Below are 86,972 nucleotides of genomic sequence, written 5' to 3' on the forward strand. Positions count from 1 at the left end.
TTCGTTGCGACGGCTGGGGTTCAACTTCCTGCACCGCCGAGGCCGCTACGACCCGCCCGACAGCACCGCTTCCCTTCTTCTCCCGCGCTGCGTTTCCGTTAGCGCGAAAGAGGCGTGATTCTAAGCACCCGCCCTCGTCTGCGCAACCCCCTTTGTGAAAATATTTTGAAAAGCCCCCGTGCGCTGCCGCGCACGGGGGCTTGGGGTTCGTTGCACCAGGCGATCATGGCGGCGACCGACACCCGTCGCTCGCCAAGCTCCACCCGGCCGCCGGCGAATCAACGGTTCTTGAATACCGGTTTCCGCTTCTCGACGAATGCCGCCATCCCTTCCTTCTGATCTTCGGTCGCGAACAACGAGTGGAACAGTCGACGCTCGAAATGGACGCCCTCGGCCAGCGTCGTCTCGTATGCGCGGTTCACCGACTCCTTGACCATCATGACCGCCGGCAGAGAAAACTCGGCGATCGTCGTCGCAGCGGCAATCGCCTCGTCGAGCAGCTTGTCGGCAGGCAGCACACGCGACACCAGCCCGGCCCGCTCCGCCTCGGCTGCATCCATGAAACGTGCGGTCAGGCACATGTCCATGGCCTTCGCCTTCGAGACAGCGCGCGGCAGGCGCTGCGTACCGCCTGCGCCAGGCATCACGCCCAGCTTGATCTCGGGTTGACCGAACTTGGCCGTTTCCGCCGCGAAGATGATGTCGCACATCATCGCGAGTTCGCAGCCACCGCCGAGCGCGAAGCCCGCCACGGCAGCGATGATCGGCTTGCGGATCTCGCGGACGGTCTCCCAGTTACGGGTGATGTAGTCGCCGCGGTAAACATCCATATAGGAATAGGTCGCCATCATGCCGATGTCGGCCCCGGCCGCGAACGCCTTCTCGCTCCCCGTCACGACGATTGCGCCGATCTCGTCGTCCGCGTCGAACGCTTTCAGCGCAGCGCCCAATTCATCCATCAACGCATCGTTCAGCGCATTCAGCGCCTTCGGACGATTCAGCGTGACCAGCCCGACTCGCCCCCGGGTCTCCACCAGGATGTTCTCGTAAGACATCTATTTCTCCTCGATCAATGAAATGAGAAACGCCTCGCACATGCGAATAGTTTGATGCTACCATTCTCCGACCAACCGGTCGGTTAATTAATCGATCCAACCCTTCTCAACGTCCATCAGGCCGCCGTCATGACCCATGCACTGTTCACGAAGCACGAAGACACGCTGAAACACGCCCTCGCCGCCATCGAGAGCCGCGGGTACTGGAGCCCGTTCGCGGAAATGCCGAGTCCCAAAGTGTACGGGGAAAGCGCGAACGCCGATGGCGAAGCGGCGTTCAAGGCACACCTCGGCAACACGTTCGTGCTCGACCAGCCGGCGTCCGGCGGAACCGTCGGCGCGGAGCAGTCGCCGTACGGGGTCGCGCTGGGCATCCGCTACCCGAAATCGACGCCCGACGAACTGATTGCCGCAGCCGCCGCGGCCCAGCGTGCATGGCGCGAAGCCGGCCCGAGCGCCTGGATCGGCGTCAGCCTGGAAATCCTCGCGCGACTGAATCGCGCGAGCTTCGAGATTGCCTACAGCGTGATGCACACGACGGGCCAGGCGTTCATGATGGCGTTCCAGGCCGGCGGCCCGCACGCGCAGGATCGAGCACTCGAAGCGGTCGCCTACGCATGGGACGAGTTGCGTCGCATCCCCGCCGATGCGCACTGGGAAAAGCCGCAAGGCAAGAACCCGCCGCTCGCGATGCACAAGCGCTATACGATCGTCCCGCGCGGCACCGGCCTCGTGCTCGGCTGCTGCACGTTCCCGACCTGGAACGGCTATCCGGGCCTGTTCGCCGACCTGGCGACCGGCAACACGGTGATCGTCAAACCCCATCCGGGCGCGATCCTGCCGCTCGCGATCACGGTCCGCATCGCCCGCGACGTGCTGCGCGAAGCCGGCTTCGATCCGAACGTCGTCACGCTCCTCGCGACCGAGCCGAACGACGGCGCCCTTGTGCAGGACCTCGCACTGCGTCCTGAAATCAAGCTGATCGACTTCACGGGCAGCACGCAAAACGGCACGTGGCTCGAACGCAATGCCCATCAGGCACAGGTGTATACCGAGAAGGCAGGCGTCAACCAGATCGTGATCGACTCGACCGACGACCTGAAGGCCGCGGCCAAGAACATCGCGTTCTCGCTGGCGCTGTACTCCGGCCAGATGTGCACGGCACCGCAGAACATCTATGTGCCGCGCGACGGCATCCGGACGGCAGACGGTCATGCGAGCTTCGACGAAGTCGCGCAGGCCATCGCCGTCTCCGTGCAGAAGCTGACCGGCGACCCGGCGCGCTCGGTCGAACTGATCGGCGCGATCCAGAACGACGGCGTGACCGCGCGCATCGACGACGCGCGCAAGCTCGGCCGCGTGCTCGCCGACAGCCAGACGCTCCAGCACCCGGCGTTCGCCGACGCTCGCGTGCGCACACCGCTCGTGCTGCAACTCGACGTGGCCGACCGCGCGAAGTTCACGCAGGAATGGTTCGGCCCGATCTCGTTCGTGATCGCGACCGACTCGACCGCGCAGTCGCTCGATCTCGCCGGCGAAATCGCCGCGGAACATGGCGCATTGACGCTGTCCGTCTACAGTACCGACGACAAGGTCCTCGACGCTGCGCACGATGCGGCGGTGCGTGGCGGCGTCGCGCTGTCGATCAACCTGACGGGCGGCGTGTTCGTCAACCAGTCGGCCGCCTTCTCCGACTTCCACGGCACCGGCGCGAACCCGGCCGCCAACGCGGCGCTGGCCGACCCGGCGTTCGTCGCCAACCGGTTCCGCGTGGTGCAAAGCCGCGTCCATGTTGCGCCGAAGGCAGTGCCCGCGGAAGCCGGCCAGACGGCATAACCCGAATGGCTGACGTGCAAACGCCGTCACGTTCTCTACCATGAACGAATCCGCCACCCGGCGGGTTCGTTGCACATCGACACACCCATGACCGACGCCTACATCTGCGACGCGATTCGCACCCCCATCGGCCGCTACGGCGGCGCCCTGAAAGACGTTCGTGCCGACGATCTCGGCGCGGTGCCGCTCAAGGCGCTGATCGAGCGCAACCGTAACGTCGACTGGTCGGCAATCGACGACGTGATCTACGGCTGCGCGAACCAGGCCGGCGAGGACAACCGCAACGTCGCGCGCATGTCCGCGCTGCTCGCGGGCCTGCCGACCGCCGTGCCGGGCACGACGCTGAACCGGCTGTGCGGCTCGGGCATGGACGCCGTCGGCACCGCCGCGCGCACGATCAAGGCGGGCGAGGCACGCTTGATGATCGCGGGCGGCGTCGAAAGCATGACGCGTGCGCCGTTCGTGATGGGCAAGGCCGCCAGCGCGTTCGCGCGCCAGGCCGCCATTTTCGACACGACGATCGGCTGGCGTTTCGTCAATCCGCTGATGAAACAGCAATACGGCGTCGATTCGATGCCGGAGACGGCCGAGAACGTCGCGGTCGACTACGACATCAGCCGCGCCGACCAGGACCTGTTCGCGCTGCGCAGCCAGCAGAAAGCTGCGCGCGCGCAGCGGGACGGCACGCTCGCCGAGGAAATCGTCCCGGTGACGATTCCGCAGAAGAAAGGCGACGCGCTCGTCGTATCCGTCGACGAGCATCCGCGCGAAACGTCGCTCGAAGCGCTCGCGAAGCTGAAGGGCGTCGTGCGCCCGGACGGCTCGGTGACGGCCGGCAACGCGTCGGGCGTCAACGACGGCGCATGCGCACTGCTGCTCGCCAACGCGGAAGCCGCCGATCAATACGGGCTGCGCCGCCGTGCGCGCGTCGTCGGCATGGCGACCGCCGGCGTCGAGCCGCGCGTGATGGGCATCGGCCCGGCGCCGGCCACGCAGAAACTGTTGCGCCAGCTCGGGATGACGATCGATCAGTTCGACGTGATCGAGCTGAACGAGGCATTCGCGTCGCAGGGTCTCGCGGTGCTGCGCATGCTCGGCGTCGCCGACGACGATCCGCGCGTGAACCCGAACGGCGGCGCGATCGCGCTCGGCCACCCGCTCGGCGCATCGGGCGCCCGGCTCGTGACCACGGCACTTCATCAACTCGAGCGTACGGGCGGCCGCTTTGCGCTCTGTACGATGTGCATCGGCGTCGGCCAGGGCATCGCGATCGCCATCGAACGCGTGTAACCGACGCACCGCGCGCCTATAACGAAGTCATGAAGGAGACACTGCATGTCATATCAGGCGATCCAGCTGGATATCGATCAGGCTGCCCACGTGGCCACGATCACCCTCAACCGTCCGGACAAGCTGAACAGCTTCACGCGGACAATGCACCGCGAACTGCAGTCGGCACTCGATGAAGTAGAAACGGCCGGCGCGCGTGCGCTGATCCTGACGGGTGCGGGGCGCGGCTTCTGCGCAGGCCAGGACCTGGCCGACCTCGACTTCACGCCGGGCGCGTCCACCGACCTCGGCACGCTGATCGACGAGCATTTCAATCCACTGATCCGCCGCCTGCAACGCATGCCGATTCCGGTGATCGCCGCCGTCAACGGCACGGCGGCCGGCGCCGGCGCAAATCTCGCGCTCGCCTGCGACATCGTGTTCGCCGCGCGCTCGAGCAGTTTCATCCAGGCCTTCGTCAAGATCGGGCTCGTGCCCGATTCGGGCGGCACATGGTTCCTGCCGCAACGCGTCGGCATGGCACGCGCGCTGGGGCTCGCCCTGACCGGCGACAAGCTCGGCGCCGAACAGGCCGAACAATGGGGCTTGATCTGGCGCGCGGTCGACGACGATGCGCTCGCCGCGTCGGCCCGTCAAGTTGCCAACCAGCTCGCGCAGCAACCGACGCTCGCGATCGCGTCGATCAAGCAGTCGATGCGCGACAGCGTCACGAATACGCTCGACCAGCAGCTCGACCTCGAGCGTGACCTGCAGCGCAAGCTCGGCCAGTCGTACGACTACGCGGAAGGCGTGAAGGCGTTCATCGAGAAGCGCGCGCCGCGGTTCGAGGGACGTTGACATGACCACCTCCACCGACACGCTCGACCCCGATGCGCTCGCCCGTGCGGCGGCACGGGCCATGTACGACGCGGACGCCTGCAGCCGCGCGTTCGGCATGGAAATCGCCGAAGTGCGCGCCGGCTACGCACGCCTGCAGATGCGCGTACGGCCGGAATTCCTGAACGGGCACCAGACCTGCCACGGCGGCATCATCTTCACGCTCGCCGATTCGACGTTCGCGTTCGCGTGCAACTCGTACAACCTGAATACCGTTGCCGCGGGCTGCTCGATCGAATACCTACGCCCCGTCTACGGCAACGACCTGCTGACGGCCGAGGCGATCGAGCAGACACGCAGCGGCCGGCATGGCGTCTACGACATCCGCGTCACGAACCAGACAGGCGAAACGGTCGCGATGTTTCGCGGCAAATCGGCCCAGATCAAGGGCACGGTCCTCCCGGAAGACCGCTGACGTCCACGGCTCGCTCATAACAATCACTGGAGACAGGCATGACTACCCCGCTACCGCTCGAGCCGATCGAGACCGCTTCACGCGACGAGCTGACCGCATTACAGCTCGAACGCCTGAAATGGTCGCTCCGGCATGCGTATGAGCACTCCCCCGTCTATCGCCGCAAATTCGACGAAGCGGGCGTGCATCCCGACGACCTGAAGACACTCACGGATCTGTCGCGCTTCCCGTTCACGACCAAGAGCGACCTGCGCGACAGCTACCCGTTCGGCATGTTCGCGGTGCCTCAGGACCAGATCTCGCGCATTCACGCGTCGTCGGGCACGACCGGCAAGCCGACCGTCGTCGGCTATACGGCACGCGACATCGATACGTGGGCGAATCTCGTCGCGCGCTCGATCCGCGCAGCCGGCGCGCGGCGCGGCGACAAGGTTCATGTCAGCTACGGCTACGGTTTGTTCACCGGCGGGCTCGGCGCACACTACGGCGCCGAACGCGCAGGGCTCACCGTGATCCCGTTCGGCGGCGGCCAGACCGAGAAGCAGGTGCAGCTGATCCAGGATTTCCGGCCCGACATCATCATGGTGACGCCGAGCTACATGCTGTCGATCGCCGACGAGATCGAGCGCCAGGGTCTCGATCCCGCGCAGAGTTCGCTGCGCATCGGCATCTTCGGCGCGGAACCGTGGACCAACGACATGCGCGTGGCCATCGAGCAGCGGATGGGCATCGACGCGGTCGACATCTATGGGCTGTCCGAAGTGATGGGCCCGGGCGTCGCGTCGGAATGCGTCGAGACCAAGGACGGCCCGACCATCTGGGAAGACTACTTCTACCCGGAAATCATCGACCCCGAAACCGGCGAAGTGCTGCCGGACGGTGAACTCGGCGAGCTGGTCTTCACGTCGCTGACGAAGGAAGCGCTGCCGATCATCCGCTACCGCACGCGCGACCTCACGCGCCTGCTGCCCGGCACCGCGCGCACGATGCGCCGGATGGAAAAGATCACCGGGCGCTCGGACGACATGATGATCGTGCGGGGCGTCAACGTCTTCCCGACGCAGATCGAGGAACAGCTGCTGAAGCAGCGCGCGCTGGCACCGCACTATCAGATCGTGCTGACGAAGGAAGGTCCGCTCGACGTGCTGACGCTCAACGTCGAGCCGTGTCCCGAAACCGCCCCCGACACGGCGGCGATCCATGCGGCCAGGCAGGCGCTCGCACACGACATCAAGTCGCTGATCGGCGTGACGGCCGTGATCAACGTGCTGCCCGTGAACGGAATCGAGCGCTCGGTCGGCAAGGCGCGACGCGTCATCGACAAGCGCAAGGGCTGATACCGGCTACGGCACGAGGGCGCTCCGGAACAGCGATCATGCGCGGCCCTCGAAAAAACAGCCCGACCGGCCAAAACCGGTCGGGCTGCCTCGTCTCGATGCGCCGGCTACACGTGCGTGCCGGCGTCACCGCGGATCACGAATTCGGGAACAGCAGCCACATCCGGCCGATCTGCTTCATCCGTCCGGCCTGGTCGCCGGCGTCGTCGCCGAGCCCCCAGAAATAGTCGGCCCGCACGCCGCCCTTGATCGCGGAACCCGTGTCCTGCGCGAACACGAGCCGGTTCATCGGCGTATTCGTCAGCGGACGCGTGGTCTGCAGGAACACCGGCGTGCCGAGCGGGATCGACGACGGATCGACCGCGATCGAACGCTCCGCCGTGAGCGGCACGCCGAGCGCACCGATCGGGCCGTCCGCGCCGCCGTGCGGTGCATCTTCCTTCGTCGGCATGTCGCGGAAGAACACGAATCGCGGATTCGTGTCGAGCAACGCATCCACGCGAGTCGGGTTCGCCTTCGCCCACGCCTTGATGCCCTGCATCGTCGCCTGGGCGGGCGTCAGCTCGCCGCGATCGAGCAGCCACTTGCCGATCGAGCGATACGGCTGGTTGTTGGTGCCGCCGAAACCCACCCGCATCACCGAACCGTCGTCGAGCAGCACGCGTCCCGAGCCCTGCACCTGCAGGAAGAACGCCTCGATCGGATCGTCGACCCACACGAGTTCGTTGCCGTTCAGGATGCCGGCGCGCTCGAGCTGCGCGCGAGCGGGCAGCGCGGCACCGGCGCGATAGCCGGCCGGCCAGCGGTACAGCGCGTACTGGTAAGGACCGCGACGCACGCGGGAGCCATGCAGCAGCGGCTCGTAATAGCCGGTCACGAGCCCGTCGAGCGTGCCGTCGGTGTTCGCCAGCTGAAACGGCGTGAAATACGTTTCGAAGAAGGTACGCGCGCTGCTGACGTCGAGTTCGTCGAGGCGATCGGCGGCCGCGCAGGCGCGCTGCCACGCCGGCTGCCGCGCAAGCCGCGCGCAGTTCTGCCGCAGCGCGGCCGTCGCGCCGATCAGCGAATCGTCCTGCCACCCCGGCACCTGTTGCCATGCGACAGGCGTCAGCCGCTTCGCGGCGACCTGCCCCGGCACGATCGCCGCACCGGTCGGCGGCTTGAGCGTCGACGTGCGCGTCGGCGCGCCGCCGCACGCGGCAAGCAGCGCCGCCGTCGCGACCGCCGCAACCCAGCCGGCCGCCCGCGGCCCAAACCACATACAATGTCCGTTCTTGATGGAAACCGCCATGTCAGATTTTCTCGACCAATATCCGATGCTCATCTTCGCGCTCGAAGCCTTCGTAGCGCTTGCCCTGCTGATCTTCATCGTCGTGTGGACGTCGTCGGGCAGGAAGAAGCACGCCCGCGGCAACGACCGCCAGCCGCGCTGACCAGCGCCCGCACGCTCAATGCAGCGTGCGCGGCATGTGCAGCGCAAACTCGTCGACCGGCGCGTCGAACCGCTCGCCGTCCTCCGCCACGCAAAAGTACGCGCCGCGCATCGTGCCGACCGGCGTCGCGATCACGGCCCAGCTCGTGTATTCGAACTGTTCGCCCGGCTGCAGCAGCGGCTGGTGCCCGACGACGCCGAGCCCCTTCACTTCCTGCACGTGGTTTTCGCTGTCCGTGATGATCCAGTGACGCGCGATCAGCTGGGCCGCGACCTGCCCGGTATTGCGGATGGTCAGCGTGTACGCGAATGCGTATTGACGTCGATCGGGGTCGGATTGTTCCGGCAAGAAGCTGGTTTTCACCGAAACGGTGAACTGATACTGACTCATGATGTTTCCGCTGTAGGTAACCGCCCGCGCCGACTCGAGCGGCCGGGCCGCGGGCGCGCCGCACTGGTTCGGCATTCTATGCGGAATCGGGCCGCATCCGCACGGCCCGTCGCCGCGCACCGGGTCGCCGGACGGTAGAATGGCGGTTTTGCGCCGCAGCGTCCCCGCTCCCCTGTCATGACTCAATTCCGCATCGCTCCCAGCATCCTGTCGGCCGACTTTGCACGGCTCGGCGAAGAAGTCCGCAACGTGGTCGCCGCCGGCGCCGACTGGATTCACTTCGACGTGATGGACAACCATTATGTGCCGAACCTCACGATCGGCCCGCTCGTCTGCGAGGCGATCCGCCCGCACGTGCAGGTGCCGATCGACGTGCACCTGATGGTGCGCCCGGTCGACCGGATCGTGCCCGATTTCGCGAAAGCCGGCGCGAACCTGATCAGCTTTCACCCGGAAGGCTCGGACCACATCGATCGTACGCTGTCGCTGATCCGCGATCACGGCTGCAAGGCCGGCCTCGTGTTCAACCCGGCCACGCCGTTGAACTATCTCGACCACGTGATGGACCGCCTCGACTTCGTGCTGCTGATGTCGGTGAACCCGGGCTTCGGCGGCCAGTCGTTCATTCCGGAAACGCTGAACAAGCTGCGCGAAGCGCGCGCCCGCATCGACGCGTACACCGAGCGCACCGGCCGCGAGATCCTGCTCGAGGTCGACGGCGGCGTGAAGGCCGACAACATCGCGGAAATCGCGGCGGCCGGCGCGGACACCTTCGTCGCGGGTTCGGCGATCTTCGGCAAGCCCGACTACCGCACGGTGATCGACGAGATGCGTGCCGCGCTCGCCACCGTCGCGCGGAGCTGACGCCGTGGCCGATTCCTCGCTGGCCGGGCCCGCAGCCGACGGCGCGGTCCGTTTCGCGACGCCGCGCATCGACGCGGCACTGATCGACCTCGACGGCACGATGGTCGACACGGCCGACGATTTCACGGCCGGGCTGAACGGAATGCTCGCGCAGCTCGGCGCGCCGGCCACGTCGCGCGACGAGGTGATCGGCTACGTCGGCAAGGGCTCCGAGCATCTGATCCAGAGCGTGCTGAAGCCGCGCTTCACGCCCGACGAAGCGCACGCGCGCTTCGACGACGCGCTCGCGATCTACCAGACCGAGTACGCGAAGGTCAACGGCCGCCACACGCGTCTCTATCCGGACGTCGCAACCGGCCTCGATGCGTTGCGCACGGCCGGCATCCGGCTCGCATGCGTGACGAACAAGCCGCACCGCTTCGCGGTCGAGCTGCTCGAGCAATACGGGCTGATCGATCGCTTCGGCATCGTGCTCGGCGGCGACAGCGTCGCGCGCAAGAAGCCCGATCCGCTGCCGATGCTGACGGCGTGCGAAGCGCTCGGCGTCGCGCCGGACGCGGCGGTCGCGATCGGCGACTCGGAAAACGACGCGCTGGCGGGCCGCGCGGCCGGGATGGCGACGCTGACGGTGCCATACGGCTACAACCACGGCAAAGCTATACAAACGATAAATTCGGATGGTATAGTCGATTCGTTGCTGGTCGCAGCCCGCGCGATCACCGCGCACAACGCCGGCCGGCCAACCCTCTGATTATTTCTTCCATCCGCATGTTTCTGAATAAAAAACGGAGTCTGAGCAGCATCGACCGGGGAGCCTGGCCCTGGCGTCGCTGGTCGCGCTAACCTCTTCGATGAGGTACGCTGAGGCACGTCTTCAGCGCCGTTTTTTATCTCGCTGCGCAGCCGCGCGCCGATCGTCGCACCACCTCGAGTTCTACCGCGTCCGAACGCTTGCGTTCAGGACCGGCCGCAGGCTCGCGACGTTCACGCCCGGCGTGCCGGCCGGCAACAGGCACTTCTCGATCGACCGCCCTTTCGCCGACGGCAGCCCGCGCAGCGTCAAGTGATCCCTGGCGCACGCCGCCGCTCGTCCCGAACAGGACCGGAACATGACCGAACTCGAATTCCAATCGCTTGCGAACGAAGGCTACAACCGCATCCCGCTGATCGCGGAAGCGCTCGCCGACCTCGAAACGCCGCTGTCCCTCTACCTGAAGCTGGCCCAGCCTGAACGCGCGGGCGCCAACTCGTTCCTGCTCGAGTCGGTGGTCGGCGGCGAACGCTTCGGCCGCTATTCGTTCATCGGCCTGCCCGCCCGCACGCTGGTGCGCACCCGCAACGGCGTGTCCGAAGTGGTGCGCGGCGGCCAGGTCGTCGAGACGCACGACGGCGACCCGTTCGAATTCATCGAGTCGTTCCAGGCGCGCTTCAAGGTGGCGCAGCGCCCGGGCCTGCCGCGCTTCTGCGGTGGCCTCGCCGGCTATTTCGGTTACGACGCGGTGCGCTACATCGAGAAGAAGCTCGCGAACACCGCGCCGCGCGACGATCTCGGCCTGCCCGACATCCAGCTGCTGCTCACCGAAGAAGTCGCGGTGATCGACAACCTCGCCGGCAAGCTCTATCTGATCATCTATGCGGACCCGGCCCAGCCGGAAGCCTATACGAAGGCCAAGCAGCGCCTGCGCGAGCTGAAGCAGCGCCTGCGCACGACCGTGCAGCCGCCCGTCACGTCGGCGAGTGTGCGCACCGAGACGTTCCGCGAGTTCAAGAAGGAAGACTATCTGGCCGCCGTGCGCCAGGCGAAGGAATACATCGCGGCCGGCGAACTGATGCAGATCCAGGTCGGCCAGCGTCTGACGAAGCCGTATCGCGACAATCCGCTGTCGCTGTATCGCGCGCTGCGTTCGCTGAATCCGTCGCCGTACATGTACTACTACAACTTCGGCGATTTCCACGTGGTCGGCGCATCGCCGGAAATCCTGGTGCGCCAGGAAAAGCGCGGCGAAGACCAGATCGTCACGATCCGTCCGCTCGCCGGCACGCGTCCGCGCGGCAACACGCCCGAGCGCGATGCGGAACTCGCGACCGAACTGCTGAACGATCCGAAGGAAATCGCCGAGCACGTGATGCTGATCGACCTCGCGCGCAACGACGTCGGCCGCATCGCGGAAATCGGCTCGGTGCAGGTGACCGACAAAATGGTGATCGAAAAGTACTCGCACGTGCAGCACATCGTCAGCTCGGTCGAAGGCAAGCTGAAGCCCGGCATGACGAACTACGACGTGCTGCGCGCGACGTTCCCGGCCGGCACGCTGTCCGGCGCGCCGAAGGTGCGCGCGATGGAACTGATCGACGAGCTCGAGCCGATCAAGCGCGGGCTGTACGGCGGCGCCGTCGGCTACCTGTCGTTCTCGGGCGAGATGGATCTCGCGATCGCGATCCGCACGGGCCTGATCCACAACGGCAACCTGTATGTGCAAGCGGCAGCCGGCGTCGTCGCGGACTCGGTGCCCGAATCCGAATGGCAAGAGACCGAGAACAAGGCGCGCGCGGTGCTGCGTGCGGCCGAACAGGTCCAGGACGGCCTCGATAGCGACTTCTGACCGGAGACTGACCATGCTGCTCATGATCGACAACTACGATTCGTTCACCTACAACCTGGTCCAGTACTTCGGCGAACTGGGCGAGGACGTGCACACCTATCGCAACGACGAAATCACGCTCGACGACATCGCGCGCCTGAACCCCGCCGCCATCTGCCTGTCGCCCGGCCCGAGCAATCCGCAGCACGCGGGCATCACGCTCGACGTGCTGCGCGAATTCGCGGGCAAGAAGCCGATCCTCGGCGTCTGCCTCGGCCACCAGGCGATCGGCGAAGCATTCGGCGGCCGCGTCGTGCGCGCGAAGACCATCATGCACGGCAAGGTGAGCCGGATCGAAACCGACTGCCGCGGCGTGTTCGCCGACCTGCCGAAGCATTTCGACGTCACGCGCTACCACTCGCTCGCGATCGAACGCGAATCGCTGCCCGACTGCCTCGAGGTGTCCGCGTGGACCGACGACGGCGAGATCATGGGCGTGCGCCACAAGACGCTGCCGGTCGAAGGCGTGCAGTTCCACCCGGAATCGATCCTCTCCGAGCACGGCCATGCGCTGCTCGAGAATTTCCTGAAGCAGAATCGCGCAGCGGCCCGCGCGGCCGCGCCGGCAGCCTGACGGGAGACGCACGATGACGATTACCCCGCAGGAAGCGCTGCAACGCACGATCGAGCACCGCGAGATCTTCCACGACGAAATGCTGCACCTGATGCGGCTCATCATGCGCGGCGACATGTCGCCCGTGATGGCGGCCGCGATCATCACCGGGCTGCGCGTGAAGAAGGAGACGATCGGCGAGATCGCCGCCGCCGCGACCGTGATGCGCGAATTCGCGAACCACGTCGAAGTGCAGGACAACTCGAACTTCGTCGACATCGTCGGCACGGGCGGCGACGGCGCGCACACGTTCAACATCTCGACCGCGTCGATGTTCATCACGGCGGCGGCCGGCGCGAAGGTCGCGAAGCACGGCAACCGCGGCGTGTCGAGCAAGTCCGGCAGCGCCGACGTGCTCGAGGCGCTCGGCGTGAACATCGACCTGCAGCCCGACCAGGTTGCCGCATCGATCGCCGAAACCGGCATGGGCTTCATGTTCGCGCCGAACCATCATCCGGCGATGAAGAACATCGCGGCCGTGCGCCGCGAGCTCGGCGTGCGGACGATCTTCAACATTCTCGGCCCGCTGACCAATCCGGCCGGCGCGCCGAACCAGCTGATGGGCGTGTTCCACCCCGACCTCGTCGGCATCCAGGTGCGCGTGATGCAGCGCCTCGGCGCGCAGCACGTGCTGGTCGTGTACGGCAAGGACGGGATGGATGAAGTATCGCTGGGCGCCGCGACGCTCGTCGGCGAATTGCGCGACGGCAAGGTGCACGAATACGAGATCCATCCGGAGGACTTCGGCCTGCAGATGGTATCGAACCGCACGCTGAAGGTGGAAAATGCCGAGGAATCGCGCACGATGCTGCTCGGCGCGCTGGACAACCAGCCGGGTGTCGCACGCGAGATCGTCACGCTGAACGCGGGCACCGCGCTCTACGCAGCCAATATCGCCGAATCGATCGCCGACGGCATCCAGCTCGCCCGCGAAGCGATCGCGAGCGGCAAGGCACGCGCGAAGGTCGACGAACTCGTGCGCTTCACGCAGCAGTTCAAGCGCTGACTCCCTTTACGAATCAAGCAGGAACCCACATGAGCGACATTCTCGACCGAATCATCGCCGTCAAGCGCGAAGAAGTCGCGGCGGCCATGCGCAGCACGCCGCTCGAGGCACTGAAACTGGACGCATCGGCGCGCGACCTGCGCGACTTCGTCGGTGCACTGCGCGCGAAGCAGGCAGCGGGCCAGGCGGCGGTAATCGCCGAAGTGAAGAAGGCGAGCCCGTCGAAGGGCGTGCTGCGCGAGCATTTCGTGCCGGCCGACATCGCGCGCTCGTATGCGGCCCACGGCGCGGCGTGCCTGTCGGTGCTGACCGACGAGCAATTCTTCCAGGGCAGCGTCCGCTATCTCGAGGAAGCGCGTGCGGCGTGCACGCTGCCGGTGCTGCGCAAGGACTTCATCGTCGACGCGTACCAGATCCTCGAGGCGCGCGCGATGGGTGCCGACGCGATCCTGCTGATCGCGGCCGCGCTCGACACGCCGCTGATGCAGGACCTCGAGGCGTACGCGCACTCGCTCGGCCTCGCGGTGCTGGTCGAAGTTCACGACCGCGACGAGATGGAACAGGCGCTGACGCTGAAGACGCCGCTGCTCGGCATCAACAACCGCAACCTGCGCACGTTCGAGACGACGATCCAGACCACGCTCGACATGCTCGACATGATTCCGCCGGACCGCATGGTCGTGACCGAGTCGGGCATCCTGTCGCGCACCGACGTCGACACGATGCGCGCGGCGAACGTGAACGCGTTCCTCGTCGGCGAAGCGTTCATGCGCGCCGACCAGCCGGGCGAGGAACTGGCGCGGATGTTCTTCTGATGGCGATCGAAAAGGAAATCAAGCTCGCACTGCCGGCCGGCCAGGCCGATGCGGCGCGGCGCTTTTTCGAGACGCTGACCGGCGAAACCGGTAACGTGATCGCGCTGGCGAACGTCTACTACGACACGCCCGACCTCGCGCTGGCGCGCTCGAAGAGCGCGGTGCGCGTGCGCCGCACGCCGCACGGCTGGCTGCAGACCTTCAAGACGGTCGGCAGCGCGGAAGCCGGCCTGCATCGCCGCCATGAATGGGAATTGCCCGTCGCCGGCGATGCGCTCGAAATCGATGCGCTGGTCACCGCGTGCGACGTGCCGGAGGCTGCCGGCGCGCTGCGCGATGCGGCGCCCGCGCTGCACGCACTGTTCCGGACGGATTTTTCGCGTACGCTGTGGCGCATCGCAATCGGCGGCGCAACCGTCGAGGCCGCGGTGGACGTCGGCGAGATCGTCGTCCAGGCGGAACACGATACGCGCCGCGAACCGATCAGCGAAATCGAACTCGAACTGATCGACGGCCCGGAAGCGGCGCTCGCGACACTCGCCGCCGAACTGCAGCAAGCGCTGCCGGGCCTCGCCCCCGAAAACATCAGCAAGGCGCAACGCGGCTACCGGCTGCGCGCGCAATAAACCCGCATCACGCATGGCAACCCGCAAGACTCTCCGCACGCCGCAGCAGGCGTCGCTGTTCGATGATCCCGTGCCGGAAACGGCGCAGGACGATGTTCCCGCCCCGGCGCCTGCGCCGGCCGCAGCCGGGCGCAAGCCCGCAAAGAAGGCCGCGGCCGCCGCGCCGGTTTCCGCCGGGCCGCAGCCCGCTGCCGCCGACGCTCCCGGCACTCCCGCCGCCCCTGTTGTCGCGGATGTCCCGCACCTCGCCGCGCAATTCGACGCGCTGCCGGCCGTCTGGCGCGACGTGCTGAAACCCTTCACCGACAGCGACGCGTATGCGCCGCTGTGCCGCTTCGTCGACGACGAACGCGCGGCCGGCAAGACGGTCTACCCGACCGACGTGTTCCGCGCGCTGCGCCTGACGAGCCCGGACGACGTGAAGATCGTGATCCTCGGCCAGGACCCGTACCACGGCGACGACCGCGGCACGCCGCAGGCGCACGGCCTCGCGTTCTCGGTGCCGCCGGCCGTGCGCACGCCGCCGTCGCTGCGCAACATCTTCAAGGAGATCGCCGCGAATTTCGGCCACGACACGCCGCGTCACGGCTGCCTCGATACCTGGGCGCGCCAGGGCGTGCTGCTGCTCAACACCGTCCTGACGGTCGAGCGCGGTGCGGCCGCGAGCCACGCGAAGCGCGGCTGGGAGCAATGCACGGACACGCTGATCCGCGAACTCGCCAACCGCCATCGCGGCCTCGTGTTCATGCTGTGGGGCGCGCATGCGCAGGCCAAGCGCGCGCTGTTCGACGCGAACGCGCACTGCGTGCTCGAGGCGCCGCATCCGTCGCCGCTGTCCGCTCACCGCGGCTTCCTCGGTTGCCGCCACTTCGCGCTCGCGAACGACTACCTGGCCGACGCGGGGCGCGAGCCGATCGACTGGCGCCTGCCGGAGGTGGCCGAAACGCTTGCGTAACCGCGTTGCGCATTTAGCGCTTCACGTTTCGCTTTCGTCCGCATCAAGCAAAAACGCCGCGTCCCTTTCGGGACGCGGCGTTTTTTTCATCCGTCGGACGCAGCGGGTGCAGCGCACCCGCGTCGGCCTCAGACGGCAGCGATCGCTTCGCGTGCGCTGGCGAGCGCGGCGCTCTGCGCATCCGGCCCGAGGTTCAGGCCTTCAGCGTGGATGAAGTTCACGTCGGTCAGGCCGATGAAGCCGAGGAACGAGCGCAGGTACGGCGTCTGGCTGTCGTTCGGCGTACCCAGGTACTTGCCGCCGCGGGCCGTCACCACGTGAACCTTCTTGCCCTTGATCAGGCCTTCCGGACCGTTCTCGGTGTAGCGGAACGTGACGCCTGCGCGGGCGATCCAGTCGAAATACGTCTTCAGTTGCGACGACACGCCGAAGTTGTACATCGGTGCGCCGATCACGATGATGTCGGCGGCTTGCAGTTCGGCGATCAGCGCATCGCTCTTCGCGACGATCGCATTCTGTTCCGCGCTGCGCTGGTCGGCCGGCGTGAAGAATGCGCCGAGCACCGATTCATCGAGGTGCGGCAGCGCGTCGGCCAGCAGGTCGCGAACCACGACCTTCGAACCGGGGTTCGATTGTTGCAGCTTTGCCGTCAGTTCGTTGGCCAGCAGCGTGGATTGCGCACCTTGCGAGCGCGCCGCGGAATTGATTTGCAGAATGGTCGTCATGTCAGGCTCCGGTTTGGTTGCGCTTCGGTAGCGCGAGTGACGCCATTGTGCGTGGCCGCATGGCCGCGAAAAAGCGGGTTCAGGGCGACGGATTGTTGCAGCAACAGAACAATCCATGATCGCGCCCCGAAACCCGCCCGTGCATGCTCAGCCCTTCAGCCAGGCTTCGCGGGCCTTCTGCGCGGCAGCCGGTTTCGCGGCGGCCGCGAGCCGGTAGCGCGCGATTTCCGGCCCGTCCAGTTTCAGTTTCGCGGTCCGCAGCTCGTCGCGGCGGAATACGTGCACCTCGACCTTGTCGCCCGGCCGGTAACGCGCGAGCAGCATGTCGAGGTTCGTGCCGGTGACGCGCAGCCCGTCGAGCGCGATCAGCGTGTCGCCCGCCGACAGCCCCGCGCGATGCGCGCCGCCGCCTTCGTAGACCGCCGCCAGCGTGCAGTCCGCGCCGCCGCGCAGCCGCGCGCCGATGGTCGGCTTCGCGGTCGCACCCGCTGCAACCTCCGGCGTGAGCGTCACGCCGAACGGCGCGAGCAGGTCGGCGAGCGGCAGGTCGCGCGTGCCGTGCACGGCGTCGGCGAACAGCCGGCCGAGCGCCACGCCCGTCGCTTCCTCGATCAGCGTGTCGACCTCGTTTTCCTCGACACCCGCCTGCTTGCCGCGATAGAACTCGCGGCCGTAGCGTTGCCACAGCAGACGCATCACGTCGTCGAGCGACTTGCGGTTGCGCGTCTGCGCGCGGATCGCGAGATCGAACGCAAGCGCGACGAGCGAACCCTTCGTGTAATAGCTGACGATCGCGTTGGTCGCGTTCTCGTCCTGACGGTAGTACTTGATCCACGCGTCGAACGAGCTGTCCGCGACGCTCTGCTTCAGGCGCCCCGTACCGCGCAGCACGCCGCCGACGGTACGGCCGAGCGCCGCGAAATATTCGTCCTGCGACATCAGTCCGCTGCGCACCAGCATCAGGTCGTCGTAATACGACGTGAAGCCTTCGAACAGCCACAGCAGCGACGTGTAGTTTTCGCGCGCGAGGTCGTACGGCACGAACGCGGCCGGTTTGATGCGCTTCACGTTCCACGTATGGAAATACTCGTGGCTGCAAAGGCCGAGGTAAGTACGATAGCCTTCCGTCGTTTCCGACCGGCCCTTCACCGGCAGGTCGGTGCGGTTGCAGATCAGCGCGGTCGACGCACGGTGCTCGAGGCCGCCGTAGCCGTCGCTGACCGCGAGCGTCATGAACACGTAGCGGTCCATCGGCGCCTGCTTCGATTTCGGTTCGAACAGCGCGATCTGCGCTTCGCACACGCGCTTCAGGTCGGTGCGCAGCCGCTCCATGTCGAGCTGCGTCACGCGCCCGGCGATCACGATGTCGTGCGGCACACCGTGCGCGTCGAACGTCGCCAGCGCGAATTCGCCGATCGTCACCGGATGGTCGGCGAGCTCGTCGTAGTTCGCTGCGCGATACGCGCCGAACCCGTAGCGCCTGGTCCCGCGTGCCTCGGGCAACGACGTGCCGACGCGCCACGTGCGAAACGCCGGGCCCGCCGGTTTCGCGATGTCGACCTCGCATGGCGCATCCTCGCGGCCGGCGGCGCTCAGGAACACGGCCGTGGCGTTGAAGAAGCCGCCCGAGTCGTCGAGATACGCGGAGCGGACCGACAGGTCCCATGCGTACACGTCATAGCGCAACGTCAGCGCGCCGTTCACCGGCGCGGCCTGCCACGTGTTCTTGTCGGTTTTCGCGATCCGCACCTTGCGGCCCGCGTCGTTGAACGCGGCGAGCGTCACGATGTTGCGCGCGAACTCGCGCACGAGGTAGCTGCCCGGAATCCATACCGGCAGCGAGAAGCGCTGGCCTTCGGGATCGGGATCGGTGACCGTCACCGTCACTTCGAACAGGTGCGCGGCAAGATCTTTCGGGGCAATCGAATAGCGGATCGGCTGGGTCATCGTGGCAATCGGTCGAAAATCGGACGGGAAATCAGACGGAATACGGCGGCGGAAACGAAGAGAGGCGCCGGCAGAGATCGCGGGCGCCCCTCGCTGGCCGGGCCGTGCGGCCCGGCGTGTCGCCGGTTACTTGCTCGACGCGAGCGCCTGGTTCAGCTGGTCGGCCGACACCGCGCCCGGCAGGCGGCGGCCGTCGGGCAGGAAGATCGTCGGCGTGCCGGTGACGTTCATCCCGCGGCCGAGCGCGAGGTTCTTGTCGAGCGCGGTCGTATCGCAGGCGCCGGCGCCGGTCGGCACGCGATGGTCGAGCATCCAGCCCTCCCAGGATTTCGCGCGGTCGGTCGCGCACCAGATCGCCTTCGACTTCGTGGTCGAATCGGGCGACAGCACCGGATACAGGAACGTGTAGACGGTCACGTTGTCGACCGACTGCAGCGTCGTCTCGAGGCGCTTGCAGTACGGGCAGTTCGGATCGGAGAACACCGCGATCTTGCGGGCGCCGTTGCCCTTGACGACCTTGATCGCGTTCGCGAGCGGCAGGCTCGCGAAGTCGATCTTGTTGAGGTCGGACAGGCGCGCGTCGGTCAGGTTCTTGTGCGTCTTGGTGTCGACGAGATCGCCGAGCAGCACGTAGTCGCCGGCTGCATCGCTATAGATGATCTGCGTGCCGAGGTTCACTTCGTACAGGCCCGCGACGGGCGACTTCGACACGCTCTTGATCGGCGCGTCGTTGCCGAGACGCGCTTGCAGCGTGGCTTTCAGCTTGTCGGTGGTCTGGTCGGCCTGCGCGGTACAGCCGAGCGTCGCCATCGTGACGGCCAGCGCCAGCGATGCGATGCGGATCGTTTTTTTCATCCTGTCGTTCCTTCAGCTCAATCGGAGTGCACGTCACAGTGTACGCCGTAACGGAACCGAGTCCGACAGGCCGAGGGCGCGAAGGTTCGCTCAGCCGAGCGCGGCCGACACGAGCCAGCGCTTCACGAGCGGTTGCGCGCCGACGAACGCCATGCCCGCGTTGCGGACCGCCTTCGCGAACGAGCCCGGAACCGCGAACAGCCGCTGCAGCCCGTCGGTCGCGACCATCAGTGCGCGGATGTCCTCGCGGCGCGAGCGCTCGTAGCGGCGCAGCAGCACCGTGTCGCCGAGGTTGCGGAAGCTCTCCTTGTTCGCGATCGCATCGGCGAGTGCCGCGACGTCGCGCAGCCCGAGGTTCATCCCCTGCCCCGCGAGCGGATGGATCAGGTGCGCGGCATCGCCGACCAGCGCGACGCGCGGGGCGATCAGCTTGTCGACCGTCTGCAGCGCGAGCGGGAAGCCGGCCGCCGGCGTCACGCATTCGAGCGTGCCGACCTGGCCGTGCGACACGCGCTCGACTTCCGCCGCGAGCTGCGCGGGATCGAGCGCGAGCAGTTCGTCCGCATGCGCTGTGTGCGCGGACCACACGAGCGATACGTGACCGTCCGGCAGCGGCAGCAACGCAATGATCTCGCCTTCGTGAAACCACTGACAGGCCGTCTCGCGGTGCGGCAGCGACGCCTTGAAGTTCGCGACGACGCCCGTCTGCCGGTAATCGCGCCGCTCGACCCTGGCCCCCATTTGAGAACGCACCCACGAATGCGCGCCGTCCGCGCCGACCACGAGGTCCGCTTCGAGCACCTGGCCCGACGACAGCGTGAGCACGGCCGCGTCGTCGCGCACGTCGAAGCCCTGTGCACGCGCGTCGAACCACGTGAGGTTCGGCTGAAACCGCAGCGCCGCGTCGAGCGACGTCTCGATCAGCGACGATTCGGCGATCCAGGCCAGTTGCGGCACGGAGGCCTGGTACGCGGAGAAATGCAGTTCCGCGTGCGCGTCGCCGTACACGCGCATGTCGTAGACCGGCGCGAGCCGGCCATGGTCGAGCGCCTGCCAGACCCGCAGCCGCTCCAGCAATGCCTGCGAGCTGGACGACAGCGCGTAGATGCGGATGTCGAACGCGAGATCGGCGGGGCGCGGCGTGGCCGGCTGGGCGAGCAAGGCGGTCTTGTAGCCGGACTGGGTCAGTGCGAGCGCGGCCGTCTTGCCGACGAGCCCGCCGCCGACCACGGCGACGTCGAAGGTGTGGTGGGCAGTCATGGCGGGCATTATAGCCGTGGGGCCAATCCCTTACGCGGCCGGACTTTGCGGGAAATCAGCAGAATCGCAGGCGGGTCCGGCAGCGCGGCGGCCCGTCGCATCGGGCGTTCGGGTGAAGGCCGGAAACCGGGGCGTCGGCACGGTACAATAGCGCCTTTGAACGTCGGCCCGCCGCGCCCCGCGCGCCGGCCGTCCCTATTTTCCCGCGCCGCCGTGCCTTGTCCGGCCGCGCCGCTCCACCCGTCCGAAGGATTCCATGAGTCTCAAATGCGGCATCGTCGGCTTGCCCAACGTCGGCAAGTCCACCCTGTTCAATGCGCTGACCAAGGCCGGCATCGCCGCCGAGAACTACCCGTTCTGCACGATCGAGCCGAACGTCGGCATCGTCGAAGTGCCTGACACGCGCCTGAAGGCGCTCGCCGAGATCATCAACCCCGAGCGCATCGTGCCGGCCGTCGTCGAATTCGTCGACATCGCGGGCCTCGTCGCGGGCGCGAGCAAGGGTGAAGGCCTCGGCAACCAGTTCCTCGCGAACATCCGCGAAACCGATGCGATCACGCACGTCGTGCGCTGCTTCGAGGACGACAACGTCATCCACGTCGCCGGCAAGGTCAGCCCGATCGACGACATCGAAGTGATCAACACCGAACTCGCGCTCGCCGACCTCGGCACCGTCGAGAAGGCGCTCACGCGCTACTCGAAGGCCGCGAAGTCCGGCAACGACAAGGAAGCGGTGAAGCTCGCCGCGGTGCTCGAGAAGGTGCGCGCGCACCTCGACCAGGGCAAGGCCGTGCGCGGCCTCGATCTGTCGGACGACGAGCAGGCGCTGCTCAAGCCGTTCTGCCTGATCACCGCGAAGCCGGCGATGTACGTCGCGAACGTGAAGGACGACGGCTTCGAGAACAACCCGCACCTCGACGTGGTGCGCAAGTATGCGGAAAGCGAGAACTCGCCGGTGGTCGCGGTGTGCGCGGCGATCGAGGCGGAAATCGCCGATCTCGACGATGCGGACAAGGAAGCGTTCCTCGCCGACATGGGCATGGAAGAGCCGGGCCTCGACCGCGTGATCCGCGCGGGCTTCAAGCTGCTCGGCCTGCAGACCTACTTCACCGCCGGCGTGAAGGAAGTGCGCGCGTGGACGATCCATATCGGCGACACGGCGCCGCAAGCGGCCGGCGTGATTCACACCGACTTCGAGCGCGGCTTCATTCGCGCGCAGACGATCGCATTCGACGACTTCGTCGCGTACAAGGGCGAACAAGGTGCGAAGGAAGCCGGGAAGATGCGCGCGGAAGGGAAGGAATACGTCGTGCACGACGGGGATGTGATGAACTTCCTGTTCAACGTCTGACGCATCAACAGACGCTGTTTCGTGCAGTGTCACGGTAACCAGGAAAAGCCCGCGGAAGTCGCGGGCTTTTTTCATTTCGAACGGGTTCGTGAAGGTTTGCGATGAGTGGTCGCGGATAACCTTTACGTCATTTCCTTCGTCGCCGCCGTTACACAGATCGCCTGTGCCGCAGGTCGCATCGAACCATGGCTCCATGCGTTACGCGTCGATTTTTCGCATGATGCGTCGGGCGCTTTCTTCCACTTTGCGATCCCGCTTCGAGCTTCTGCCTGCGCCGAGGCCGCTCGCACACCAGCGTGTCGACCAGTTGCTGCAGCGCTCGCTCGGCGACAAGTTGATCTCTCCACGCGTGGCAATTCATGCGGGTCCGATTCGAATCGAGCGCCCGCCATACACCCGTGCGACGCCGGAATCCTCAACGTTGCAATCCTGCGGCGAGTTCCGGCCACAGCGATGAATGGCTGCGGCGAAACATGCCGACGTGACCGATTGCTCGGCCTTCGCAGTTTTCCGGACTGATGAAGTGGATATGGCTTCTGGCGCGCGGCAACCATCGCAGCCAGTCTTCTATATTGGCCGGCGTTGCAAGCGGATCGTCGACTGCCGCGACGACCGTGATCGGCGCGCAGAATTCGCCGTAGTAATGGTGTGTGACGCCGCGCCCGAACTCGTTCGCGACGTATCCGGGGCGGCGACACCATCGCGCCCATTGCAGCCCGACCTGCGCCGGCAGATCGTCGCCCCAACCGAGTGCTCTGGCTGGCACATAGCCGAACAGGCGTGCAAAAACCGGTACATAAAGATGCACCAACCATGACGCGGCGATTCGCGTCGGCCACCCGATGTTGCCGACGTAACCGGAGGAGGCGGATATCGCACACAGCGAGCGAACCGATGCGTGGTTCGGCATCAGGCCGACCAGTTGCGCACCCGCGCTATGTCCGATCAGGTGCGCATCGCTTGCTCGGGTTTCGTCGAGGAGCCAATCGAGCGCAGCGGGCATGTCCAGTTGCCCCCAATCCTGTTTGCGGGCGCGCGAATGGCGGACGTGCCTCTCGTCGAGCGATGCGCCGATCCCCCGGTAATCGAATACGAACGTCGGATGGCCGCTATCGCGCAGCCACTCCGCGAACGCAAAATAGAAAGACTGACGCAACCCGGTTGCAGGACAGACGAGCACGGGTGAACGGCTATCGGCCGCTGCCGGGAAATAGGTGCCCTGCAGCGCATACCCGTCGACGGCGCGAAACGCAACGCGCACTCGGGGAAGTGATGGCTCAGTCATTGCGTTCGATAACGAACGAGCGATCTCGTTTCGAGACGCAATGACCAATCAACGCTCGCCAAATCGATCCTTCCATCGATTCACTCCAGTTCTCGAAGTGACCAATGTATGGAGAGGGCGTCGGCGATGAAATCAGACGAGTTCGATTTTGCGAGTCCTTATGTCAATGATTCGCTGCGGTGATGAACGCTCCAGGTTCCGCGACAAGTGCCTCCGTTTGCTGGTGCAAAACAAATGGCCCGATCGCCAATGCCGATCGGGCCACTTTCACGACGGGAATCCCCGTGTCTACCGACAGCGAACGCTCAGGCCCGCTGCCGCATCGTCACTTCATCACATCGCCGACACCCGCCGCCCCGCCCCCGCTCGCGCATCGCGACCGCGCTTGTTCAGCCAAGACGCAAACAGCACGAGCAGCGCGAGCACGGCCGTCGCACCGACTTCCATCCGGTGTTCCTCGCTGACGAACATCACGGTCAGCGTGCCGCAGATGAACAGGATCACCGCCCACGTGAGCCACGGGAACAGCCACATCCGCAGCGTCAGGTCGGCGCCGCCCGATTCGAGCGTCCTGCGCATCCGCAGCTGCGAGATCGCGATCACGAGATACACGAGCAGCGCGATCGCACCCGACGTCGCCAGCAGGAAGCCGAACACCTGCTCCGGCATCAGGTAGTTCGCGATCACGGTCAGGAAACCGAATGCGGTCGATGCCAGCACGGCCGCACGCGGCGTACCGGTCGAATCGGTGCTGTGCAGGAACGCAGGTGCGTCCTTGCGCTTGGACAGCGAGAACAGCATCCGTGATGCGGTGTACAGCGCGGAATTCAGGCAGCTCGCGACCGACACGAGCACGATCACGTCGATGATCGCCTTCGCGTTCGGAATGCCGATCAGCTCCATCGCACGCTGATACGAGCCGTGCTTCGGCAGCAGCGGATCGTTCCACGGCACGATCGCCGCGACGACGAGGATCGAGCCGAGATAGAACAGCGTGATACGCCAGATGACGGAATTGGTCGCACGCACGATCTGGCGTTGCGGGTTGTCCGACTCGGCGGCCGCGATCGTCACGATCTCGGTACCGAGGAACGAGAACATCGTCGTCAGCATCGCCGCGAGCACCGCGCCGGCGCCGTTCGGCATGAAGCCCTGGTGCGCGAAGAGGTTCGACACGCCCGATACGGCCGGCGCGGGCACGATGCCGACGATCGCCGCACCGCCGATGCACAGGAACACGACGATCGCGACAACCTTGATCAGCGCGAACCAGAATTCGAATTCGCCGTAGTTCTTGACCGAGAAGAGGTTGGTGATCGTCAGCAGCAGCGTGATGCCGAGCGCGAAGATCCAGGTCGCGACGCCGGGGAACCACGCATTGAGGATGGTAGCCGCAGCGGTTGCCTCGATCGGGATCACGAGCACCCAGAACCACCAGTACAGCCAGCCGATGGAGAAGCCCGCCCAGTGACCGATCGCGCGATCGGCATAGGTCGAGAACGAACCGCTGTCCGGATGCGCGACGGCCATCTCGCCGAGCATGCGCATCACCAGCACGACCAGGACGCCCGCGATCGCATACGCGAGGATCGAAGCCGGGCCGGCTTCCGCGATTGCGTGGCCGGAGCCGACGAACAAGCCCGCGCCGATGACGCCGGCAATCGACATCATCGTCACGTGCCGCTGCTTCAGACCCGTGCCGAGGCCTGTCTTGCTTCCACTCATGTGTCTCTCTCCAAAAAACGGTTCCGGTATGACCGGTGTCGCGTGAAGGCGGCAGGGAGTTGTCGTTGTTGAACCCGGCAGCCCGCCGCGCATGCGCGCATACGGGCAGGAAGCCGGGTCGAGCTGTTCCGGTCGGTGCGCGACGCAGTCTGCGAAGCCGCGGGTGCGATGCGGCGCACGAGGTGCCGGCGCATCGCGTGCGCCCCTTCCGTCGGCTGTCGGTCAGCCGCCTTCGAAGCGAAGGAGTGTAAGCATCAAACGGTTCTTCACTAAGAACCAATTGAAGAATTTCGATGGATCCACTTGTTGCATCGATGCGAACCGATGCAACGCATGATCCGGTTCGGCGTCCGCCTGCGGGCAGCCGGATCGGGCAAGTGATGACGGCGCGTGCCCGCTCGGCATCATGGTGAACACGTTCCGTCGAAGCGGATCGCGTGCCGCGCCGGCGCGGCTCAGTTGGCGTCGTCCGGCCCTGCGTCGCGCCATTTGGCCGGCACGATTGCGCGCCATTCGCGCAGAAGCAGGTTTTTCACGGCGTCGGGATGCGCGGCCGACAGGCGCACCAGCACGATCGGCCAGCCCGCATAGTGGTCGGTCACGTAATACACGTCGGGTTCCGCTTCGATCAGCCACGCGCGCTCGTCGGGGCCGACGCCCTTCACGACGAGCGTATCGCCGTCCTCGCGCAGGCGCGCGAGCATCTTGCCCTTCACCTTGAGTGCGGGCGTGCCGTACGACGTCCCCTCCTCGACGCCGCGCCATGCGAGCGCGATCTGCCGCACTTCGTCGAATGTCACGATGCGCCTCCAGCCGTCGATGATCGAGTTCCGGCCACCGTAACGGAAATCGTAGATCGCGCCTAGCTGGAAGGCGCCGTGCCTTGCAGCGGGCGACGCGCGTCTAGCGGCCGGCCGCGCGCACGGCCATCTGCGCGCGGCCGGTGGTGGCGACGATCGCGAACGCGATCGCATTGGCGGCCGCGCTGGCCAGGATCGGCACGAGATAACCGCCACCCGCGTCGTAGATGAAACCGGCCGCAGCCGGCCCGATCAGCGTGCCGAACGCAATGCTCGTGTACAGCACGCCGATGATCGCGCTCACGTTGCGGCCGCCGAAGTAGTCCATCACGACGGCGGGCAGCACGGCGACCCAGCCGCCGTAGAACACGCCGAACACGAGTGCGAACGCGGCCAGCGTCGCGACGCTGCCGGCGCCGGCCCACGCGACGAGCGCGACGGCCATGCCCGCGAACATCGCGAGCAGCGATGCGCGGCGGCCGAAGCGGTCGGCGAGGCCGCCGAGAAAGAAGCGCCCAGCCGTGCTGCCGACGCCGATCGCGCCGAGCAGCAGCACGGCCGTCGACGATGCGACGCCATGATCGAGCGCATACGGCACGAGGTGCACGAACGGCACGAAGACGCCGAACGAGCACACGAGGCACGCCGCGTAGAGGCTCGCGAACGGTCGCGACGTGACGGCCTCGCGCAGCGTCGCACCGGTGGGCGCCGATGCGGCAGCCCGCGCGCGATCAGCAGCGTTCACGGAGTCCGGGGCCCCTGCCGTGTGCCCGCCCGCTTCCGGCAAGCCTCCGCCGGCGGCGGGATGCACGGCCTCCCCGTCCGGCAACAGCCCGCGCCCGCGCGGGTCGTTCTCGATCAGCAGCGACATCCCGGCGCCGATCGCGACGGCGAGCGCCGCAAGCGTGAAATAGGCGCCGCGCCAGCCGACGTGCGCGATCAGCGCAGAGGCGAGCGGCGGCATCACGAGCGTGCCGACGCCGATCCCCGCGACCGCGAGCCCCGACGCGAAGCCGCGCCGCCGCACGAACCAGCGCTGCACGGCGCCGACGGCCGGCACATACGCGCAGCCGACGCCGAGACCGACACCGAGCCCGTACGCGACATAGACCTGCAGCAGCGTATGCGCGGCGCCGGCCGCCGCGAGACCCGCCGCCGTCAGCAACATGCCGGTGACGGCGAGCCGCCGTGAGCCGAAACGATCGGCAAGCGGGCCGCTGACGATGCCGAAGCCGAAATACAGAAAGCCGGCCAGCGAGAACACGAGCGAGATCTGCCCGCGCGATGCGGCGAAATCCCGCTGCAGCGCTTCGACGAACGCGCTGAACGTGTACGCACTGCCGAAGCCGACGAACGTGACGGCGAACGCGGCCGCCACCACATACCAGCCGTAGAAAACGCGCGACGCGCGCGGGCCGCTCATGACGATGCTCCTCTCAGGTTCCGCCGGACGCCGCGCGGCGTCCGGATTGCCTCATGGATATAGTTGAACTATGTTGGTCGCATCGACCGCCGCAAGTCAGCCGTGACGAATCGGATCCGACGCGACAACGGTACTCGCGCGCATGCCTTGCCTCAAACGATATTTCGTCGGCCTTTCGCTTTAGAAAAACTCAATGAACCGTTCCCGTCTGCCACCGCTCAACGCGTTGCGCGCGTTCGAGGCGGCGGCCCGCCACCTGTCGGTGAAATCGGCAGCGCAAGAGCTGTCGGTCACGCCCGGCGCGGTGAGCCAGCTGATCCGCACGCTCGAGACCCATCTCGGCGTGCAACTGTTCGAGCGCGTGAACCGCGGCATCCTGCTGACCGCCGCGGGCCGCGACTATCTGCCGCCCGTGCGCAACGCGTTCCGGCAAATCGCCGACGCGTCGCAGCGCGTGTCGGGCGCCGCCGACAGCGGCGTGCTGACGGTGAGCGTCACGCCGTTTTTCGCATCCGCATGGCTCGTGCCGCGCCTCGCGCAGTTCCGCGATGCATGCCCGGACGTCGACCTGCAGATCGTCGCGAGCCATGCGCTCGCCGATTTCTCGCGCGACGGCGTCGACGTCGCGATCCGCCACGGTCTCGGCCGCTACATCGGGCTGTGCAGCGAACGGCTGCTGACCGTGGAGATCGTCGCGCTTGCGGCGCCGGAACTCGTCGCGCGGCTGGGCATGCCGGCCACGCCCGCCGACCTGGCCGGATGGCCGCATCTGCACGACGCCGAACGCAAGGGCTGGCACATCTGGTTCGACGCGCAGCGAATCGCCGATTTCGGCCCGCCGCGCGGCCCCGCGTTCGACGATTCCAGTCTGTTGCTGCAGGCGATCCTCGCCGGCCAGGGCGCCGGCCTGCTGCCGGCGGCGATGGTGCGCGGCGAGCTCGCGAGCGGCCGGCTCGTGCAGCTTGCCGACGTCGCGTGGCTCGACGACTTCGCGTACTACCTCGTCTATCCGCCGCATCATGCGGAGCGCGCGAAAGTCGCCGCGTTCCGTCGGTGGATTCTCGAGGCCGCCCAGGCCGACGGCGCGGCATCGATGACGGGCACGGCGTAGCGTCGCTGCAGCGCGGGGCGGCGGCAACGATCTCGAGCCGATCGGCTAACATGCGGCCCGGGCCGTCGGCCCGCCAGCCACCGGCAACGGACAACGACATCCGCAGAGAGACCATGCCCGCCCTGCTCCGCCGCGCGACACGCATCGCAACCCTGTCGGCCGCGCTGTTCGGCGCGTGCGCCGCCCTGCCGCCCGCGGCGCACGCCTATCGCGCGTCGCCCGGCTACGGCAGCGAAGCCGACCTCGACCGGCACGACACGTACCGCAATCGCGACGGCGACACCGTCCATGCACCGGCACATTCGAAATCGGGCCGCGTGCCCGAGGGCGCGAGCGCGCGCTGCCGCGACGGCACGTACAGCTTCAGCCGCCATCGGCGCGGCACCTGCTCGGGGCACGGTGGCGTCGCCGGATGGCTGTGAACGCGGGTCGGCCGAATGGCCAGCGCGGTGCCAGCGGCAGCCGGCGCCGAAGTACAATACGCGCTCGCACCGCCAACCCGCGGCGACACCGCTGCGCCCCGCGCGGCACGCTCCGTACCGAATCACCCGACGCCACGCACGCCGATGCGCTGCGCGGCAGTCTCAACCCTTTCTGAGTTTCACACCCAAATGGCCCAATACGTTTTCACGATGAACCGGGTCGGCAAGATCGTGCCGCCCAAGCGCCAGATCCTGAAGGACATCTCGTTGTCGTTCTTTCCCGGCGCGAAGATCGGCGTGCTCGGCCTGAACGGCTCGGGCAAGTCGACGCTGATCCGCATCATGGCGGGCGTCGACAAGGACATCGAAGGCGAAGCGACGCCGATGCCGAACCTGAACATCGGCTACCTGCCGCAGGAACCGCAGCTCGATCCGACGAAGACGGTGCGCGAAGCCGTCGAGGAAGGCCTCGGCGACCTGTTCCAGGCGAACAAGAAGCTCGAGGAAATCTACGCGGCCTATGCGGAACCGGACGCCGACTTCGACGCACTCGCGGCCGAGCAGGCGAAATACGAAGCGATCCTCGCATCGAGCGACGGCGGCAGCCCCGAACAGCAGCTCGAAGTGGCCGCCGACGCGCTGCGCCTGCCGGCGTGGGACGCGAAGATCGAGCACCTGTCGGGCGGCGAGAAGCGTCGCGTCGCGCTGTGCAAGCTGCTGCTCGAGAAGCCGGACATGCTGCTGCTCGACGAACCGACCAACCACCTCGACGCGGAATCGGTCGACTGGCTCGAGCAGTTCCTGGTGCGCTTCCCGGGCACCGTCGTCGCCGTCACGCACGATCGCTACTTCCTCGACAACGCGGCCGAGTGGATTCTCGAACTCGACCGCGGCCACGGCATTCCGTGGAAGGGCAACTACAGCAGCTGGCTCGACCAGAAGGAAGAGCGCCTGAAGCAGGAAGAAGCGTCGGAATCGGCGCGCCAGAAGGCGATCAAGAAGGAACTGGAGTGGGTGCGCCAGAACCCGAAGGGCCGCCAGGCGAAGTCGAAGGCGCGTATCGCGCGCTTCGAGGAGCTGAACAGCCAGGAATACCAGAAGCGCAACGAAACGCAGGAAATCTTCATTCCGGTCGGCGACCGCCTCGGCAATGAAGTGATCGAGTTCAAGAACGTCAGCAAGTCGTTCGGCGACCGCCTGCTGATCGACAACCTGAACTTCAAGATTCCGGCCGGCGCGATCGTCGGCATCATCGGCCCGAACGGCGCCGGCAAGTCGACGCTGTTCAAGATGCTGACCGGCAAGGAACAGCCGGATTCGGGCGAAGTCGTGATGGGCCCGACCGTGAAGCTCGCGTACGTCGACCAGAGCCGCGATGCGCTCGACGGCTCGAAGACGGTGTTCGAGGAAATCTCGGGCGGCGCCGACGTGCTGACGGTCGGCAAGTACGAAACGCCGTCGCGTGCGTACATCGGCCGCTTCAACTTCAAGGGCGGCGACCAGCAGAAGATCGTCGGCAACCTGTCCGGTGGTGAGCGCGGCCGCCTGCACCTCGCGAAGACGCTGATCTCCGGCGGCAACGTGCTGCTGCTCGACGAACCGTCGAACGACCTCGACGTCGAAACGCTGCGCGCGCTGGAAGACGCGCTGCTCGAATTCGCGGGCTCGGTGATGGTGATCTCGCACGATCGCTGGTTCCTCGACCGGATCGCGACGCACATCCTCGCGTTCGAAGGCGATTCGCAGGTCACGTTCTTCGACGGCAACTACCAGGAATACGAAGCCGACAAGCGTGCGCGCCTCGGCGAGGAAGCCGCGAAGCCGAAGCGCCTGCGCTACAAGCCGATCAGCCGCTGAACGATGCGGCCCGTGTATCCGGCGACGCGACGCCGGGTGCCGAACGCGGCCGCCTCCGGATCGGCAGAACGACAAAGCGGGCTCATGGCCCGCTTTTTTTTCATCCGCCTGTCTGCATTCGGCTGCGGCGTCCGGCGCGCCGCCTACGCGAGCGCGCCCAGCTCGCGCAAACGCGCCTCGGTCGCGGCCGCGCTCGTGTGATGAATGCCATGCCAGCCGAGTGCCGTCGCGGCCGCCGCGTTCTTCGCGTTGTCGTCGATGAACACGAGCTCATGCGGCGCAATGCCCGGCAGGTGCGGCTCGATCCGCGCGTGCATCTCGCGGTAGATCGCCGGATCGGGTTTCACGAGCTTCACGCGACCCGACACGACGATGTCCTTGAAGCGCCGCAGCACCGGGAAGTTGTCCCACGCATACGGAAAGGTCTGCGCGGACCAGTTGGTCAGCCCGAAGAGCGGCATCCCCTGCGCATCGAGCCGGTCGACGAGCGCGGCGCCTTCGTCGAGCACGCCGCCGATCATCTCGTGCCAGCGCGCGTAGAACGCGCGAATCAGCGTCTCGTGCGCCGGAAACTTCGCGACCAGCTCGCTCGTCCCTTCGTCGATTGTCTGCCCGCCGTCCTGGCGGATCACCCAGTCCATCGCGCACACGTGCGTGAGGAACCAGCGGCGCTCGGCTTCGTCCGGAATCAGATGCCGGTACAGGTACTCGGGGCTCCAGTCGATCAGCACGCCGCCGAAATCGAACACCACCGCCTTGATCGTCATGCGAACTCCGTGGCGAGCACGTCGGCGAGCGGACGCGGCGTCACCGCATTGCCCGACAGCGTATTGTTTTCCCACACGAAGTGATGATGCGCGACGATCTGCGCGGCCGACAGGTGCGCGCGCTCGTTCGTCGTGTGCAGGTCGGACACGACGGTCGTCCGGTAGCCGAGCAGTGCCGCGCGGCGCGCGGCCGAATCGACGCAGAACTCGGTCGCATAACCGCAGATCAGCACCGAACGGATGCCATGGCCGTCGAGCTGCGCGGCGAGCGGCGTGTCGTGGAACGAATCGCTCACCTGCTTGCGGATGCGCCAGTCGGCGCGACCGACGATCAGTTCCTCATGCAGTTCCCAGCCGGGCGTGCCGGACACGATGTCGTCGTCCGCATCGCCGTCGTGCTGCACGAAGCACACGGGCGCGTTTGCCGCACGTGCCGCCGCCGTCAGCAGGTTGATGCCCGACACGACGTCGTCGAGCCGGTACGCGGGCCGCGCCCGCTGCACCAGCCCGCGCTGCATGTCGATCACGATCACTGCGGTGTCTGCCATCGATTGCCCTCTCCGTCGTGGTCCGGCCGTCGCGCGGCCGATATCTGTCGTGTATGGCGCGTCGCGTCAGATCGGCTGCGTGCGCGCGTCGAGCCACGCCTTCGCGTCGCCGCTCACGTGCCGGCCGACGCGTTCGCGCACGGTCGCGTGATACGCGTTCAGCCACGCGCGTTCTTCTTCATGCAGCATCTCGATCAGCACGCAGCGCGTGTCGATCGGGCACAGCGTCAGCGTCTCGAACGCGAGGAAGTCGCCGAACTCGGTCTGCCCGCCCGCGCGGTTCACGACCAGGTTTTCGATCCGGATGCCCCATTTGCCGGGCCGGTACACGCCCGGCTCGATCGACGTGATCATCCCCTCTTCCATCGCCGTGTACGGCTCGGCTGGCGCGTAGTGCGAGATGACCTGCGGGCCCTCGTGCACGTTCAGGAAGTAGCCGACGCCGTGACCGGTGCCGTGGCCGTAGTCGAGCCCGGCCGCCCACATCGGCGCGCGCGCGATCGCGTCGAGCATCGGCGAGCGGATGCCGCGCGGGAAGCGTGCGCGCGACAGCGCCATCATCGACTTCAGCACGATCGTGAAATCGCGGCGCTGCAGGTCGCTGACCGTGCCGACCGGCACGACGCGCGTGATGTCGGTGGTGCCGGTCGTGTACTGGCCGCCCGAATCGACGAGCAGCAGGCCGTCGCCGGCGATCGTCGCGTGCGACTCGGGCGTCGCGCGATAGTGCGGCATCGCACCGTTCGCGTTGAAGCCGGCGATCGTCGCGAAGCTCGGCGACACGTAGCCGGGGCGCCGTGCGCGCGCGGCCGTGAGTCGCTCGTCGATCGTCAGCTCGGTGATCGTCTCGCGGTTCACCGCCTGCTCGAACCACGCGAAGAACTCGGCGAGCGCGGCGCCGTCGTGCTCCATCGTCACGCGCACGTGCTCGATCTCGGCGGACGTCTTGCGCGACTTCGCGAACGTCGACGGGTTCACGGCCTCGATCAGCTTCACGCCGGCCGGCACGGCCTCGAGCGTGCCGAACGTCACGCGGCGCGGATCGATCAGCAGCGTCGCGCCGTCCGGCAGCGCCGCGAGCGCCGCGCGCGCGGCGTCGTACGCGCGGACCTCGACGCCGTCCTGCGCGAGCGACGCGGCCAGCGCCGGCGACACCTTGCCGTCGGCGACGAACAGCGTCGCGCGATCGGCCCCGATCATCGCGTGTGCGACGAACACGGGGTTGAAGTTGACATCGGCGCCGCGCAGGTTGAACAGCCACGCGAGATCGTCGAGCGTCGACACGAAATGCCATTGCGCGCCCTGCGCGTGCATCGCACGGCGCACTTCGGCGAGCTTGCTCGCGCGTGTCGTGTCGGCCTGCGGCGCCACGTGCTCGAACACCGCGTCGCCCGGCAGCCCCGGGCGCTCCGGCCAGATCGCGTCGAGCAGGTCGAGATCGGTGCGCAGCGCGATGCCGCGCGCGCTCAGCGCGGCCGTCAGCGCGCGTGCCGCCGCGACGCCGAGCACGGCGCCGTCGACGCCGACCGTCGTCCCGGCCGGCACGTTCTGCGCGAGCCAGTCGACGTGCGGCGCGCTCTGCTGCCCGCCCGTCATCTTCATCAGCTGGACGCCCGTGCCGGCGAGTTCGGCCTCGGCCTGCACCCAGTAGCGGCTGTCGACCCACAAGCCCGCGAAATCCGCGGTCACGACCAGCGTGCCGACCGAGCCCGTGAAACCGGACAGCCAGCGTCGCGCCTGCCAGCGCTCGGGCAGGTACTCGGACAGGTGAGGATCGGCGGACGGCACGAGATAGGCGGCCAGGTCCTCGCGGACCATCGCGCCGCGCAGCAGCGCGAGGCGGGCCGGCACCGACGAGACTTCGGGGAGACGGGCATTCATGATTTCACCTGAGAGCGTTCAGCGACGGGCCGACACGGCGACCGTCACGGCTACGGCGAGGAACGCGACACCGGTGCAGACCGGCCATTCGAGCGTTTCGCCGTCGTAAAACAGTCCAGAGAGATTGCCGGCCATGCGCGCGGCGGCGGCGCCTGCGATGCCGACCAGCACCACGATCCACCATGCCGGCCGGCCCGTGCGCCGCATCGGATGCAGCCACCGGCCGAACAGCCCGACGGCCGCTCCCAGGACAAGGATTCCAAACCAGTTCATTCGACGCCTTCTATAAATTCAGATTCGTCCCATAGGCGTGAACGTTGCCAGCGGCTAGCATCGATTCATCCATCGAACCCGAGACCAGCCGGGCGCCGCGAACATTCGAGTGTAGGGGCCGACCCGACGTTATGGCAAGCGCGCACCCGCAGGCGTATTGAAGAAATCCTCATGCGAATCGCTCTCATCGATCCGGAGGCGCATCATGCTGCGCTCCTGAACCGCCTGCTGTTCGCCGGCGGTCATGTGTGCCACGCGTTTCCGTCCAGCGCGGCGTTCTTCGAGTGGCTCGCCACCGATACCTGCGACATGCTGATCATCGGCAACTGGGCCGGCGACCAGCCGGCCGAGGTAGTCATTCCGCGGGCGCAGGCGATCCTGCCCGGGCTGCCGGCCATCGCCGTGATGCAGCTAGCGCGCGAAAGCGAAGTCGTGTCGTGCCTGCACGCGGGCGCCGACGACTGCCTCGTGCGCCCGGTGAGCGGCCCCGAGCTCCTCGCACGCGTCAACGCGCTGAGCCGGCGCGCGGGTGTCCGGCGGCCGCCGAATCGCTCGCGCGAAATGTATGGAGAATACGCATTCGATGCGACCCACAGCCTCGTGCGCTTCGGCAATGCGATCGTCGCGCTCACGCCGAAGGAGTTCCGCTTCGCACAGCTGCTGTTCGCGAACCTGTCGCGGCCCGTGTCGCGCGCCCATATCCTCGAAACGGTGTGGGCCCGCCGCCGCGACATGAAGTCGCGCACGCTCGACACCCATGCGTCCCGGCTGCGCAGCAAGCTGCGGCTGCTTCCGGAGCGCGGCTACCGGCTTCTGCCGCTCTACGGCTACGGCTACCAGCTCGACCGCGTGCCGATCGAGCCCCCAAATTCGAGGCCGCGCCACGCCGATGCCCGGTATGCCGCAAGTGAGGAAATCGCTGAAACGCTATAATATGGGGCTAAACGATAGCCCTCGATATGCAACTCCTCACGATCGGAATCAACCACCACACTGCGCCTGTCGCCCTGCGCGAACGCGTGGCGTTTCCGCTCGAGCAAATCAAGCCGGCTCTCGTCACGTTCAAGAACGTGTTCCTCGGCCCCCAGGCGCCGAATGCGCCCGAAGCGGCAATCCTCTCCACCTGCAACCGCACCGAACTCTATTGCGCGACCGACGATCGGGCCGCCCGCGAGGGTGCGATTCGCTGGCTGTCGGAGTACCACCAGATTCCGGTCGACGAACTCGCCCCGCACGTCTATGCGCTGCCGCAATCGGAAGCGGTCCGGCACGCATTCCGCGTCGCGTCGGGTCTCGATTCGATGGTGCTCGGCGAAACGCAGATCCTGGGCCAGATGAAGGATGCGGTGCGCACCGCGACGGAAGCCGGCGCGCTCGGCACCTATCTGAACCAGCTATTCCAGCGCACGTTCGCCGTCGCGAAGGAAGTGCGCGGCACGACCGAGATCGGCGCGCAGTCGGTGTCGATGGCCGCCGCCGCGGTCCGCCTCGCGCAGCGCATCTTCGAAAAAGTGTCGGATCAGCGCGTGCTGTTCATCGGCGCCGGCGAGATGATCGAGCTGTGCGCGACGCACTTCGCCGCGCAGAGCCCGCGCGAGCTCGTCGTCGCGAACCGCACGGCCGAACGCGGCCAGCGGCTCGCCGAACGTTTCAACGGCCGCGCGATGCCGTTGTCGGACCTGCCTGCCCGCATGCACGAATTCGACATCATCGTGTCGTGCACCGCGTCGACGCTGCCGATCATCGGCCTCGGCGCGGTCGAACGTGCGGTGAAGGCGCGCCGCCACCGGCCGATCTTCATGGTCGACCTCGCGGTGCCGCGCGACATCGAGCCGGAAGTCGGCAAGCTGAAGGACGTGTTCCTCTACACCGTCGACGATCTCGGTGCGATCGTGCGCGAAGGCAACGCATCGCGCCAGGCCGCGGTTGCACAAGCCGAGACGATCATCGAAACCCGCGTGCAGAACTTCATGCAGTGGCTCGACACGCGCAGCGTCGTGCCGGTGATCCGTCACATGCATACGCAGGCCGACGCGCTGCGCCGCGCGGAAGTCGAGAAGGCGCAGAAGCTGCTCGCGCGCGGCGACGATCCGGCCGCCGTCCTCGAAGCGCTGTCGCAGGCGCTCACCAACAAGCTGATCCACGGCCCGACGAGCGCGCTCAACCGCGTGAACGGCACCGACCGCGATTCGCTGATCGACCTGATGCGCGGGTTCTACCAGCACGCGCCGCGCTCGAACGACCAGTCCGGCCACTAGCGCCGGCCGGTTGCCCCTGCCGCCGGCCGCGCGCCGGCCTATCCTTTTCGAATACCCCTTTTGTCCGGGAGCGTCGCTCCACACCATGAAGACGAGCATGCAACGCAAGCTCGACCAGCTGTCTATCCGGCTGGCCGAACTGAACGACCTGCTGAGCCGCGAAAACGTCACGGCCGACCTCGACCAGTACCGCAAGCTGACGCGCGAACACGCGGAACTCGGCCCGGTCGTCGAGCAGTACGCGCTGTGGCGCCAGTCGCGCAGCGACGAGACGGCCGCGCAGGAGCTGGTCGCCGATGCATCGATGCGCGATTTCGCCGAAGACGAGATTCGCAGCGCGCGGGAACGCATGGTTCGCCTCGAAGGCGAGTTGCAGAAGATGCTGCTGCCGAAGGACCCGAACGACGACCGCAACATCTTCCTCGAAATCCGCGCGGGCACCGGCGGCGACGAATCGGCGCTGTTCGCGGGCGACCTGCTGCGCATGTACCTGCGCTTCGCGGAACGCCAGCGCTGGCAGGTCGAGATGATGTCGGAGAGCCCGTCGGATCTCGGCGGCTACAAGGAAGTGATCGTGCGGATCGCCGGCCAGGGCGCTTACTCGCGGCTGAAGTTCGAATCGGGCGGCCATCGCGTGCAGCGCGTGCCGGCGACCGAGACGCAGGGGCGCATCCACACGTCCGCCTGCACGGTCGCGGTGATGCCGGAAGCCGACGAAATCGGCGAGGTCGAGATCAATCCGGCCGACCTGCGGATCGACACGTTCCGCGCGTCGGGTGCGGGCGGCCAGCACATCAACAAGACCGATTCGGCGGTGCGCGTCACGCACATCCCGACCGGGATCGTCGTCGAGTGCCAGGACGACCGCTCGCAGCACAAGAACAAGGATCGTGCGCTGAAGGTGCTCGCCGCGCGCATCAAGGACAAGCAGTATCACGAGCAGCACGCGAAGGAAGCGGCGACGCGCAAGAGCCTGATCGGCTCGGGCGACCGCTCGGAGCGGATCCGCACGTACAACTTCCCGCAGGGCCGGATGACCGACCACCGGATCAACCTCACGCTGTACCGGCTCGAGGCGCTGATGGACGGCGATCTCGACGAACTGATCGGCGCGCTCGTCACCGAACACCAGGCCGAACTGCTCGCGTCGCTCGGCGACACCGACTGAGGTCGCGATGTCCGACACCACCGCCGACGATCTGCTGCGCGCGTCGCCGCTCGACCCGGTCGATGCGCGCGTGCTCCTCGCGTACGCGCTCGGCTGGACCCGCACGCAGCTGATCACGCGCGGCGACGCCCCGCTCGAGCCAGCCGCGATCGCGCGCTACCGCGCGCTCGAAGCGCGCCGCGTGGCGGGCGAGCCGGTCGCGCAGCTCGTCGGGATGCGCGAATTCTTCGGCCGGCCGTTCGATGTGACGCCCGACGTGCTGATCCCGCGCCCCGAAACCGAACTCCTCGTCGAAGCCGCGCTCGACGCGATCGACGGTCGCCCGCATCCGGCCGTGCTCGATCTCGGCACCGGCAGCGGCGCGATCGCCGTGTCGATCGCCGCCGAACGGCCCGACGCACGCGTGTGGGCGCTCGACCGCTCATCGGCCGCGCTCGACGTCGCCCGGCGCAACGCGCACAAGCTGCTCGACGCGCGCCGCCCCGGCGGCCCGCTGCACTGGCTGCAGAGCGACTGGTACGCCGCGCTCGATCCGACGCTCGCGTTCGACACGATCGTCAGCAATCCGCCGTACATCGCGCAGCACGATCCGCACCTCGCGCAGGGCGACCTGCGGTTCGAGCCGCGCGGCGCGCTCACCGACGATGCCGACGGCCTCAGCGCGATCCGCACGATCGTCGCAGGCGCCGGCGCCTACCTGAAACCGGGCGGCACGCTCTGGATCGAGCACGGCTACGACCAGGCCGAAGCCGTGCGTGCCTTGCTCGTGTCACGCGGCTTCGTCGCGGTCGAATCGCTCGCCGATCTCGCCGCGATCGAACGCACCACGGGCGGCCGCCGGCCCGTCTGACGGCCGGCCCGCCCGGTTGAAATCCGCTATCATTTCGTTCTAACGCCCCGCCAACGCAAGGTCAGTCATGGACACCCAACAACGTATCAAGCAAATCGTCGACGAAAACCAGGTCGTGCTCTTCATGAAGGGCAACGCGCAATTCCCGATGTGCGGCTTTTCGGGCCGCGCCGTGCAGGTGCTGAAAGCCTGCGGCGTCGACCAGTTCAAGACGGTCAACGTGCTCGAGGACGACGAGATCCGCCAGGGCATCAAGGAATTCTCGAACTGGCCGACCATCCCGCAGCTGTACGTGAAGGGCGAATTCATCGGCGGCTCGGACATCATGATGGAGATGTACCAGTCGGGCGAACTGCAGCAACTGTTCGCCGCCGCGTAACGCCCCGTTCCCGATGGCATCTCCCAGCGCGCCGCCACGCCGGCTGATCGTCGCGATCACCGGCGCCACCGGCGCGGTCTACGGCGTGCGGCTGCTCGAATTGCTGCGCGCCGCCGGCGGCGTCGAAACGCATCTGCTGGTTTCGAACGCCGGCTGGCTCAATATCCAGCATGAATTGCAGCTGTCGAAGGCTGAAGTCGAAAGCCGGGCGGATGTCGTGCATTCGGTGCGCGATGTCGGCGCGACGATCGCGTCCGGTTCGTTCGCGACCGACGGGATGGTGATCGCCCCGTGCTCGATGAAGACGCTCGCGAGCGTCGCGCACGGCCTGTCGGACAACCTGATCACGCGCGCGGCCGACGTCACGCTGAAGGAACGCCGCCGTCTCGTGCTGATGGTGCGCGAAACGCCGTTCAACCTCGCGCATCTGCGCAACATGACCGCCGTGACCGAAATGGGCGGCATCGTGTTTCCGCCGCTGCCCGCGTTCTACGCGATGCCGAAGACGATCGAGGAACTCGTCGACCAGACCGTCACGCGCGTGCTCGACCTGTTCGCGCTCAGCGCACCGATGACGACGCCGTGGGCCGGCATCCGGCCCGCACGGTAAGCCGCTCGCCGCGGCGCTTCGGCGCCGTTCTCCACGTATCTTCGTCGATTCGGCCGCCTTCCGGTTCGATCCAGCCGCGCCCAGCTTCCCCGCGCCTGCTCCCGCGCACCCGAATCGGCCTAATTATCAACCATCGCGATTCAATCAAATTCCAGCAAGCCGATTTATCAATGTCCGGTGCGCGCCTATAGTCACATGCAACCCACTATTGCAGGCTCCCCACCATGAACCGCTTGCCTTCGCTTTACCTGTCACACGGCGCCCCGACGCTGCCGATCGACCCGACGCTGCCGTCCGGCGCATTCACGCACCTCGGCGCCGAATTGCCGCGCCCCCGCGCGGTGCTGATGCTGTCCGCGCACTGGGGCACGCAGCAGCCGGTCGCGAGCGTGGCCGCGCACCCGGAAACGATCCATGACTTCTACGGCTTCCCGCGCGCACTGTACGAGATCCGCTACCCGGCACCGGGCGCGCCCGAGGTCGCCGAGCGGGCGGCCGCGCTGCTGAACGCGGCCGGCATCGCGACCGCGACGACCGAGCACGGCCTCGACCACGGCGCGTGGGTGCCGATGCTGCTGATGTTCCCGGAAGCCGACGTGCCCGTCGCGCAGTTGTCGATCCAGCCGCGTGCGGACGCGGCCCATCACTTCGCGCTCGGCCGCGCGCTGCGGCCGCTGCGCGACGATGGCGTGATGGTGATCGGCTCGGGCCAGATCACGCACAACCTGCGCGCGGCCGATTTCAGCGCGGCGCCCGAGGATGCGGACCCGCGCGTCGCGGAATTCACCGACTGGTTCGAGGCGAAGCTCGCCGCGCGCGACGTCGACGCGCTGCTCGACTATCGCCGGCAGGCGCCGCACGCGGCGCTGATGCATCCGACCGACGAGCACCTGCTGCCGGTGTTCACCGCGCTCGGCGCAGCCGACGACGACTACCAGCTCGGCGTCCAGTCGCTCGGCACGTATCAACGCGTGCTCGCGATGACGAACTACGTGTTCGCAAGCGCGGCCGCCTGAATCGCGCGACACGGCGACACAAGCGCCGAGCACAAATAAAAAGCCCGCCCGAGCATCGCTCGGACGGGCTTTTTTGCGCTTTCCGCCACCGCCGATTCCGGTGGCAGGTCAGGCGTCAGGCACCGACCCCTTCAAGGATCTCGTCGTGCGCCTCGCGCTCGTCGAGATACTGGGTCCGGTAACCGGTATTCACGCCCCAGAAGTAGAACACCAGCGAGATTGCCGCGACGATCAGCATGTCCCAGCCGTACGGCAGCACGCCGTAACCGCCGAACTCCTTGCTGCCGACCAGCGACAGCACGGCCATCGTCGGCAGGTAGGCGACCAGCCACCATGCGGCCTTCAGGTCGGCGCCCCAGCCGGTCCAGCCCGACTTCGCCTGGAAGTAGAAATACACCGGCAGCGCGACGATCATCAGCAGGATGATTTCGCCCGTCAGCGGCCACTTCGCCCAGTACAGGATCAGCGACGCGCAGACGAACGCGAACGGTGCGATCAGCTTCATCAGCGGGATCGACAGCGGACGCTCGATGTCGGTCGCCGCGCGGCGCAGCGCCATCAGGCTGATCGGGCCGGTCAGGTACGAGATCACCGTTGCGACCGAGATCACTGCCGCGAGCGAGCTCCAGCCGCGGAAGAAGAACAGGAAGATGAACGACACGAGCAGGTTGAACCACATCGCCTGGCGCGGCACACCGTAGATCGGGTGCACGTTGCCGAACATCTTCGGCATCGTGTTGTTGCGCTCCATCGCGTAGATCATGCGCGTGGTCGTCGCCATGTAGGTCGTACCGGTGCCGCTCGGGCTGATGAACGCGTCGACGTACAGCAGGATCGCGAGCCAGTTCAGGTTCAGCGCGATCGCGAGTTCGGCGAACGGCGACGAGAAGTTGAACTGCGACCAGCCCTTCGCGACGTCGGCCGGATTCACCGAACCGATGTACGCCATCTGCAGCAGCACGTAGATCACGAGTGCGATCAGGATCGACGTGATCACCGCGAACGGCACGCTGCGCGACGGATTGCGCGCTTCGCCGGCCAGGTTCACCGGGCTCTGGAAGCCGTTGAACGCGAACACGATACCGCTCGTCGCGACCGCGGTCAGCACGGCCGACCAGCCGTACGGCGCGAAGCTTGCATTCGATGCAGTGCCGAGGTTTTCCGAGTGGAAGCTCGACAGCATCAGGCCGAGGATCGTGAGGCCGGGGATCAGGAACTTGAAGATCGTGATCGCGGTGTTCGCACGTGCGAAGGCCTTGACGCCCCAGTAGTTCAGCAAGAAGTAGATGACGACCAGCACGGCCGACAGCAGCAGGCCGGGTGTCGTCAGCTCGCCGTTCACGAACAGCGCATGCGCCCACGGATACTGCCACGTGCTCATGTACTGGATCGACGCTTCCGCCTCGATCGGGATCACCGATACGATCGCGATCCAGTTCGCCCACGCGCTGATGAAGCCCACCAGCGAACCGTGCGAGTAGCGCGCGTAGCGCACCATGCCGCCCGACTCGGGGAACATCGCACCGAGTTCAGCGTACGTCAGCGCAATCGCGAGAATCACGACCGCGCCGATGATCCATGCGCAAATCGCCGCCGGACCGGCAATCTTCGCAGCCTTCCAGGCGCCGAACAGCCAGCCCGAACCGATAATCGAACCCAGCCCCGTCAGCATCAGTGCAAACGGGCCGATGTTCCGTTGAATAGAACTCTTCACATCCTCTCCTATGTCTCAAAAAGCATGGTCGGCCCGCGGTCCGGGATCGGCTCGGACAGCAGCGCGCATGCAATTTTGGGGGGAAGGATCACCCGATCGGGGCAACCCGTCCACGCGGCGCGTAGTTTAACGGTTGCACCTCCAAGTTGGCGCCAAAATCGTTCGGCCCCTACAAAAAAGTCGCATCGTTTGCAAGGTTTGTAAACCTTAACTCCGCAATAACCCTGAGTGCATGGAAATCCGGTTGACCGCGCGACCGATTACCCGTATAAACAACGTTGCAGGATTTCAAGCGGCGAGTGAATTGGTTCTTTCGTAGTTCGCCCATCAACGGTACTCCGGTTGGTCCCATTACCCCCTTCCTTGATTTTCCGCACCCCATGGGCCTCGGCCCCGTTTTATCTTTTTAGGAACAAGTAACATGGCAACCGGTACCGTCAAGTGGTTCAATGACGCAAAGGGCTTCGGCTTCATCACCCCGGAAGGCGGCGGCGACGATCTGTTCGCGCACTTCTCGGAAATCCGCGTCGAAGGCTTCAAGACGCTGCAAGAAAACCAGAAGGTTGAATTCGAAGTGAAGACGGGCCCGAAGGGTCTGCAAGCTGCGAACATCCGTCCGGTCTAAGTTCGGCGCGATAATTCGTGTAAAAAAGCCCCGCTTCGGCGGGGCTTTTTGTTTTCCGGCGCGGGCAGCCATGCGGCCGCCGCCGATCGAGAATGGCCTCCGGTCAGCCGAACAGCCGCTGCGCGTGAATGCCGAGCCCGGTCGCGACGCTCGCGAGGCGATCGCCGAACACCGGCTGCGCATCCGGGAATGCGCCGGCGAGCGCACCCGACAGGAACGCGAGCCCGGTCGAGCCGCCGGTGAAATACAGCGCGCCGACGTCGCGCGGCGCGACGCCCGCCAGCCGCACCGTTTCGCGCGCGGCATCGACGATGCGCGCGGTGTCGTCGACGCTCGCGTCGACGAGGCGTTCGGCGTCGAACGCGATCTGCAGATCCTCTTCCACGTCGTTCAGGTCGATCATCGTCTCCCCGCCCGCCGCCACACCGATCTTCGCTTCTTCCGCGCGCGCCATCAGTGCATGCCCGAGCCGCTGCTCAACCACGCGCGTGAGCCGGTCGTACTGCCGCACGTCCTGGTACAGGTGCTTCATCAGCTTCAGCTCGCCCAGCCGCTTCGGCGTGTAGACCGTGTTGATCAGGTGCCAGGTCGCCAGGTCGAAGTAGATCCGGTTCGGCAGCTCGCGTCCCTCGGGATCGAGCGCGCGGTAGCCGAACGCCGGCAGGATCGCCGCCAGCTCGACGCGCCGGTCGTAGTCGGTGCCCGCGACGTGCACGCCGTGGTGCGCGAGCACGTCGTCCTTGCGCTCGAGGCGCGCCATCCGCTCCGGCCCGACGCGCACCAGCGAGAAGTCCGACGTACCGCCGCCGATGTCGGCGACCAGCACCAGCCGCTCGGCCTGCTGGCGCGACTCGTAGTCGAACGCGGCCGCGATCGGTTCGTACTGGAAATGCACGTCCGCGAACCCGACCGACTGCGCGGCCGCTTCGAGCTGGTCCTGCGCGAGACGGTCGGCGCGCGGATCGTCGTCGACGAAGAACACCGGCCGGCCGAGCACCGCGCGGCCGATCGGCGCGCCGGCGCGCGCTTCGGCCTTGCGTTTCAGGTGCGTCAGGAAGCGCGCGATGATCTCCGTGTACGCCATCGCACTACCGTCGCCGAGATCCGTCGTCGTTTCCGCGAGCGGCGAGCCGAGGATGCTCTTCATCGAGCGCATCAGGCGGCCGTCGAAACCGTCGATATAGGACGCGAGCGCCGCCCGGCCGTATTCGACCGTCTGCTCGTCGTTGTTGAAGAAGATCGCGGTGGGCAGCGTCAGGTGGTCGCCCTCGACGGGCGCGAGGCGCATGGCGTCGCCGTCGGGCAGGGCCACGGCGGAATTGGACGTGCCGAAATCGATCGCGCAGTAAGTCATGGGAAGGTGCCGCAGCATGGCCGGCGCGAAAACGGAAAGGACGGGCTTTTTAACATGAAGCCCGCCGGATCACAACCGGGGGCGGCCGCCGGCGCGGTGCAACCGGCCCGGGGCGGAGATCAGGCGCGCCTGCGGCATGCCGGCGACAGGTTCGGACAGAGTGCTCGACGCGCCCCGGCACCCGCTTGCGGCACACCGGCGACAGGCGCAGACGGGGTGCCCGACGCGCCCCGCTGCCCGCCTGCGGCGCACCGGCAACCGGTGCGGACAAGGTGCTCGACGCACGCCTGCCCGCTTGCACCATCAGGCCGCGGCGTCGAAACCCTTCTTCCATGCGCCCGCATACACGACCTCGCCGATCGCATGGCGCGTGCGCGGCGCCTTTTCGCGTTCGCGCAACACCGGGTCGAGCTTGTCGACGTTGCCGTAGTGGCCGAGCGAGATGATCGCCGGAATCGCGACGTCGGCCGGAATCTCGAACGCATCGCGGAACGCCTTCGCATCGAAGCCGCTCATCTGGTGCGCGGCGAGACCCAGCGCGTGCGCCTGCAGCACCAGCGACATCGCGGCCGCGCCCGCATCGTACAGCGCGGTCGGCGCCGGCTCGCCCTTCGGCGTGAGCGTATGCGCGGTCACGGCGATCAGCACCGGCGCCGGCGCGTTCCAGCCCTGGTTGAACGGCACCAGCGTCGCGAATGCGTGCTTGAACGCCGCTTCGTCCTGCGTGCGATCGAACACGATGAAGCGCCACGGTTGCGCGTTGTAGGCGGACGGCGCCCAGCGCGCCGCTTCGAGCACCGCGTGCAGATCGGCGGCGCTGATCGGCTCGTCCGAATACGCGCGCGGGCTCCAGCGGCCGGCAATCAGGTCGTGAATCGAAACAGTGGTGGGAGCAGGTTTGACGGACATGCGGTTCCTCGCTGACATCGATGAAGGGCGCGAACGCCCGGCGAACCGCAAGCATAACCGCTTGAGCCGTCGCGCGCCCGGTCATCCCGCGCAATGCAAATCACCGATCCTGCATTGACCGGCCGCACCCGCGCACGGGCCGGCCGGCGCACCGCGCTCAGGCGGCCTGCGCGGCCGCGCGGGACGGGCCGCGATTGATCCGCAGCACGATCAGCGCACCGACGATGCAGAGCGCGCCCGAGATCATCGACGCGATCGTATAGGTGCCGAGGCTCGCGCGCAGCAGCCCCGCGCCGAGCGCCGCGAACGCCGCGCCCAGTTGGTGGCCGGCGACGATCCAGCCGAACACGACCGGCGCCGCGGCCTTGCCGAACACGTCGGTGGCCAGCCGCACGGTCGGCGGCACGGTCGCGATCCAGTCGAGCCCGTAGAACATCGCGAACAGCGGCAGACCGAAGAAGTCGATGCCGAACGCATGCGGCAGGTAGATCAACGACAGCCCGCGCAGCCCGTAGTACCAGAACAGCAGCACGCGGTTGTCGTAGCGGTCGGACAGCCAGCCCGACAGCGTCGTGCCGAACAGGTCGAACACGCCCATCGCGGCGAGCAGCGACGCGCCCTGCACTTCGGACATCCCGTAGTCGCTGCACATCGCGATCAGGTGCGTGCCGACGTAGCCGTTGGTGCTCGCGCCGCAGATGAAGAAGCTGAAGAACAGCAGCCAGAAGTCGCGCGAGCGGCTCGCCGTCAGCAGCGTGCGGAACGCGACCGCGAGCGGGTTCTCCTTCGTCGCGTCGGGCGCCGCCGGCGCGTCGGCCGGCTCGCCGTACGGACGCAGCTGCACGTCGGCCGGCCGCTCGGGCAGCAGGAACGCGACCAGCGGAATCACGATCGCGGCCGCCACCGCGACGACCAGCACGACCGGCCGCCAGCCGTGGCGCTGCGCGATCGCCGCGAGCATCGGCAGGAACACGAGCTGCCCGGTGGCCGTGCTCGCGGTCAGGATACCCATCACGAGACCGCGCCGCGCATGGAACCAGCGTGTGACGAAGGTCGCGGACAGCGTCAGCGCGACGACACCCGTCGAGCAGCCGACCATCAGCCCCCAGATCACGACCATCTGCCAGCTCTGCGTCATCATCGACGACAGCGCGACGCCCGCGCTCATCGTCACGAGCGCGGTCAGGATCGTCGGCCGCAGCCCGAAACGCTGCATCGCCGCGGCCGCGAACGGCCCCGTCAGGCCGTACAGCGCGATGTTCACCGAAATCGCCAGCGAAATCGCCGCGCGGCTCCAGCCGAGTTCGCGCTCGAGCGGCACCATCAGCACGCTCGGCGTCGCGCGCGTGCCGGCCGCCGCCAGCAGGATCAGGAAAACCACCGCCGCCGCGAGCCATCCATAGTGGAAGCGCCCGCCGATTCGTGTCACTGCCCAGTTCATGTTGTCGCTCTCCAGTTGGCGGGCCCGCGCTCGCGCGCCAGCCCCGCCTCACCTCCGGGCCACCTCCGCCGCACGCTGCATCGGCTGACCCGGGCCGATACGTGGCATTTGTCTGTCGATCCGGGCGGCATTGTTACCGCTCGGTCACAAGTGTGTTGCGATCGTAGTGACCAGTCGGTAACATGTCAAGCAATTCACCACGCAGTCGAGGGTCATCATGTCGGGCATCGAGGCCGCCAACAAGCCGCCGGCACGCCGCACGCGCCGGCCGATCGCCGCGGCCGCCGCGCAGGAACACCTGCTGCGCGCCGCGGAGGAGCTGTTTTACAAGGAAGGGGTGCGCGCGGTCGGCGTCGAGGCGGTCGTGGAGCGCGCGGGCGTCAACAAGATGAGCCTGTACCGCCAGTTCTCGTCGAAGGACGAGCTGATCCTCGCGTATCTGGAACGGATGGATGCGTGCTTCTTCGAGCGTCTCGATTCGAGCGTCGCGAAGCATCCGGGCCAGCCGAAGGCGCAACTGATCCAGTATTTCGTCGATCTGGCCGAACGCGCGACGCAGAAGGACTATCGCGGCTGTCCGTTCGTCAACGTCGCGGCCGAATTCCCGGATACGTCGCATCCGGCGCGCGAGCGCGTCGCGCAGAACAAGGAACAGCTGATGAAGCGGCTCGTCGAGTTGTGCGAAGGCGCGGGCGCCCGGCAGCCGAAAGCGCTCGCCGATGCGCTCGCGCTCATCGTCGAAGGCATCTACGCGGCCAGCCAGACCTACCGGCACGGCGAAACGCCGATCGGCACCGCGCCCGCGCTGGCCACGCAGCTGATCGAAGCCGCCTGCGCGTGACGGGCGGCGCACGCCCCGCCCCGGCGTGCCCGCTCCGGCTACAATGCGGCCCTCGCTGCCGCTTCGCCCGACCGCCTCCGCCATGACCGATACCCGCCCCGACTCGCACGACGACATTCTCGCCGCCACGCGGCACTGGCTCGCGCGCGCGGTGATCGGGCTCAATCTGTGCCCGTTCGCGAAGAGCGTCTATGTGAAGGACCAGGTACGCTACGCGATCAGCGAAGCGACGACGCTCGAGGACGCGCTCGCCGATCTCGAAACCGAGCTGCGCGCGCTCGAAGCGGCGGATCCGCAGCAGGTCGACACGACGCTCGTGATCTATCCGCGCGCGTTCGCGGATTTCGTCGACTACAACGATGCGCTGTTCTTCGCCGAGCGGCTCGTGCGGCAACTGCGACTCGACGGCGTGCTGCAGATTGCGAGCTTCCATCCCGAGTACCGGTTCGAAGGCAGCGAAGCCGACGACATCGAGAACTACACGAACCGCGCGCCGTATCCGATCCTGCACCTGCTGCGCGAGGACAGCATCGCGCGCGCGGTCGATGCGTTCCCGGACGCATCCGCGATCTACGAGAAAAACCAGGAAACGCTGCGCCGCCTCGGCCATGACGGCTGGCGTGAATGGATGCGCCGGCCGGGCGACGACGTCTGACGCGTCGCACGGCGGGTGGCTGGCGCGCGGCAGCCGGGCCGGACGTCGGTCCGCCTCAGTCCGCCTCAGTCCGCCTCGGTCCGCCTCAGTCCGCGGACTGCTCGACGGCCTCGCCGGCCGCCGCCGCGGGCGCCGGCGCGAAGAAGCGCTCGTTCAGTTCGGCGAGCCCGAACATGCCGAGGATCTCGTTCAGCCGCTCGCCGGGCTTGCGGCGGGGCAGGTTCTTGTACTGCGCGATGATCAGCTCGTTCTTCATCGAATGCTCCCAGCCGACCAGCTCGGTCACGCTCACCTGGTAGCCGTGCGCCTCGAGCTGCAGGCAGCGCAGCACGTTGGTGATCTGGCTGCCGAATTCGCGCGTATGCAGCGGATGCCGCCACACTTCCGTCAGCGCGTTCGCGAGCGACTTGCCCTTGTTCTTGCGCAGCACGCCCGCGACCTCCGCCTGGCAGCACGGCACCAGCACGATGTGCTGCGCGCGCTTCGCGAGCGCGAACCGGATCGCGTCGTCGGTCGCCGTGTCGCATGCATGCAGCGCGGTGACGACGTCGACCGTTTCGGGCAGCTTCGGCGACGTGATCGAATCGGCGACCGACAGGTTCAGGAACGACATCCCGCCGAATCCGAGCCGCGCGGCGAGTTCGGTGGAGCGCGTGACGAGTTCCTCGCGCGTCTCGATCCCGTACACGTGCGACGCGAACGCCGGCGTGCCGTGCCCCGGCTGCTGCTTGAAGAACAGGTCGTACAGGATGAAGCCGAGATACGACTTGCCGGCGCCGTGATCGACGAGCGTCACGCCGCCCTTGTCGGCCTGCACGCTCGCGAGCAGCGGCTCGATGAACTGGAACAGGTGATAGACCTGCTTCAGCTTGCGGCGGCTGTCCTGGTTCAGCTTGCCGTCGCGGGTCAGGATGTGCAGTTCCTTCAGCAGCTCGACGGACTGCTCCGGACGGATTTCGTAGGTCTTGTTCGACATCGTGAAACGGCGCCGGGCCACGGTCGGTCGACCACGGCCCGGCGGCGGGAATTCGTGAGGAATGGCGACAGTTTACCGAAAATACGCGATCAGGCTCGCGCGCCGAGCCGCCAGAGCGACGTGACCTCGGCGCGGCGCGCGGCGTGCAGCGGATCGTCCGCGTCGGACGACTTCGGGTGCGCGGGGCGGATGTCTTCGCGGCCGAGCACGACGAGGCCCGCTTCGTCGATCCATTGCAGCAGCGTGTCGCGCGGCCGCAGGCCGAGATGCTCGGCAAAATCGGACAGGATCAGCCAGCCCTCGCCGCCCGGTTCGAGATGGTCGGCAAGCCCCGCGAGGAAACCGCGCAGCATGCGGCTGTCGGGATCGTAGACCGCGTATTCGATCGGCGCGCTCGGACGGGCCGGCACCCACGGCGGGTTGCAGACGACGAGCGGCGCGCGGCCGGCCGGAAACAGGTCGGCTTCGACGACGTCGACGCGCCCGGCATGACCGAGCCGCGCGACGTTCTCGCGGGCGCATGCGAGCGCACGCGGATCCTGGTCGGTCGCGACGATGCGCTCGACGCCGCGCGACGCGAGCACGGCCGCGAGCACGCCGGTGCCCGTGCCGATATCGAACGCGAGCGAGGTCGCGGGCAGCGGCGTGCGCGCGACGAGTTCGACGTATTCGCCGCGCACCGGCGAGAACACGCCGTAATGCGGATGGATCGGCGCGCCGCCGAGCGCCGGGATCGGCACGCCCTTCTTGCGCCATTCGTGCGCGCCGACGAGGCCGAGCAGTTCGCGCAGCGACACGACCGACGGCGCGCCGCCCGGGCCGTATGCTTCCTCGCATGCGGCGCGCACGTCGGGCGCGCGGCGCAGCGGGATCGTGTAGTCGGCGTCGAGCGGGATCAGCAGCATCCCGAGCGTGCGGGCGCGCTGCGATTGCGCGAGCCGGTGCAGGTTGAACGCGTCGACGCCGACCGCGGCCTTCGCCTTCTTCGGCTTGCGTTCGACGCGGCGCGCCATCGCCTGCACGAGCTGGCGCGCATTCTGGAAATCGCCCTGCCAGACGAGTGCGGTGCCCTCGCACGCGAGGCGGTACGCCGCGTCGGCGGTGACGCGGTCGTCGGCGGGCACGGCGCGCTTCGGCGGCTGCACGCCGGCTTCGGAACGCCAGCGCACGGCATGTTCGGCGCCGTCGGCGTCGGTCCAGTGGAAAACGGGGAAATCGGTCACGCGAGCTCGGCTACGGTTGGCTTCAGACAGGCGGCGCTACCGGACTACCGGAGTGCGCCGCGCGGACCACACCATACCGCGCTTTGCCCGCGCGGCAAAGCGCGGGCGACCGCCCTGGCCGCCACCCGCGCGATGCTCGCGGCGTGTCAGCTCTGGTCGTCGAGCGCCGCGTCCGGCGCGTTCTGCTTCACCGACGCGATGCCGTTCTCGCGGCCGGCTTCAGCCTTGTACAGCTCGCTCGTGCCGATGATCTCGTGATTGCCGGCCTTCAGGTTGAACATGAACTGGCCGTTGCTCGCGGTCTTGCGCTCGTAGCGCGCGTCGTCCGGTGCGTTCTTGCGCACGGACGCGACGCCGTTTTCCGCCGACGCCTTGGTCTTGTACAGCTCGCTGCGCAGAATGATCTCGCCGTTGGCGGCCTTCAGGTGGAACAGGAACTGCCCGTCGTTCGCTTTCTTGATGACGAATTTCGCTGCCATGGTGCCCTCTCCAAAAAGTCGTCCGGCCCTCCGGACCGAGGCAGTCTAAACGCGATTGCAGCGCAAAACGTAAGGCGCGCGAAACACGATCGTCAGGAATCGTCAGACGGCGCTGCGATTGCGCCGCTTCGTCCAGCCCGGCATCCGGGGTGTCGCGCAGGCATCGTCTAGCCGCCCCACCCCGGCGTCGCCGGCATGCGCAACGTGCCCGCATCGCTGAAACGCACGGTGCCGAGCACGCCGCCGGCGAGCCGGCCGCGCAGCGCGTACGGCAACTCGCCGCTGGCTGCCGCGCCGGGCAGGTTCCACGCCTGCCGCGCGGCGGCGAACGCCGACACCGAAACGGGCACGTCGATCACGGCCTCGCCGAAGCGCGGCACGGCGCCCGAGCGATCGCTGACCCCGCTCGCGAACGGCGTGCCGTTCAGGTCGAGCGCGACCGAAATGCCGTCGTATTCGATCGGCGTGTCATTCGGGTTCTGCACGCGCAGCTTCAGGCTGAAGCGCATCTCGAGGCCCTGTCCGGCCAGCGGGTCGAGCCCGGCGACGGTCACGCTCACGGGCTCGCGCGTCAGGCCCGCGCAACCGCCGAGCGCGAAGACGGCGGCGAACAGCAGCAGCATGGCGCGCAGCGGCGCGATACGGAACAGGGCTCGTGGCATGGGCTGGCCTCCTTGCGGCAATCGATCGGCGGGTCGTCGCCGCATTGTACCGAGCGCGCCGCGCCACGCCCTGATTCGTAGTTTTCGCGTGCCGCCGAGATCGTTAATAGATTAAAACTACGGAAACGAACGGCTAAACAGAAAGCGAATTAATGCCTCCCAGCATTCAATGGCGCGCGAAAAACTCAAGAGAAGCACTTTCTAATTTTTTCGTTTCCTTTACCCAAAACCATCAAGTATATTTACGCATCCTTCGAGCAGGCCGACAAACCTTCAAGCCGTATGACGGCGATTTTACGGAACGGCGACACGCCGTCCTTCCGTCCTGCGGCCTGGTACGGCCAGCCCCGTGGGTCGTCGGTTCAAAGGGAATGCACGCCCGCACAAGGGCGGGCGGCCCCGTGTCGTGCGCGCGAAATCAATTCAGTACAACCCGCGCCCGGCCATTTTGAACCGGCCAGTTAACCGACATCCGGAAACACAGAGGGGGCAGTAAACCATGATTACCTTCACGTAGTCGGCCGGCCGTCTTTTCGAATAATCCGTCATTGGCATTTCTCGTCGCTGTTGATTAACGGCGAGGGATTTCTTTTGCCGGCGTTTTCGCAGCACTGAACGATTCTTTCAACAATCGAGGTTTCAGTCATGTCGATCAACATTCACAAGATGCGTTACCTGCCGCTGGTTGCCGCACTCGCGCTCGCCGGGTGCGGCGGCGACGACAGCGGCGTCGGCTCGGCTTCCGCACTCAGTTCCGCCGGCGCGCCGCACTCGAGCTCGTCGCCCGCCGCCAACACGCCGCCGTCAGCCTCCAACGTCGACAAGAGCGTGTCGCCCGTCGAGCTGCCGGACACCGTGGTACCGGTCAACTACCGGCTGTGGTTCCGCCCGAACGATGCGCTGAACGCGTTCGACGGGCGCGCCGACGTCGAGATCAAGGTGCTGAAGCCGGTCAACAACATCGTGATCGCCGGCCACCGGATCAAGTTCACGAACGGCCGCATCACGCTGCAGCCGGGCAACATCCAGCTGATCGCGACGCCGCAGGACAAGGGCGACTTCTACCAGCTGCGCCCCGTCGCCGGCACGATCGCGCCGGGCAACTATTCGCTGCACATGGAATGGTCGGGCATCATCAACTTCAAGTCGTACGACGATCCGGCCACGCAGACGGGCGGCAGCTGCGGCGACGATCCGTATCCGGGCTGCTCGGCCGCCGAAGGCGTGTTCCGCGTCGACCTGAAGGGCACCGACGGCAAGACGAGCGGCGCGATCCTCACGCAGGGCGAAACCAACCTGTCGCGCCAGTGGTTCCCGGGCTGGGACGAGCCGGCCTTCCGGCCGACCTATGAAGTGACGGCCGAAGTACCGCAGAACTGGCGCGTCGTGTCGAACGCGGCCGAGAAGCCGTCGACCAACGTCGGCGGCGGCTACAAGCTCGTGCAGTTCGAGAAGACGCCGCCGATGCCGTCGTACCTGCTGTTCTTCGGCGGCGGCCTGTTCGATACCTACGAGGACGACTTCTCGAGCCCGCTGCCGGGCGGCAAGGGCGGCCTGCACCTGCGCGTGTTCACGCCGCCGGGCATGAGCGACTGGGCCAAGCCGGCGATGGACCGCACCAAGCAGGCGCTCGATTTCTATTACCGCTACACGGGCATCCCGCTGCCGCTGACGAAGTTCGATACGGTCGCCGCGAACGACGCGTTCAAGGAGCAGAAGGACCTGAACTTCGGCGGGATGGAGAACTGGGGGTCGATCCTCGAGTTCGCCGACGACATCCTGCCGCAACCGGGCCAGCCGATGTCGCGCTACGGTAACGAGGTGCTGACGCACGAAGTCGCGCACCAGTGGTTCGGCGATCTCGTCACGGCCGACTGGTGGGACAACGTCTGGCTCAACGAGTCGTTCGCGACGTTCTTCGAGACGAAGACGACGATCCAGTTCTTCCCCGACGAGTTCAGCTGGCTCGACCAGGTGAAGAACAAGTATCGCGTGATCAATCGCGACATCGGCCCGAACGCGTTCCCGGTCGCGCCGAACTTCAACGACTGGGCATCGAACGACTTCGTGCTGAGCGCGAGCGCGTTCACGTACGACAAGGGCGGCCATGTGCTGAAGACGCTCGAGAACTATCTCGGCGAGCAGACATTGCGCCGCGGCCTGCAGCAGTACCTGGTCGACTACTCGTTCGGCAACGGCACGCCGAAGCGCCTGTGGGATGCGCTGTCGAAGGAAAGCGGCCAGGCGGTCGGCCCGATCGGCGACAGCTACGTGCGCCAGACGGGCGTGCCGCTGATCTCGCTCGACACGCAGTGCGACATGACGAAGAACCAGACGGTCGTCACGCTGAAACAGCAGCCGTTCCCGAACAAGAACGCGTATCCGGGCCTGCAGTGGACGGTACCGATCACGCTCGCGTACGGTCAGGGTCTCGCGAAACGCACGACGCTCGCGCTGAAGGATACGCAGACGCAGACGCGGATCGACGGCTGCACGGGCGTGGTCGCGGATCCGAGCGGTCTCGACTACTACGTCGTGAACTACAGCGACGCCGCGTGGAGCGGCCTGCTCACGCAGGTCAACAGCTCGGTCGATCCGGTGCTGCTCGCGAACCTGAAGAGCGAGGCCGCGCTGCTCGTCGCGAACAACCTCGCGCCGGCTTCGCGCTCGACGTCGATCGGCTCGGTCGCTTCGCCGGCCGCAATGAAGCTGCGCCAGACGCCGAGCTTCGGCGGCATCGCGCCGACGGTGAAGGAACGTCCGTCGCTGCGCTACCAGGGCATGTTCAAGCCGCGCAAGACGCTGGTTCAGTAACGTGATCCGGCCGGCCGGTGCCGCGCGATACGCGGCGCCGGCCGGCGTTCGACGCTTCATGTCCCTTCACGTCCCTTCACCTCCTATCGCAGGCCCCGGATGCGGGGCCTGTTTTTTGTTGCCGCCGCGTGCGGCGCCCCGCCAATGCCGGCCTGGCGCCTGTTCACGCCAATAGCGAGCCCTAGCGATCGTCGCGCCGGCGAAACGCCCACCACGCGGCGAGCGCGGTAAAGCCCGCGACCAGCAGCACCATCAGCCAGAACCCGTGCTTGTTCTCCGAGAACGGCACGCCGCCGACGTTCATCCCGAAGAAGCCCGCGACGATGTTGATCGGCAGCGCGATCACGGTCACGAGCGTCAGCGTGAACAGCGTCCGGTTGTTCTGCTCGTCGAGCCGCGAACCGATCTCTTCCTGCAACAGCTTGATCCGCTCGTTGAGCCCCGACAGATCGGCGAGCACCAGCGAGAACTCTTCGGTCGATTCGCGCAGCTCCTGCACGTCTTCGGCGTGCAGCCACGCGGGCGGTTTCGCGAGCAGCCGGAAAATCGAGCCGGGCTCGGGCGCCAGCATGCGCTGCAGCCGCGTCAGCGTGCGGCGCATCGCGCCGAGCTCGATGCGGTTCGACGTGAGCCGTTGCGACAGGAAGCGATCCTCGATGCGATCGACGTCGATGCTCGTGCGCCGCATGATCTGGATCAGCAGGTCGGCCTGGTCGCGCAGCAGGTGCACGAGCAGTTCGGCCGGCGACCGGAACCGCTCGCCGTCGCGCACGCAGGCGCGCAGCGTATCGACCGAGCGCAGCGGCTTGAGCCGCGCGGTGACCATGATGCGCCGCTCGACGTGGACGAACAGCGTCGCGATTTCCGACGGCGTCAGCTCGAGGTTGAACATCACGTCGTTGACGATCGCGCGCAGCGCGCCGTCCTCCTGCTCGATGCGCGTCGAGCGCGATCCTTCGTGGAGGAATTCGAAGAAGCTGTCGGGCAATCCGAGGTGCGTGCGCATCCAGCGCTCGCTCGCGCCGTGCGCGAGATTGAAGTGCAGCCAGACGAAATCGTCCGATGCGGCCGCATCGCGCTCGCGGCACGCGCGCAGCCATGCGGCGGCCGCATCGGCATCGAGCATCGCGCCCGATCCGCCCGGGACGAAGCGGAATCCGCACACCATGCCGGACGTATCGGCGCCGTAAGTCTGTACGATCAGGTCCATCGTGTCGAAGGTCGTGCGGCGCTCGCCGCGCCGCGCATCGCGCATTGCGGCGCCACGCCGGGAAATGGAAGGAAACGTATGCCCGATGCATGCGGCATTTTCGTGACATTGTCACATCCTGCCGTCCGGCGTAAGACGTCCCAAAAACAACGCGCCGCCCGGTGGGCGGCGCAGGTGCGATGTGCAGGCTGGTGTGATGCCGGTTACTGCCGCGTCTCCGACTGCGCGGCGGTCGGGCAGGCCGGATCCTTGCCCCAGTGGCCGTCGCAGACGCGCCAGCGGCACAGCTGATCCTCGAAAAAGCCGCGCTCCGCGCAATCCTTCACGCGCGATGCGAGCGAACCGCCCGTCGCGGCGGCCGTCTTGGTCGGCACGACCTGCCCCTTCTGCGCGGCGACCTTCTTGTCGGCCGGCTTCGTACGGGCGACGAGCGCGGCGAGCAGGTCCGCATCCGGGTCGTCCTTCCCGGACGCCTTCGCGCTCGTGGAACGGGTCGTCGCTTCGCGACGCTTCTTCGCCTGCGCGAGCTCCGCCTGCTGTTCCTTGTGATGCTTGCGAGCCTCCGCCTTCGCATCGGCCTTCGCATCGGCCTTGCTGCGGGCGGCGACCTTGTCGCTCTTCGCGGCGTCGGCCTTCGCGGATTTCGTCGTCGCCGCTGCTGCGGCAGCCGTCGCGGCGACGGCGCCCGCCGTGGCCGCGCCCGATGCATCGTCGGCACCGTTCGCGAGCGCGCGCGACAAGCGGCTGTTGTCCGCGCCCGACGCGCCCGATGCGGACGCAACGACCTGGGACGCGGCATCGTCGTTGACGATCGTCGCCGTTTGCACGACGGGCGCAGCCGACGCGGCATTCTGCGCGACCTGCACGGCGGCGGCGCTGGCCGGCTCGGCCTTTGCCGGTGCCTGCACGGGCGCGGCGGCCACGACGGCCGCCTCGCCGGATTGCTGCTGCCAGCGCCATGCGCCCCAGCCGCCGACGGCGACCACGAGCGCGACGACGGCCGCGATCGGCCCCTTCAGCGAACGGCGCGGCGGTTCGGCCGGCGGCGTGACACGTCCTTCCAGATTCGCGAGAATGCGCGACTGCTGCGGTTCGCCCCCGCCTGCCGGTTTGGTATCGGATAGCAGGCTGGGCGGGGTTTTCGAATTTGAATTTTCCGGCGCACTCATTCAGCGTCTCATTGAATCCTGGTTTAATTCACCGCGATAATATAGCCCGGCCTCTCAAAGCAGCCTGATTCTAAGAGCAAGCATTGCAAAACACAATCAATTCCAATTTCCGGGGATTTCGTTGATTGCCGTCGCACTCGTCGCCTATTTCGCCCTTGCCGTCGCGGTTGCGGCACTGTTGCTTTTACCGGGTATCCGCGCGACCGTTTTCGAATCCGTCGCCCAGTTTCGCGGCCGCCTGACGCGCCGCGCGAACGATCACGCCGCACGTACGCGAAGTCAAATTGTTAAATCGGCAACCGTTACGCGCGGCGCATTAAGTGACGTGCAAAATTTACTGATCCGGCGGCGCTTGATGATTATGGTATCGGCAGGTATTCTTGCGACGCCGCCATTGGTGGCCATTGCGTTACGCGGTCGGCAATTATTTCAGTACGACGACACGGCGCGCGTGCCTGACGAGAAGATCGCCGCGCTGCTGCAGGGCGAACAGCTCGTGCCGCCGCCGCCGTTGCCGCCGGAAGTCTTTGCCACGAAGGAAGTCGAACAGGTGCGGCCTGCGCTGAGAGATGCAAGCCGCGACTGGAACCTGCTGGATCCCGATTTCCGTACGCGTTTGCTGCTGGTCTACAAGATCATGCACGAACAATATGGTTACGAGATGGCGCTGCTGGAAGGTTACCGGAGTCCGGAACGACAGAACCGGCTCGCGCAGATGGGCACCAACGTGACCAATGCGGCGGCCTTCCAGAGTTATCACCAGTTCGGGCTCGCGGCCGACAACGCGTTTCTGCGCGACGGCAAGCTGGTCATTTCCGAGAAAGATCCCTGGGCGATGCGCGGCTACCAGTTGTACGGACAGGTCGCCGAGCAAGTCGGCCTGACCTGGGGAGGCCGTTGGAAAATGATGGATCTCGGGCACGTGGAATACCATAAACCCGGTTTTAAACTGGGACGCGGCAGCTAGTCAGGGCTGCCGGACAAGAAATAATGAGGGCGGCATGGGGCTTTTTAATCACCCGGCAGGAAACGATTTGGGCGGTGCAAACGATCGGGCATTCCGTTGCGCGATTTTTTCAGGCAGCCGCTTCCGTTTTAATTCTCACAGCGTCCTTTCATTATTGCGCGCGCCTTCTCCGATGCCGCGGGCGCATTGATGCCAGCCCCCTTCATCCCGTTTGACAGCATGGCGACACATCGCGGCGCCACGCTTGCCGCTCGGCGCGCCTGCGTCGCCTCACCGAATCGCACCGGAACCTGAACGTCCTATGCAACGCATCCTCAACGTGCTGACTCATCCGCGTACGCTCTCGATTGTCGGGATCGTCGCGCTAGCGGCGATTCTCTTCATCGCTGCCGACATGCTGCAGCTGCCGCTCCTGTGGGCGGCGGTCGCCTTCGCGGCGATCCTCGTGCTGTGGCTCGGCGTCGCACTGGTGCGCCGCTGGCGCGTGAAGCGCGCGAACCGGCAGCTAGGCCAGGTGCTGGAAGAGCAGGCGGAAACCGGCAAGATCGCCGCGCCGGCCGCGGCCGCGCTCGCACCCGACACGAAAACCGCCGACCTCGACGTGCTGCGCACGCGCCTGTCCGACGCGGTGAAGACGATCAAGACGTCGAAGATCGGCCAGGTGTCGGGCGGCTCCGCGCTGTACGAACTGCCGTGGTACATCGTGATCGGCAACCCGGCCGCCGGCAAGAGCAGCGCCGTGCTGAACTCCGGCCTGCAGTTTCCGTTCGCGGACAAGAACAGCGCGGTGATCCACGGCATCGGCGGCACGCGCAACTGCGACTGGTTCTTCACGACCGAAGGGATCCTGCTCGACACGGCCGGCCGCTACTCGGTGCACGAGGAAGACCGCAGCGAATGGCTCGGCTTTCTCGGCCTGCTGAAGCGCTATCGTCCGAAGGCGCCGATCAACGGCATCATCGTCACCGCGAGCATCGCCGAACTCACCGGCAACCGCCCCGAATTCGCGATCAACCTCGCGAAGAACCTTCGTCAGCGCGTTCAGGAACTGACGGAGAAGCTCGAGGTGTTCGCGCCGGTCTACGTGATGTTCACCAAGGCCGACCTGATCACCGGCTTCACCGAATTCTTCAGCAGCAGCGACAAGCACGAATACGACCGCGTGTGGGGCGCCACCCTGCCCTACGAGCCCGATGACAAGCGCGACGTGGTCGCGCAGTTCGACACGCACTTCGAGGAACTGTACGAAGGGCTGAAGGAAATCAGCGTCGCGCAGCTGTCGCTGTCGCGCGGCAACCAGCTGTCGCCGGGCCAGCTGAGCTTCCCGCTCGAATTCTCGACGATCAAGCCGTCGCTGCGCGCGTTCCTCGCGACGCTGTTCGAGAACAACCCGTTCCAGTACAAGCCTATTTTCCGCGGCTTCTACTTCACCAGCGCGCTGCAGGAAGGCGAAACCAACAGCGCCGCCGCGCAGCGCATCGCGCACCGCTTCGGCCTCGACGCGAGCGCGCTGCCCAAGCCGCACAGCGCGTTCTCGAAGAACGGCTTCTTCCTGCGCGACCTGTTCTCGAAGGTGATCTTCGCGGACCGCCAGACCGTGCGCCAGTTCGCGAGCCCGACCAAGACCCGGCTGCGCTACGCGACCTTCTTCGGCTTCGTCGCGGCGCTCGCACTCGCGCTCGGCGGCTGGACCTGGTCGACGATCGGCAACCAGCAGCTCGTCGCGAACGTGCAGGCCGACCTCGACAACGTCACGCGCCTGCAGCAGGGCCGCAACGACCTGCAGTCGCGCCTGCAGGCGATGGACATCCTGGAAGACCGCATCGAACAGCTCGAACAGTTCCGCCGCGACAAGCCGGTGTCGGTGTCGCTCGGCCTGTACCAGGGCGACCGTCTCGAGCAGCACCTGCTGACCGAGTACTACAACGGCGTGCGCCAGATCCTGCTGGCGCCGGTCTCGCAGAACCTCGCGTCGTTCATGAAGGACGTGAACGCGCATCCCGAACAGCTCGTGCCGATGACGCGCCCGCCGGAATCGGGGGCCGTGCAGGGCGGCGCGATTCCCGTGTCGACGAACCCGCCGGGCGCCACGCCGCTCGCCGGCGCCGCGCAAGGCGCATCCGCGGCGGCGGCCGCCGCGCCGCAACAGCCGGCCGCGCCGCAAGGCGGCCTCTACAGCGACGCGTCGCCGACCAACGTGCAGGACGCGTACAACGCGCTGAAGACCTACCTGATGCTGTCCGACAAGCGTCACGTCGAACAGGCGCACCTGACCGACCAGCTCGCCCGCTTCTGGCGCGGCTGGCTCGAGACGAATCGCGGCAACATGCCGCGCGACGAGATGATCAAGAGCGCCGAGCGCATGATCTCGTTCTATCTCGCCCGCGTGAACGACAACGACTGGCCGATGATCGACGCGAACCTCGCGCTCGTCGACCAGACCCGCGAGAACCTGCGCCGCGTCGTGCGCGGCATGCCGGCCCGCCAGCGCGTCTACGAGGAAATCAAGGCGCGCGCGTCGACCCGCTTCGCGCCGATGACCATCGCGCGCATCGTCGGCGACGGCAACCAGGGGCTGGTCGCCGGCAGCTATGCGATTCCGGGCACGTTCACGCGCGAAGCGTGGTTCGACTACGTGCAGCCGGCGATCCGCGACGCGGCGACCAAGGAACTGCAGGCGAAGGACTGGGTGCTGAACACGTCGACGCAGGACGACCTGACGCTGGAAGGCAGCCCCGAGCAGATCCAGAAGACGCTCGTCGGGATGTACAAGACCGAGTACGCGCAGCACTGGCAGAAGTTCATGCAGGGCATCGCGGTGCAGGGCTTCAGCAGCTTCGGCCAGGCCGTCGACGGGATGAACCGCCTCGGCGACCCGCAGGATTCGCCGATCCGCAAGATCCTCGAGACCGCGTACGACCAGACGTCGTGGGACAACCCGTCGCTGGCGAACGTCGCGATCAAGAAGGCGCAGACCGGCGTCGTGAACTGGGTCAAGCAGCTGTTCACGCGCTCGCAGGCCGGCCAGGTGGCGGCTGCGAACATCGACATCAACGGCAATCCGGCCGAGGTGCCGATGGGTCCGATCGGCCAGGAGTTCATCGGGCTCGCGCGGATCGTCGCGACGCACGACGGCACGTCGATGCTCAAGGGCTATATGGACTCGCTGTCGAAGGTCCGTACGCGCTTCAACGTGATCAAGAACCAGGGCGACCCCGGCCCCGGCGCGCGCCAGCTGATGCAGCAGACGCTCGACGGCAACGGCTCGGAACTCGCCGATTCGCTGAAGTTCGTCGACGAGCAGATGCTGACCGGCCTCACCGATTCGCAACGCAAGTCGCTGCGTCCGCTGCTGGTGCGGCCGCTGATGCAGGCGTTCTCGGTGGTGATCCAGCCGGCCAGCGCGGAAGTCAACAAGGTATGGAACGCGCAGGTCTACCAGCCGTTCCAGAGCTCGCTCGCGACCAAGTACCCGTTCGCGGCGAACGCGAAGGTCGAGGCCGGCGCCGGTGAAATCGCGCAGGTGTTCGGTCCGGACGGTGCGATCGCGAAGTTCGTCGGCACGACGCTGGGCCCGCTCGCGGTGCGCCGCGGCGACACGCTCGCCGCCCGCACGTGGGGCGACATGGGCATCGGCCTCACGCCCGACTTCACGAACGGCTTCGCGCGCTGGGTCGCCCCGCTCGCCGGCGGCGCCGCGGGCGGCGCCGCCGCGGCGGCCGAACCGCAGACCGTGTTCCAGATCCTGCCGCAGCCGAGCACGGGCACGACGGAATACACGATCGCGATCGACGGCCAGCAGCTGCGCTACCGCAACACGCCGCCGCAGTGGACCAACTTCGTGTGGCCGAACCCGCAGGGCTCGCCGGGCGCGACGCTGTCCGCGACGACCTTCGACGGCCGCACGGTGCAGCTCGTCAACGAGCCGGGCCGCTACGGTCTCGAGAAGCTGATCAACTCGGCGCAGCGCAAGCGCCGTCCGGACGGCACCTTCGACCTCACGTGGGTCCAGGGCAGCGTGAACGTGTCGGTGACGATGCGCATCATCAGCACGTCGCAGCCGACCAGCAGCGGCGGCGACCAGCCGCAGCAGCAGAGCCTGCGCGGCCTGCAGCTGCCGTCGTCGGTCGCCGACGCGAGCGCGGGTGCCGCGCAGAACGCGACGCAGGCCGGCTCGGGCGCGCCGGCGGCCGCACCGGCCGTCGCGGCCGCCACCGCAACGAACGCACAGGGGGCGCAATGACGCAAACCGTTCAGGCGCAGATCGCCTACTTCGGCAAGATTCCGTCGCGCGGCGACTTCGTGAAGAGCCCGCACAATCCGCAGTTGCTGCAGACGCTCGATCGCTGGATCGCGCAAGCACTCGAACTGCTCGCGGAAGATCCGCGCTGGAAGATCGTCTACGAGGATGCGAAGCCGATGCATTTCGCGTTCCTCGGCTCGCGCAGCAAGCTCGCCATCGCGGGCCACATGGTCGCGAGCCACGACGTGTCGATGCGCCGTTTCCCGTTCCTCGGCGCGACCGCGCTCGAGGTCGACCGGCCGCTCGCGTTCCTCGCGCGCAGCCCGCTCGCGTTCGCGCGGCTGTGGTCGCGCGTCGCCGCGCAGATGCCGGCGCTGCTCGCGAAGGAGGAGCCGCCCGGCGCGCTGCAGGCGCTCGGCGATACGCAGGTGCCGATCGACGTCGGCGGCCCCGGCACGTCGCATGACGGCACCTTCAACGACTTCATCGAACACCAGTCGCTGTACGGCCTGCAGCAGATGCTGCTCGAAAGCGGCCATCCGGTGCGACTGCGCGGCGCGATGCTCGCGCTCGGTTCGCTGTTGCGGCCCGTGATGCAGAGCGGCTCGTCGCACATCGAGCGCGGCCTCACGCTGCCGCTGCCGGTCGACCCGTTCTATCGCAGCCTCGTCGCCGCGTTCTGGCTCGAACTGATCGCACCGTTCGTCGCGCAGGCCGACTTCGAGCTCGCGATCTTCATCGGCACGATCGCCGAACGCGAACGGCTGATCATCGGCTTCAACGGCGCGTCGTCGAAGACGCTGCTGAGCGTCGTCGATCCGCAGACCTACGCCGCCCACAACATCGACATCGACGATCCCGAGTGGATCGACGCCCATGCGCAAAACGATCACCAGATCAGCAAGCTCGTCAGCTACCTCGACCAACCGCAACTGTCGCTGCGCGTCGCCATCGACGCCTTCCGCGAAGCGTTCATCGGAGGCTGACGGGATGCAACGCACGATTCAGGTCCGGCGCACGCGCTTGTCGCCCTTCGTATCCGCTCTCGCCGCCGCGGGCCTCGTCGCCTGCGGCGCGGCCCATGCGCAGAACACGGGCGGCGCGACCGTCACGCCGGTCGGCAACGGCACGGTCGCGACCGCCGCCCTGCCCGCGAACGCCAACCCCGGTGCCGCGCCGGCCACGGCGTCCGGCACGGTGGTGCGCGGCACGGCCGGCATGATCGCACCGCCGCCCGCGAACGCGTCGCCCGGCCAGGTGGTGGTCGGCGGCAAGGTGCCCGACGAGGCGACCAAGGCCGCCGTGCTGCAGAAGCTGCGCGACACCTACGGCGCGGCGAACGTGGTCGACCAGATCGAGGTCGGCGACGTCGCGACGCCGCCGAACTGGAGCGCGAACGTGCAGAAGCTGCTCGGCGCGCAGTTGAAGCAGATCAGCAAAGGCCAGCTGAAGATCAACGGCACGCAGATCGAGATGAAGGGCGAGGTGCACAACGAGGCGCAGCGCCAGCAGCTCGCGAGCGACATGGCGAATACGCTGAATCCGACTTATACGATCAAGAACGGGCTGCGCGTGTCGGCGTCCGAGCAGGGGCTGCTCGACCAGACGCTCGCGAATCGCACGATCGAGTTCGAAACGGGCAGTGCGACGCTCACGCCGCAAGGCAAGCAGATTCTCGATCAGATGGCGGCCGCGCTCGCGAAGATGCAGAACCGCACGGTCGACATCATCGGGCATACCGACAACTCCGGGAACCGGACGTCGAACATCGCGCTGAGCCAGGCGCGTGCGGATGCGGTGAAGGGGTATCTGATCACGAAGAGCATCCCGCCGCAGCAGATGACGACGACAGGGGTCGGGCCGGATCAGCCTATTGCGCCGAATGATACGGCCGAGGGGCGCGCGAGGAATCGGCGGATCGAGTTCCGGGTGGGGCAGTAAGCGGAGCATTCGGGGGCATGGCGAGAATCCAGCAATTCCGATGAAATTCGCTCTGCGCTGCTTGCGATCGGCCATTCTTCTGGTTTTCGGTGCGGTCTTCGTGCTGGTGGGCGCATCGGGCGTCATCAATTCGGCCATCCTCGTTCGCGCTGGCGCATGGCCTCATGTCCCCGCCTTTGTCGAGCGATGCGAGTTGTCTCTGCGATATGGCAAGTCCGACGTGACATGGGAGGCGCGCGCCGTCTTCCGCTATGGTGCCGGGCAAACGCAGCACTACGACACGACGTGGCAGCCTGCCGGGTCGCCTGTTTATTCGCGTTCGGCCGCGTCGAACATCGGTCGCGAACAGTTCGCCGCGTTCACGAAGACGTATTGCAGCGATGCCGCGAACGATGGTCTGCGCGTTTCGCCGATGTTTCCGGGTATTGCGCGGCGCAACGAAGCAGTTGTGGGCGGGGAATGGGTACGAGAAATCGGGTTGGGCCTGTTCGCCTTGGTCGGCGGGTTGATGCTGTGTGCGGTGAGCATTGCGCTGCTTCCGTGGATCGAGGATCGCAAAAAGCATGCGGTGCGGCGCAAAGCACGGCGCGCGCGGAATCGCGCCAGCGGTGCGTGATGCGGACGTGCAGACAGGTTTCGCGGAGTTGCTTGTAGGCCAGGCGCCATGCTGAATCTGCCGTGAGTCGATGTTCGGCGGTTCAGCATTCGAATATGGCGGTCATCTCTCGGAGCGCTCTTCCCCGACAGACAGCGAGGCAGGCGCTCCGTCATCCAGCAACGCCGCTCAATGAATGGGGGGAGTTGTGCCGCCCTTGTAGCCCCGCGCCCATTCCTGGCTCTGCTTGGCCGCCTGGTCGATACGTGCCGCGGCAAGATCGTCTTTCTTGCGCTGCTTCGCTTCCTTTGCGAGATCGCTCGACCCGAACGTATCCTTGTCGCGAGTGCGGAAGTACAGTGACGGCGCCAGCACGTGGTCTTGCCAGCTCGTCAACAACGTATCGTGGACAAGCATGTCGAACAGCGCCATGACCTCCTGCGGAAGCGGATGCTTGCCTTCGACCCCTTCCTTCCAGGCCGACACCAGCTCCATCTCGGCTTCCGGCAGCATAGCCGCCTCGATCGCGTCCGCGCTCGCCTTGTTATTGGAGTCCCACGAATCCGGCATGTTACGGATACGCTCGGCGGATTGCTTCAGGCCGTCCTGATACGACGCGCGGCGCAGCTTCTTTGCCGCTTCCTTCTCGAGACGCTCCCAGACCGTCGAATAGTCCTTCGGCGCTTCCGCGATCAGCTTCTCATAGCGCTTTTGTGCCGCGTCGCTCGCTGCCTTCATGCCCCGCAGCTTCGCCTGGTCCTCCTGGCTGCGGCTGGCCAGCATGCTCATGTTGATGCCTTGTCGCTGCAGTTCCCAGTCGAGTTGCGACTTCGCCGTCTTGCGCTGCAGGTCAGCGTCGCTCGTGTTGCGTTTCCAGTCGGCAACCGGGTCGGCAATCGTGCGGCGGAAGTCGGGATCCATGTAGCGGGCTGCGATCCAGCGCATGAAGACTTTCGAATGCTCCATGAAGTCGGCGCCGGGCTTGCGGGGGACGAGGGTACGGTAGGCATCGACCAGTTGCTTGATGCGATATTGCTTACCGTCGCAGTTGATGGGTTGGGCGATCGTGAATCTGCCGAACGTATCGTTCTTGTAGAGATAGAGATCCTCCATCGTATCCATCACTGCACCCGCCTTTAGTGCTTCCAACAGCATGTCGCGCAAAGGTACCCGCATCAATTCGGCATTCAGACCAAGCGAACCATTTGGTGCACCACCCACGACATCGCTGCTCGTACCCGGATAGAGAAACTGTTCGCCACGAGTTTTCTCGAGACTGTCGAGACGCTGATAGAAGCGCATCTCATGCGCAGCGGCAAAATGAACGCAGCGCTGCACACTGGCCGGGATGGCGAGAGGACGATCCTTGAAGCTGGTTTTGAGCATACCCAGATAAGGCACCATTCCGATCAACTCGCCGGCCTCCTCCGACATGATGGACGAAACTGCATCGAGCAATCCGACGAACTTGATCTGAATCGGCACGCCTTCAATAGCGAGATCCGTGTCGTCCCTGCGCTTGTATTTCTCCGCCAGATCGTTGATGAACGCACGCGCGAGCACGCACCCTCGATCCGCGCCGAACACCGACACCTCGATCACCCGAACTTTCGGCATCTGCTTCTTGACGACCTCGTACGCAGCCTTGAACTGATCCTTGGCTGCGATCAACCGCGTATCGACACCTGTGCCGAAAGCTTTGGCCATGACGGAATTGTCACGCACGATCGGCACGTTCTCCATCGCTATACCGACAAAAAGGCTGCGCGCGACCGCCCAGCCGGCCTTCATCGGAGCGCCTTTGACGTTGTTCTTGAAGTCGTTCTTCGCGTTGCGCCACAGCAGCGTTCCGGTAGCCTTGGTTCGTTCCCAGTAACGCTCCGGCGATGCATTCAACACGTTCATCACACGCCGCGCCTGATCGGGGATGCGCTCGATATCCTTCCGAAGATTCTGGAATGCTTTGTCGATTGGTCGAAGCGAAAAATCCCCCTCGAGAAACCCATCGACGAGTTGCTTCTTGACGTCGTCGACACGCTTTTTCACGCTCGCTTGTTTGATTGGCGTATTAACGCGCGTGAACGACTTGGCGACCGACTCCGCGCCGCTCAATGCCTTCTTGCCCGCCATCTTGCCGGCGGCTACGCCTGCATTGATCAATTCGTCGGCCTTGGCTGACTCGTTCAGCGGCGTGCCCAACCCCGAATAGTAGAAGCGGTACCAGAACTGATTGACCGGACGACGCGAGTCGTCGTTATCGCGGTGAGCCTCCCATAAGCGGCAGATATTCGAGTATCGGGAACTTGCCTTGTCGTCGAGATCCGCGTTACGACCAAAGGCATCAAAAAAGAACCCCATGCGAATCGTCGCGCCACATGGCATGCAGTCACCCTTCGGATAGAGATTCGCATTCTGGGAAACCAGTTGCGAATTCACCGACATCGGCGTTGCGTCGTCCGGATCAAGCTTGATTTTCTCAACCATGCAGTTTCTCTTCCACGCGCGACTGTGGCAGCAAACCGTCAGCAATCGGCGGCACGGCCACCGACACGAATTTCCCGCTCGCTACCTCGAAGCGCACGTGATTTGGAACCGACAGCGCCCACTTCGCAAATGCACCTGGCTGGCTGGCTGCGGTCTTCAAGATGCGCTGAGCCTCCGGATGCGCATCGAATCGGCTGTTAATGAGCAAACTGAAGTATGTGTACTGCTCCAAATCGTCACGGTCCGTCAGACGATATTTCAACCATGCCGACGCGACGATACGAGCGACACGTCGAAACTGCTGATCTTCGCGCTCATCGTATCGTCTATCGAGTTGCGTCTGGTACTGCTTCATCCACTTCACAACATCGACGATCGGCAGACGTGCATCATCAAGCAACTGACCTGGAAACTGAAATTCGACATGCCGATCCGGGAAGAAATGCACTTCGAGAATCCGGCCCCCCACATCGTCGGGTGTCTGGGACTGCGGCATCGATACCTTCGTCTCACCGTGGAACATCTGCTTGTCGCCCTTATGCCACTGGTCGACATCGTAGTAATTCCACTTGACGACAAATTCCGTGCCCTTGAGCTTGTAGCAACACTTCACGCTGCCGCCGCCGGCTCCCGGCGGGTCGTCGCCGCCGCCACTCGCCGTGTTGCCAAATTCGTCGGTGATCGTGAAACCACTCATGTTGTACGGCAGATAATTCCGGCCTATGACAGAAATCCCGTTGTATGTCGGCTCCGATTTCCCGCACGCCGCCATAGCCGTCACGAGCAGGCACCCCGCCAGGACACGATTCGCCAGCCTCGAAAATCTCGTTGCTCTATTCACTGATATTTTCCTTCCGAATATTGTCCAACATGCGTTGCCGACGTACGGACTGCACCGGTAGCACTTCCACGCCGTCAGACACGTCCGCTTCTTGTCGCTCGAATCGCCCGCATCGCCTCCGGTGTTCGCGGCAGCGGCAACAAGCCGTCCGGAATCATCGGGACGGTCACCGACTCGAATTTGTCGCTCGTCAACTCGGAGAGCACGTTCCTCGGCAGAGATCGCATCGACGCTGCGAACGCACCGGGTCGATTGGCAGCCGCTTTCAGGACTCGCTGAATCTCAGGATGCGCGTCGAACCGGCTATTCACCAGCACGTTGTAGTAAGCGTACTGCTTCAAGTCATCGATCTCAGTCAGCCTGTATTTCAACCACGCTGCAGCAACGACACGTGCGATGCGACGAAACTGCTGGTCATCACGCTCGTCGTATCGTTTGTTCAATTGCTCCTGAAACTGGCTCGTCATCCAGCGCGACACCTCGGTCATCTGAATACGCGATCCATTAATCAGCGCACCTGGGAACTGAAGCTCGACGTGGCGATCCGGATAGAAGTGAACTTCGAGAATTCGATCGCCCACCTTCTCCGGAACATTCGACTGCGACAACGTGGCCTTTGCCTCGGCATGAAGCGTTTCCTCGTTACCTTTGTGCCACTGGTCGACGTCGACATAATTCCATTTGACCGTGAACTCGGTACCCTGGAGCTTGTAACAACAAGCTAACCCGCCCCCACCACCCGGCAAGCTGTTCCCCCCACCCGCCTTGTTTCCGTGGGCATCGGTGATCGTAAATCCGTCCAGGTTGTACGGCAGATAGTTGTGAGCGATGACCGAAACGCCGCTATATGTCGGCTCCGACTTGCCACACGCGCTCAAAGCCGCCGCAACCAGGCACATCGCCGGCACTGACCTACGCCACGCCACGACGCACCTCCATCGATTCCCGCTCGTGCGCATCGCGAATCGCATCCCATGTCGCGTCGTCGATCGTCGCCAGTGCGTCATTGAGCGTCGTCTCTCCATGAGCCACGGCCCCAAGGCACACCCGCACCGCCGGATGCTCGTCGAACCGGGGCGCAACCAGCACGCCCGTCATCACGTAGCACTGCAATTCCGCTTCTTCGGCAATCCCGTGCGCTGCTGCGCGTTCGAGTTGCTCGACAACCTGATCATGGAGTTCCGCATCGGACAGGTGATCGACCACCGCCGCCATCGTCTCGCGAAACTTCAGCACGAGCTTGTCCGGGTACCCAAGCTCGATCAGTTGCGCGTGCTGCCGCTCGCTGAGGTCCGGTGCGTCGCTTGCCGACATCACACCTTCAACCGCCGGCGTGTCGTTGCGCCACACGACTTCGTCGAGCCGACGATCGCGATATCGGATCTCGCTAAACGGCGCGACGAACCGCCGCGCCTGCGTGTCGCTCCACACCTGTCGGAGCCGCCCGAATACATGATTGTCGAAGAAGAACAGGTAGTACGCGCGACCGTTCGGCAGCGCGTACTTCACGTACTGGCGCAGATGCGCATCCAGCGCGTCGAACGACCACGCCGAGCACAACCACGTCACCGCATGCAGATCGACGGCGTCCAGCCATAGTTGACGCAGCACGCGATGCTGCTCCGCATCCCCGCCGTCGAGTGCGCGACTGTCGAACGCAATCAGGTACGGTGCGATATCCGTATAGGCATCCAGCCCGGTATCGGTCCAAAGGGACGCGTAACGCAGGCCGCGCACGGCTGCCAGCTGCGTGTCCAGGTCCTGATAACCGCGCGTGTCGACGAGCACGTAAAGACGCAACGGTCTGCCGTCGCCGGCCTCGTGCTCCAGCGATGCCTTCAGCGTCTCCACGAATGCCGGCCATTCCCGCTCGCGCGGACTGGGCCCATCCGCCGCCATCTCGATGGTGTCCCCCGTATCGTTGACTTCGTCCATCAATCCGCCTCGACCATCGACTCGCGCCCGCTATGCGCATTCAGCACGCATTGCTTGCACGTGCCGCCCGGCATCGCGGGCAGCGGATACTGCATGCTCGTCGGTCCGCTGAACTGGTGTTGAGCGCCCTTGAAATCGACCTTCCCCGGCGCGTGAATCTCGATGTTGCCGCCCTTGATCCGGATATAGGCGCCACCCGACGTGAGCAGGATCTCCTGCTTCGCGGCCACGTCGACGGCCTCGGTCGCCGCCATCATCTTCACGGTCTTCTGCGCTGTGAGTTCGATGCTGTCCGCGTGCGCCTGAACCTCGACCTTGCCCTTCGCGGCGAACAGCTTCATCCCGGCGTTCTGCGCGAACAGGCTGATGCGATCCCGGATGCCGGCGATCAGCGACTTCCCGCTGGTAATGAACGTACTTTGACCACTGACGATATTGGTCTGCCGGTCGCTCGCCAGATGCACCGACTGCTGCGACGCCACCCCGATCCCCGCCGGGCTCGCGAACAACATCACCGGCTCCTTGAACGCATTCGCATTCCCCGTCCCGCCGCCTGCAGTCCTGCCGCCGCCCGAAGCCGCCCTCGCCACGCTGCTCTGCGTCGCCTCGACGAATTGCTTGAGCGCATCGCGACCGGTGCCGAGACTCTCCGCCTGATGCATCTCGCTGACCTGCGACATCGATTCGATCAGCCCCTCACCATTGCCAAGCTGCTGCTTCGCCTCACTCACGTCGAGCGGCTGGCTGTTCGCCTGCTTCGGATGCGTCGTCACGTACAGACCCTGCCCGGCCCGCATCGCGCCGTACGCATCCGTGCGCAGGTCGAAGCCTGAGCCGAGATACGCACCGCGCGTGTTCCCGTTCTGCTCGATCAGATAGCCGAGATGAAGCAACGAATTCGCACTGCTGCTGAACAGGCGCGCGCGGTTCTGCCCGGTCGCGTCGTCGAGCACCATCTCGTTGTGCCCCGATCCCGCATACTCCTTCGACCGGAAGCCCGACAGGATCCCGTTGCTATGCCACTGCGGCCTGGTCGCACCGTTGTACACGCGATGCATGACGATCGGCCGGTCGCAGTCGCCGCCGATGTAGCCGATCAGCACTTCCTCGCCGACCCGCGGAATATGCACGCCGCCGTACCCGCCGCCGGTATCGGACTGCACGACACGCATCCAGCACGACGCGTTCTCGCGGCCTTCGCTCTGGCGGTCCCAGACGAACATGACCTTGATCCGGTTCAGCTCGTCCGTATAAACCTCTTCGCCCTTCGGCCCGACGACGATCGCCGTCTCGAGCTGCATCGCGGGCTTGCGATGCTCGAACGGGCTGCGGTACGGCACGCTCGCGCGCTGCGCTTCGACCTCGACGAGATAGAACCCGGCGGAGCCGTCGTCATGCGCGACCTGGAACGCAGCCGCTTCCCCGTGACCGGCCTTCACCTGCGCCAGCTGGTCCTGCAGGCTATGCGGAAAACTCGCTTCGTGGTCCGAAACCGGCAGATTGTTCTCGATGTACCGCGTGACGCCGATGGCCGCGAACTCGCGCTCGCTCGCCGAATCGCGGTCGTGCTCGGGATGACCGCTCAGCGTGAAGCGCCGGCCGGCATCGATCGCGCGCACGCCGCCCACGCCGAAGAAGCGCTTCGCGCGCGACTCCCATTCCTCGAGACGAATCTTCGACAGGTGTTCGCCGCGGTCCTGGCCCGGATACGTGTACGCGCCGGTGTATTCATAGATTTCCGCCTGGCCCGGCAGGTCCCCCTGGCCGGCCTTGGTCGGCAGCGACGTGCCGTTCGGATTGCCCGCCGACGACGGCGCTTTGTAGTCGAACGTGCGGGTCGTGTGCAGCGTGCTTTGCAACGTCCGCGATGCAGTCCATTGCGTAAACCCGGCGGTTTCGGTGCCGCTGCCGGAACGATCGAACGTAACGACATTCGGCGACAGCGCATCGACCGCATGCACGTCGTCGGTGATGACGAGCGTATGCGCGTTCCCGTCTTCGCTGTGCCGCCAGAACCCGAACAGCCCTTCGTCCTCCATCAGCCGGTGCACGAAGTTCCAGTCGGTTTCGCTCTGGCGACAGTACGACCGGGACGGCAACGGTTTCGACAACGCGAACTGGTATTGGCCCCTGGCCTGCGGATGCGTATCGAACACGTCGGAGAGAATCGCGTCGACCGGCTGGTCCTGCCAGTACCGCATGTCGCTGCGGAACTTGAGGAAATGCATCCACGACGCGAAGCGCAGCTGGTAACTCGACAGGCTGCCGTCGGCGCCGAGCCGTCGCGCCGTGTGGACATAGCCGTTGATCGGCAGATACGACTTGTCCGGCTGCTGGATCCACAGCGTGATCGGCTGCGCGATCAGCGTCTTGAGCTCGACGTCGCTCGCGGTGGACACCAGATCGAGCGCCACGCTGAAATCGCGGCCGAGCGCCGAACGGGTCACGGCGCGGCGCGGCACGAGCGCATTGTTCGGCAGCGACGGGATGTCCGTCTTCAGCAGCCGATCCTGCTGGATCAGGCCACCACGAATCGCCTGTGCCAGTTCGGTCACGTTCATGCGTCACCCTTCTTCTCGTTCATCGCGAGCCCGCCGGGCCCGCGCTCTCAGGTCAACAAGCGGCGGCTCACGACTGCTCGTCGGGCCTCACCCCCAGCAGCTCGCGGATGTGCGACAGCGACCCGTCGTCCTTCACGACGCTCTCGAGCCACTTGTGCAGCGGCATGTCGGCCCATTCGGCGGCCTTGTCCGCGAGATACGCGACCGGGCTGTGCGGCTCGGTCTGGCGGAAGTAGCGCGCGACCGCACGCAGCTGGTCGACGGCCTGCGCACGGTTCTGGATGCCGGCGATCATTGGCGTCACCGGCGGACGCGGAGCGGTCTGCGACTGCACATGGGTCTCCTCGGTGTGGAACGCGTCGCCGAAGCTCGGCTCGATGCGCTCGGGCTGCGCCTGCGGCGCCGACGGCGCATGCGGCGCGCTGCCCGTATAGCCCTGCTCGCGCGCGAAGCGCTCGACGAGCCGGTACACGGTCTCGAACGCGTCGCGCGTCTGCCGGAAGCTCGGCGCCGAATCGCCGGCGCGTTCGACGAGCCGCTCCTCGAACGCGTCGAGCGAGATTTCGAACGCCTTCAGGTTCGCGAGCAGCGTCGTGTAGAACGCGATCGACGTCACGCGCCGCGACGCATCGACCTGCTCGACCGACGGCTTGCCGCGCGCGATGTCGTCCGCGTGTTCCGGATCGCGCTTCACGGCCTGCGCCACATGCTGCGCGACTTCCCAGTCGAGCGTGGTGAACGCGTTCGATGCGCCGTCGGTCACCGGAATGCCGCGCAGCAGCTCGGCCGTACGGCCGGACAGCCACGCGACGTTGCCGAGCCGGTATTCGACGTCGTCGCCTTCCGGCAGCGGATGCACGCTATCCCAGTAGTCGCGGCACAGGCCTTCCAGCAGCGCATAGCCTTCGGTGAGGCCGGTGATGCCGTCCTCCAGCGCGAGCGCCTCGGTCAGCCATACGGCGAGCCGCAGGTCCTTGGTGCGCGTGCGCAGCAGCGCGCCCGCGTGATCGACGACGAAGCCCCAGTCGGCCTCCTTGATCTCGGTCACCCACTCGCCCTGGTCGAGCGTCGGATCGTCGTAGCGCCGCGCGTCCTGGATCGCGTCGAATTCGTTCGAGAACAGCAGGTCGTCGCCGCTGGGCGACGCATCGCTGATCGGCGTCAGCAGCTCGGGGAGATTGATCGGCATGGTTCAGTGAATCCGTTGATGCATGAGATGTCGCGTGCGGAGGCTCATTCGACCGTATAGGCGAATTCGCCGGCCTCGTCCGCGCGCACCGCGATGCGCGCGATGGCCGCGCCGTCGGCGATCCGGCCGAGCACGTGGCCCGCGATCTCCGGCAGCAGCGTGCCGTTCAAAATGTGGTCGACGTTGCGGGCACCCGAATCGACCTCGGTGCAGCGCGCGAGCACCGCGTCGACGAGCGATTCGTCCCACTCGAACGCGGCCTTGTGGTTCGCTTCGATGCGGCGGCGGATCCGTTCGAGCTTCAGCTCGATGATCTCGGCCAGCACGTCGTCGGAAATCGGGTAGTACGGCACGACCTTCATCCGGCCGAGGAACGCGGGCTTGAACGTCTTGTACAGCTGCGGGCGCAGCGCCTCGGCGAGTGCGTCCGGATCGGGCAGTTCCTCGGCCGGCTTGTTCAGGCACGCCTGCATCACCGCGGCCGATCCGACGTTCGACGTCAGGATGATCAGCGTATTGCGGAAGTCGATCTCGCGCCCTTCGGCGTCGTCCATCGTGCCCTTGTCGAACACCTGGAAGAACATCTCGAGCACGTCCGGATGCGCCTTCTCGACCTCGTCGAGCAGCACGACGGAATACGGGTTGCGGCGCACGGCCTCGGTCAGCACGCCGCCCTCGCCGTAGCCGACGTAGCCCGGCGGCGAGCCCTTCAGGCCCGACACGCTGTGCGCTTCCTGGTACTCACTCATGTTGATCGTGACCATCTTGCGCTCGCCGCCGTACAGGATGTCGGCCAGCGCGAGCGCTGTCTCGGTCTTGCCGACGCCCGACGGCCCGACGAACATGAACACGCCGCGCGGCTTGTTCGGATCCTCGAGGTTCGCGGTCGCCGTGCGCACGCGCTGCGCGATCGCGTCGAGCGCATGGTCCTGGCCGATCACGCGCGCGGTCAGCAGCGGCTGCAGGTTCAGCACGGTGTCGATCTCGTCTTTCACCATCCGGCCGAGCGGAATACCGGTCCACGCGGCGACGATCTCGGCGACGACGTGACCGTCGACCTGCAGCGGCACCATCGGCTCGCCGCCCTGCAGCGCGTGCAGCGCCGCGACGCGTTCGGCCAGCTTCTCGCGCATGGCCGGCACGTCGACCGGCTCGCCGTCTTCCGACGGACCGCGCGCCCGGTCGAGCGTGTCGCGCAGTTCGGTGATCTCGACGACGATCGCGCGCTCGGCTTCATAGCGCGCCTCGCCCTCGGTCAATTGTGCGAGCGCCGTGTCGCGCGCGCCGCGCAGCTCGCCCAGGCGCTCGTCGTGCGCGGCGCCGCCCGCCGCTTCGCGCTCCAGCGACGCGATTTCCGCATCGATGCGCTCGATGCGCTTCTTCGTATCGTCGATCGCCGCGGGCGTCGCGCTGTGCGCGAGCGCGACCTTCGCGCACGCGGTGTCGAGCACGCTGATCGCCTTGTCCGGCAGCTGGCGGCCACTGATGTAGCGATGCGACAGGCGTACGGCCTCGGTGATCGCGTCGTCGAGGATCCGCACGTTGAAGTGCTTCTCCATCAACCCGGACATCCCGCGCAGCATCGCGGCCGCGAGCGGCTCGCTCGGCTCCTCGACCTTCACGACCTGGAAGCGCCGCGCGAGCGCCGCATCCTTCTCGAAGTACTTCTTGTATTCGCTCCAGGTCGTCGCGGCGATCGTGCGCAGCTCGCCGCGCGCGAGCGCCGGTTTCAGCAGGTTCGCCGCGTCGTTCTGGCCGGCCTGGCCGCCCGCGCCGATGATCGTGTGCGCCTCGTCGATGAACAGGATGATCGGGTGCGCGCTCTTCTTCACCTCGTCGATCACGCTCTTCAGGCGGTTCTCGAACTCGCCCTTCACGCTCGCGCCGGCCTGCAGCAGACCCATGTCCAGCACGTGCAGCGCGACGCCGCGCAGCGGCGGCGGCACGTCGTCGGCCGCGATCCGCAGCGCGAGACCCTCGACGACCGCCGTTTTGCCGACTCCGGCCTCGCCGGTCATGATCGGGTTGTTCTGGCGACGACGCATCAGGATGTCGATCGCCTGGCGAATCTCGGCTTCGCGGCCGATCACCGGGTCGATCTTGCCGTCACGCGCGCGCTGCGTGAGGTTGGTCGTGTACGTGTCGAGCGCGGGCGTCTTCGACGGGCCGGCCGCGGGCGCGGCGCCGTCGGCGGCCGGCGCGACGTCGCTGCCTTCCGCATCCGCCTGGCGCGGCTCGGCTTCGCTCGAACCGGCCATGATCTCGTCGAACTTGTGCTTCAGGTCCGTCACGTTCATTTCCGCGAACTGCGACGACATGCGCTGCGCGAACTGCGCGAGATCGGGCGCGGTCAGCAGCGCGAGCAGCAGGTGCCCCGAACGGATGCGGCCGAGCTGCGAATCGAGCGACGCGATCAACCAGGCCTGTTCGAACAGCGCGATCAGGTGCACGGAAAACACCGGCGTGCGCGTGTTGCCCGTCTTCAGGCGCGTGAGTTCGCGCTCGAGATCGGCGCGCAGCGCATGCGGATCGACGCGGCTCGCACGCAACGCGAGCGGCAGGTCGCCCGTCGCCTGGTCGAGCAGCGCGAGAAACAGATGCTCCAGATCGACCTCGTAATGGCCGCGCGCCAGGCACGCGCTCGCCGCGCGCTCGGTCGCATGCCGGCACAGCGGGTTCAGTTTCGTGATCAGGGTCTTCAGGGGCGTGCTCATGGCGTCGATCTCAGGTTCGATTGTTTGTTGTCGTTCGGAATCAGTGAATCACGTGCAGTTCGTAGCGGGCGTCCCAGCGGTCTTCGGCCGCGTCGCGCGTGCAGAGGAACGCGTCCCAGCCGAGCCGCGAGCCCGCGCCGAGCACACTTGCACCGACCTCGGTGCGTTTCAGCACGAGCTTCACCTCGTATTCGAGCGTGACGCCGGCGAGCAGCGTCAGCATGCGTTCGAGCGCAACGGCCTGCGCGCCGCCGGGCAGGAATGCCTCGTAGTCGCGCTTGGACAGCGGGCCGACGACGATCCGCGCGCGCATGTCGCGCTGCCATACGCGTTCGCCGACGAGCGCCGTCGCGCCGAGCACCGCGTTGACCTCGCCGAGCACGCTCAGCTGGTCGGGCGGCACGTCGTACCACTTGCCGACGAACTGGTCGATCTTCACCGGCACGCGGAAGTAATCGGACAGCGTGCGCTGCAGGTAGGCGGCCGACATCGGCCGGTGCCGCGCGGCGAGCGCGTAGCCGGCGACGGCCTCGTCGAGCACGCCGCCCGCGCCGGCCGCGAGGCTGTCGCGCACCTCGTCGCTCGGCACGCCGGCGATCGCGAGCAGGAGCGGCAGGTAGCGCTCGTCGCGGTCGAGTTCGTAATGGAACGGCAGCCGGTATTTCTTCCACGCCGCGTAGAACAGCGCGGTCGCGCGGTTCGAGAACACGTCGAAGAAGGCGCGCGCCGCGTGGTCGCGCTTCAGGTGCTCGCGCGCGACGATCTGCTCGGTGTAGTGCAGCGGCAGCGCGCCCTGCCCGCCGAGCAGCCCGAAGAATGCGGGTGTCAGTTCGACGTGACCGAGCTCGCCGGCCGCGAGCGCGGCGCCGCGATCCTCGCCCGAGTCGAGCAGCGTGCCGTCGTCGTCGAACGAGCGGGCGCCTTCGATCTCGCTCGGCGGAAAGCCGAGCGACAGCGTGTTGCGGAATTCGATGCGCTGCGCGACGACGTCGCCCTGCCGCCACGCGCCGGGGGCATCGGACGCCTGCCGCGCGAACAGCCCTTCGAGCACGCGCACCGCCTGGAAGAACTCGAAGCGGTGCGGCTCGTCGAGCAGCGCGTCGACTACGCCAGGATCGATTCGCCGGTGCGGGGCTTGCATCGAATGATCTCCTCGCCGGTGCGCTTCGACACCACGACTAGTTGAACGAAACTGTTGAGATGGACGTACAGCCCGAAGAAGCTGTCGAGCACGCGTACGAACGACGCGAGGCTCGCGCCGACGAAGTGCTCCTCGTCGATCGTCAGGCGGATCTCGATGCCGCGCACGAAGGTCGCGAACGGCTTGCCGGGCAGCCACTGCACGGCGCCGCGCTGCTCGACGCCGGCGAGGCCGTCGATCTGGCGCATCGACACGGCGGTGCGCCGCAGGTCGTAAAGCGTCAGCATTTCCTTGAGCGGTGCGAGCCCGTGCGCGACCAGCGACACGTGGTTCAGCGCGAGATGCGACACGAGCCGCCAGTGCGCGGCGCGGCCGCGCTCGAAGCGCACGCTCTGCGTCGGGCGCCGCAGCATCGAGATGCCGCTCGTCTGCGCGCCGCCTTCCTGGAACAGGTCGCCGCCTTCGAGGCCGAAGGCGAGCGTCGCCGGCAGGTCGCGGTTCGTGCAGGTGAGATCGAGGCTCAGCGTGTCGGTCTGCGGCGAGGTCGGCTCGAAGTCGATGTCGACGATCGAGATCTCGGTTTCGTAGCCGGGGCTTTTCTGCGCGACCCAGTCGTTGCGGCGCGCGAACCAGTAGTGACCGATCCGTGCCGATTCGCCGTGATGCAGCGAATAGAACGGCCGGAACTCGATCACCGATTCTTCATGCGCCTGCTGCCGGACGAGCTTCACCGAATCGATCGAGTACACCTCGTACGCGAACGCGCGGCGCGCTTCGGCGATCACCGGGTACGACACCGCGCGGTGCGTGATGCGGATCGGCTCGCCATGCTGGCGGAACAGGTTGACGATCGGCGTGCAGAACAGCCGGAAATGGCTGGCCGTCAGCAGCTCGAGCAGCCGCGCGACGTGCGAATCGCTGCGCACGTCCTGCAGCACCAGATGCAGCGTCGCGCGCTGGCAGCGGCCCGACGCGCGCGCGATCGCCGCAAGATCGAAATCGACGAAATCGAACTTGTCGGGGAACGCGAAGTATTCGGTGAGCAGGCGATACGCAGGGTGCGACTTCGCCGGGTAGTCGATCAGCGCGTCGTCCTCGTCGAAGCCGGCGTGCGCGATCGGCAGCTTGCGCAGCGCGGTCCAGCGGCCGTTGCGCTCGGGCTCGACGTACGCGCCGAGCACGTTGACGAACAGGCAGTCGGTCAGCGCGGCGACGAACGACTGCTCGCCGTGCAGGTGCGCGCGCAGCGTCGGCAGCTTCAGCGCGCCGAGATCGAGCTGCGCGGCGAGCGATTCGAACGTGATCGAGATCACGCCCGTCGCGTTGGACGGCAGCACCGTCGCGCTCGGTGCGAGCGCGACCGGCGTGTAGCGCGCCTCCGAGATGCGGATCGGCGCGAGCGTCACGTCGTACGCGGTGCGGAACCGGCACTGCACGCCGCGGATCGGGCGGCTCTTCAGCTCGGTGCCGCGGTCGATCACGACCGGTTCGGTCTGCTGGCCGGGCGACGCCGGCGTGAACTGCGCGATCGAGCACGACGGGAACGGCCGCAGGTAGTGCGGATACAGCACTTCCAGCAGCGCTTCGGTGAATTCCGGGTAGTCGTCGTCGAGCTTCTTGTTGATGCGCGCGCCGAGCAGCGCGAACGACTCGATCATCCGCTCGACGTGCGGATCCTCGCAGTGCTCGCCCGACAACGCGAGCCGCGCGGCGATCTTCGGATAGCGCTCGGCGAAATCTCGCGAATAGCGCCGCAAAAACGATAATTCGCGCTCGTAATACGGCAGCAATTCTTCCATCGACGACCCCGAACCTCAATATTTCCTGCCGGACCCTGATCCACCACCGGGCGGTCCGGCCCGCTCGGCAGCTCGATTCACAGCATTCTGGCCGCGCGTGCGCGCGTGACCGAATACTGCAGCGTCGACGGCTGCAGCATCGCATCGAAACTCACCGGCTCCTCGGCCGGGTGCACGACGAGCAGCGCCTGGATCGCGAAGTAAAGCGCGTTGGTCGACTGCTCGTTCAGCTCGAACGTCACCTGCACCTGCTGCAGCCGCGGCTCGTGGCGCGCGATGGCCTGCTGGATCGACTTGCAGATGAACGCGCGGTCGTAGTGACTCGCGAGGCTCAGCCCCGCGAAATCGTTCAGCCCGTAGGTCAGCACCGACTTCTGGCATTCCGGCAGCGCGGCCAGCTCGATTTCGGTGTGCGCGATACGGGTGTTGAGGATCGCCTCGACGTCGCGGGCGACCGTGTTCTTGAGCTCGTCCAGCGACAATTGCCGCATCGCGGCCGAGGCCGGCAGATGCGGTTCGTCGTCGAACAGCTTGTCGAGAAAACTGGGTTCGAATCGTTTCATCGGCCGGCGTCCACAGCGAAAACGGCAACGGGACGCCGAGCGCCCCGTTGCCGCAAACCGACCTTAGACCGCGTAGGTCTTGTCGTTCTTCGTCAGGCTCCAGGCGCCTTGCGTGTTGCCGCCCTGGTTGCCGCCGATCTTCTGCTGGGTCTGCTTCCACTGCACGGCCGCGTACTTCAGCGAGAACGTCTCGAGCGGCAGACCTTCTTCGCGAACGCTCGGTGCGATGCTCGAGATGATCACGTACTTGAGCTTCACTTCCAGATACTGCACGCGCTTGCCTTCACCGTCCGCGCGCGAGAAATGGACCGTCACTTCATCGAACGTGGTGCCGCCCGATGCGTGCTGATACAGCAGCGGGCTCGACGAATCGATTTCCTTCGTGAAAATCATGTCGCCGTGCTCGCAGCGCGTCATCGTGTGACCGCCTGCGGTCGATGCCGTTGCCGAACGCGGCTGAACGATCGAGTGATCCCACGATTTCAGCTCGATCCAGCCTTGATGGTCCTTGTCCGCGGATTCGCCCTTCACCGCCGGACTACCAAACTGCAAGTGCATATGTAACATGGCCCTTCGACTCCCCAAAGAGGTGGTTTTAACGTCCTACCCAGGCGGCCCGCCCGGGCGATTTACTCGCTTATGAATTTGCCGGTTTGGGCAGATCAGCGACAAGTCGCAGAGAAATCGAGAGTTCGTCGAGCTGAAAGTGCGGACGCAGGAACGCGACCGAACGATACGAGCCCGGCTTGCCCGGAATCTCCGACACTTGTATGGATGCCTCGCGCAGCGGAAATTGCGCCTTCTGTTCCTGAGACGCGTTGTCGTCGAGCAGGACGTACTGCGAAATCCACCGGTTGAGGAAAGTCTCTACGTTCTGCGCCGATGCGAAGCTGCCGATCTTGTCCCGCATCATCGCCTTCAGGTAGTGCGCGACGCGCGATACCGAGAAGATGTACTGAAGCTGGGCGGACAGGACGGCGTTCGCATTCGCGCTGTCGGTGCTGTATTTTTTCGGTTTCTGCACCGATTGCGCGGCGAAGAACGCAGCGTAATCCGAGTTCTTGCAATGCACGAGCGGGATGAAGCCGAGGTCGCTCAGCTCCTTCTCGCGGCGATCGGTGATCGCGATTTCGGTCGGGCACTTCAGCGCGACTTCACCGTCGTCGGTCTTGAACGTGTGCGTCGGCAGGTCCTCGACGAGACCGCCGCCCTCGACGCCGCGGATCGCCGCGCACCAGCCGAAGTCGTCGAATGCGGCCGTCAGGCGTGCCGCGAAGGCCCACGCCGCGTTGCACCACAGGTACTTGTCGTGCTCGGTGCCGTCGACGTCCTCGACGAAGTTGAAGTTCTCCGCCGTCTGGCCGTCCTTCGGATTGAACGGCAGGCGGCCGAGGAAGCGCGGCAGCGTGAGGCCGACGTAGCGCGAGTCTTCCGAATCGCGGAACGACTTCCACTTCGCGTATTCGACGGTGTCGAACACCTTGCCGAGATCGCGCGGCTTGCCGAGGTCGGAGAACGACTCGAGGCCGAGCAGCTCGGGCGACGCCGACGCGATGAACGGCGCGTGCGCGGCCGCCGCGACGTGCGACATCTGCTCGATGAAGTACATGTCTTCCGGCTGGCGCGAGATCTCGTAATCGCCGATCAGCGCACCGAACGGCGAGCCGCCGAACGTGCCGAACTCTTCTTCGTAGACCTTCTTGAACAGCGCGCTCTGGTCGAACTCGCTCGCGCCCTTGAAGTCGCGCACGAGGTCGCGCTTCGGTGCGTGCAGCGCCTTGATCTTGATCGTCTGGCCGGTGTTGCTTTCCTTGACCAGGTAATCCATCCCGCGCCACGTGCTTTCGAGGCGCTGGAATTCCGGCGCGTGCATCACCGCGGACAGCTGCGTGGAGATCAGGCGATCGAGTTCCGCGACGCGCGCGTCGATCGTCGCCGACAGGTTGTCCGACACGATCACCGTGCCGTCGAGCACCTGGTGCACGAGTTCGCCGATCAGGTCCTTCGCACGTGCATGCTCGGAATCGGATTTCGCGACCTTGCTCTTCTCGACGATGTCGTCGAGCAGCGAAGTCCCGGCGGCGTATTCCGCGCCGCTCGCTTGGGCCGCAGCCGTTTGCTGGTTCATCTCAACACTCCGTCGTCATTCGCCGTCTTTGTCGCCGCCGGTGCCCTTCGCGAGCTCCTGCAGCTGCTGCGTGTTCTTCAGCACTTCGGACAGCAGGTCCTCGAGCTTGTCGTTGCCGGCGAGCTTGTTGCGCAGGTCGGCGAGCTTCGAGCGCGCCTCGAGCAGGCGGCGCAGCGGCTCGACCTGTTCGACGACTTCGTCCGGGCTGAAATCCGACAGCGAACGGAACTTCAGGTCGACCGCGAACTTGCCGCCTTCCGGGCTCAGGCGGTTTTCCACCTGGAACGCGGCACGCGGCTCGATCGCCTTCATCACGTCGTCGAAGTTGTCACGGTCGATGTTGACGAACTTGCGGTCGCGCAGCTTCGGCTGCTCGACTTCCGACTGGCCCGCCAGATCGCCGACGACCCCGACGACGAACGGCAGTTCCTTTACCTCGATCGCGTCGCCCTTCTCGACCTCGTAGGTCAACTGGACGCGCGGCGGCCGTATTTTCTGCAAGCTTTTCTGAATGCTTTCTTTCTTGGCCATCTCGACGGCTCCCAGGTTAGTTGTGGTTATCGCGTCAGTTGCGGTCAGTTGCGCAGTGCGCTGAACGGATCGGCGCCGCCCTTCTGCGGCGCGGTGTTGCCCGACGCCGTCGGCGTGGTGGCAGCACCGGCGGCGACCTCGGTTGCAGCGCCGGCGCCGGCCTTCGGACGGTGAATCTGGCGACGCACGACCTTGCGCGTTTGCGTCTTCTGCTCCGGCGGGAACAGCGCCGATTCGCCGAGCGTGTCGCGCAGCTGCTTCGCGAGCGCCTGCGCGTCCGACTTCGCATCGCCTGCGAGCGACGAATCCTGGCGCAGTTCGCCGAGCGACTGCGTCGCGATCCGCAGCCCCGCGACCGCGAGCACGCTCTTCGCCTGACGGTCGGTCGCATCGCGCTGCAGTGCTTCCTGCGCGGCGACGATCGCCTGGCCGTAGTGGTTCTGGGCAAACTGGATCTGCGCGATGCGCGACCACGGCTCCTCGCGCGTCGGATCCGACTTCGCGAGCTGCTGGTACAGGCCGAGCGCCTTGTCCTGGTCACCCGATTTCGCGACGGCGTCCGCATCGGCCAGCGACTTGTTGAACACCTCGGCAGACGGCGGCGCCGGCGGCTGGCTCGCACAACCGGCGATCACGCCGCAAGCCAGCACTACCCCAGAAAGTTTTGCGAAGAGACGGTCTTTCATCGTTATATCCACCGGCGCGTGAGTATTAAAATCGTTGAGAATCTGGTTCTTTTGCTTTGCAAGAAGCGCGCGGGTATAGTACCGATCAATTTTTCATAATTCAATCGCTGCGTGCAGAGTAATTCCTTTTAAAATCGTGCGCCACCCCCTCGAAACGCCTCTGGCAGCGGCTCGCCGACGGCTTTCGCATCGACCGGAATGCGCAAGTTTTACTTGGCCTGCAACGCTTTGCGCGAACGACGGAAAAAATTTCCGAATGCACGCTGCCGGGCGCGTGTGCTTAATAGTTGAACGGCCGATACGCCGGGGATTCGCGGCGAACGCGGAAATACCCGGCAGTTTTGACAGGGGAGTTAAAGGCGGCACGCCGGAAACACGATGAGATCGTCCATGATTCGCTATGCGCTGCCGCTGATTGCCTGCGCGCTCCTGGCCGGATGCGCGGCCGCCCCGCTGCTCGGCTCCGCCGCGAGCGCCGTCATGCAGGCCGCCGGCGTCGGCAAGCCCGACGTGCCGGATGCCCAGAAACCGCCGCGCAACATCGGGCTCACGCTCGCCGCCGCGCCGAACCTCAATGCCGCGAACGATCACAAGCCGCTCGCGTTAGTGGTCAGGCTCTACGCGCTGAAGGATCCGACTTCGTTCCAGCAAGCGCCGTTCGATGCATTCACCGATCCGACCAAGGAAAAGGCCGCGCTGGGCGCCGATCTGCTGAACGTGCGTGAAATCACGCTGATTCCGGGCCAGCGCTATACGGCAACCGAAAAGCTGTCGCGCGAAGCGCAGGCATTCGGCATCGTCGCGCTGTTCCGCGATCCCGCAATCCAGCGATGGAAACTGACGTTCGACCCGGCAAAGTCGGAGAAATCCGGCATAATCATCGGCCTGCATAATTGCGCGATGACGGTCACCGACGGCTCTGTCATCGCACCGCAACAGGGTGCGCCTTCGCAACCGCTGAATTTGCTTTCGTCGGTGACCTGCGGTTAAACATGACGCACGAATGTCATTTAACAAGAGTTAACAAAATGGCGATTAATTCGGGCACGAACAAATCGATTACATCGCAACGCGACATTAACCGGATTTGACATGAGTTATTCGGCCAAGGTGCTGTGGGGGGAAGGGCTGTTCCTCCGGCCTCAACACTTTCAGCGGCAGGACGCGTACCACGAGGCGCGCCTGTTCGAATCCATCCAGGCGATCCAGCCGTACAACTGGGGCGTGCGCTCGGTGCGCATCGACCGCGATGCGCTCGGCAGCAACGTGCTGCGCGTGGCCGAGCTCGCGCTCGTGTTTCCGGACGGCGCGCTTTACGCCGCGCCGCAGGCCGACGACCTGCCGCCGCCGATCGCGCTCGACACGCTGCCCGACGGCATCAACGAATTCGTGTTCTACCTCGCGCTGCACCCGCTGCGCGAGAACGGCACCAACTACAGCGACGATCCGGCCGCCGGCTTCATGACGCGTTTCGTCAGCGAGCAGACGAGCGTCGCCGACAACTTCACCGACGCCGCCGAAGCCGACATCACGTTCCTGAAGACGCAGGTCAAGCTGATCGCGCACAGCGAGCCGCGCGACCAGCTGCTGTCGGTGCCGCTCGTGCGCGTGCGCCGCACCGCGACGTCCGGCTTCGAGATGGACGACAACTTCGTGCCGCCGTGCCTCGCGATCGACGCGTCGCCGATCCTGCACCAACGGCTGCGCCAGCTCGTCGACGCGCTGCAGGCGAAGGTGAACGCGCTGTACGGTTTTCACCGCGAACCGTCGAAGAACATCATCGAATTCCGCTCGGGCGACATCGCGTCGTTCTGGCTGCTGCACACGGCGAACGCCGCGTTCGCGACGCTCGCGCACCTGCACCAGCACGCGGCGCTGCATCCGGAGCGGCTGTTCCAGGAACTGCTGCGCCTCGCGGGGCAGCTGATGACGTTTTCGAAGGGCTACACGCTCGCCGACCTGCCCGTGTATCGCCATGACGATCCGGGCCCGAGCTTCGCGCGTCTCGACCTGATGCTGCGCGAGCTGCTCGACACCGTGATCTCGACGCGCTACTTCGCGATCACGCTCGACGAGGTGCGTCCGTCGTTCCACCTCGGCCGCCTCGATTCGGGCAAGATCGACGACAAGACCGAGTTCTATCTCGCGGTGTCAGCGGACATGCCGAACGTCGAGCTCATCGATGCGGTGCCGGCGCGCTTCAAGGTCGGCGCGCCCGACGACGTCGACAAGCTCGTGCTGTCGGCAATGCCCGGCGTGCGGCTGTCGTACATGCCGCAGGTGCCGCCCGCGATTCCGGTGCGGCCCGGTGCATGCTATTTCCAGCTCGACTCGCGCGGCGCGTTGTACGAGCGCATGCTGCAGGCCCAGTCCGCGATGATCTACGCGCCGACTGGCATCAATGACCTGAAATTCGAACTGATCGCGGTCACATCATGAGCTACGCGCCTTCCCTGTTCGGCGACAACGCGCCGGCCCCGCTGCATACCCCGGCGTCGACCGACGCCGCGTTCCAGGCCCGTTCGCTGCTCGACCTGCTGTACGACGGGTTCTTCATGCTGTTCCTGCTCAAGAACGGCCGCGAGCCGGACAGCGCGAGCGAGTTCAGCACGAAGATCCAGGAGTTTCTGGCGGATTTCGAGCGTGGCGCGAAGAAGCTGAACATCCCGGCCGAGGACGTGTATGGCGCGAAGTTCGCGTATTGCGCGGCGGTCGATGAAATGGTGCTGTCGTCGCAGTTCAAGATCCGCACCGACTGGGAACGCCGGCCGCTGCAGCTCGTGCTGTTCGGCGAGCAGCTCGCGGGGGAGAAGTTCTTTCAGTATCTCGAGGAATGTCGCGCGCAAGGCGCGGCGCGGTTGCAGTCGCTCGAGGTGTTTCATATGTGCCTGCTGCTCGGGTTCCAGGGCAAGTATCTGCTCGAGGGGCCGGAGAAGCTCGCTTACCTCACCGCGCGGCTGGGGGATGAAATCGCGCATATGAAGGGCAAGCGGGCGGCGTTTGCGCCGCATTGGCCGCTGCCGGATCAGATCGCGCATCGGCTGAAGCGGGAGGTGCCGGTTTGGGCGATCGGGGCGGTGTTTGCGCTGGTGGCCCTGCTCGGGTATCTCGGGCTCAATACCTATCTCAAGGACAAGACGCTGCAGGCGTTGGCGCCTTACTCGCAGGTGATCAAGGTCGGGCCGGAGTCGGCGAATTTGACGATTTCGTTGCCTTGAGGGGCAGGCTTCGTTCGGATGTTGACGCTTCGTGAAGAAAGGACCGCTCGGCGGTCCTTTTTTACTGTGGTGCGTGGGGCGCGTCGTCGTGCGTCGTGCGTCGTGCGTCGTGCGTCGTGCGTCGTGCGTCGTGCGTCGTGCGTCGTCAGAGCAGAATGAATTCCTCGTTGTCGACGTAGAACACGAACGCGTCGAACAATTGCGCGACGCTCGGTTCGTCGACCTGGTCATGCGCGTTGATCACGATGTCCTCGATCGTCGCGCTATTCAGCGTGACGCGCCAGCCGGGTTGCGGTGCGGTAGCGGGCGGCGTGGTGGCTTCGGGGTCGTTGGCGTCTTCGGTGAATGCGCCCTCTGTATCGAGCGTCCAGGGCATCGGCGGCAGGCAGAGCCAACCGGAGAAATCGCCGGGGCGTTCGAGAATGTGTTTCAGCGACGCGGTGGTCGTGACGGTGGTCGACATGGGTAGTGCGGTGGTAACTGGACTGGAGTCAATACGCCCGAGCCAAGATGCGACGGTTGCACAAGTGTGTCTGCGCAGCGGCGCTCGTGTCGAGCAAGGCGTGATTATGCCAAGTTCGTAAGCGCGAGGTCGGCTCGCAACCCGCGCCGACAGCAAGCGATTGAACTCGTCCCACTCGTATTCCTGCTCCCCCGCCGGCGTGCGCTTGCGCACCAGATTCCCGCGCGCGTCGTACTC

Annotated in this window: 77 protein-coding genes; 36 read left to right on the top strand and 41 right to left on the bottom strand. The window is 66.2% G+C overall.

Features of this window, described 5'->3' with window-relative positions:
- Nucleotides 1-278: 278 nt before the first annotated feature.
- Nucleotides 279-1,055 (bottom strand): enoyl-CoA hydratase, encoded by a 777-nt coding sequence (locus tag PL79_RS29925; protein ID WP_044845869.1) that lies wholly within the window; start codon nt 1,053-1,055, stop codon nt 279-281.
- Nucleotides 1,056-1,184: 129 nt separating this feature from the next.
- Here PL79_RS29925 and paaN point away from each other — a divergent pair, with 129 nt between their 5' ends.
- The 5 genes from paaN to paaK all read left to right on the top strand — a co-directional run bounded on the left by paaN (nt 1,185) and on the right by paaK (nt 6,809).
- Nucleotides 1,185-2,891, top strand: a complete 1,707-nt coding sequence (paaN, locus tag PL79_RS29930; RefSeq protein WP_044845870.1) for a phenylacetic acid degradation protein PaaN — start codon at nt 1,185-1,187, stop codon at nt 2,889-2,891.
- 87 nt (nt 2,892-2,978) lie between these two features.
- Nucleotides 2,979-4,181: a 3-oxoadipyl-CoA thiolase gene (gene pcaF / locus PL79_RS29935; protein WP_044845871.1), complete on the top strand. Its 1,203-nt coding sequence runs from the start codon at nt 2,979-2,981 to the stop codon at nt 4,179-4,181.
- A 45-nt stretch (nt 4,182-4,226) separates the two neighbouring features.
- On the top strand, nt 4,227-5,018 hold the full coding sequence (paaG, locus tag PL79_RS29940) for a 2-(1,2-epoxy-1,2-dihydrophenyl)acetyl-CoA isomerase PaaG (protein ID WP_044845872.1): 792 nt from the start codon (nt 4,227-4,229) through the stop codon (nt 5,016-5,018).
- A 1-nt stretch (nt 5,019) separates the two neighbouring features.
- A complete protein-coding gene (gene paaI, locus PL79_RS29945) occupies nt 5,020-5,472 on the top strand; it encodes a hydroxyphenylacetyl-CoA thioesterase PaaI (protein ID WP_044845873.1) in 453 nt (150 codons plus the stop codon).
- A gap of 38 nt (nt 5,473-5,510) precedes the next feature.
- A complete protein-coding gene (gene paaK, locus PL79_RS29950) occupies nt 5,511-6,809 on the top strand; it encodes a phenylacetate--CoA ligase PaaK (protein ID WP_044845874.1) in 1,299 nt (432 codons plus the stop codon).
- Nucleotides 6,810-6,945: 136 nt separating this feature from the next.
- Here paaK and mltA read toward each other — a convergent pair whose 3' ends face one another.
- Nucleotides 6,946-8,178 carry a murein transglycosylase A gene (gene mltA / locus PL79_RS29955; RefSeq protein ID WP_044845993.1) on the bottom strand — a complete coding sequence of 411 codons (1,233 nt, stop codon included), beginning with the start codon at nt 8,176-8,178 and terminating at the stop codon, nt 6,946-6,948.
- Between the two features lie 79 nt (nt 8,179-8,257).
- Nucleotides 8,258-8,632, bottom strand: coding sequence for a Co2+/Mg2+ efflux protein ApaG (apaG, locus tag PL79_RS29960; protein ID WP_044845994.1), 375 nt, complete (start codon nt 8,630-8,632; stop codon nt 8,258-8,260).
- Between the two features lie 177 nt (nt 8,633-8,809).
- Here apaG and rpe point away from each other — a divergent pair, with 177 nt between their 5' ends.
- The 8 genes from rpe (at nt 8,810) to PL79_RS30000 (ending at nt 16,153) form a co-directional block, all read left to right on the top strand.
- Nucleotides 8,810-9,496 carry a ribulose-phosphate 3-epimerase gene (gene rpe, locus PL79_RS29965; RefSeq protein ID WP_044845875.1) on the top strand — a complete coding sequence of 229 codons (687 nt, stop codon included), beginning with the start codon at nt 8,810-8,812 and terminating at the stop codon, nt 9,494-9,496.
- A gap of 4 nt (nt 9,497-9,500) precedes the next feature.
- The gene (locus PL79_RS29970; RefSeq protein WP_044845995.1) at nt 9,501-10,247 is read left to right on the top strand and encodes a phosphoglycolate phosphatase; all 747 of its coding nucleotides are present in this window, start codon (nt 9,501-9,503) and stop codon (nt 10,245-10,247) included.
- A gap of 358 nt (nt 10,248-10,605) precedes the next feature.
- Complete coding sequence (gene trpE / locus PL79_RS29975; protein ID WP_044845876.1) at nt 10,606-12,099, top strand: anthranilate synthase component I; 1,494 nt, start codon at nt 10,606-10,608, stop codon at nt 12,097-12,099.
- A gap of 13 nt (nt 12,100-12,112) precedes the next feature.
- Nucleotides 12,113-12,712, top strand: coding sequence for an aminodeoxychorismate/anthranilate synthase component II (locus tag PL79_RS29980; RefSeq protein ID WP_044845877.1), 600 nt, complete (start codon nt 12,113-12,115; stop codon nt 12,710-12,712).
- Nucleotides 12,713-12,725: 13 nt separating this feature from the next.
- Nucleotides 12,726-13,757, top strand: a complete 1,032-nt coding sequence (gene trpD / locus PL79_RS29985; RefSeq protein ID WP_039318793.1) for an anthranilate phosphoribosyltransferase — start codon at nt 12,726-12,728, stop codon at nt 13,755-13,757.
- Nucleotides 13,758-13,786: 29 nt separating this feature from the next.
- Complete coding sequence (gene trpC / locus PL79_RS29990) at nt 13,787-14,572, top strand: indole-3-glycerol phosphate synthase TrpC (protein WP_044845878.1); 786 nt, start codon at nt 13,787-13,789, stop codon at nt 14,570-14,572.
- Nucleotides 14,572-15,198: a CYTH domain-containing protein gene (locus tag PL79_RS29995; protein ID WP_044845879.1), complete on the top strand. Its 627-nt coding sequence runs from the start codon at nt 14,572-14,574 to the stop codon at nt 15,196-15,198. The genes trpC and PL79_RS29995 overlap by 1 nt, the downstream gene beginning before the upstream one ends.
- A 13-nt stretch (nt 15,199-15,211) precedes the next feature.
- Nucleotides 15,212-16,153, top strand: coding sequence for a uracil-DNA glycosylase (locus PL79_RS30000; RefSeq protein ID WP_044845880.1), 942 nt, complete (start codon nt 15,212-15,214; stop codon nt 16,151-16,153).
- 128 nt (nt 16,154-16,281) lie between these two features.
- On the opposite strand, the gene PL79_RS30005 is transcribed toward PL79_RS30000, so the two are convergent.
- The 4 genes from PL79_RS30005 to PL79_RS30020 all read right to left on the bottom strand — a co-directional run bounded on the left by PL79_RS30005 (nt 16,282) and on the right by PL79_RS30020 (nt 20,949).
- The gene (locus tag PL79_RS30005; protein ID WP_044845881.1) at nt 16,282-16,878 is read right to left on the bottom strand and encodes an FMN-dependent NADH-azoreductase; all 597 of its coding nucleotides are present in this window, start codon (nt 16,876-16,878) and stop codon (nt 16,282-16,284) included.
- Nucleotides 16,879-17,025: 147 nt separating this feature from the next.
- Nucleotides 17,026-18,825, bottom strand: coding sequence for a M61 family metallopeptidase (locus tag PL79_RS30010; protein ID WP_044845882.1), 1,800 nt, complete (start codon nt 18,823-18,825; stop codon nt 17,026-17,028).
- 126 nt (nt 18,826-18,951) lie between these two features.
- Nucleotides 18,952-19,680, bottom strand: a complete 729-nt coding sequence (locus PL79_RS30015; RefSeq protein ID WP_044845883.1) for a DsbC family protein — start codon at nt 19,678-19,680, stop codon at nt 18,952-18,954.
- Nucleotides 19,681-19,770: 90 nt separating this feature from the next.
- Entirely contained in the window at nt 19,771-20,949 is a 1,179-nt protein-coding gene (locus PL79_RS30020) for a UbiH/UbiF family hydroxylase (protein WP_044845884.1), read from the bottom strand.
- A 247-nt stretch (nt 20,950-21,196) separates the two neighbouring features.
- Between PL79_RS30020 and ychF the strand changes: the two genes are divergently transcribed.
- Nucleotides 21,197-22,291, top strand: coding sequence for a redox-regulated ATPase YchF (gene ychF, locus PL79_RS30025; RefSeq protein WP_044845885.1), 1,095 nt, complete (start codon nt 21,197-21,199; stop codon nt 22,289-22,291).
- Nucleotides 22,292-22,706: 415 nt separating this feature from the next.
- On the opposite strand, the gene PL79_RS30035 is transcribed toward ychF, so the two are convergent.
- The 5 genes from PL79_RS30035 to PL79_RS30055 form a co-directional block, all read right to left on the bottom strand.
- Nucleotides 22,707-23,576 carry an alpha/beta hydrolase family protein gene (locus PL79_RS30035; RefSeq protein ID WP_044845886.1) on the bottom strand — a complete coding sequence of 290 codons (870 nt, stop codon included), beginning with the start codon at nt 23,574-23,576 and terminating at the stop codon, nt 22,707-22,709.
- Nucleotides 23,577-23,909: 333 nt separating this feature from the next.
- Nucleotides 23,910-25,301: a GABA permease gene (gene gabP, locus PL79_RS30040; RefSeq protein ID WP_044845887.1), complete on the bottom strand. Its 1,392-nt coding sequence runs from the start codon at nt 25,299-25,301 to the stop codon at nt 23,910-23,912.
- Nucleotides 25,302-25,523: 222 nt separating this feature from the next.
- Nucleotides 25,524-25,718, bottom strand: coding sequence for a hypothetical protein (locus PL79_RS30045; protein WP_124571704.1), 195 nt, complete (start codon nt 25,716-25,718; stop codon nt 25,524-25,526).
- Nucleotides 25,719-25,756: 38 nt separating this feature from the next.
- Nucleotides 25,757-26,101, bottom strand: a complete 345-nt coding sequence (locus tag PL79_RS30050; RefSeq protein WP_044845888.1) for an MmcQ/YjbR family DNA-binding protein — start codon at nt 26,099-26,101, stop codon at nt 25,757-25,759.
- A gap of 103 nt (nt 26,102-26,204) precedes the next feature.
- The gene (locus PL79_RS30055; RefSeq protein ID WP_044845889.1) at nt 26,205-27,524 is read right to left on the bottom strand and encodes an MFS transporter; all 1,320 of its coding nucleotides are present in this window, start codon (nt 27,522-27,524) and stop codon (nt 26,205-26,207) included.
- Between the two features lie 193 nt (nt 27,525-27,717).
- On the opposite strand from PL79_RS30055, the gene gcvA reads away from it, so the two are divergent.
- The 3 genes from gcvA (at nt 27,718) to ettA (ending at nt 30,914) form a co-directional block, all read left to right on the top strand.
- Nucleotides 27,718-28,635, top strand: a complete 918-nt coding sequence (gcvA, locus tag PL79_RS30060; protein WP_044845890.1) for a transcriptional regulator GcvA — start codon at nt 27,718-27,720, stop codon at nt 28,633-28,635.
- Nucleotides 28,636-28,748: 113 nt separating this feature from the next.
- Nucleotides 28,749-29,057 (top strand): DUF3761 domain-containing protein, encoded by a 309-nt coding sequence (locus tag PL79_RS30065; protein WP_044845891.1) that lies wholly within the window; start codon nt 28,749-28,751, stop codon nt 29,055-29,057.
- A 189-nt stretch (nt 29,058-29,246) separates the two neighbouring features.
- The gene (ettA, locus tag PL79_RS30070; protein ID WP_044845892.1) at nt 29,247-30,914 is read left to right on the top strand and encodes an energy-dependent translational throttle protein EttA; all 1,668 of its coding nucleotides are present in this window, start codon (nt 29,247-29,249) and stop codon (nt 30,912-30,914) included.
- 143 nt (nt 30,915-31,057) lie between these two features.
- Here ettA and PL79_RS30075 read toward each other — a convergent pair whose 3' ends face one another.
- The 4 genes from PL79_RS30075 to PL79_RS30090 form a co-directional block, all read right to left on the bottom strand.
- Nucleotides 31,058-31,681, bottom strand: coding sequence for an HAD family hydrolase (locus PL79_RS30075; protein WP_044845893.1), 624 nt, complete (start codon nt 31,679-31,681; stop codon nt 31,058-31,060).
- Nucleotides 31,678-32,229 (bottom strand): isochorismatase family protein, encoded by a 552-nt coding sequence (locus PL79_RS30080; RefSeq protein ID WP_044845894.1) that lies wholly within the window; start codon nt 32,227-32,229, stop codon nt 31,678-31,680. Before PL79_RS30080 ends, PL79_RS30075 begins: the two co-directional genes overlap by 4 nt.
- A 66-nt stretch (nt 32,230-32,295) precedes the next feature.
- The gene (locus PL79_RS30085; protein ID WP_044845895.1) at nt 32,296-34,110 is read right to left on the bottom strand and encodes an aminopeptidase P family protein; all 1,815 of its coding nucleotides are present in this window, start codon (nt 34,108-34,110) and stop codon (nt 32,296-32,298) included.
- A gap of 18 nt (nt 34,111-34,128) precedes the next feature.
- The gene (locus PL79_RS30090) at nt 34,129-34,383 is read right to left on the bottom strand and encodes a hypothetical protein (protein WP_044845896.1); all 255 of its coding nucleotides are present in this window, start codon (nt 34,381-34,383) and stop codon (nt 34,129-34,131) included.
- Between the two features lie 171 nt (nt 34,384-34,554).
- Between PL79_RS30090 and PL79_RS30095 the strand changes: the two genes are divergently transcribed.
- The 7 genes from PL79_RS30095 (at nt 34,555) to PL79_RS30125 (ending at nt 40,664) form a co-directional block, all read left to right on the top strand.
- Complete coding sequence (locus tag PL79_RS30095; protein WP_044845897.1) at nt 34,555-35,316, top strand: response regulator transcription factor; 762 nt, start codon at nt 34,555-34,557, stop codon at nt 35,314-35,316.
- 26 nt (nt 35,317-35,342) lie between these two features.
- Nucleotides 35,343-36,641: a glutamyl-tRNA reductase gene (hemA, locus tag PL79_RS30100; protein WP_044845898.1), complete on the top strand. Its 1,299-nt coding sequence runs from the start codon at nt 35,343-35,345 to the stop codon at nt 36,639-36,641.
- Nucleotides 36,642-36,726: 85 nt separating this feature from the next.
- On the top strand, nt 36,727-37,809 hold the full coding sequence (gene prfA, locus PL79_RS30105; RefSeq protein ID WP_044845899.1) for a peptide chain release factor 1: 1,083 nt from the start codon (nt 36,727-36,729) through the stop codon (nt 37,807-37,809).
- Between the two features lie 7 nt (nt 37,810-37,816).
- Nucleotides 37,817-38,659: a peptide chain release factor N(5)-glutamine methyltransferase gene (gene prmC / locus PL79_RS30110; RefSeq protein WP_044845900.1), complete on the top strand. Its 843-nt coding sequence runs from the start codon at nt 37,817-37,819 to the stop codon at nt 38,657-38,659.
- Between the two features lie 67 nt (nt 38,660-38,726).
- Nucleotides 38,727-39,038: a Grx4 family monothiol glutaredoxin gene (gene grxD / locus PL79_RS30115; RefSeq protein ID WP_011883132.1), complete on the top strand. Its 312-nt coding sequence runs from the start codon at nt 38,727-38,729 to the stop codon at nt 39,036-39,038.
- Nucleotides 39,039-39,051: 13 nt separating this feature from the next.
- A complete protein-coding gene (locus tag PL79_RS30120; RefSeq protein ID WP_044845901.1) occupies nt 39,052-39,648 on the top strand; it encodes a UbiX family flavin prenyltransferase in 597 nt (198 codons plus the stop codon).
- A 224-nt stretch (nt 39,649-39,872) separates the two neighbouring features.
- Complete coding sequence (locus PL79_RS30125; RefSeq protein ID WP_044845902.1) at nt 39,873-40,664, top strand: DODA-type extradiol aromatic ring-opening family dioxygenase; 792 nt, start codon at nt 39,873-39,875, stop codon at nt 40,662-40,664.
- Between the two features lie 115 nt (nt 40,665-40,779).
- Here PL79_RS30125 and PL79_RS30130 read toward each other — a convergent pair whose 3' ends face one another.
- Nucleotides 40,780-42,378, bottom strand: coding sequence for an APC family permease (locus PL79_RS30130; protein ID WP_044845903.1), 1,599 nt, complete (start codon nt 42,376-42,378; stop codon nt 40,780-40,782).
- A 421-nt stretch (nt 42,379-42,799) separates the two neighbouring features.
- Between PL79_RS30130 and PL79_RS30140 the strand changes: the two genes are divergently transcribed.
- Nucleotides 42,800-43,003, top strand: a complete 204-nt coding sequence (locus tag PL79_RS30140; RefSeq protein ID WP_006477070.1) for a cold-shock protein — start codon at nt 42,800-42,802, stop codon at nt 43,001-43,003.
- Between the two features lie 103 nt (nt 43,004-43,106).
- Here the strand turns inward: PL79_RS30140 and PL79_RS30145 are convergent, their stop codons facing one another.
- The 3 genes from PL79_RS30145 to PL79_RS30155 all read right to left on the bottom strand — a co-directional run bounded on the left by PL79_RS30145 (nt 43,107) and on the right by PL79_RS30155 (nt 46,707).
- Complete coding sequence (locus PL79_RS30145; protein WP_044845904.1) at nt 43,107-44,357, bottom strand: Hsp70 family protein; 1,251 nt, start codon at nt 44,355-44,357, stop codon at nt 43,107-43,109.
- 303 nt (nt 44,358-44,660) lie between these two features.
- Nucleotides 44,661-45,266 (bottom strand): nitroreductase family protein, encoded by a 606-nt coding sequence (locus tag PL79_RS30150; protein WP_044845905.1) that lies wholly within the window; start codon nt 45,264-45,266, stop codon nt 44,661-44,663.
- A gap of 157 nt (nt 45,267-45,423) precedes the next feature.
- Complete coding sequence (locus tag PL79_RS30155) at nt 45,424-46,707, bottom strand: MFS transporter (protein WP_044845906.1); 1,284 nt, start codon at nt 46,705-46,707, stop codon at nt 45,424-45,426.
- A gap of 217 nt (nt 46,708-46,924) precedes the next feature.
- Between PL79_RS30155 and PL79_RS30160 the strand changes: the two genes are divergently transcribed.
- Both PL79_RS30160 and PL79_RS30165 read left to right on the top strand, forming a co-directional pair.
- Nucleotides 46,925-47,548: a TetR/AcrR family transcriptional regulator gene (locus tag PL79_RS30160; RefSeq protein ID WP_044845907.1), complete on the top strand. Its 624-nt coding sequence runs from the start codon at nt 46,925-46,927 to the stop codon at nt 47,546-47,548.
- A gap of 82 nt (nt 47,549-47,630) precedes the next feature.
- Nucleotides 47,631-48,203 (top strand): DUF1415 domain-containing protein, encoded by a 573-nt coding sequence (locus tag PL79_RS30165; protein WP_044845908.1) that lies wholly within the window; start codon nt 47,631-47,633, stop codon nt 48,201-48,203.
- Nucleotides 48,204-48,288: 85 nt separating this feature from the next.
- Here the strand turns inward: PL79_RS30165 and PL79_RS30170 are convergent, their stop codons facing one another.
- From PL79_RS30170 to PL79_RS30185, 4 genes are all read right to left on the bottom strand, one after another.
- Nucleotides 48,289-49,179 carry a class I SAM-dependent methyltransferase gene (locus tag PL79_RS30170; RefSeq protein ID WP_044845909.1) on the bottom strand — a complete coding sequence of 297 codons (891 nt, stop codon included), beginning with the start codon at nt 49,177-49,179 and terminating at the stop codon, nt 48,289-48,291.
- A gap of 89 nt (nt 49,180-49,268) precedes the next feature.
- Nucleotides 49,269-50,402 (bottom strand): methyltransferase, encoded by a 1,134-nt coding sequence (locus tag PL79_RS30175; protein WP_044845910.1) that lies wholly within the window; start codon nt 50,400-50,402, stop codon nt 49,269-49,271.
- Nucleotides 50,403-50,548: 146 nt separating this feature from the next.
- Entirely contained in the window at nt 50,549-50,881 is a 333-nt protein-coding gene (locus PL79_RS30180) for a YegP family protein (protein ID WP_044845911.1), read from the bottom strand.
- 167 nt (nt 50,882-51,048) lie between these two features.
- Nucleotides 51,049-51,543: an LEA type 2 family protein gene (locus tag PL79_RS30185; RefSeq protein WP_044845912.1), complete on the bottom strand. Its 495-nt coding sequence runs from the start codon at nt 51,541-51,543 to the stop codon at nt 51,049-51,051.
- Between the two features lie 645 nt (nt 51,544-52,188).
- Between PL79_RS30185 and PL79_RS30195 the strand changes: the two genes are divergently transcribed.
- Nucleotides 52,189-54,357: a M1 family metallopeptidase gene (locus PL79_RS30195; RefSeq protein ID WP_044845913.1), complete on the top strand. Its 2,169-nt coding sequence runs from the start codon at nt 52,189-52,191 to the stop codon at nt 54,355-54,357.
- Between the two features lie 181 nt (nt 54,358-54,538).
- Here PL79_RS30195 and PL79_RS30200 read toward each other — a convergent pair whose 3' ends face one another.
- Nucleotides 54,539-55,567 (bottom strand): transporter, encoded by a 1,029-nt coding sequence (locus PL79_RS30200; RefSeq protein WP_044845996.1) that lies wholly within the window; start codon nt 55,565-55,567, stop codon nt 54,539-54,541.
- Between the two features lie 203 nt (nt 55,568-55,770).
- Nucleotides 55,771-56,736, bottom strand: a complete 966-nt coding sequence (locus tag PL79_RS30205; protein ID WP_044845914.1) for a hypothetical protein — start codon at nt 56,734-56,736, stop codon at nt 55,771-55,773.
- 121 nt (nt 56,737-56,857) lie between these two features.
- On the opposite strand from PL79_RS30205, the gene PL79_RS30210 reads away from it, so the two are divergent.
- The 5 genes from PL79_RS30210 (at nt 56,858) to PL79_RS30230 (ending at nt 64,503) form a co-directional block, all read left to right on the top strand.
- The gene (locus tag PL79_RS30210) at nt 56,858-57,703 is read left to right on the top strand and encodes a M15 family metallopeptidase (protein ID WP_044845915.1); all 846 of its coding nucleotides are present in this window, start codon (nt 56,858-56,860) and stop codon (nt 57,701-57,703) included.
- A gap of 301 nt (nt 57,704-58,004) precedes the next feature.
- Nucleotides 58,005-61,946, top strand: coding sequence for a type VI secretion system membrane subunit TssM (tssM, locus tag PL79_RS30215; protein WP_044845916.1), 3,942 nt, complete (start codon nt 58,005-58,007; stop codon nt 61,944-61,946).
- On the top strand, nt 61,943-62,932 hold the full coding sequence (gene tagF, locus PL79_RS30220) for a type VI secretion system-associated protein TagF (RefSeq protein WP_044845917.1): 990 nt from the start codon (nt 61,943-61,945) through the stop codon (nt 62,930-62,932). The genes tssM and tagF overlap by 4 nt, the downstream gene beginning before the upstream one ends.
- Nucleotides 62,933-62,936: 4 nt before the next feature.
- Nucleotides 62,937-63,887 (top strand): OmpA family protein, encoded by a 951-nt coding sequence (locus PL79_RS30225; protein ID WP_044845918.1) that lies wholly within the window; start codon nt 62,937-62,939, stop codon nt 63,885-63,887.
- Nucleotides 63,888-63,927: 40 nt separating this feature from the next.
- The gene (locus tag PL79_RS30230) at nt 63,928-64,503 is read left to right on the top strand and encodes a hypothetical protein (RefSeq protein ID WP_044845919.1); all 576 of its coding nucleotides are present in this window, start codon (nt 63,928-63,930) and stop codon (nt 64,501-64,503) included.
- A 168-nt stretch (nt 64,504-64,671) separates the two neighbouring features.
- Here PL79_RS30230 and PL79_RS30235 read toward each other — a convergent pair whose 3' ends face one another.
- The 14 genes from PL79_RS30235 to PL79_RS30300 all read right to left on the bottom strand — a co-directional run bounded on the left by PL79_RS30235 (nt 64,672) and on the right by PL79_RS30300 (nt 83,054).
- Nucleotides 64,672-66,966: a DUF2235 domain-containing protein gene (locus PL79_RS30235; RefSeq protein WP_044845920.1), complete on the bottom strand. Its 2,295-nt coding sequence runs from the start codon at nt 66,964-66,966 to the stop codon at nt 64,672-64,674.
- A complete protein-coding gene (locus PL79_RS30240; protein WP_082088579.1) occupies nt 66,959-67,738 on the bottom strand; it encodes a DUF3304 domain-containing protein in 780 nt (259 codons plus the stop codon). The genes PL79_RS30235 and PL79_RS30240 overlap by 8 nt, the downstream gene beginning before the upstream one ends.
- Nucleotides 67,739-67,881: 143 nt before the next feature.
- The gene (locus tag PL79_RS30245; protein WP_052664705.1) at nt 67,882-68,706 is read right to left on the bottom strand and encodes a DUF3304 domain-containing protein; all 825 of its coding nucleotides are present in this window, start codon (nt 68,704-68,706) and stop codon (nt 67,882-67,884) included.
- Nucleotides 68,707-68,719: 13 nt separating this feature from the next.
- Nucleotides 68,720-69,742, bottom strand: a complete 1,023-nt coding sequence (locus tag PL79_RS30250) for a DUF4123 domain-containing protein (protein WP_044845923.1) — start codon at nt 69,740-69,742, stop codon at nt 68,720-68,722.
- Nucleotides 69,742-72,303 carry a type VI secretion system Vgr family protein gene (locus PL79_RS30255; protein ID WP_044845924.1) on the bottom strand — a complete coding sequence of 854 codons (2,562 nt, stop codon included), beginning with the start codon at nt 72,301-72,303 and terminating at the stop codon, nt 69,742-69,744. The genes PL79_RS30250 and PL79_RS30255 overlap by 1 nt, the downstream gene beginning before the upstream one ends.
- A 67-nt stretch (nt 72,304-72,370) precedes the next feature.
- Nucleotides 72,371-73,492 (bottom strand): type VI secretion system protein TssA, encoded by a 1,122-nt coding sequence (gene tssA, locus PL79_RS30260; RefSeq protein ID WP_044845925.1) that lies wholly within the window; start codon nt 73,490-73,492, stop codon nt 72,371-72,373.
- Nucleotides 73,493-73,536: 44 nt separating this feature from the next.
- Nucleotides 73,537-76,206: a type VI secretion system ATPase TssH gene (gene tssH / locus PL79_RS30265; RefSeq protein WP_044845926.1), complete on the bottom strand. Its 2,670-nt coding sequence runs from the start codon at nt 76,204-76,206 to the stop codon at nt 73,537-73,539.
- 40 nt (nt 76,207-76,246) lie between these two features.
- On the bottom strand, nt 76,247-77,347 hold the full coding sequence (gene tssG / locus PL79_RS30270) for a type VI secretion system baseplate subunit TssG (RefSeq protein WP_044845927.1): 1,101 nt from the start codon (nt 77,345-77,347) through the stop codon (nt 76,247-76,249).
- Complete coding sequence (gene tssF / locus PL79_RS30275; RefSeq protein WP_044845928.1) at nt 77,311-79,146, bottom strand: type VI secretion system baseplate subunit TssF; 1,836 nt, start codon at nt 79,144-79,146, stop codon at nt 77,311-77,313. Before tssF ends, tssG begins: the two co-directional genes overlap by 37 nt.
- Before the next feature lie 77 nt (nt 79,147-79,223).
- Nucleotides 79,224-79,709, bottom strand: coding sequence for a type VI secretion system baseplate subunit TssE (gene tssE / locus PL79_RS30280; RefSeq protein ID WP_044845929.1), 486 nt, complete (start codon nt 79,707-79,709; stop codon nt 79,224-79,226).
- Between the two features lie 63 nt (nt 79,710-79,772).
- Nucleotides 79,773-80,276: an Hcp family type VI secretion system effector gene (locus PL79_RS30285; RefSeq protein ID WP_006477093.1), complete on the bottom strand. Its 504-nt coding sequence runs from the start codon at nt 80,274-80,276 to the stop codon at nt 79,773-79,775.
- A gap of 70 nt (nt 80,277-80,346) precedes the next feature.
- Entirely contained in the window at nt 80,347-81,837 is a 1,491-nt protein-coding gene (gene tssC, locus PL79_RS30290) for a type VI secretion system contractile sheath large subunit (RefSeq protein WP_006751237.1), read from the bottom strand.
- Nucleotides 81,838-81,852: 15 nt separating this feature from the next.
- On the bottom strand, nt 81,853-82,368 hold the full coding sequence (tssB, locus tag PL79_RS30295) for a type VI secretion system contractile sheath small subunit (protein ID WP_044845930.1): 516 nt from the start codon (nt 82,366-82,368) through the stop codon (nt 81,853-81,855).
- Nucleotides 82,369-82,412: 44 nt separating this feature from the next.
- On the bottom strand, nt 82,413-83,054 hold the full coding sequence (locus PL79_RS30300) for a tetratricopeptide repeat protein (RefSeq protein ID WP_044845931.1): 642 nt from the start codon (nt 83,052-83,054) through the stop codon (nt 82,413-82,415).
- Between the two features lie 378 nt (nt 83,055-83,432).
- Between PL79_RS30300 and tssJ the strand changes: the two genes are divergently transcribed.
- The 3 genes from tssJ (at nt 83,433) to icmH (ending at nt 86,272) form a co-directional block, all read left to right on the top strand.
- The gene (gene tssJ / locus PL79_RS30305) at nt 83,433-84,044 is read left to right on the top strand and encodes a type VI secretion system lipoprotein TssJ (protein ID WP_044845932.1); all 612 of its coding nucleotides are present in this window, start codon (nt 83,433-83,435) and stop codon (nt 84,042-84,044) included.
- Nucleotides 84,045-84,146: 102 nt separating this feature from the next.
- A complete protein-coding gene (gene tssK, locus PL79_RS30310) occupies nt 84,147-85,493 on the top strand; it encodes a type VI secretion system baseplate subunit TssK (protein WP_044845933.1) in 1,347 nt (448 codons plus the stop codon).
- Nucleotides 85,490-86,272, top strand: coding sequence for a type IVB secretion system protein IcmH/DotU (gene icmH / locus PL79_RS30315; protein ID WP_044845934.1), 783 nt, complete (start codon nt 85,490-85,492; stop codon nt 86,270-86,272). Before tssK ends, icmH begins: the two co-directional genes overlap by 4 nt.
- Nucleotides 86,273-86,417: 145 nt before the next feature.
- Here the strand turns inward: icmH and PL79_RS30325 are convergent, their stop codons facing one another.
- A complete protein-coding gene (locus tag PL79_RS30325; RefSeq protein ID WP_044845935.1) occupies nt 86,418-86,735 on the bottom strand; it encodes a DUF7716 domain-containing protein in 318 nt (105 codons plus the stop codon).
- Between the last annotated feature and the right edge of the window lie 237 nt (nt 86,736-86,972).

This window comes from Burkholderia sp. USMB20 (genome assembly GCF_000949135.2).
In the GTDB taxonomy this organism is placed as follows: domain Bacteria; phylum Pseudomonadota; class Gammaproteobacteria; order Burkholderiales; family Burkholderiaceae; genus Burkholderia.

Excerpts from the sequence above, each read along its gene's own strand:
- PL79_RS29925 (WP_044845869.1), bottom strand. The coding sequence starts at position 1,055 with ATGTCTTACGAGAACATCCTGGTGGAGACCCGGGGGCGAGTCGGGCTG.
- paaN (WP_044845870.1), top strand. The coding sequence starts at position 1,185 with ATGACCCATGCACTGTTCACGAAGCACGAAGACACGCTGAAACACGCC.
- pcaF (WP_044845871.1), top strand. The coding sequence starts at position 2,979 with ATGACCGACGCCTACATCTGCGACGCGATTCGCACCCCCATCGGCCGC.
- paaG (WP_044845872.1), top strand. The coding sequence starts at position 4,227 with ATGTCATATCAGGCGATCCAGCTGGATATCGATCAGGCTGCCCACGTG.
- paaI (WP_044845873.1), top strand. The coding sequence starts at position 5,020 with ATGACCACCTCCACCGACACGCTCGACCCCGATGCGCTCGCCCGTGCG.
- paaK (WP_044845874.1), top strand. The coding sequence starts at position 5,511 with ATGACTACCCCGCTACCGCTCGAGCCGATCGAGACCGCTTCACGCGAC.
- mltA (WP_044845993.1), bottom strand. The coding sequence starts at position 8,178 with ATGAAGATCAGCAGGGCAAGCGCTACGAAGGCTTCGAGCGCGAAGATG.
- apaG (WP_044845994.1), bottom strand. The coding sequence starts at position 8,632 with ATGAGTCAGTATCAGTTCACCGTTTCGGTGAAAACCAGCTTCTTGCCG.
- rpe (WP_044845875.1), top strand. The coding sequence starts at position 8,810 with ATGACTCAATTCCGCATCGCTCCCAGCATCCTGTCGGCCGACTTTGCA.
- trpE (WP_044845876.1), top strand. The coding sequence starts at position 10,606 with ATGACCGAACTCGAATTCCAATCGCTTGCGAACGAAGGCTACAACCGC.
- PL79_RS29980 (WP_044845877.1), top strand. The coding sequence starts at position 12,113 with ATGCTGCTCATGATCGACAACTACGATTCGTTCACCTACAACCTGGTC.
- trpD (WP_039318793.1), top strand. The coding sequence starts at position 12,726 with ATGACGATTACCCCGCAGGAAGCGCTGCAACGCACGATCGAGCACCGC.
- trpC (WP_044845878.1), top strand. The coding sequence starts at position 13,787 with ATGAGCGACATTCTCGACCGAATCATCGCCGTCAAGCGCGAAGAAGTC.
- PL79_RS29995 (WP_044845879.1), top strand. The coding sequence starts at position 14,572 with ATGGCGATCGAAAAGGAAATCAAGCTCGCACTGCCGGCCGGCCAGGCC.
- PL79_RS30000 (WP_044845880.1), top strand. The coding sequence starts at position 15,212 with ATGGCAACCCGCAAGACTCTCCGCACGCCGCAGCAGGCGTCGCTGTTC.
- PL79_RS30005 (WP_044845881.1), bottom strand. The coding sequence starts at position 16,878 with ATGACGACCATTCTGCAAATCAATTCCGCGGCGCGCTCGCAAGGTGCG.
- PL79_RS30010 (WP_044845882.1), bottom strand. The coding sequence starts at position 18,825 with ATGACCCAGCCGATCCGCTATTCGATTGCCCCGAAAGATCTTGCCGCG.
- PL79_RS30015 (WP_044845883.1), bottom strand. The coding sequence starts at position 19,680 with ATGAAAAAAACGATCCGCATCGCATCGCTGGCGCTGGCCGTCACGATG.
- PL79_RS30020 (WP_044845884.1), bottom strand. The coding sequence starts at position 20,949 with ATGCCCGCCATGACTGCCCACCACACCTTCGACGTCGCCGTGGTCGGC.
- ychF (WP_044845885.1), top strand. The coding sequence starts at position 21,197 with ATGAGTCTCAAATGCGGCATCGTCGGCTTGCCCAACGTCGGCAAGTCC.
- PL79_RS30035 (WP_044845886.1), bottom strand. The coding sequence starts at position 23,576 with ATGACTGAGCCATCACTTCCCCGAGTGCGCGTTGCGTTTCGCGCCGTC.
- gabP (WP_044845887.1), bottom strand. The coding sequence starts at position 25,301 with ATGAGTGGAAGCAAGACAGGCCTCGGCACGGGTCTGAAGCAGCGGCAC.
- PL79_RS30055 (WP_044845889.1), bottom strand. The coding sequence starts at position 27,524 with ATGAGCGGCCCGCGCGCGTCGCGCGTTTTCTACGGCTGGTATGTGGTG.
- gcvA (WP_044845890.1), top strand. The coding sequence starts at position 27,718 with ATGAACCGTTCCCGTCTGCCACCGCTCAACGCGTTGCGCGCGTTCGAG.
- PL79_RS30065 (WP_044845891.1), top strand. The coding sequence starts at position 28,749 with ATGCCCGCCCTGCTCCGCCGCGCGACACGCATCGCAACCCTGTCGGCC.
- ettA (WP_044845892.1), top strand. The coding sequence starts at position 29,247 with ATGGCCCAATACGTTTTCACGATGAACCGGGTCGGCAAGATCGTGCCG.
- PL79_RS30075 (WP_044845893.1), bottom strand. The coding sequence starts at position 31,681 with ATGACGATCAAGGCGGTGGTGTTCGATTTCGGCGGCGTGCTGATCGAC.
- PL79_RS30080 (WP_044845894.1), bottom strand. The coding sequence starts at position 32,229 with ATGGCAGACACCGCAGTGATCGTGATCGACATGCAGCGCGGGCTGGTG.
- PL79_RS30085 (WP_044845895.1), bottom strand. The coding sequence starts at position 34,110 with ATGAATGCCCGTCTCCCCGAAGTCTCGTCGGTGCCGGCCCGCCTCGCG.
- PL79_RS30090 (WP_044845896.1), bottom strand. The coding sequence starts at position 34,383 with ATGAACTGGTTTGGAATCCTTGTCCTGGGAGCGGCCGTCGGGCTGTTC.
- PL79_RS30095 (WP_044845897.1), top strand. The coding sequence starts at position 34,555 with ATGCGAATCGCTCTCATCGATCCGGAGGCGCATCATGCTGCGCTCCTG.
- hemA (WP_044845898.1), top strand. The coding sequence starts at position 35,343 with ATGCAACTCCTCACGATCGGAATCAACCACCACACTGCGCCTGTCGCC.
- prfA (WP_044845899.1), top strand. The coding sequence starts at position 36,727 with ATGAAGACGAGCATGCAACGCAAGCTCGACCAGCTGTCTATCCGGCTG.
- prmC (WP_044845900.1), top strand. The coding sequence starts at position 37,817 with ATGTCCGACACCACCGCCGACGATCTGCTGCGCGCGTCGCCGCTCGAC.
- grxD (WP_011883132.1), top strand. The coding sequence starts at position 38,727 with ATGGACACCCAACAACGTATCAAGCAAATCGTCGACGAAAACCAGGTC.
- PL79_RS30120 (WP_044845901.1), top strand. The coding sequence starts at position 39,052 with ATGGCATCTCCCAGCGCGCCGCCACGCCGGCTGATCGTCGCGATCACC.
- PL79_RS30125 (WP_044845902.1), top strand. The coding sequence starts at position 39,873 with ATGAACCGCTTGCCTTCGCTTTACCTGTCACACGGCGCCCCGACGCTG.
- PL79_RS30140 (WP_006477070.1), top strand. The coding sequence starts at position 42,800 with ATGGCAACCGGTACCGTCAAGTGGTTCAATGACGCAAAGGGCTTCGGC.
- PL79_RS30145 (WP_044845904.1), bottom strand. The coding sequence starts at position 44,357 with ATGACTTACTGCGCGATCGATTTCGGCACGTCCAATTCCGCCGTGGCC.
- PL79_RS30150 (WP_044845905.1), bottom strand. The coding sequence starts at position 45,266 with ATGTCCGTCAAACCTGCTCCCACCACTGTTTCGATTCACGACCTGATT.
- PL79_RS30155 (WP_044845906.1), bottom strand. The coding sequence starts at position 46,707 with ATGAACTGGGCAGTGACACGAATCGGCGGGCGCTTCCACTATGGATGG.
- PL79_RS30160 (WP_044845907.1), top strand. The coding sequence starts at position 46,925 with ATGTCGGGCATCGAGGCCGCCAACAAGCCGCCGGCACGCCGCACGCGC.
- PL79_RS30165 (WP_044845908.1), top strand. The coding sequence starts at position 47,631 with ATGACCGATACCCGCCCCGACTCGCACGACGACATTCTCGCCGCCACG.
- PL79_RS30170 (WP_044845909.1), bottom strand. The coding sequence starts at position 49,179 with ATGTCGAACAAGACCTACGAAATCCGTCCGGAGCAGTCCGTCGAGCTG.
- PL79_RS30180 (WP_044845911.1), bottom strand. The coding sequence starts at position 50,881 with ATGGCAGCGAAATTCGTCATCAAGAAAGCGAACGACGGGCAGTTCCTG.
- PL79_RS30185 (WP_044845912.1), bottom strand. The coding sequence starts at position 51,543 with ATGCCACGAGCCCTGTTCCGTATCGCGCCGCTGCGCGCCATGCTGCTG.
- PL79_RS30195 (WP_044845913.1), top strand. The coding sequence starts at position 52,189 with ATGTCGATCAACATTCACAAGATGCGTTACCTGCCGCTGGTTGCCGCA.
- PL79_RS30200 (WP_044845996.1), bottom strand. The coding sequence starts at position 55,567 with ATGGACCTGATCGTACAGACTTACGGCGCCGATACGTCCGGCATGGTG.
- PL79_RS30205 (WP_044845914.1), bottom strand. The coding sequence starts at position 56,736 with ATGAGTGCGCCGGAAAATTCAAATTCGAAAACCCCGCCCAGCCTGCTA.
- tssM (WP_044845916.1), top strand. The coding sequence starts at position 58,005 with ATGCAACGCATCCTCAACGTGCTGACTCATCCGCGTACGCTCTCGATT.
- tagF (WP_044845917.1), top strand. The coding sequence starts at position 61,943 with ATGACGCAAACCGTTCAGGCGCAGATCGCCTACTTCGGCAAGATTCCG.
- PL79_RS30225 (WP_044845918.1), top strand. The coding sequence starts at position 62,937 with ATGCAACGCACGATTCAGGTCCGGCGCACGCGCTTGTCGCCCTTCGTA.
- PL79_RS30230 (WP_044845919.1), top strand. The coding sequence starts at position 63,928 with ATGAAATTCGCTCTGCGCTGCTTGCGATCGGCCATTCTTCTGGTTTTC.
- PL79_RS30235 (WP_044845920.1), bottom strand. The coding sequence starts at position 66,966 with ATGGTTGAGAAAATCAAGCTTGATCCGGACGACGCAACGCCGATGTCG.
- PL79_RS30240 (WP_082088579.1), bottom strand. The coding sequence starts at position 67,738 with ATGGCGGCGTGCGGGAAATCGGAGCCGACATACAACGGGATTTCTGTC.
- PL79_RS30245 (WP_052664705.1), bottom strand. The coding sequence starts at position 68,706 with ATGTGCCTGGTTGCGGCGGCTTTGAGCGCGTGTGGCAAGTCGGAGCCG.
- PL79_RS30250 (WP_044845923.1), bottom strand. The coding sequence starts at position 69,742 with ATGGACGAAGTCAACGATACGGGGGACACCATCGAGATGGCGGCGGAT.
- PL79_RS30255 (WP_044845924.1), bottom strand. The coding sequence starts at position 72,303 with ATGAACGTGACCGAACTGGCACAGGCGATTCGTGGTGGCCTGATCCAG.
- tssA (WP_044845925.1), bottom strand. The coding sequence starts at position 73,492 with ATGCCGATCAATCTCCCCGAGCTGCTGACGCCGATCAGCGATGCGTCG.
- tssH (WP_044845926.1), bottom strand. The coding sequence starts at position 76,206 with ATGAGCACGCCCCTGAAGACCCTGATCACGAAACTGAACCCGCTGTGC.
- tssG (WP_044845927.1), bottom strand. The coding sequence starts at position 77,347 with ATGCAAGCCCCGCACCGGCGAATCGATCCTGGCGTAGTCGACGCGCTG.
- tssF (WP_044845928.1), bottom strand. The coding sequence starts at position 79,146 with ATGGAAGAATTGCTGCCGTATTACGAGCGCGAATTATCGTTTTTGCGG.
- tssE (WP_044845929.1), bottom strand. The coding sequence starts at position 79,709 with ATGAAACGATTCGAACCCAGTTTTCTCGACAAGCTGTTCGACGACGAA.
- PL79_RS30285 (WP_006477093.1), bottom strand. The coding sequence starts at position 80,276 with ATGTTACATATGCACTTGCAGTTTGGTAGTCCGGCGGTGAAGGGCGAA.
- tssC (WP_006751237.1), bottom strand. The coding sequence starts at position 81,837 with ATGAACCAGCAAACGGCTGCGGCCCAAGCGAGCGGCGCGGAATACGCC.
- tssB (WP_044845930.1), bottom strand. The coding sequence starts at position 82,368 with ATGGCCAAGAAAGAAAGCATTCAGAAAAGCTTGCAGAAAATACGGCCG.
- PL79_RS30300 (WP_044845931.1), bottom strand. The coding sequence starts at position 83,054 with ATGAAAGACCGTCTCTTCGCAAAACTTTCTGGGGTAGTGCTGGCTTGC.
- tssJ (WP_044845932.1), top strand. The coding sequence starts at position 83,433 with ATGAGATCGTCCATGATTCGCTATGCGCTGCCGCTGATTGCCTGCGCG.
- tssK (WP_044845933.1), top strand. The coding sequence starts at position 84,147 with ATGAGTTATTCGGCCAAGGTGCTGTGGGGGGAAGGGCTGTTCCTCCGG.
- icmH (WP_044845934.1), top strand. The coding sequence starts at position 85,490 with ATGAGCTACGCGCCTTCCCTGTTCGGCGACAACGCGCCGGCCCCGCTG.
- PL79_RS30325 (WP_044845935.1), bottom strand. The coding sequence starts at position 86,735 with ATGTCGACCACCGTCACGACCACCGCGTCGCTGAAACACATTCTCGAA.